Genomic DNA, 97,638 nt, shown 5'->3' on the forward strand with positions numbered 1-97,638 from the left:
CGTGCCCAGATGGATCGGGTCCATATCTTGGACAATCCCGTAGTCACGTTCCGCAATGTACCCAGTACCAAGCTCAATAGTGTTTACATTAGTTGCCGTTTCACCATCACGTTTAACTCGGATTCTCCAGAAACCGCCCCGAGCATCATCACGAGCCTCCCAGCCTTGAGTAACCACCAAGTCACCCGGCAATGGTTGGACAGCCTCTTTCATGTCCTGCACAGTGGCGTATTGGAAAATCCGGTCATGGAACTGGGCCGCTTTCAACGTTTCCTGAATCTGCTTGGTCATATCTAGCAGCTGTTGATACCGGATATAGAGGCCGTCCTTCGGGTCATTGATTTCTTTAATGGCGTCCAGCAAGGACTGCTTATACTTATCAATCCAAGTCGTCATGTTGTCTTTGAAATCTTTGCCGACTTGCTTGATTTTATCTTCTTCATTTGTCCCCGTTTGAGTTACTCGTTGCAGAATTTTTTCAAACTCTTCGACATAGATATTTTCCGCATCACCCATATGGGCAAAGAATGAATTATCGTAAACATCGAACTGCAAATCAATTGTTGAAACGGTTTCACCATTCTCATCAATGAACTCAATAAAGAATTGGTTCCACTTGCCCGGTACGTTAAACGTGCGCTTATCAAACGGCAATGTAAACTTCCCAATCGCCGGCTGGTCGCCTCGCTTTAATGGGAGGTCACCAATGCAATCGATCTGATGACGATGCGGCACCATGTTCGGATCAGTACCACCCCAGCGAACTCCCCAACGACGAATATCATTTGGAAAACCGTTCGACTTAATCCACATGGCAACGAAATCTTGAGTATCTCCTGCACGAGCATTAAATTTACCGGAAATATCTACTTCTTGACCTTTATAACGGGTCAGGTCCATTTCAACCCGCATCCCGTCTCCTTGTCGTGCCATTTCATCACTCCTTTCTGTTATTCAACTAAGAATGGCTGGAGGTACTGATTCAAGCGAGCTAATACCTCGTTACATTCTTTAAAATTATTCGCTAACTGCGACACGTAGATATCATCAATCTTTAAGCGACGCGGTAACCACAGATCTAGTAACGGCGTATCGCCCACATCATAATCAATGATCCCCGTCTCGTTATACAGCTTGATTAATTCATTCACGGCTGATTGCAGTTGGCGAATACAATCCAGCGTCCATAAATAAAACGCCCGGTTCATCACCTCGGTTGGTGGTGGTAGGGGCGTCAATTTAGGGATAGTCACTTCGGTTTCGTAAAATGGCTGACCGCGTTGATACATGACTAAGACCCGGTCATAGATGGAGCGGATCTCAGATTGATAAGTTTCTGCTAAATTCACTCAACCACCTCCTTTACCAGTTCGTGCTTGCTTCCCAAGCTGACCAATTATTATTCATACTGTTGCGGGTATAATTTAATGGCCGGGCATTGTCTAATTGTTCCAAAGTCTGCCGAACAAACTTGGAACCGTTATAACTAACTGCTTTCGTCGTCAGTAATCCTAAGTCACCAGCTTTGGCCGAACTATGCGACTGTGAACGGTCGATTCCTAATACATTCAGCGATTTTAACTCATAAGAAAAGCCGTCTGCGTAATCAGACGGCTGTTTATTTGTATTCACTGAACTGGTATCGATGACGGCCATAGCAGAATTAGCAAGCTTCACGGCTTGATCAGCAGTTTGTTGCGCCTTAGCAACTTTGGCCTTAACCTGGTCCAAATCCGCTTGGTTCGCCTTGCTGGTTAAGGTTGTTTGGTTGGCATCTGCTGTTGATTGCGCCTTTTCCGCATTACTTAATGCGCTCTCAGCAGTCGCTTTCACAGTAGACAAATCCGTTTGTTTTGCTAGTCCATCAGTGCTTGGCAATTCTGATTTCTTAGCATAGTCAACAAGCTCCGACTCTTTAACAAATTCGGTAACCTTTGGAATATCCTGCTTTAATGCTAAATCTGGTTTACTAGTTATTTGATCCCAACTCATTGTGGTCGGAATATTCAACTTAGCTAACCGTTGATCTAATTCATCCTTAGTCACTAACGTTGGCTTACCTTGAATATCATCCCAGTTCAGGGACATCACTGAACGCACCTTACCAATCAAGAATGGCCAAATACGGTCACCATCTTTTTGTGAAAAGATTCGGCCATCCGAACCAACTAATAAGTGCAGGGTTTTACCATTATCGTTGGAATAGACTAAACCGTAGAATCCATTGCTTGCTAATCCAAATTTAACAATTTGGTTGTAAGTTTGAGTCATCCTAACCACCTGCCCCTGAAAGTTGCTTTAGTTCGTTCATACCTTCTTCACTTAGTTTAGGAATCTGGCTATCCTTCGCTTCGTTTTGTGTATTGAAGACTTGAGTAAGTGTTTGTGACTGACGGTCCAGACTACTAATGGCCCCTTGTAATCGTTGTTTTTGGTCGCTTACGGCTTGTTGAATGATATTAGTTCGTTGGTTTTGATAATCCAAAATGGTCTGTTTTGTGTTATTTAACGTAATCGAAGTCAACGAAGTACCACCACGTCGGTAGTAATCATAACCAACCGTACGCCAACTACCAGCATACTTTTTGATTTGAGCCTGAACCCGTAAAATTTCTCCCTTTTGTGGGACGAAAGTTTTATCTTTTATCGAAACCTCAATTGTTAAACTAGGATTAGGTTTCAAAGTGGTTAAGGCATATTTACGCATAGCTTCCGGGTCAGTGAATCGTTCATCAACTAAATCCGGTCCAGGATGTTCGCCCCATTCCTTAATGGACGCATCATCTTGCACGATGAAAGGTGGAAAATAATACGCTTCATATGATCCGCCTGAGCCACCATCATTAATTAGTTGTTGCATCTGCGGGACACGAACTGCAAAGTCTGGTGGCCACTGTGCAATTCTCATTTTGACAGTTCCATCGCGCTCATTATCAGCACCAATGCGCCAATCAGAATTAATAGCAACTGATACGTGATATGAATTACCGCGTGCACCCCAAAAAAGAAGATCGCCTGGCTGATATGGCGGCCCAACTACTGGTCCCATAGTTTCCAATGTTGTTGTAACTGGTCGTGCACTAGGTAAAGGAATACCGAAGTGTTTGAAAGTATAATTAACTAATCCGGAACAATCCCAACCAGTCGATGGATCATTACCGCCGAGTACATATGGCGCTTTGCCAACCCATTGTTCCAAGAAAGCATCTAACTTTTGACCGCCAACGACAGTATGGCCGCCCCAACTTTTAATTTGATTAACACATCCTTGGATTGGTTTACCATATCGACCACCATTAATACCGGCCATTTCCCAAGCGGCTGCAGCAGTCGCTTGTAAATACAAACGGCCAATGGTTCCTTTACCATACTCTTGGCTCCATTTGCTAGCAGTGCCACCATCAACGCCTTGACCACCATATGAAGCTGGCGTAAAGCCATCACTATTAGCAATTGATTTGATCCAATCACATACTCGCGAGGCATCAGCATACGGATCACCTAGATGGTTCGCATAGTGATTCAACCAACTGTAGGATGTTGGATTTCCTTCTTGAAGATCATACGCCATAAACCATTCAGGACTAACACCAGCGTTTTTGATCGTGTCATAAAGACGATTTACGTCAACACCCCATGCTCTCACCCGAACATCACGATTAGCAAAATCTTGTAACATCTGGTCCTTATTAACACCAAAGTTAGCGTTAATCGGTGACTTAGCAAAGCCCTCGGCACTATCCAAGCTTCCTCCGGTACTAGAATATTGAACATTATGTTTTGCGCCCACACAACGAATTTGATTAATAATGTCCTTACTATCCCGAGTGGTCTTCATTGACTTTAAATCACTTGGGAAATTTAAAATCCGTCCCTGATCTTTAAAAAAGTCAGTATCTTTATAGATATTGATCTTCTTATTGTCAGGACTAATTACAATCTCGGGCCATGCTTGACAAATTTTACTCAACATTTCTTTACCGCTACCGCTATCAATGTTCTGTACCGGTTGATTATCAAACTGACCATGTATTTCATAAGTAAAACCAAGCTTATTATTGTCAAGATACATTGCTAGAATATCTTTCAATGCGTAGGTTTTCTCATGTTTAACTCCATCGTCTTGTTGATGTTGGTCAGTTTGTAATTCTTGCTTATTCAAATCCGCCCGCACATAAATTCGCGAAATTTCATTATAAACATGCCAAGCCGTAATTTGCTTAGTATGAGTGTCAAAGTTTTCAATACAGTTCTTCACAACATACTCTTGGCTATCAAGGAAGATGGAACTTTCCACATCTAATTGATCATATAATTCAGTTCCTTTATCAATAACAGTAAATTCTATTTGATATGTTGAATTGTTTTCCCACTGCTCATGCATGGTTGGCCAAAGGATGATCTTACTGATTGGTTCCTTGACAGTTTCTTTGTGTGGAGTGATTAATGTTAAACCCAATTCATCATCTCCTAACTCAAATACATGTAGGGAAAACTAAACGTAATATCAAGATCATCAGCCCCCGTTACGGTGAATTTATTCCAATCAGAAGCTAGGGTTATATAACCGTAATCGGTATTGGCACTATCCGCTTTATCGTTTTTAAAAGTTCTAATCCCTTGTAATTTAAGTGTGTCACCACTCCCGACATTACCGTTATACGTCCATGATTTACCTGTTGTTTCATTCTTTAGGGTAAACTTACCACCATTGTGTTTCATAATGATGGTAAGGTCATGATCCTCCATTGCTGGATCGATTGTAATTTCCCCAGCATTGAAAACTTCAAAGTTCTTCTGACCGACAAAATGATATTGATGAGCCTTATTATCTAAATTTGCATTTAAACTTAGAAAGTTTTGGTCAGTCATTTTATCCGTATTAACGATGCTATACCGTAGGCCACGCGGGTTGTCAAACGGAATTTCAAATTCACAATAATTACCACCATCCGCCGGAGCATCTAAATCAAACGATCCAGCACGGCAATAACGAACAATATCTGGTTCAACCCCAGTTCGTAATCGAAAGATCCCTTTTTGCGCGAAGACACGATATATTTCATGCTTTGCTAATTTAAAGTCATTTCGATCCACAAAGGTAACTACAAATTTTGCCTTAACTGTTGTTCGTCCATATCGGGAATAATTCCACAAATCCCCATCATTAAGACTCTCATCACGATAATTATTAATTAAATTCGGAGCTTCAGTTAATCCTAAAAAAATAAGATGGTCAGTGATGTCAGTGCTGGCCACCTCTTTTTGATCGTCAATTTTGACATAAAGAACATTAGCTGCGATAACATCACCCCCTCTTATAGGCGCTGAGCATCAAGATAAACTTGATCAATGCCCATTGTTCCGTAAAGATCATTCTTGTCAAACGCACTGGCCTTAGTAGCGGCTATTTGTGCTTTACCTTGACCGAGCATTAGCCCTAAACTAGTTGCCACATCACTAAGCCGATTTAAAACTTCATTCATGTATTTGCTATCAACTCCAGAGCCATCAGCGCCGTAATTATTAACTACTTTGGTGCTGTGAGTTGGTTTAATATTATTTAATACTGAAACTGCATCAGAATTACCATTCGCATATTGAGGTAACTTTGGAAAAGCATGTAGTGTATCACGGGCGTTAACTACCTTTGCACCACGTGGAGCGTTTAAGATAACATTTCGCCCAAAAGGAATAAATGGCTCTTCACCAGGATACTGAACCATTTCACGAAATACTGAGCCTTGTTGGTCATTAACCATCAAGGGACCACCATTATGATAATTCAGCCCATTTTCAGCCTTAACATGTTTCGAAATAAATTCGTCAACGTGCTTGTTAATAGTTGTAATGGTTTTGGTTAAATTATTATTTGAGTTTTGCCATTTACTTAACCAATTCAATGCACCACTAATTACACTACTAGCATTATCCTTAGCGCTTGCCGTCTTAGTATTTGGTTGAACTCCATTCCAACTAAAAATTGAGCCCCTTGCACTACCAAACGGTCCGGAAGCATTGTCGAACCCAATTGCAGATTTAGAATTAGGATTTATTCCGTTCCAACCAAAAATACTGGATGCAGCATTCCCAAATGGTGCGGACGCATTATCAACCCCTAAAGCACTCTTAGGTGCCCCCGGGTTAGCATTTCGCCAATCATCAATTGCCCGTTTAGCCGCATTTAGATTACCACTAGCCTGATCCTGAGCGATGATTGTTTTGGCAACACTAGCCGGCATACCTTTCCAAAGGCCGAACTTAGTAATCAAATCGCCAAGAGCCGGACCACCTTTGGCATTAACAATCGCTTGTTGTTGCTTTGGCGTCAGTTGATTCCACCGTCCCATTGAGTTAATACCCTCAATAACTTGTTCCGTACCTTTGGCACTGACCAACGCTTCTTGTTGTTTAAGGCTTAAACTGTTCCATTGACCAGCAGATACTAACGCATCAACTAATTCAGCTTTACCTTTTGCATTAATAATGGCTTCCTGTTGTTTCAGAGTCATGTTATTCCATTGACCTGACTTTTGCAGCGCTTCATAGATCGGCTTAGTGGCATTATCTTTGATCAACGCTTCCTGCTGTTTAAGACTCAAACTGTTCCAAGCACCAGCTGCCAGCAATGAATTGGCAAGCTCTTGTTGACCCTTAGATTTAATAATGGCTTCCTTTTGCTCTATTGTGAGCTTATTCCATTCGCCTGACTTTTCCAGAGCCTTCAGAACTGTTCGGGTTGCGTTATCCTTTACATAAAGTTTTTCTCTTGCCAGGACATACTATCCCATTTACCATTCGCAACTAACGCAGCAGCTACCATCTTACCAGCATTTGTAGAGAGTTTACCTTTTTTAGCAAGTAGTTTAATTTGGTTCCATTGCTTAGATGAATTAACAGCATTATTAACTTCTTCTTGAGCATTAGTACGGACTTTACCAGTCTTGGGGTCAAAAACTAAGTTATTCCACATTTCAGCGGCTGACTTAGTTTTACCCTTTAAACCATCTAAGGAAACCGCGATACTTTTGGCATTTTTAACGGCAGCCTTGGCTTGACGTTCAAGTTCCTTGGCCCCTTGTGAATAACTCATACCAAGTTGTGCCATCTCTTGCTTAATGGCGTCATTGCTTTCACCATTTGCCCTGGCCAACCTGATATATTGTGCGGCAGCTTTTGAGGTGTAGTCATTTAAAGTTTTCTCGTTCTGTTTTAATCCAGCCCGATATTCCTTATAGGTTAAATCACCCTTTTTATAGTGTTTACGCAAAATTTCATTTTGTTTGTTGTACTCATCCTGCATATTCTGAGTACTTTCGCGTAAATCACTCATGGCGTTGGTCCGTTGACGTCTCGTCATGTTCCTAACATCATTATTCAGAGCTGCTAATGCTGCTTTCCGCTTGTTCCCCGTAAGGTTCCACATCTTCAATTCATCATTCAGAATCTGTTGCTGATTATTTTGTAGCATGACACGTTGAGTGTCACTCAAATCAGAAACATTCTTGTTAGATGTTTTTAGAATGGTGTTAGCTCGAACTCGTGCATTATCAGCATCTGTCAGAAGATCATTCATTGTCTTCTTTTCTTTTTCGGCGGCTGAAGTAACGGCAGCCGCAACTGATGGTGATAATCCTTTGGTAGAAGTCTTGAGATTGTCAAAGTGTTTTTTAGCACTTTGTTCCATCTGACTAAACTCAGTATCAAAATCATCGGCCATCTTTTTAGTTGAAGTATGACTAGCCACATCCATATCAGTTAAAGCGGACTGAATACCTGTTGAAGTGGTCTTCATCTTGCTCAGTGCCTTATCTGCAGCTGAACCAACATCGGACCCCCACCGATCAGTCCGTTGGGCAGACGCCACCGCTTGTTTACCCCATAGCTCCCAAACAGCAACTCCGCCAACGATTGCAGCAGTTGCAACTCCAGCGGTTAAAGCTAACGTACTTAAGGAAACACTGGTAGCGGCAGTTGAAACACCAGTTGCCGTCATGGCTTTTCCAGTCGCGTCAACAATCGTTTTGGTGTTCCCAATGGCGCTACTAGTTGTATCAAAGGCTTTTTTAGCGGTCGAAACCTGACTACTGGTTGTTGCAACGGTTTTACCGAACTTCATGGTTTCAAAGGAACCTTTAGAAAAGGCTGACTTCAAAACTTGCACACCGGTCGCTCCCATACCAAAAGCAGTTCTCGCTCGACTAATTCCGCCGGCAACGCTAGCAAACTTTAAAGCTAAACCACCAACACCACTAGTCAGTTTACCGATCAGTAGTAGCAATGGACCAGCTCCGGCCGTAAATAAAACGGTAGAAGTGATCGCCTTTTTCATCGGATCTGGTAACTTACCAAACCCCTGTGCTAATTTAGATAAACCTTGTACCATCGGCGTAATCGTTGGTAAAACATTCTTGGCCATATCCATGCCGGCATTGGTTAGTGATTCCTTGAAAATCGCTAATTGAGCCTTGGGCGTATCCAGATTTCGCTTAGACAGGTCACCGATATAATCACGCTTCCCGGCGTTGTTAACTTCTTTAGTCAATTCACGCAGTCGGTTAGCGTTCTCCGTTAAAATAGCCCCGGCTTGTTGACCGGTCGTGCCAAATAGGGCGTGGAAAATGTCGCTCTTCTCATGACCAGATAGGCCCTTCATATGCTTGTTCAATGTCGCAAAGATGTTCGACATTGACTTGAGCTTCCCGTTTTTGCCAATAAAATCCTTGGTGGTTAAGTTAATCTTAGACAGAGCCTTTTGCCCGTTGGCCGTTGGTGTAATCAGGGACTGAATAACCTTCCGCAACCCGGTACCAGCCTTATCAGCCTCCAACCCGTTGTTGGAAAGAATCCCCATTGCCGAAGCCGTTTCACCTAGTCCGAATCCAGCTTGGTGAGCTGTAGCACCAACATACGACATTCCTACTCCTAGTGATTGGAAGTCAGTTGATGTCGCATCCGCTGCGTACGCCAATTTATTTAACGTTTCCGCCGAACGCTCTTGCATCAGTCGAGCACTCTTCAAAGGTTTACCAGCTTTAGTCGTGGATAAACCAAAAGATTCCATAGTTTGAGAAGCAACTGTAATTACATCATTAAAGTCGTCTCCCGTTGCAATGGAAGCCTTCAATTCATTATTCATGACCCCGATAGCAGCTTTAGAAGTATAACCACGTTTGACCAGATCTTGATAGCCTTGGGCAATCTTAATCTGACTAACCCCATACATATCAGAGTACTTGCGAGCATCAGATACCATACGTTTATACGAAGAAGAGGTTTCGGCTGCTGATTCTCCAGAAGTCCGAATAACGTTTTTCGTTCGGTTCATTTGATCCTGGAAATCAATCAGCTTTTTGGCTGAATACGTCAAACCGGCAGCAATCGGTGTAGTTAAGTAAGCCGTCATCCCTCGACCAACGTTCTGTACACTTGATCCAACTGTTGTTAAAGTATTTCCGAAATGTTGAGCACGACTAGCAGCTTGACCCCAACGACTAGCTTGAACGGTAATTTCCCGACTTAACGCTTGCATCCGCTGTTGTAAAACTTCAACTTGTGCTGAGGTTTTATTGTATTGATTAGCCGCATTAGCTCGCGCCCGATCGCTCTTAGTTGCATCATCCGCAATCGCTTTTGAACGTCGCATTTGTTCATTGTAATTACGCATTTGAGTAGTCATCGTTGCGTAGACCGCTCGCATAGTCATCAGATTATTCTTTGAACTTTTTAGGGCTAAATCCTGCGCCCGTAGAGCACTGGCCGTTGCCCTAATTTCTGCCTTTAACACATTGTTAGATGCCTTAAAGGGGTTAATATCCAGACTGACCGTTGCTGCTAGATGTCCTAACGCTTGTGCCATTTAATTTCCTCCTTTCCGCTAGAATAAGAATGGGAACGCCTTATCAATGGTGGTAGTCCTTTCTTCAAAGACATAATTCATTAACTGTAAATCGTTTAGCGTCAATTTACTTATTTCATTCCACTTATAACCCGCTTTTAATTGTTTCTTGATGTAATCCGCCAATTGATTGATAGCGTCATCAACCATTTCGACGGTTACTTTTTTGGGGTTTTGCCTTTAACCTCCGGTTTATCTTCATCACCATAGTTAACAGTCAGTCCCAACGTAGCTGCGACCCCTTCTTCAATTTGATTTAAACCATCAATTGAGGCACAGCCCTTCAAAATATCGTCTGGGGTCAGACCATTTCCCCAGAAACGTGCGGCAAAATCTGCTAACAACTTAATGCGCCGATCATTTTGTGCATCAGTTGGTCCTAGTTTCGGGTTACCGTACATTTCGGTCTCTTGACGTTGAACCTTCAACGCATCCATTAAATTTTCAAGCATGGGAGATTCCGTCCTGGTGTAGGTCGCTTCTTTACCCTTCAAACTCACTTTTAATTGCAGTGGCATCGTTATATCCTCCTATCGTTTCACTTCGCTCGTCTCTGTTGTAATCATTGGTTATTGTTGAACCTTGTTATCCGTGTGGTCTGGTGCATCAGTTGGCGTAGTAACTGGTGCGTCTTCACCAAAAACCATCTTATGGAACTTTTCAAAATCAAAGTCTTCATTATCTTCCCGACCAATCAGCAAGATAACTCCGTTGTCAGCGTCACCGCGTGGAACAAAGTTACCTTCGATCTCATCGGCTTCTGGATCAGGTGCCCCGTCTTGGGTCTTGGTTGAAATGCCTGGCAATGCAAACATTCCCTTGGTAAGACCTACCCAGCAATGCTTACCGTTAGAAATCTTAGTTCGGAACAAGGTGGCCACGTAATTTGGTGTGAAGTTCTTAGTGTAAACTTCCGTACCATCTTTCAGTTCAACCCCGTAAAGGTCCTTCTTCATGATGGAATCGACATCGTAAAGGTTGATAGTTTCCTTTGCTTCGGTAATTCCACCGGAAAGAATTAAGTAAGGGCCGTCATCGGCAGCTAAGGTCTTCAATTCGTTAGTCAGCGTTAACTTAACTTCCTTTAAACCTGTAACCTTGCGTGTGTCAGCAATCTTTTCTTTATCGTCTAAGACTCCGTATTCAAAGTTTGAAGCCCCAAACTTAGCAACTTTAGCGTTTGGTGTTCCCATTTTTAATCCTCCTTCATTTCAAACCCTTCAAAATTGGCAGTCACCATTAAGCAACCGTCTAAGTCTGGATCCGGATAGCGGTTCTTGTAATACCGTTCAAACCCATTGCTATGTAGGGTTTCATAAATCATCTTTTGTAAATGCTCAATATAGCGCATCTGCGAATTACGTACCCAAAAATCAACTTGTACACGTGAATAACTAAAAAAGCGAGCATCATCACTGTAAACTGCGCTATCTCCCGGTATGGGGGTTACGCGAATCCACGGTGCAGAACTCGCTTTAATAAATTCATCTTTTGGCGTCCCAGTAAAGACCGGATCATAGCTTAATTTAGTTTGCCGTAATTCAGCCATCTTTTGCATTAATTCATGGTTACTCAGCAGATAATTTGCTACTTCAACTTCCGGTAGACTCATACCCGTAAATCCTCCACAAATTTTTGCAAAACTGCAGTTTTAGCTTGTTCTTGTGATTTTTCAACAAAATGTTGTGGCCGTTGCTTGGCGGTACCAGAATTAGGAAAGTGAGTAATCCATCCTTTTTCTTTGTCGTAACCTACATCAACCGAATATTCGCCACCTGCAGTCTTTAAATTACCTAACTTGGTATGCTGAGCTAACGGTGTCATTCCTGAGTGATCAACAGGCGACACCGGGGTATTCTCTTTTAAGCGATCATGAAAGATCTTAGCCCCATCACGCGTTGCTTTACGAGCTTTTCGTTCTTCCGTTTTGCCTAGGCGTTCCAAATTAGCAATTAGTTCAGCTTCACCCATTACCGCCATCGTGAACCACCTCCTGCGTAGAAATCTTAGATAAATCTCGCGTCTTATAGTCAGGATCCATCCCCGTAATTTCATACCATTTATCTCGCCATTTAATCAGCCAATTTGGTTGAATGACTTTTGGTAATTTAAAAGCAACTAAAAAAGTCGGCGATTCTTTACGAAACCCGACCTGTGAACCGTTATTAACAAATTCCCGAATAGGTAATTTTGGTACTTCGGCCCAACATGAGAATTCTTCAACTGGACTAGCATCAGTTGGTTGGCGCGTTTCAGGATCAACACCTGGATCAACTGAATAAAAAGTGATGCGTTCAGTCATGTTTTTAATTTTCACGATTACTTACCTCACTTCTTAATTGATTAATCAGTCCATCGATACCTGACGTTAGTTCCGGACGGTAGTTGTCTGCCGACAAGCCACGCTCATAGTAGTCTTCTTTAACCTGTTTCATCACAGCAATTTTAAAACGTGGATCATCATCAAAGTCACTTGGCTTCTTATCTTGATCAATGGCATTAGTAATCATTATTGCTGCAGCATTAGCCATGATAATAATGATTTCATCATCAAAATCTTGATCCACTTTGCAGTAATTTTTTAGGTTATCTAAAAAATTATCATCCGCAAATTGTAACTTAGCCATTAGTTATCACCTACCAACTTCAAAAGATCATCTTTTAATGCGTTGGCTGGATAACTAACCCCTTTTTGATCTAGATAACGTTTAATTTCGTCCACTGTATTAGCGGACGTTGGCTTATTGTCAGTTTCGCCCGCTCCGTTATTGTCGGGCGTAGTTATTTTGACGCTGGAGCTGCCGATAATGGAACAGTAACAAAATAACCAGCATTTTCATCAGCCTTCTTTACATCCAAACGGAGAACCGCTTGAAGATATTGACCATAAACATCATTATCAACCCATCGCACTTGCAGGTCTTTCCGATTAGCTAAAATAACTGCACGGTATGGATCACCAACGAACGCATGAGCTTCACCTTTTTCTCCAAATAAATCATCTTCAACTACAGCAACATTAATTCCCGAGACTGCCTTACCAGATGGGCTAGAAATACTATCTTGGAGCAAATAACGTCCATTTTTATCTTTCAGTGTATCAAGCCAGTTGTAAAAACTTTGACTGGCAATAATCATCTTATTGTAAGCAACATCTAAATTAACATTCCAAATTTTCTTTAAGTCATCAATTGCATTAGAGCCATCAACATTCTTTTCAGTAAATCCCTTCAGAATCGCGGAAATAGCTGCATTCTTTGTGTTTAATGATTGTTCTTTTGCATTTCGGGCAACTAATCCAGTTAAATCAATTGCAGAATCATCAATTGATTCTTGTGAAATAGGAATTGCCCCACGATAAGTCGCAATTTTCCAAGCTACCTCAAGAAATTCAGGTTTTTGGAGATCAGGATTCTTTGTAAGTTCTTCCACAGTATGCATTTGGGCGGTTGCTTTTTTAAGAATTGGATAACTGCCAGAAGCAGTCGTAGCGTTAAAAACTTGGACAAATTGGCTAAGATCCGTTACTGTTTTAATTTCATTTTCGGGATTATAAATGATTGATTCAGGAATAGTAACACTTGCGTCTGAAGAAGTAATCCCACTAGTACCATCACGCATTTCTTGATGAAGGTAAGCATTGAAATTGCGTTTCTCTTCGTTTTCGTCTTCGGTATTTTTAGCACGCTTATGAGAATCTGGAGCTGGAGTACCTTGAGCTGCCTTACGGTAAAGCTTAAGATCGTCCTCAATACTTCGAACTTCTTTTTCAGCAGTGTCAATTTCAGAACGCAAGGACTTGGCACGTGTTAAGTCCTCATCAGTTGCGTCCTCATTTGAAAGTAATTGCCGCATTTCATTAGTTTTCTCGTTAATTAATGCTCGCTTACCTTCTTTTTGTGCAAGCAATTCTTCAATTTTTTCTCGAAACATTTAATTTCCTCCTTCAATTGTCTTTAATAATTCTTGTCGTTCTAATTCACGCAACATTTTCTGCCGCTCAGCTTGGATAGCCGCTTTATCATCCCGTGATTGCATCCGTTTAACAATATCCATTGACCGTTGGCCAACTTTGGCTTCTGTATCTGGATAAGCAGGCGTAGTAACCACAGAAACATCATATAAATGGTCGATTTGACGAATTGTTCGTTCATAATCAACTCCATCACGCGTTGAATCTACCCAGTCTTGGGCATCATCGTTATCAGGCACGGTAAATGCAAAACTACATTGGTTAATCACTCCGGCCTTGATATTCGTAATTAAGTCCCGTGCAAATGAAGTATCTGTTGGCTTTACTCTGAATTTAAGCCCCGTCCTGTCTGGGGTTAGCGTTAAATTAACTCCCGACCGACCTAAGACTTGGTTTTGGTCATGATTGATCGTTGCAACAACGTTGGACATATCAGTCTTATCCAAAGCCCCCGGTGCGATATGCTCTACAAAACGAACAAAACCGCCCAAAACTTCGGACGGTTTGTCATATTTAAACGCATATCCTTCAATTACCGGTTCATCATCGTCATCCGTTACCGCTCTCATTTGAATCGGCATCGTCACTTGACGAGTTTCCAAATCGCTTGTCGTCATGATTCTCACCTCCCTTCGCTGATGTCTGAGCTTGATATTCTTCCTTTTTGTCCATGAACACTGTATTCAAGGTTGATTGGAACCTATCTAGATCAGGATCATCAGACTTAACCATTCCAGAAAGAACCCGGCCTTCGTTTGGTGTAATGATGTTGTTCGTTACACCTTTTTGAACGTCATCCATTGACATGCCAGTTTCTTTCCGAGTATCAAACTCAATATGGCAATGGTGACGTTGACGGTCACTTAGCATGGTCATTTCTAGGTTGCTGGCAATTGGTTTAAAGTAATATGGCAAGTCCGAACGGATAAAATCTTCATTTAGTTGTTTAATCGACTGATTTGGACTATTAACCGCCAACTTATAAGCCGGAATGTGTAATGCTTTGGCAATTTGCGATGTCGAGTAGTTGTTGCTATTGATTAGTTGCAACACATTTGTATCAATTTCAATTGGTGAATATTCAAAGGTATCATCAGTAACAATCGGGCTACCGGCGTTACTATTCGCTTGCGCAAATTCAAACGCTTCACGGGTTTCCCGTCTCGCTTGTGGTGATAGCTTACCTTTGGCTTTCAAAATTCCACCTTTTAAACCAGATTTAAAAAATCTCCGGAGCGTATGAATACCGTCTTCCTGTAAACCAATTTCATCTTTTAATGACAAAAGCGGCGAACGACCATGTACACCATCATAAGTGAAAAACATAAAATGAATGACATCACTTGCTGGGCAAACAATAGTTCGACTCTGACCTTTTAAGTTAACCGGCGTGAATTCATATTTGATATCATTTAAGTCAGAATCATCAATGTAAGTTTGTGACGTTGGGTAATACTGCAGGTCAAGCGGCACCTTCGTAATAGGGTCACGAATAATTCGCGTAAAGCCATCACCAGTCAGAATTGCGTTAACCGTCATAATAAAGCGCCAATGATACGCCGAAAGCATGTCATTAGGGTGTTTGTTTAACAGATAATCGACATCTTTAATGGTCTTCACTTCGTTCTTATCATCATCCAGGACGACCAGCGGGAACCGGGCAACGTTACTGGCAACATGCGAAACAGCGGCCAAAATATCGGAATTTTGCAATGCTCCGATCCCCACATAGCCACCAAGATTACTGTAGCCCGGTATAATGCCTTGACTAATATAATCTTCCGCCCAATCACGTTTTTCTGTATGAAATAACAACTAATTCACCTCCTTTGCCAGGAAATAAAAGCCAAAGTAAACAATTCAATAGACACAACCAGTAACCCAAATCTAATGCTAAATAAAAAGCCTGTAACTGCTAAGCAGATACAAGCCAACATAAATAGGATTACGGGTTCATTTATTTTCCAAAACTTCATTGTTTTCACCACGCTTATTATTTAAATGAGTTGGTGCTGGAGCAGGTTCATCATTATCACGAGTTTTTTCTTAATAATGTTTTTAAAAACCAAATCCATCACTAAACACATCCTCGTCTGTAACGTAATCATCAATATTTTCACGAAAACAAATTGCATAAGCATCCAGCAAAGCATCCGCCGCGTCAATTTTGTTAGAGTATTTATTTTTATCGATGCGGACCCCATTGTTGTCTGATTTCAGTACCGCATTCACCATTGCGCCAGTCAAAATCTCATTGTTGGAATGACGTACTCGTCGCTCCAATATATCATCCCGGAATTGCTTCGTCGGCATTGATAACGTAAGTGTTCCTTGGCGAACATCAATTTGTTTCCACTCAGGGTGTCCCTTTTCAATTTGAGTTAGCAACGAACCATATTGTGCCGGGTCATAACAAATGGCCTGCACGTCTAAATGATGTTCCTCCGCAAAATTGTCTAGCCATTCGTAAACCCGTTCGACATCAATAACTCCCGATTCTAGTTGGGTAATTTCACACTGCCCCATATCTTGTAACCGGATATAATCTAGCCGGTCAGCTTTGATTTTGGATTCTAGTCCATACTTTGTACCAACAAATGCATATGAATCCACATACCAATATCCATCTTGTGGGATTAACCAACTGATCGCGTAAAGGTCAGATGATTTACCAACGTCAATTCCAAACCAAACTCTCTGGCCATCAATGTCAATTGGATCAATTTCTGCATTATTCCAGGCGTCAATATCCATATAACTATCCTCCGCGGCTTGTCGCCACATATTGTAGTTCTTAACTAGTACCGCATTCTTGGTACCTTTTTCTTTGGCTTCTTTCCATCGCTTTTTCAGATAACCATTAACCTGATTCTGGAGTTCTGGAACGCTAAGAATAGGGTTTGACTTGATCCACATTTTAGGGTCGTCAACTTCCAACACGTTATCTTGTTCAGCAATGTAAGCAAAATAAGTGTCATCCTGAATTTCGCCTTTTAAAACTTTAGTGGCATATGGGTATTCGATCGTGTGCATGGGCACGTTTAGATCAAACCCCGCTGTGGAAATAATCATAATGAGTGAATTATCTAGGAGTGCTTGCCCCGATTCCAATAGTTCCATCATTTCAGTGGTTCGACTTGCGGCGTATTCGTCTAGGATCCCAACATGTGGTTCAAACCCATCGACTGTTCCCGTTTCCTTAGATAGTGAACGGACATAAGAATAGTCATCCAGATTGCTAATAAGGTCGCGGGTAACCTTGGTACCGCGCTTGGTATCTCCATCACGTGAACGTAAAGCATTCAGCCGCTTCTTGATCATGTTGAATACGATATTGGCTTGCTTCTTATCGTTCGCCGTACAGAAGATCTGTCTGGAGAACGCCGGCGAATTTCCCATTAGGAACTCATACAAGGCAATACCTGAAATCAGGATTGACTTACCATTTTTTCGGGCCATGGAAAGCATTCCCTTACGGAACCGCCGTTTAGTATCATCATCTTTACACCACCATCCATACATGTTAGCAATTATGAACCGCTGAAAGTCGGCTAGTGGATAAGCGCGCATCGTTTTGGGGTCCGGCAGTATCTCCATAAATTTGATAACCTTGTTTGCCCGGCCGTTATCATAAAAATAAGGGAAATCATCATTTTCCGACTTTTTTAAATCGTTTAAGTATCTTTTTGCCGCTAATATTACTTTATTTCCTGCAATTATCCGACCATCAATCACCTTTTCCGCATAATCTTCGGCGTAATTCATCATGAAATACCATACTTTTCACGCAAAGATTTATGTTCGTCCTGGTCATTAGCTTTTGGCATGTTCATCTGGAGTCTTGAATTAACATTTAATCCTAAGTCAGAAGCTAATCCTTTGATATTCCGGGTACATTTATCAATGATTGACGTGTAATAATTAACGGTATCTGAATCGCCGGCAAAATCTTTTGTCGATCGAAATTCCTTAGATGCCCGGTTGTAAATACTGTACCAGGTACAATATAGTTCTAACTCACTCCGATCCAAATTTCGCAGGGGTAAATTCCCTAATGAATTAATGATCCGACGATATTCAGCTTTGGCCACCTTATCCAGATGTGCCGGCGGCGTCTTTTGCAAAGCAGGAAAACCATCTGCAGCTAAAAATTCCGCCTTGTATTTTGCTTCCTGTTCAACAACTCGCAAATGGCCGGTTGATTGCGATAATAATTTTTGCTTTCTTGCCAAATTTCCCACCTCCGTGCTATGATGATTGCGGTCCAAAATATTAGAGCGTCAAGCGTTTATTCGTTTGGCGCTTTTTTCGTGTTCGTCCGGCTGAACGAAAAATTGTTGGAATTTTTCATGTGAAAAAGTCGATGTGCGTTCAAGCTTCTTTAAAAATCTAGCCCCCGATGAAAATGGAGGGGGCCTTACCGATTTTTGACCACTCGGTACCCCGTAAAGTCAGCCCGTTTAAAATCGTTCAAAATCTTCACAAAATTGATCTTTTGTTTTCGCTCAATTAATCTTTGCTCACAAACGCTTGGTTGAGTATCGATTACTATATGATCGATATGATGATAGTTACTAAGTAACGTATCGATCCGCTTATCAGGTAATGTCCTAATGATCCATACATTGTTGAACGTTTGCTCTGCCTTGAGCTTTCGTAACATCTGATCAAAGAACAACATAATGTAATCATGAACATCATGGTTACGATGACGGCTTGGCAATCCAGACAATGCTTGCATCAACTCATCATAGTCATAGATTAGATCATGGTCAGTCATGTGTCGTTTAACATATGTTGACTTACCGCTTGCAGGCAGTCCACAAACCATTGTGATATTCATGTAACGTTTCATTCCTTTATGATGTTTCATCCATTCTCGCTTAGTCTTAATCTTATGACACTCACGACATAGGGACTGCAGATTACTGCTGTCTAACCTATCCTCCCAGTCGTCCTTGCTTGGAATAATATGGTCCACCAGTACCGCCTCACTTCCGCATCGCTGACACAATCCGTAGTCACGTTCTAGGATTTCATTCCGCTTATGACGCCATTCAGTTGAGTGGTAAAACTTTAAATATTCATTCTCTTCAACCTTGCGATGATAGTTATAAGCACGATCATTGTCCTGCCTAATTACCTTGTCATAGGTAACCAATACTGGCTTACCACCGACAAAGGTCAGCTTAGTCGGCTTCGTCATTTAATACCGTCCCCCCTGTTGATCAATAAATGTCATTCTGTAATATCAATGACCCTATATTGATCTAAGTATGGCTTAATAGATCCTAATGACCTGGTCGAGTAACCGACGGATGCATCAATTAAATAGGTTGGATCACCGTGAAAGTCATTAGCATCTTGATGCAGTGCAGCCATACTAAACGGATGTTTGCCTTGACTACGTAACTCAGTAATCTTTTTCACAAGTGCATCCGCATCATGAATCTTATAAACCGTTATCTTTTGCATTCAGCTCACCTCTTTAGATCTTGTGCAAACAAAAAGACGGTAGCCATTAAGCTATCGCCCTAGTTATCATTCTTCCTCGGATCTTTGACACCCGTGATTGCTTCCATACCTTCAGTCGTCACAACCCATGTCGTCCCGAACTTTCTAATTGTTCCTTCGGGAAACTTACTTGGGTTTTGTTTATAAAATATACGAACGTAACTTTCCGAATGTCCCCAAATTTTAGATGCTTCCTTTGCATCCATAATATCTGGATTGTTCAAATTTAGTGAAGCCATAGTTTCACCATCCCATCTATTGCCCAGATAACAATCCCAGCAATAATTCCATAACAGGCATACCTATAATATTTCTTTTCTTTTTGACTCATGGTAAGATTTAGATATGGCAATAAGGGGAGTCGCTTACGGCTCAACCCTTGTTGTTAATGATTTAGAAGATGTTTGATAATCGTTCTGGCTAGATCAACAAGTCCAGTTGCTGGTGTGGCCCAAGCTCCGATCGCTATCCATTTAGCAATCTCAGCTTTATTATCAGATGTCTTCTTTTTGTTTTTCTTTGCCATATCTTGCCTCCTTCCTTTCAATTATTATAATATCACTCTTGCGTATTATTATCAATACTTTTACGTGATTAATTAAAAGAAATTTATGGTAAAAAGATCGGCTGTTAAATCAACCTCTCCTACCAAAAGCAATTATTATCTTTGCGTGAAACATCTATGATCACTGTTATATCAATGATGTTTTGTGAAACATTGTAAATAATCGTTGACAATCAATTGATGCTAACATAAGATATAGATGTACAGAAAAAGCAATTACGTTTTGCCCACGTAATTGCTTCTCCATCTTTTTGTTGGTTTACATTGCTGTGCGTTTTGAGTTGTGTCTTGCTATTGCAAGGCTTTTTTTATTTTCTGATAAAACGTACCAGAGCTTTAACTAAACTACTACCAACTGTACCGCCCAGTACAATACCAATAGCAGCCATAACAGCATAAAAGTACATCCAACGAATGATTGATTTTCTCAATGATTCTGGACAGTCTTTTAACTGTTTTATTATATCTGGCAAATATTTCATTACCGATTCATGGTTATTTTCCTTTACAAAGCTAGAAGCACTCGTAAAACTAACAAGCGTCTGCATATATGCATCCCCTCCTGTGCGGTGAAGTCGTAACAATAAAGATTCGCACAGTAAGAGGTATAACCAACAGTGCTAATTATAACACACTCAAGAGTATTTTTTGCTATTAAATAGCTTTCTTTTACCGTATAAGGCTTTTTAAACTGTGCTAGCCATTTATACCACAGTCCGTATCAAACGCTCATACGCGTCGTAAATTGTCTTTTTATAAAAAAAGCCGGCCATTAAGACCAGCTTGAATGAAAGAAAGTATCTTAAGATATCGAAATATGTTGTGACGTAATCATCCGCAATGCTTAAGACTTCCTTTGCCCGAAGGCAATGTTGATATCGGGTCACGCTCCCGAGTTGACACCAGGCAATGCCAACGCTATCTATAAGCTATCAACGCCAATCAATTCAGATGAGAGTGTACTATCTCATATTTTATTTTGTCGGTGCCATAGTAGCCCTCGGAAGGTATCTACCGTTTCCGTCTCAGCACCAACAACCACCCGCCAAGGGATCGAACCTTGCTTTTGCCAATTGCGAGATATCCTAACCGTGTGGATAGCATAAAAGCGATATCTCCGCTACGTCTCTCACCACTGTTGACACGTAGCTACCGTAATCAAGCAATCGGCTAGCTCCATCAGCTACGGGTAATGAAGAAGGCTGGCCCATAAGCTGGACATTGTCAACTTAGCCCTACTACCACTTCGGGTACCTCCTCAACGACTACTGTTCTGAACCAACAGATATGTACGTCACTGTTGGCCTTCCGCCAGAAAGAGTAGTCAATGCGCTCGGTGGAGGAATCGAACCACCAACTAGCAGGAACGACCTACTAGCCTCCGTGTGCTTGTAGTGGCGTGGTGGTGACCCATACTCGCTACTGAACACCATCAGCATAATGTAAAGCGCTCGTCCCGTACCAGGCCTCGTAAGGCATCTGGCGCTCTTCCATTAAAAAAGACAAGTCTTTTTACTAGCTTTACATCATCGCAATCGCTAAGCCGTAAAAGTTGATTGCAGACTTCTTTATCCTTTCGGAATGGATGCCTGAGATGATGAGAGTAGCGCAGTATGAGATTTACTGTAATTATTTAGAAGGTAATCCACATCATCATCTCTAGCAGTTTAATGACTTGCTTAGGTCAATCTTTTCAACAATACCAATATAATATGATTGCAATCCCGTTGACGTCCCGAAAACATCCCGAATTCATCCCGTTTTTATCCCGAAAGTATCCCGTTTTAGTTTCCTTCAATGGTCAAAAATGAAGATAAATACTCATACGGAATCTTATACTTAACTCGAGCGCTGTATTCAAACGTTCGGGCAAACGCTAGACAAGCTGAACGATCACGTTTACTGTACGAATCGTTGCTATCAAGTTTGAGATGCTGCTTTGTCTGCCAAACTGATAATCTTTGAATATATCGGTAAGTCAATATTTCTTTGCTGGGTGGCAAACAGCAATCAATGGCATATTCAACCGCTTTAATAATTGTCTTGTAAATATTAAGTTTAATGTTCTTATCTTCCTGAGAGTTCCCTTTAACTGAACCAGAAACACCGGTGATGTCAGCTTTTGGGGAACTTACAAGAATCCCTGACACTTCCACCACTCGCCAATAAGAACCCTTATCGGGGTTAAAGAAGCGTTTTACGTTTTTGATTGTTAATTCTTCATTGATTTCTGGAAACAGTCCCACGATGTAACCCCCGTATCGTATAGTTAATAGTGATATAATAGATATGCTAAATCTTTGCGAGAGTCACCCATCGTGGTGACTTTTTTTATTTTTCCATTTATTGCTCGTCCAAGGCCTTTTGCAGCCAATCTTTGTAGACCACAACTGCTAAGTAATGCTGCGGCCCTTCAGTTTCAGTAATCGAAATACTAACAACTTCATAATCTTCACAAAAATCGTCAATGTCCTGTTGAATATCATCTTTGCTATAAGCTTCAAACCATCTAGTCTTCATCGTCCTTCACCTCGTTTTGCGAATCCTCCCAAAACATTTCTAATAACGAAATTCGGAAGCCCAAATAGCTATAGTATTGTTTCATTGTGGTTAACTGCTCTTTCGTTAGACTATTTAAAAGCGCCGTATTACTGGTCCCGTCTTCTGGACATTCTCTATCCAAGAACCTTTGTAGATGTTCAATTTTAAGATTGAGTTCTGATTTTTCTTCTCTTAATTTTGGAACTAATTCATCATAATTCTGCATCGTCATGCCTCTTCTTTCATAGCTTCAATGGCTTCTTTGGGAAACCATTGCGTGAAATCATGCAGTTCTTTATCCGTCCATTTTTGGGCTTCTTCTTCACTCCCAAAATCAAACGTTACATAATCACCACTAGCTTGAAACGCTGTAACATATTGCTTAATAGCAATTGGCCCTTCAACGCACCGCATTGTTGACAATACATATTTCTTTTCCGAAAACCGTTCTTCAACCGGAGTTGCTAGATATTCATTAATCCAGCATGCTACTTCTTGTTGAATTGCTAATCGTTGGTGGCTATTTGACGAAAGCTTGGCATCTAACCAGCTTGCGGCTTTAATTGGTAGGTCAATAATAACCACTGACCAATGAGGATAATCTGTTTTATTTGGATTTTCGCAAATATCAATGTGAATATCCTCTTGTTTTACATCACAAACTACTCCATCAAGCCCGTTTAATGTTTTTGCTAATTCATCAATCTTCATTTTCGCTCTCCTCCTAAAATGGCAGTTTTTCATACGTTGATTTAACGTAGTTGATAATGCCGTCAACATGCTTGTATTCGTGGAATGTTGGGTGTGATTCTCCAATGTGCCAATAGTAGGCGCTCAAAGGCTTCTCCCCCGGCATGAAATCTATTTCCCAGCCATAAAGATTAGGTTTAATTTCGTACCATTCACCTTTTGGATAATCTTTACCTACTGGAAACCAGCGATAAGCACAATCATAGCTACCAACGTATTCACCGTTTACGTCAGGCTCATCACTGCCTGCCGGCCAAATTTCCTTAGTTGGCCGAGATTCATACCACTCACCGTCAATATTTCTCACGATCTTGTGAGGAGTAGCTTTGTAACCTCTAATCGTCTTCGGATATATCATTGTCAACCTCCCATGCGGTGGTGTGATTTTGTGCTTCTTCAATCGTCATGACATTACCTCATCTTTAAATCCATAACCGACTAACTCTTCATCAATGATTTTTAAAGCATCATCCGTTGAACGAGCAATACCATGTATGATGTGATGATTGGTTAGCATTTTATGGAATTGGACTTGCTCTTTTCGCGGTCGGCCAGTAGGTGTTTTAACTTCGATAAAAAATGCCTTGCCGGTCTTCCAGATAAAACCAGAGATGTCAGGGTAACCCGGCTTGACACCGGTGCTGAAGTAGCGGCCATCCGCCGTTTTGCCTTTGCCGACATTAATACGAAATGGTGTACATTGGTGTGCTGACAATGCCACTAAGATATCCGACTGAATTTTGTGTTCGGGGGTCATACCGTTATCATCTCCGCTTGCTCACTCACATAATTACTCAAGCATTCTTCGTCGCAAAAGCATTTCCCTTGATACCGTAAGACTTGCTGACCACGGGGAAATTCTGCGTGGCAATCGGCACAGGCAAGGGTTGCTTCTGGTGCAATGTATCTGATCATTACGACACCTCCCGATATAAAAGTAAAATGCTAGAGAAGACTTCCGATTCGTCTGCAGCAAAACCGTATTTTATGTCGACAACCTCAACGCAACGACTTGGGTTGTGCAACCATTCATTACATTCATCAACGCAATCCCATCCATCAAAATTAATTACTGACAGTTCATCATTTGTTCCTAAAATTTGATTGTGCATATTTTTCTCCTTTCGGTTACAGTAGGTTACGCTATTTTGGGGCTACTGTAACCTTCTGTAACCCTTGCTATTACTGGGCTCAGTCCCTATCAAAGCTCAAAGTTACGCTATTTTTTCGCGCAAACTTTTCTGCGCCGTTCTATATATATACCTACTACTAAATTATTTTTTTAAGAATATTACTGTTACCGTAACCTTTTTGGCTACAAAAGCTGGTATATCAACGTTTATGAAGGTTACAGTAAAGGCTTTTTAGTGTAACTTAGCGTAACCTCGCTTAGTGTTACCACTTATCTTTTTGGACGCCTTTCTAAATCCAAACCGATTAACCATAATATTCGTAATCTGATTGGCAACTTTCCGATTTTTAACTAAATCAATTCCCGGCGCTACCGCTAAAGCTAGTTGGTCATTAGGGATAAATTTACGGCCATTAAATTGATTGCTTAACGCTTCATCAATTTTGTCTTCCAATTCATCCGTATACATAAATTCGCGGCGGTGTTCATTCAGCTCCTGCTCTTGCACACTGGTCAAGGCAAAACTAAACTCGGTATCTTTGTACAAATACATCGCTTCACCCCAAAGTTGCTTGACATAGTCCGGCTTCAGATCGGTAACCGGATGGTGTTCCTGCCGCGCTTTACTAACATGCAGCGGTAAGAAACGCCGTTCACCAGTTTTATCTTTCAGATAGTACAATTCATTCGTTGTTCGGGCCATCACGAAATTCTTATCAAACCGTTCGGCTTGGTGTCCGTATGGCTTCCGGTACTCAAACTCTTGCAATGTAATGAATTTCTTTAAGATCTCAAACGACGCGTTATTAGTGGCCGTCATTTCGTCATCATTAATGATTAATGCCCGCCGCATGACGGCATAATCATCTTTGTTGTCGAAAGTCGAAAATTGGTCCGTGTAGTAACCAAGCGGGGCAATCTTCTGTAGAAAGGTGGTCTTCCCCGCGCCCTGACCACCGACTAGATCGAGTACAAAATCAAACTTAGTCTTGGGGTCATGTGCTTTGGCGACAGCACCGACAAAAAATAACTTTGTAATCAGTGTCGTTACTTCGCTATCAGCCACTCCCAGATACTCAGTCATCACATCCTTTAGCCGCTCTTGATGGTCCCAGTTCACATAGGCCTCATTAAAATAATCCAAAATCGGATTATATTTATGTCGCATAGCCACTACTGTGATGGCACTTCTGATTCGCTGGTTATCAAACAAAACTCCATAATCGGCATTGTTTTCAATGTAAGAAGCGATCTGATCAATATAAGCGTCGACCAATTGGCCGGTCTTAAACATTAATTGACGATTGGCTTTTACGACATCAATTTCAGAGGTGAATTCATTGAACCGAAACGAATCTTTCAACAACGGATCGTTTTCCAAAATGATTTCGATGTTGACCAAACTTTTGGGTTTCAATTTACCGTATTTATCGGTTTTGAATCCCCACGCGTTGGTCTCGTCATCATTTAATTGCTTCAACTTGTCGGCATTCTTTTTGTCAAACTTCACGATTTTTTCGTCACTCACTCACTTCACCTCGCCTTCTTATTTCTTTTTTGATCATGCTGTTTACGGTCACGACTACTTCGTTGTCAGACAAACTGAATTCAGTGCGGCTGTTTGCAATCCGGGACAGTTCCAAAACCGTTTCTGGTTCCACGTTGCGGAATAATAAGCCACCCGCGAAGGCTGCTAAGGCATTGTTCCGGCCCCCGGTTGGTCCTAAACCGTTAGCAATCTGTTCAAACAACTCAGAGGTTTGGGTTTTGCCTGTGGGGTGATATTCCTCAATCTTTTGCTCACTAATGGTTGGTTTGCCCTTTTCTTCGATTAACTGAATTAATTCTTCAGCCGGTTTAACCATTGGTTTATGGTTCAGCCATTGATATCGCTTGTCATCTACCTCGCTCGGCGCTACTACCACGTAATTGTTTGGGTGTGCTTTAATGTCGACCCCAGGGAGAAAGCCGATATTTTGACTGATTCGTTCGGCCGGTTTCTTAAATAAAAATTGGAAACCATCGTGAGCCGTTCTTTGACACAACGTATTGAACCATTCAGGGTGGTTGAGGTTTTTGATTGAATTTGTCCCGTCTGCTCCGTCACTATGACGGTCAACATCAATCACGAAAAACTGTTCCGTTTTTAATGCAATGTTGGCATACGGGTGTTTTTTCCAAAACCTCTCAATTTCATCCGTCGTCATCGGTGGTCGATCAGCAAATTTAACCAGCGGCTTTTTGCCTAATGTCGGAATGACACTAAAACCGTGCTCAGCATATTGTTTGGCATAATTTACTAAACTCTGCATTGTTCACTCCTTAAAGGGCCTTACACCCATCCGGCGGTTTAGGGTCACTGCCCACGCTGCTTAGAATGGCAAAGCGTCATCTTCAACGGTTGTGTCATCGTCTTCAGCGGTCTGCTTTACGGCTTCAGCGATCTCTTCATTGGAAGGTTCCTTGATTTGTTCCCCTTCTGCAAAATCGTAGTTCCGGTATGGGTTATCAGGATCTTTCTTATTGGCCGTTTCGGTGATTTTCATTTCCAACGTCTTACCTTCGTAAGGTTTGAAAGCCGCTACCAGTTTTTCATAAGCGTCGGTTTCGTTGTCCGGGAAGTATTCTGGTTTCATTTCTAGGCCAACCACTTCACCGATTTTGGCAATGGTCCGAATGTTTTGACTGACCACAAACTCAGGCATTGGTTTACCTTTACCGGTCTTGGTTGCCAAGCTGATTCGTAATTGTTCGTGGCGACTAGCATAATCGCCTTTGATGACTTGCATGTTGAACCGCAAGCAATCCCAGCCGCTCTTGTATACCGGATGGTCGACTTGTTCTAACATAACCTGATAAGTCCCTTCAGGAATGGCTTGTGATTGGTTAATGCTGTCCTTCTTTGCGTCCCAGTTAGTAGTTGCTTTTTTGTATGCTTCAAATAAACTCATGATTTAATTCCTCCTAAAATTCCATGCTGTAATAATTCTTTTTGCAATTTTTTAATTAATGCACGTTTGATGTTTGTAACTGCGTTTTTGGAAACATTTCGTCTTTCTGCAATTTCTACTTGTTTGAATCCTAAACAAAGATCGTAGTATGTCACGCACTGGGTATGAGTAAGGGTTGATAAAAATGGTCCAACTAGACGTTGTTTTTCTTTCATTTCATCTCTTTGATTATTAGGTAGTTTAAAAGTAGTCCATACATAATCCTCATCAGCAAAATGGATCTCGTTTCGGAACCAGCGATGATACATATTGTAATCATCCCGATCCATTCTCAATAAGACTTCATACCAATGCTTATTGATGCGTCTTCTTTTGCCTTTGCCGTCGATCAAATAAAACTTGTCCTGACGTTTCTCAACAGAACTATAACTGTCCTTCCACATGTCGAATAAGTAGCTATATGGCTGATGACTATGATCAATTATTCGTTTCGGAGGGACCCCTGGCGTCCAATTGCGCAGGTAATAATGTTTACTAGTCATTTTTAATCAAACATGCCATCGCATGATTCAAGTAATTTTCTAATGCGTGCGTCTGTGATGTTTTCGGCTTGATACTTCGTCCGGCGATCAGTTACTGTTCGGGTATAGGTATCTTTGCCAAATTTTTGCGTATGGATAACCAAATCACAGTTACCGTTGACGATGTTGTAGTATTTATTCTTCAACGATGGTTTTAATTCTGTTGATCCGGTTTGTTCATCCGTATTGGACAATTCTCGGCTAATATAAATCACGTTCATTGGCAACGCCTTTAGATCCATCACAAATTGCTGAAGCACCGTATTAAACATGGCATAGCCTTTTCCGTAGGGAATATCACTCAGCGCTTGAACCTGATTGTCCAGACAGATTGCTTGTTCGATCATTACGCAAATGTCATCAATCACATCGACAATTAGTGTCTGGAATGTATTGTCAGTAGATTGTAGAGCAGTAATAACATCGTCCAATTGTTGAATAGCCGATTCTTTTAATCCACCATTTTGGTCCCGAACGTTGCGAATCTGAATGCTTGGTGCAGTCCCTTGTTCACTATTGCCGTCGGTATTCAAAACCAACGGATGTGGAAAGAAACTCGCAAAGTATGACTTACCGCTCATCGTGGCACCCCAGATAAAGAAATTATGGGGCTGAGTTTTTGGATGTAGTTTTTCATCCTTTGGAAGTTTAATCACCATTTATGTTTCCTCCTATTGTTGAATTGGTACCAAGCCCACCCGGCTGAGTAATCATGTAACTCAGCGTAGGCTTGAAACTCTTTGAGTGTGTGTAATTGGCTCGGTGACTTGTCGGCCACATTTGCCAAAACCTGATTAGTTAAGATTTTATTGATCATCGCTTTACGTTTTTTGACCGCTTGATTATCTTTAATCTCTTGTAAATCGACATTGACGATCTTGTAGTCTTTGTTTTCCTTCTTTAATTCATGCCCACACAACGGGCAAAGACCATTTACAATCTGATCACGGTAAAAAGTTCCAAAGCAGAAATTGCATTGCGCAATTGCTGGTCCTGACTCTGCTGACCCCGCCTTGCGCTTATCCTTAGTTACGATTGCCGCTTCCCAGTTGCGGTCTTCATTTGGCAACCCGAAGTTTAAGAAGTTGTCGACATGGTCAATGATGATCGCTGTCTTACCTTCTCGCGGGTTCAAGCAGCGCATGGAGAACTGTAAATACAGTGATAGCGAGCTGGTTGGGCGGGCCATAATCACGCAGTCGACATTCGGCAAATCAACGCCTTCTGTAAAAAGATTGACGTTGGCTAAAATCATTAACTGCTGATCACGAAACTTTTGCACTAGCCGATCACGCACACCTTGATCAGTATCACCATCAATTTCAGCGGCTGAAATACCAGCTTTAGCAAACTGCTGAGTCACCTTTTTAGCACTCTCAATCGAGTGACAGTAAACCACCGCCTGCTTACCATTAGCTAACCGTTGATACTGCTCAACGATGTGCCCGTAGATTTGATGATTAAGGGCTTCGTCCATGCTGGCCGTTGAGTAATCGCCATTGGCTTTGCGTAGTTTCGAACGATCAATGTCACCCAAACCGTAGTATCGGAATGGCGCTAAAAAGTGGTGGTCCGTGAGCCATTTAATTGACTTACCAACCACAATGTCATCCGAAATCTGATCCATCTGATTATGACCAGTTCGAATCGGTGTCGCTGTGAAATACAGGACATAAGCATTCGGATAAGCGTCGATAATTTTGCGGTAACTCTTACTGATCGCATGGTGGCCTTCGTCAATGAAGATTAACTGTGGTTCTGGCAACTGATCAGTATGCCGGTTAAGACTCTGCACCATTCCCATTGTGGTTAATGACATATCAACCCCTTGCTGTTTGAACGTTTCCTTAGCCTGGGCCAAGACTTCCTTGCGGTGGATTACAAACATCACGCGATTACCTTTAACGGTTGTCCGCCTGGCAATTTCCGCCATAATGACGGTTTTTCCAGTGCGCGGTGGCTGTTGAACAATAATGCGTCGATGACCATGTTTCATCGATTGATAGATTTGATCAATCGTTTCGTTTTGATAGTCACGCAATTTAAACATCGATTTGGTCCTGTTCTTCCCAAATTTGGTGTAAAGCTAGATTACAGATTGCTTCATTAATCTTAAAAGCCGCATTGGTTTGAGAGTCTTCCACCGTCCCATATGACATGGTTTGTTTAATCCTTTTTATATAACGCTTGGCGTCTGCATAAGTTTTAGCGTTTGTTTTAGCCAATCGAACTAATTGATCAGCTAACTGTTGGCTTTGATTTTTAATGTTTTCAAACCACTCTTGCTCGTTCACATCGACTCCCTCCTTAATTCATCAATCCTAACTGCCATCGCTCTATTGAGCATTTTTAACTCGTCCAACTGGTGTAAGTAATCGGCTTGTGTAATCCGATCAGCTTTTTTTTGTAACCAATAAATGCGTTGGGCGGCATTGACAATGCTATGAGCTAACGAATCTTGTAGGTATACTTGTCGATTAGTCATCTCCATCCATTAGCCACCCCATTCCTTTGCGGATTTGTAAATTCCAGAAGTCAATGATTCTGAAGTAACGGCGACAAGCTTCGTAATTATCAACCGTCACAAGCGGATGTGTTTGGCTTGCATCATCAATTAATGTTCTCGTTAGTTTCGTTTGCATTTTTCGCGAGCCTAAAGCATGTTCGTAATTCATGTGCTATAATCTCCTTAGATATAATATTTTGTCTTGGCGTTCTAGTCGTGCCATCGGCTAGACGCCTTTTTGTATGGCGTTAATGTTTTAGCTAAGTCCCATGCCGCTGCGAATATCCAGATAACGAACGTCCAATTCATCAAAACTTGGTGACCATCTCGGTAGAATAGCACGAGCAAACTGCCGCAAATCGTATAAAACATTACTTTGGCAAAATTCATTGTGTTCACTTCCTTTCTGATTTATACCTCTTCACTAACTGTTCCTATTAATCGCAATAATTAGATTTAGAATTTCCACAACTAAATTGAGAATTAATATCGCTAACAGGATTTTGTCCATACTCCTCTCACCGCCTTAGTGATTCCAAATAATTACTGCTAGTGCGCCGATACAGTAAACAATTTCCATATTGTCCCTCCTAACAGGCGATCTTGCTGGTCCAATCAATGTCTCGCTTGTGCTCCTCCATCCATTGGCAAGCCTCATAAGCGAAGATAATGGTGGCCTTAATACCTTCGGTTTTATGGGCACCAATCACCCATCCGCCATTTTCATAGAGGACTTCTGGAAACTGGTCAAAAATAAATGTCCGAACCCAGTTGGCGCTCTTGCCACCGCAGCAGCGTTTGCGAAATTCGTTAATGTTCCAAGTAAGTCCCCGAAGCGATTCTTTTGGAACCAGGTCAAAGTCTTTAACCGCTTCAGCAACTTGATCATGAATCAGGTTGTCATCTAATGTGAGCTCCATTCTGATCAACTCCTTTCTGGTCTAGGCTGTTTCAATTTCTAGCACCAATTGGTTTGGTTCGGAATTTAAAAAGCGGTTAATAAAGTATTGCTGACCCTTGCCTGTAACTTTGGTAGTAACGGTAATACGAGTGCTGCCGTCTGGGTTATTAACTGTTCGTTCACGAACTTTAAATAACCCTAATTCCATGGCTCTTTGCGTCGGCTGGTTGTAGCGGATGCCTTTTGAACATAAGTAGTGATGTTCGCGCATCCAACGGAACAAACGGTTTTGACCAGTTTGATAACCATTTTGACGAAGCAATTTGGCTAATTGACCAATCAGAATGTCGCTCTTGCTTGTGGCTACTGCGTCTGCAAAGATTGCCTTCGGCTTCATTTCAGCAATCTGGACATCTTTTTCTTTTAATTGATTTGCTGCCTGTTGAAGCAAGTCAGCCAAACCACTGGCATTGTGCGTAATGTCAAACGCTTTTTGATCTGTCATGTAAGCACCGTGTTTGCGAATGGATGGCAAGACTTCGCTCGTTACCCAGTGTTTGAATTCCTTGGCCTGTGGGAGCTTACTGCTCAAAATTAATGAGTACAGACCTGATTCATTAATTACCGTCTGTTTACGCGTTTGACCTGCGGTACTGATTCGGTACTTTAGCCTGTCTTCCTTATCTGTATGAGCATTAATGTCTCGGCTTCCGTTTGAATAGCCCAAAATGTCGGCTACATCCTTGCCAACAAAGTAAGGTTCATTGTTAATAATTACCGTGCGAACCTGTTGGTCTTTGTATTTGAATAATTGTGGTGTCATTTATTTGTCCCCTTTTGCCAACCGAAGTAAATATGTCGGCGTCGTTCCTAAGTAATCTGCTACCGCTTGAAGAGAATCTGCTCCAGGCATTGACCTGTTCCACTTAGAGATTGTTCCATTGCCAAAACCAAGATCCTTTTCAATTCGATAGATTGACTTGTTTCGTGATTTAGCAACCGTTTTGACTGCTGTATAGACTGTCATGGTTATCACCTCCTTAAGATGAACGCTTTCTCAAAGAACGAATAAACTCGTTTTTGAGGCCAAAAAATAAAATGTCGGTAGATATGTTATAAAGCTTACTCAACTTGTTAGCTTCGATATACGAGAGCTTACTGGAGTCTCTTTCCCAAGCCGCCAGTGTTTGTGGGTGAACTCCCAATTTAGCTGCCGCTTCAGCTTGAGAATATCCTGCATTTTTACGCGCTGCTTCAAGAGTTAGTTTTAAATTTTCGACTGTCAATTCTGTCACCTCTCTTTCGACAATTATTACTATAAACGAATAAACTCGTTTAGTCAATGCTAAATACGAGTTTTTTGAGATAAAATACTAGTTTTTTACGAATTAACTCGTTATAATATAGTCATCTTATATAGGAAATAAGGAGTATGAAAATGCCTAGAAATAAAATATCTCCTCTTGAACTAAAGGCAAGAGAAGATATATCTAATAATCTAAAATATTATAGTAGAGGCCTTACCCAAAAACAGCTATCTGAAAAAACAGGTATTCCAACTTCTACAATTTCTGGTTACTTTGCTAAACGCTCTACGCCTAATGCAGGAGCAGTTCAAAAATTAGCTGACGCACTTGGCGTGAACAAAAGTGATATCGACCCTAGATATAAAAATATCAACAAAAAGCAGAAACACACTGACCTTTCTGTTGACCAAGCTATTGATGGTTTGCGTTCATATCAAGGGAAGCCAATTAGTGATGATCAAAAAGAAATTATCAAGGACCTTATTAAAGGTTACTTAGATAGGAGTAATTAGCATGAATGATTTGATGGAATGGTTGACCAATTATGCTTTTGACCACGATGTTGGTGTCATCTTAACCAGGAAGCTTGCACGAGATACACCGTCTATATCAGATGGTGATCATCGGCTGGTGATTATCAACATGAACTGGTTACACCCTCATGAGGTGCCGTTCAGTTTTGCTCATGAAATTGGTCATGTTCTAAATGGCGATAAGGGGATCCATGAGTATTCGGCTAGTTCGGTTGGTGTGAAGGAAGAGTATCAGGCCAACCTCACCGGGATCAAGTTGTTAGTTGACTACACAAAAAACGACAACGTTGACTTGAATAATCCAATCCGTTTTTGCGAACAATTTGGGATTCCCGAAGAGTTGGAATATTTAGTTGCACTGAAACTTAGAAAATAGCAGGAGGAAGTCATGTCACTATTGGATATATTCAAAGTTGGGACATATAAAAGCGAAATAAGCGAGTTACAGCGAAAGAACGCAGAGCTACAAAAGATAGCCGATCTGAAAATGACGGCCTCGCAGATGGAACCGGTAGAATTAGAAAAATTAATCGACGAAAAGCGTAAGCAACTCGAAGAAACGAAATCGTCACTTGATAAAGAGAGTGCCTCGTTGGAATCTCTCAATATTGAGCTTCAAGCTTTACAAGTCCGTTTGGCCGAAGCTAAAAAGGACTTGGTTTCAGTGGACGAAGAGGTTCAATTAGAAAGCTATGGTCTATATAAGCCCAGATATGATTTCACTAATTCCGCTGTATTTAAAGAACGTCTACAACAGGTTCGACAAGAACAAAAGCAAATGATTAAAGACGGTACAGCAGGCTTGGTATTTCGTCCAATGTTACTAGATAACTCAAAGTCTAAAGGCCGTGCAATGCAAAGTAAAAATATTAAACAATTGGTTCGGTCGTTTAATGTTGAATGTGAAGCTGCTGTGAACAAGGTTACTAAGGCAAACATTGAATCTATTGAGAAACGTATCAACCGTTCGTTTGACCAATTAAACAGGCTTAACGAACCCAACGGTGTACGCCTTACTGATGATTACAGAGATAGCAAGCTTGACGAAGCTCATATTGCGCTTGAATATGCCTTGAAGAAAGAAGAAGAAAAGGATATTCTCCGCGAACAACGTGAACGTGAGCGTGAAGAAAAACAACTTCAACGTGAATTGGCAGCTGAACGAAAAAAATACGAAAAAGACGAACAGCACTTTATTAAAGCTGAAAGCGAAGTCCAACAAAAGATATCCGAAGCTTCTGATGATGAAGAGATTAACAGTCTTAAATCACAATTGGCTGAGCTACAACAAAAACTTGCAGAAATTCAGGAACATAAAGAAAAACTTGATCATCGTGAAGAGAACCCCACTGCTGGGTATGTTTACATCATTTCAAATATTGGGGCGTTTGGTGAGAATGTGTTTAAAATCGGTGTTACCCGTCGATTGGACCCGATGGACCGAATCCATGAATTAGGTAGCGCTTCTGTACCATTTCCCTTTGACGTGCACGCTTTAATATTCAGTGATGATGCTTTTAAACTTGAAGCTTCTCTGCACGAGCACTTCGCCAAGGACCGGGTAAATCAAGTTAACAAACGTAAAGAATATTTCAACATTACCATTAGCGATATTAAACAAGCCCTAGAGAAATACAAAGATCTTACATTTGACTTCAACGAATATCCAATTGCTGAAGAATATAGAGATTCTCAAAAAATTATTGAAAGCATGTCATAACTAAAAAAGCCCGCCCCCTGCTTGCCGTGTTGATACTCGGATCGTTTGTATGAACAATCGTTGGCACCGTCCACAAGCAATGGCATTTCAATTAGCTCACGAGTTATCTCATATTATTAATGGTGAACAAGAAGATTTATGCTTCTACACGGCTTCTTTCACCGGGAAAGCTTCGGTAGAATTATAAAGCAAATATTGGAGCGGTTAAGTTGCTGGTACCGTCCTACTGCGCTGAGGTGGAAAAAGAGATTATCAACTTAAACGATTTTAAAAGCACTTACCTAATTCCAAAGTATTTAGATCCTGTAGTGAGAGAACAGATTGCTAGGTATTACATCAGATAAAGATGAAATAATATCGATTCGTCCAAATACTGATGACGTTAAAAGCTGAATTATTGGGAGGATGTCCTCATGAAAAAAACAATTACAGTTGCAGTTGCTTTACTAACTGCTCTTTCGCTCTCTGCGTGTGGAGGTAAAAACGCAAATAGTAAATCTGGTTCCTCAAGTAGCACGGAAAATGCATCATCTGTAAAGCCGTCCGATCAAGCGTCTAATCGAACATGGACTTATAAGAATAATGTCTTTGATGCTGGCGTTGAAACATATAAGTTTACAAAAGCTGAAGTTAGAGATTCGGCAGAAGATGGCAAAAAAGTATTGGTTCTTTATTGTGACATTACTAATAACTCCAAAAAAGAGCAAGATCCTTCAAACGTTTATATGGTAGTTCACGCTTATCAAAAGAATGATACCTCAGATGTTCAATTAGATCCGGGCGAACAAACTAAGCTTGATGCAAATGGTAATGACCCTCTTCAAGAACAAGAAGACAACTTACATAACAACCTTTTGCCGGGAAAAACAACAAAAGCTGTAATGATGTTTACTTTGAACAACGACAAGCCAGTCCAAGTTAGATTCCAAAATTCTAACTTTGATACGATTGGAACGAAGACATATAAAGTTAAGTAAAATAAAAAAAGCACCATTAACCACCGCGACTAAATTTAGGTTAATGATGCTTAGAAAATAAATGTGTCTAAAACCTGATGACATTAAAAGCTGGAAAAATTAGGAGGTTAACTATAAATAATGTTTAATATTGACCTGTTAGTGTCCAATTTATTATCTATTGTGAAAAATATAATTGTATTCATCTTCGTAATTTTAGTGATAATAGCCCCTTTATTTCGTTTAATAATCGGATTCCTAAAAGACTGGTTTACTCCAAAAAGTAAAATATATCATAAAATTCATATTAATAATAGAAGTCTTACATTAAAACAAACATATGAAATCAGCGAGCAAAAATTGTTAAATTATATTAAAAATAACTTAGCACAAGGAAAATGCGTATATTTTGAAGGTGGTAGTAAACTAGTAGTTTCTGCTTGTTTTAAAAATAATAAACCATTGGTTGACAAAATTTTTAAATGGGATCAAATAACCTACACTATCCAATTCAAGTCAATAATCTAATTAAGAGATTTCATAGGAATGAACAATAGTATGCAGATAATACAAGATTAAATTCGTTCTTTTCAATTCTAAATACAATGATTGACTACCTAAACTTAAAATAGTAATATGAATACAACGGATTAACGGTATGACCGTTAACTGACGGAGGCCTTGAGCCAAAGTCAGGTATCTATTAAAAGAGTCAATCATTAAGTTGATTGGCTCTTTTTTTATTGAAAGAAAAAAGCCCGCTCCCTGCTGTAACAGAGAACGGACTAATATTACCGATTATTATCAAAGTTGTTTAACCCCCTTAAAAACATTTTAAAGAATTAATAAGAATTATTGACCTCTTCGTTTAGCGTGTTATGATTAATACTGAAAACAGCCCAATTAGCTTGTTGCTGTAGTTGTGGAACGCTATAGTGCCTGGCAGAGGCTTAATATCTGACCGCTAGTCCCGACGGGAGACGTCTTCCCGTCCGTTCCAAAGAGGTTGCTAACTTTTGTTAGTAACCTCTTTATTTTTTTAGGAGAAACCTATGGAATACTACCAAGTTAAAAGTTCACTTGATATTAATTATCAAAAAATATTAAATGATTATCGCCGATGGTTTGCAACCAGACAAATTGTCTTAACCACAAACTATAAATTGCTTGACAAATTTACGGTCGTTTTTAGTGAAAGCGATCTTCCTCACTTAATGGGTTGGGAAAAAGTCGTAAGCAAAAAGGCATACGCCAGAAACATTCTGCATCTGGTAGATAATAAAATGCTTACTTATACAAATTCACGACATCACCATCGTTTCAAAGACATTAAAAATCGATTACTAAATTATAATTTTCTCCATGAAATATTTTGGAAACACGATCCAGATATATGCGTGATGACTTCAAATATGAAACCTAACCCCTTACGACTCGACATTGTTTTCACTAAAAACACTAGTCCCCGTGAGATAGTAGTCTTAGGTTTGCGGCGTAAAAAACACATGGAAAGTTTTGTACCCACTACACTTCATACGGAGTCCGCAAAGAATAACCGTTATTTACTAAGACGCAAGACACACATCACGTCATTTCGTTGGCAATAAAAATTCATCCCCTGCGGCAACAGAGAACGGACTAAGAGTTGAATTCTAAACCACTCAACTCTTCAATTATAACAGATTGGAGGTACTCTTATGGCAAGAATCGTTAGAAAACCAAATGGTAAGTGGTTAATTGAAACTTCTTGGTATGACGGAAATGGAAAACGCCGTTATAAAAGTAAAGGTGGCTTTGCCACTAAACAAGCTGCCAGACAATATGCCGCCGAACTAGATTCTAAGAAATATCAGGGTGAAATCACTGATGATGATCCTAGCTTTGCGGAATATTTTATGATGTGGTTTGAAACCTACAAAGAAAATTCCGTAGCCTTGACCACTAAAAAACGATACTTAAACGATTACAAGTTCATCGCTGATTACTTCCGCAATCGTAAACTATCAAGCATTACCAGATTTCAATATCAAACGTTTCTGAATGCCTTCGGTAAAAATCATGCGCCGTCAACAGTTAGGAAATTTAATGGTGTAGTACGTGAGTGTGTAAAAAATGCCATTGTAGATAATCTAATCAATAAAGATTTTACGATCGGTGTTAAATTGGGCGGAGATGAAAGCCGTTCTCTCCACGTCGAATACTTGAATATTGCCGAGATCAACACCTTAGTTAAATACCTCAAAAATGGTCGTCAGCCACGTTATACAAGCCGCTATATGATTCTTACTGCAATCTATACAGGAATGCGTCTCGGTGAGATTATGGCCCTTACGTGGCACGATGTGAACTTTAACTTTAAAACCATCACTATCAATAAGTCATGGAACTACGTTGGCGGCGGTGGCTTTAAGAAAACTAAAACGCCATCTTCAATCAGGACAATTAGAATTAATGATTCGCTGCTACGATTACTAGCTGAATTAAAGGACAATCATCAGGATATGGTGTTCATGAACGCCAACAATCAAATTCCTTCTTCAAATGCTGTTAATACCCTACTGCGAAAATCATTGGCAGCTTGCGATATGTCAAAACAAGACTTTCACTTCCATAGCCTGCGTCACTCTCACGTGGCATACTTGCTAGCCAACGGCATACCTTTATATGCAATTAGTAAACGCCTTGGGCATTCAAATACAACAATTACCGCAAATAAATATGCTTATTTGATTGATGAATTCAAAGCTCGTTCTGATGAAATGATCGAGAATTCGCTCAACAAAATTGATGATAAAAATCAAGTTGGCGGACTAACGGCGGACTAAAATAAAAGAACCCCTGATATATCAAGGGTTCTAGAGTGATTTAAATGAGAAGAGTGGGAATCGAACCCACAACCTTCGGTTTAGAAGACCGATGCTCTATCCAGTTGAGCTATCCTCCCAAGCACTTCCAAATATACTGATTTTCGGTAAATTTGTCAATTCCCTGTTGAATTTAGTCCGACAAAGTTTAACTTGTTTAAGAAACGTTAAAAATAGACAGACTTTGTTACAAAATAATTGCATTTGCAATCTTTCCGACAATAATAGGAGTTAGACGATGTTATTTGGGGGTGTACTAATGTTACCATTAATTGTGATCATATTAATTCTTTCATTATCCGCCGTAGCGCAATTCAAATTTTCTGGGATGCCCACAACGGAGCACTCCCGGGGAAAACACGCTGCTAGCGTTGATTCTCATAAAGCATAGCCAATCTTTTTCTTTTATCTTATCAACAGGAAAATGACGTTACGAATTATTTCGTAGCGCCATTTTTCTATTCTTTGAGATTCTCTTTAATGACTCGTTCGTGCTCTTGCATAATCTCTTCCGGAGTAAGTTGAAGGTCCACCAACCCATCCTTTAATAAGAGATGCCAGGCATGGCGAAAATCCTCTTGACGGTGCGTGTAAAAGCTCGTAAACAAGAAGTATTTAATGGCGAGGTACTCCTGGTCTAAAGTTGATAATTTGGTTGCTCGTTTAGCCGTGAGTAACTGCTGATACTGCTGATCATCCATCACCACAAGGTGGGTCCATTGCTTCCGTGCACTGAAGAGTAAAAACCAGTGCACCGTTTGGACAAACCGTTGTAAGAGTTGTTCGTGAGACAATTGCTTGTCATCATCATCCCCCACAATTGAGTAATTAATTGCAGGTTGGTACAAGTCTGCCAGTGACTGGTCACAACGAACTACAATTTCTTGCAAATGTGCAGTTGGTCCCATCAATAAATCCCGTTGTTCAATCACTTGGTTGTCAAAGTAGATAGCGTCCTGCAGTAGTTGGGTAATGTTAAGCATCCGCAGAACTCCCCTCTGGAGCAATCGCCAGTTCAGAGCGAACTGCCAGTGCATCACGATTATCCAAGTACCAATCCCGTAACATCTCGTAATGCAGCAACACATCAAAGAATGAATATTGCTGATCTGGATCCGTCACTTGAAACTTCCATTGCTTGCTGTAATCATCTGGATCATATGACAAGGTCAATTGAATGTGCCGGTCCAAATTCAACATTGCTCCGTTGTTGTGCGGTAAGCTCAGCAACATAAAGTCAGTATCCGTTGTCTTCACAAACAACTTATCAATGATCGTCAAATCTAATTCTGGAGCCTGAAGTGGGAAGTCCACGCCATTCGTTGTATTCAAGATGCCGAGGTTAACGACAAAATCAAGCTTACTTTCCAAAATTTGTGAAAAATCAATTAGTGACTTAAGGGTTGCTTGAATATCCAGATCACTATAACGATCGATCTCGTTTACCATGAAGAAATTGATCAAGGCCCGGTTGCTAAAGTTAATTACTTTTTGGTTCAGGTTGATGTAAAACAATGATTCATGAGTTTCTTCTTCGGTAAAGAACGCCCCACCATGATGCGGATCTAATTCAAATTGGAAGTTAACTTCGTCACCGAGGTGCTGGCAGTTCATTGAAAAACGGTGTTCCCGTTCATTTTCATCCAGCCGCATTCCTTGAATATTGGCTAGATCCATCAGGCGGCCCATAAACAGCAAGTAATAATCTTCTGGATGATAGTGTTGAGGAAACTTCACAAAGGGTGAAGTTAAATCCAGCATAGTCAGCTTTTGGGTCGCCGTGAGTAGTTCAGCTGGGTCAGCTTTTTCTGACAATTCATTTAACAGTGCTACATATTGTTCACCAATCCGGAGTCCCGTCGTCAAAGATTCACTGAGTGCTTGAACTCGTTCGGTCGCAGTCTGCAATACTCGTTCGTTACTCATTATCAGCCACCTGCTTTCCACCGTCTGCCTTAGCCAGGTGCTTCAAATAGTTAGCATAGAGGTTGCGGTTGGCAAGTTCAAAGTCCTCAAAACTACCAAAGGTATCCACAATACTCTTTTGTTCATAACTCAAAATCGTATTTTCCTTGGAGAGTTCCAAGACCTTTTGATTGTTTTCCTTAATATGGGCTTTAGCGCCCCGGGCCTCTTCATTCTCGTCCTCGAGCTTACTGATTTGGTCAACAATTTCTTGCCGAGCTTCCTTATTTTTACTTGATTCAAACAGGCCTGAACGTGAATTAGCGTCTTTTAATTCATTTTGTAATTCTGCCCGCTTTTGTTCCCGGGTAGTGGCGGAATCAATCAATTCTTGCAGGTGATCATTTTCTGCTGAAAGCTTATTAATTGCCTCGCTATTATACTTTTTCCCCTGTTCACTTAGCTTAAATGAATCAGCTAACTTGCCATATTCGTCCTGATTAAAGGCAAACCGAATATTTAAAACATCCAAATCGCCGAATTGACGCCGGTCCCACCAATTACCAAAGTAAATCCGGTAATGGCCAGTTTGGTATTCCTCATAGTAAAAGAACGGGTACGCCTTCCCCAAGTAGTCAATCAAATTTTCACTCAAAAAATGACTTAATTGATTCGTGAGGTTATCGACCAGGTTCATCACCCCAGCGTCGTTGGCCTGCTGCTCGCGGTGTTCAATCTCCGCTGCATACCGTTGGTTATCTAAAAGCTCATAAATTTTAGTATCTTGATGGTCGGCCACGGCCGCTTTGAGTGCACTCAGATAGTCAATCTTTTTTGCGATTGCTGAATCAATCGTTTGGCCAACATCGAGATGTCCTTGATCATATTGTTCAGTTGCCATTGCTGATATCTCCTTCGTCATTGCACATTCCATGCACACTTAGATACTACTAATTTTACTCATTCTTAATGATAATTTAAAGTTAAAGACTGATCTTGTACACTTTCTTAAGATTTATGGACTCTAATTTGCATTTCAGAAAATTGACACCTATAATAATCGTAGTTGGATATTTTACATTTGTGGTATATTTATCCGACTGGATGTCAACGGAAAGAGGCGAATGTTGATGACTTTAAGTAAACAAGAACGTAAGGAAATGGCCCGGAAGGCCATGGAAAAGCGTGGTACTAAGAAGCCAGACGGCTCCGGTTTCGCAAAGATTGACGCTGACGCTGCCAAGCTTAATAACTAAAATTAATTTAGAAGCATAAAAATGGTTTGCAATCTGGCTCTTGCCAATTGCAAACCATTTTTTATTTCTGCAGCCAGTCACGCACCGCTTGTTCAACTTCCGGAATCGTATCTTGTCCACTAACTAAGTCAAACCAATGAACCGTCATCTTGTTACGAAACCAGGTTAACTGCCGCTTAGCATAATGTCTGGAGTCTAACTTAATTTTATCAATTGCGGCCGCTAAACTAACTTCACCGCGAAAATACGGAAATAACTCCCGGTAACCAATTCCCTTACCAGACTGGTAGTGCTCTCCACCCTTCTGGTACAATCGCCGTGCTTCCTTGATCAATCCCTGCTTAACCATTTGGTCAACCCGATCATTAATTCGTGAATACAGAACGGCACGCTCCGTATTTAACCCAATCAAAAAGTATTCATCTGGGGAAGCCGCCTGCGTCTGAACAGAAAACAGTTGGCCGGTTTTTTCAATCACTTCCAGGGCCCGGATCGCCCGCCGCACGTTTGTCACCGGAATTTTAGCCGCTGCTTGGGGGTCTAATTTTGCTAGCCGTTCCCAAACAACCTGATTACCTTGCTCCGTAGCAACCTGCTGCCACTTTTGCCGAATTTCGACCGATCGTTCATCAAAGTGGTCAGCACCCAGCTGTAGATTTTCAATGAGTGCCTGGACATAAAAGCCGGTCCCACCCACAACCAACGGCAGGTGGCCCCGTTGGGTAATCTCCATAATTTGTTCATTCGCGAGTTGCTGAAAATCAGCGACGGAGAACCGTTCGTCAACATTGCGGATATTAATCAAGTGGTGTGGAACGCCAGCCATTTCTCCCGGAGTAACTTTGGCGGTCCCAATATCAAGCCCCCGATAGACCTGCATCGAATCCCCTGAAATGACCTCACCATTGAGATCCTGTGCCAGTTTGATCGATAAAGCCGTTTTACCGACGGCTGTAGGTCCCACAATTCCAATTACTTTTGCCATAATTATTCTCCTTATCCTACAGATGACTGGAAATCTCCCCGAAAATTAGGCATAATGGAATTATTAAATACGAAAGGAGCTTCCACTAATGAAACAATTTACAAAAGGTTTTGCTCTCGGCACACTGGCCACATTAGGTGCGATTGCTAGTGGAATTATTACGTTCCACAAGACGGTCATTGCACCAATCGAAGAAACTGAAGAAAAGTTTGACAACAACCGGCGGGCTGCTACCCGGAAGGGTCGTTCCGCTCACCAAATGTAGTTCTCCAGCATTCCAGTAACAGAAAAAGGTTCCTAGCGTTCGGTCACACCGGATGCTGGGAGCCTTTTTAATTTAATCACTGTACTTGGCTTTTTTGGTCTTACCGGTCCACTTTGAATAACCACCCTGTAAGATGTAAAGATTATCAAAACCGTGCTTACCTAAAAAGGCAGCAGCTTGGGTACTCAAAGTCATTCCTTCATCATACAAGTAGACTGGCAGGTCAGGACGTAAGTCGTCATATTGTTGAAGTAAGAAAGCCAATGGCATTGACCGTGCTCCTAAGATATGGCCACGATCAAATTGGTTTTTCGGCCGCAAATCAATGACTTGAGCTTTGTGGATACCCTTTTGAAAGGCCTCTTCATCGATGACCGTCGCATAATGATTTCGACGCCACCGCCCCCACAAATAACTGCCTAACCAAACTAAAAGTAAGACAATTACAATGATGTCAAGAATTAACGCACCGCTACTAATTGCTGCAATAACCAAATTTGTTCCCTACTTTCTAACTATTCTGCGTCCGCAAATTGGGTTGCTAATGAAGCTGCCCCAATTACACCCGCATCATTTCCTAATTCCGCTAATTTAAGTTTAGTCGAAGTTCGGACAGTTGGAAAGGCAAATTTTTCAAAATTCTTTTGAACCCGTTCCAAAAGGAAGTCTCCGGCAGCTGAAACACCACCACCAATGACCAAGAATTCAGGGTTCAGGGTGTTACTGATGTTGGCAGCAGCCAAACCAAGGTAGTAAGTCACCTTGTCGACAACCCGGTTAGCCAGGTAATCATGATCCTTGGCTAGATCAAAGACAATCTTGGAAGTAATTTCGTCACCATTATCGATCATGGCCTTCAACTTGGAATTTCCTTCGTATTCTTCTGCGAGGTCTTGAGCTAAATGAACCACCCCAGTAGCGGAAGCATATTGTTCAAGACAACCATGATTACCACAAGTACATTGGTAACCGCCTGGTTGGACAATGATGTGCCCAACTTCACCACCAGCACCGTTGACCCCATGGATCAACTTCCGGTTGCTAATCAGGCCACCGCCGACACCAGTTCCTAACGTGATGAAGGCCACGTCGTCACCGTCATTACCAGCACCCTTCCAGCGTTCACCAAGGCCCGCACAGTTGGCATCGTTATCCAAGGCAAACTTCAGGTGGGTTCCGTCTTCAATTTGTTCCTTAACTGGTTGTAAAGTCTTCCAGTTTAAGTTGTAGGCACCAATCACCGTCCCGTTTTCACGATCAACGGTCCCGGGAGTTCCCATCCCGATTCCAATAAATTGGTCACGACTCATCTTGTACAGATCAATATGGTGGTTAATTGATTCGATAATGTCAGGAACAATGTGTGAACCTTCATCCAAAATGTTGGTCCGAATTGACCACTTTTGTTGAATTTCACCTTCCGCAGTCAAAATTGCAAATTTAATGGTGGTTCCACCAAGGTCTACCCCGATTAATTTTTTATTTGTCTTTTCCATGTGCTTTCTTCCTTTCTACTGCCATTTTTTGTTCATAGCGATGTTCCTTTTTAAGGACGAGCTTTGCTTGTAGATACAGGTCTTTATCAATCACGTAGGCCTGATACAAGTTGTCGACCTCGAGCGCCATTAATTCGATATCCCAAATTCGCTTACCGACGTAGACGAAGATGTTAAACCGTTTCAAGAGCTGCTGAACATCGTACAATGTACGTAGATGGACAAGCGGTTGCATTCCCATTACATCGCCCTCCATAACATGATGACAATAAATACAACTAATATAGTGCCACTAAGAAAACGCTTTATCAAGTCTATTTGACCAATTTTTGTACTTCCCAGGGCACCAGCAGCTAAAAAGCCACCAAGCAAACCGCCGAGATGCCCTGCTAAATCAACCCCTGGCATCAATAGGTCCGCCCCAATATTAAAAATTACTAAAATAAAAAATTGGCGGGCCATTTGGCGGATCATGATGTTGTCCCGGTAAACTAACCCGAGCATGATAAATGCACCAAATAGGCCAAACAGTCCGGTACTAGCACCAGCGCTAATTCCCTGAAGTGGCTGGAAAAGCATGCTGGCTAAATTCCCCGTAATGATACTCAACAGGTAAATCACCAGCATTTTCCAATGACCAAAGAGGACTTCAACGTACATGCCGATAAAGTATAAAGTGATCATGTTGATCACGAGGTGTTGGATACCAATGTGGACAAAGCCAGCAGTAATTAGTCGCCACCACTGGCCTTGCAAGATGAGTGGCGTATATTTGGCCCCACTTTGAATCAAAACTGCGGTGTTGGTCGAACCACCTTGGATGGCCATCCAGAGATAGACCAGCACACAGATGGTAATCATCGTGACCGTCACTGGAATTTGCCGAATTGAATTTTTCATCGTTATTCGCCTACCAACGGGACGTTAGGTCCGATCACCCTATCTACCGGAATATCGTGCTCATCAACAGGCCATTCATCATCATCCGCCACCTGAGTATTAAAGGCCAAGGCCACTTTTGGTCCACCATAGTCGGCTAAATAGCGGTCATAATAACCGCCCCCGAAGCCCAATCGTTTACCTGCCGGTGTAAAGGCAACACCAGGGACCACCATCAAATCAATGTCATCGGGAGTAACCACTTGACCACCAACTGGTTCTAAGACCCCAAAATGACTTTCGTCAAATTCGGTGTCTTCATCAAGCGTGACAAATTCCATCTGCCAGTTTGGTAATGTCCGTGGGACCACCACCCGTTGTCCCTTATGCCGGGCGTGCAAAATGATCGGTGCCGTATTAATTTCGAAGGATTGGCTGATCGTAATCGCAATTGTGTCGGCATTGAACCACTCTGGTTGGTCATATAACCGCGACGCAATCTGCTTTTCTTCCTGGAGTCGCGTATTCAAATCCAATTGTTGCAGACGGGCAATATAGGCCTGCCGCATTTCTTTTTTTGTATACATGTCAAGCACCCCTCCTTGAGGTTTAACTGGAATAAAAAAAGGGCGCAACAAAAGTCATCAAAACTTCTGTGGCGCTCCCCATAGTGAAACATTACTTAGTTTCACGGTGTAAAGTAACCTTACGTTCCCGTGGGCAGTACTTCTTTAATTCAAGCCGGTCGGGATTGTGACGACGGTTCTTACTAGTTAAGTAAGTCCGTTCGTGACATTCAGTGCATTCAAGTGTGATGTTTACACGCATTGTCTTGGCCTCCAAACTTATTTTTATTTTTAACGAGAATACGTTATATCTTTACGTAACCCTAACTCGTACAACTATATCATTAATTTTACTATTTGACCAGTTTTTTACCAAACTTTGTTAAGGATTTTTCCTTGACACTTATTCTGTTGACTTAGAACTTTGAACGTCTTTCCAGTAGGCTTGGAAAATTTCTTTAGCCATTGTTAAGTTGCTACTCCCACCTGAGGCGTTGGAAATTGCCAGTGCAACCACGACTTGTGGGTTGCTGGATGGTGCATATCCGGCGAAACTCAGAGTTTCAGTGCTTTGCTTCTTATAGAAGGTTTCTGCCGTCCCGGTCTTCGCCGAAATCGATGGGGTCACACTACTCAATGACTTAGCGGTCGTGTAAGAACTGGTTCCGTGAGTAACCTGGTAGAGTCCCTTCCGGACGAGTTCAAAGTAAGACTTTGGTGCTGGAATGACTTGTTGGACTTGTGGTTTAGCAGTATAGGTAATGTTGCCGAGTTCACCATTAGATTTAGTTCCCCGGATTTCCTTGACGATGTATGGTTTCATCCGGTAACCACCATTGGCGATCGTTGACATGTACTGAGCTAATTGAATGGTTGTGTAACCATCATAGTTCCCATAGGAAAGGTCCAGTGCCGACCCAATATTCTTTTTACCAGAAGCACCCGTGTACCCGGCCACTTCACCTGGTAAGTCGATCCCGGTCTTTTGACCAAGGCCGAACATCTTGTAGTAATACCGCATTTTAGTGAAGATCGATGGTTTCAAAGTTAGTTGCGCACCACTGTGGTAATTCATACCACCAATCTTCATCAGGACTTGCATCATGTAGGAGTTAGAAGATACTTCCAGGGCACTCGCGGCGTTCAATGACATGTTGGCAGAACCCGTCTTGTTGAACCAGGAAGTCTTGGCAGACGTCCCAGCCACCTTGATTGGCATATCGGTCAACGTGTTGTTTGTTGGCGTGATAACCTTTTCCATTAGACCAGCCATGATGGTGGCAGGCTTGACAACCGACCCCATGACAATCGGGTGGTTAATCGCACCGATTTCATCAGTAGTCGTTTTACCGGTAGACGGGTCACGATCAATCCCACCCATGGCGTAAATAGCCCCGGTGTATGGGTTCATCACCACAGCATAAACCCCAGTTGAATTGCTACCAGCTGGGAAGTTTTGCTTCAGGATCTTTTGAACATCCTTTTGAAACTTGGAGTTGATCGTCAAGACCAGGTTGTCACCCTTTTTACCAGGATAGACCACCTTGGACTTAGTAACGTTGTTGCCACTAGTCGTGACTTGTGTTTGGGACTTGGAGCCAGCCAAGGTTGCTTGGTACTGCTTTTCCAAGTAACTTTGTCCCACATTATCGTTTCGGGAATAACCTTGAGACAATAATGTATTAACACTGTCACTAGGTAACCCAGAAGTGGAAACCGTCCCGACTAAGGATTGAATATCCTTACCTTGTGGATAGTTTCGGGTCCAAGCCGTCCCAATCTTAACCCCTGGCATGTCACTCAAGTGTTCACTGACTTCCGCCAATTCCTTGGCCGAAACATTCTTGGACTTGATGTAAGTCGTCGACAACGAATAGGCCCCACTCATCGTGGCGTAGATCATTGCCTTGTTCTTTTGGTCCTTAGTGAGCTTGAAGTAGTGCGGGTGCTTATTAAGGTAGGCAATCGCATCATCATACTGTGCCGAGCTGCTACTGCTCTTGACGTGCTTCAGCACGGCTTTTAAATGACTGTTATCTGCCAAGTAGTAGTCCTGTTGGTTTCGGGTAGTCAACTTTGTAGTTGGCACCGTCAGGTACTTGCCCAGCCGGTTAGCGATCTTGTAAAGATCATCACTATCAACATTTTGACCCTTAGTATAAGTAATGGCTTGGGTTGCCTGGTTACCAACCAGAACCTTACCATTCGAATCATAGATCATTCCCCGCTGGACGTTATTCGTCTGCGTAGTCGTATCCGAACGCTTAACTTCAGCTTTATATGACGCTCCGTTCATCACCTGGAGGTAAAACAGCCGGACTGCTAAGGCCAGTAACAGCAAGCCCACAATCCATAGTAAAAAATTGAGCCGGAACGGAATTGCTGATTGTGCGGTCCGATTCTTGTCGCGTGAGCGAAATTTAAATAGTCCTTTAAAACGATTAAAGAAATTCACGTGTCATTCTCCTTTAATACCAGAAATTATTTTGGCATTTCATAACATCAGTCAATGATACACTGTTTTTGCCAAAAAGTGACCCTTATTTAATTAATATTAAAAACTTATTTTGTTCATGATTGGCCAACCATTCCGTTATATAATACTGACTAGTTTATTCTTCAGGAGGCCATCGTGATTAAGAAACCACGTCATTTCAATTTTAACCTGCTAATTGCATTTATCCTCCCCGTCGCGATCATGGGGTGTTATTTTGCCGTCCGGCAAATGGCCCCGTTTGGTCAGAATTCTATTTTGACGGTTGACCTCGGGCAGCAGTACGTCGACTTTTTCGCTTACTTCCGAAACATGATCCTCCACCACCCTAGTAGTCTCTTCTATTCCTTTTCGAAGGGGCTCGGTGGTGAAATGTTTGGGACAAATGCCTACTACCTTTTTAGCCCACTTAACTTGGTTCTACTCTTTTTTCCGGGCCAATTACTTTCCAGTGGAATCTTACTGCTCGTCCTCCTCAAGGATGGGCTAGCCGGGCTCTCCTTTGCTTGGTTCCTCCAACGCCAAAAGTTACAAACTCCTCCACGGAGCTGGGCCTTTTCAACTGCCTACGCCCTAATGGGCTGGATGATCGCCAACCAGTTAAATATCCTGTGGCTGGACGTTCTCTTTATCTTACCACCAGTCATTGACGGTCTCATTCAGCTCGCCCATGGTGGTTCACCATGGCGCTACATTGCCTGGCTGACCGTCGCCATCATTGATAATTACTACATGGCCTGGATGTTGGCACTCTTCACCTTCCTCTTTATGATCTGGCTCACCGTTGGAATGACTAGCACTTGGCGAGGTAAAGCCAAGTTTGTCGGTCGTTTCTTTGGTAGCTCCATTGCAAGTGGACTGCTCAGCGCGGTGGTACTGTTGCCAACGATTTATGCTCTCACCCAAAGTAAGGGAACTTATACTGAGCAGACGATTAAGTGGGCAACTGAATACAACCCCCTCAAGATCCTCGCTAAGCTGGTTCCTGGATCCTTTAATTTTGGTCAAATGCCTTCGGGCCAGCCGAACATCTACGTTGGCATGCTCCTGACGATTGGCTTTGTGCTCTACTTTATCTACTCCCAAGACCGCTTAGCCGTCCGGTTTACCGCCCTGGCGATTTCAGCTTTTATCATCGCCTCTTTCTGCCTCCAACCGTTCGACCTGCTTTGGCACCTTGGCCAATTCCCCGTCTGGTACCCATCACGATTTTCCTTTGTCTTTAGTTTTTGGATGATTTACCTCGCTGCTAGAACACTCAAACCAAACTTCACGATTAAGTGGCCAACCGCCCTTTTTCTGGCCGTTGCCGTGTTCGCCGTTACTGCCTACCTGTGGGCTAACCAACGCCACATTTCTTACATTAGTACTTCGCAATTAAGTATCGGGTGTGGTTTGGCGATCATCAGTATCGTAATGTTAATGCTGCGTCGCGATCCGTCTCCGCGGATGGCTGACTTCCTCTTTGTGCTCCTCGTCGTGTTGGATGTGTCCACCAGCGCTTTTGTGGCGCTCAACCATATTTCCTACGTTTCTCAAGGGGAATTCGGTAACTACACGACCGCAATGAACCAGGCCATCAAGAAAGCCAAATCCGGAGACAGCGGCTTCTACCGAATTGCTAAAAACTTTATGCGGACGAAGGATGATCCATTCCAGTCCGATTACTACGGTGGCGAACACTTTAGTTCAACCATGGAACCGACCGTTTCTTCCTTCATGAGTTCAATTGGTCAACCTGCCGGTGATGGCTTTGTGGCCTATTCCAACGGCACTCAGGTCACTGATTCCCTTTTTGGCTTTAAATATTTCCTCCAGGCCAAGAACCACGGGATGAGTAATGACACCCAGATGCTACCAATTACTAGTACCCGAGCGGACTGGTACCACTTGGCAAATGTCTCAAGTACCAACATGGTCAATATCAAAAAGAATGCCAACGCGTTACCAATCGCCTTTGGGGCCAGCACTAAGATTCTCGACTTTAAATCCGTTACGCTGGATCCCCTGAACTACCAATCACAACTGTTCCAATTATTAGCTGGGAACAACACTGCCCAACAACTCTTCAAGGTGCAAAACTTTGACTACGTCACCTTCAAGAATGTGCAAAACGCCAAGCAAATCACGGGAACAACCTTCACCCGTAGCAATCCGCTCAAAAACGCCAGTGTGACCCTGCACTTTACACCCAAGACGAACGGTTCGTACTACCTCACCCTTGGAGCTAGCGTTAAGAACGTCGCGTCCATCAAGATTAATGGGCGGACCCTTGACCAGTACCCAACCTACCATAATACGATCGTAATCAACGTCGCCAGTCACCAAAAGGGTAAACCAGTCAATATTGAATTCAAACTGAAAAAGCAGGCGATGTGGATGCAAAACGTCAGCCTCTATCAACTGGATCAGAAGCAATTTAAACAGGACGTTAAAACCTTGCAAAGCAGTGGTTTAAAGGTTACTAGCCAACGAGCTAACCAGATTAAAGGGACCGTCACCATCAAGAATTCACGACAATTCCTGATGACCACGATTCCATATACGCAAGGCTGGCATGTCAAGGTCGATGGCAAATCGGTAACCCCATTCAAAGTTGCGGGGACCTTCATGGGAATCCCAATTACCAAGGGTACTCACAAGATCACCATGACATATATTCCACCTTACCTCATTACGGGGCTAATCATCAGTCTCATGACCTTTGGTGGTTGTGTTGCCTGGTACGAATATCGTAAACGTAAATAGAGAACTAGCCTGACCGATTCGCTCATCGCGGATTGGTCAGGCTTTTCTTATCAAAAAAATTCATTTTACTGTGCTGGGTATGGTACCAACCGCAGGTCACCATGAATGTATTCGCCCAAGTAGATGTCATCAAGGGATTGGTAACCCGCCTTCGTTACCTGCTCTTCGACCCACTGTTCATCATGGTGGATCAATTCCAGAATATCGGTATTAAGCTGACCATCACTAATCAAGGGAAATTTGACGTCCTGGTCATTATTTTCGATGATGACCAGCTGACCATTCTGCTCAAGGATTCCGCTCTTCACCTTGGCAACCTCATAGATCCCTTGGCTCCGCAAACGCATCATCAAGTCATTGGCACTCATTCCAGCCTTGATACAGTTATCGACCACCACTTGACCATTGCGGATCAGGATTTGCGGTCGCCCATCGATCGCGATTCGTACCCAACGATTATGTTCCTTAATGTAACGCAGGATAAAGACGATTACCGTCCAGATCAACAAAACCAGAATGAACTCAACAACCGAAATAGCGGAATTATAGATAATGCCCCCGATGATTCCCCCGAGGACATAGTTTTGCACTTGGTCCAACGCCGTGGTAGGTGCCAAGTTCCCTTTCCCCAGAATATTAATTTGAAAGATCAGACAGATCATCCCAAGGATAAATTTAATTGTTATTAATCCATAAGTATTTCCCATGCTCGCAACACCTTACTTGCTCTGAATCAGCACCCGGTGATCAATCACATGGGCTCGAGTGAGCGTATAGTTGTTGCCACCTTCACTCAGGTTGACTCGGTAGTCCTGATCCTTAATCCGGACGATGATCCCATCGGTCAAAGTTGTTGAATTAACCACGACATCCTTAGTTTTAACATGGTGATCCTTGGCAACTGCTTTGACAAACGGCACCATCTGTGATGACTGGGCCTGCTGAGTATGGGCGGACTCGAGGTACGTATACTGGAGACCAATAAAGATGACCAACAGGAGAGCGAAAATGATTCCGAGATCCCGGTACTTGGTAACTAAGCGGTGCCGAGTGTATTGAATGATCATCACTAGCAGTAAGACGGCAAAGATGATCATCATAACGTAATTAAAAGTTGTATTAGTTTGCTGGTGATTTTGCAGGTATGTTAAGTTATAAAAAGTCATAAAATGCTCCAATCGAAAAAGCGCGGAATAACCCCCTGGTTGTTCCGCGCTTAATTAATTTAACTTTACTTGACTTCGAGAATTTCCACGTGCATGGTGCCGCTTGGAATTTCAATGTCAACTTGTTCGCCGACCTTGTGACCCAAGAGACCCTTGGCCATTGGTGATTCGTTTGAAATCTTTCCGGACAGTGGATCAGATTCAGATTCACCCACGATCGTGTAGGTTTCTGGTTCTTCATCCGGTAATTCCTTGAAAGTAACACTCCGCCCCATCGAAACTTCATCCGCGTCGACGTCATCGTTGTCGATGATGACTGCGTACTGGAGCATGTTTTCGATTTGGCTAATCCGTCCTTCGACAAAGGCTTGTTCGTCTTTGGCAGATTCGTATTCGGAGTTTTCCGAAAGGTCCCCGTAACTACGGGCGATCTTGATTCGCTTGATGACTTCGGGACGACGCTTGAGACGCAAATCTTCTAGTTCTTGTTCAAGCTTTTCCTTACCGTCAACCGTCATCGGAAATGTTTTTTCATCAGCCATAAATTTTTACTTCCCCTTTAATCAAAAAATATCACTTGCAACATTACCATTTCAGCACCAAATTTTCAACCATTTCTGATAAAAATTAATTAATATGGTGGCCCCGTTGAACCAAAATGTCCTTAACCTTAGTGGACAATAAATCAATGGCGACCTGGTTTTGGCCACCTTCTGGCACAATAATGTCCGCGTAACGTTTCGTCGGTTCAACGAATTGGTGATACATTGGCTTAACCGTCGCTAAGTACTGGTTAATAACGGAATCAAGCGACCGGCCCCGTTCCTGCATATCCCGCTTGATCCGCCGAATGATCCGCAAATCACTATCGGTATCGACAAAGACCTTGATATCCATCAAATTCCGCAGTCGTTCATCGTCAAGAATTAAAATTCCTTCTAGAATAATGACGTCTTGTGGTTCAACATGGATTGTCTCGTTGGACCGCGTGTATTCAGCATAGTTATAAACCGGCATTTCAATTGCTTCGTTATGGCGTAACTGGTCAATCTGCTTAATCAATAATTCAGTGTCAAAGGCCAGCGGGTGGTCATAATTGACCGCTTTGCGTTCCTCCATCGTCATCTCACGCTGGTCATTGTAATAAGTATCCTGAGTAATGATTTGAATTGAGTTCCCGTGAAGTTGGTCAAAAATGGCGTGGGCAACGGTGGTTTTACCGCTTCCTGAACCTCCGGTAACCCCGATAATAATTGGACGTGTTCCGTTCATAATTTCCTCCGATTAATGTTTTTTCGCATGCGTGCTTTCTTGTAAGTGGGTGACAATTTCCGGAATCGACTGCGACTTCTGGAGGTAAAAAGTGCCGGCTTTGACCCCATTGGTCTTATGCGTTTGGAGGTAGTAGTAAAAAACATACCGACTTCTGACTAACCCCGCGCGTTTTAAAATTGCGCTCACCTGTTGGTCATTGCTGTTTCTGGGAATGTGGACCCGAACCGTTTGGTCATTTTGTCGGTTCAGCGGCGTCAAAGCATAATTAAAGTAACCATGGATAATCAACCCAACTGCAAGTAAAAACACCACAACAGCAATCACAATATAATTTTGTTTCCGAATTTGCTTGCTCGAAAACCGGTGCATTATATCAATCCCTCCTGCCACCATTTTCGTAAAGCAACACCGCAACGACGGTGATCGTTACGGTGTTGGAAAAACTTCAACTAACGAATTTCGGCACCTAATTCATCGGTTAAGTGCTTTTCGACCTTGGCAAAGGCCTTGTTAACCGTTTCTTCTTGTAAAGTACCGTGGTCATCTTGATAGGTCAGCGTGTAAGCTAAGGACTTCTTGCCAGCAGGTAAATGAGCTCCTGAGTAAACATCGAAGAGTTCGACCTTCTTCAAGAAGGCGCCACCCCGCTTCTTAATGATTGCCACGATTTGTTCGTTGGTAACTTCTTCATCAACTAAGATGGCGATATCCCGGGTAATGTCTGGGTACTTGCTAATGTAAGTGTAGTGCTTACCACGGGTATCTGCTGCGAGGACGGCTTCCAGATTGATTCCAAAGACGTAGGTTTCTGGAATCTTATAGTCCTTGGCAATGTTCGGGTGAACCTGACCGATGAACCCGATCACTTCACCATCTAACAGAATGTTAGCGGTCCGGCCTGGGTGCATTTCTGGTCGACTAGAATCAGCCACGTAGGTGATTTCACCAGCCACGGCTAGATTCTTCAAGTATTGTTCCACAATGCCCTTGAGTTGATAGAAATCAACTGGCTTTGCTTTAGCATTCCAGCTTGCTGGAACCATGCTCCCAGTAACGGCACCGGCGACATGTTCTTGTTCTTCGGGGCGTTCGCCACCCTTTGGAATGAAGACGCGCCCTTGTTCGTAGAGGGCCACATTAGCCACCTTGTGCGCATTGTTGTAGGCAATGTCATTTAACAATCCAGAAACAATGCTCATCCGCGTCGCCACGTGGTCAGTACTCATTGGGTAGTCAAGTTCCATTGGCTTGGTGTCACTTGGTTCGACTTCAAATTGTTGAGCTTTTGCAATCGTCGTTAAGGAGTAACTAATTGCCTGGTTAAGGCCAAGGCCTTCCAAAACGTGCCGACTAGCGCGGAGCTTCTTTTGCCGTGGGGTTAAGCCACCCAAGTTCCGGGTCATAACTGGCAAGGTTGATGGAATGTTGTCATAACCATAGAGTCGCGCAATTTCTTCGTAAAGGTCAGCTGCCAGACTAATGTCCCACCGCCGTGCTGGAACGGTGACAACAATTTGATCATCGTCATTTTGGACCATCTTGAAAGCCAGCCGGTCAAAAATATTTTGAACCGTTTGCATATCCATAGCGGTCCCCAGAACGTCATTGATTTTCTTCAAAGACAAGGTGATATTGTGGGTTGGGTAATCGTGGTCGTTGCCAACAACGATTCCCTGAGCCACTTCACCACCGGCCAATTGTTGAAGCCAGTATGCAGCTTCATCAAGGGCTTGTTCCACCGTTTCTGGGTTAATTCCCCGTTCAAACCGCATTGAAGATTCACTGTGCAGGTCCAAACGACGGGCTTGCTTCCGGACCATCACTGGATCGAAAATCGCGGATTCCAAAGCCACCGTGGTGGTGTGGTCGTCAACTTTAGAGTTGTCACCACCCATGGTACCGGCCAAGGCAACAGGTTGGTCACCAGCCGTTACCACGATGTCTTGGGCCTTTAATTCTTGTTCTTCACCATCGAGGGTGGTTAACTTCTCGCCTTCGTTAGCGTGACGAACCAAGATCTCGTGATTAGTAAGTTTGTCATAGTCAAAACTGTGTAATGGTTGACCATACTTCAGCAGGATGTAGTTAGTAACGTCAACAACGTTATTAACTGGGCGGACGCCGGAATTCCACAATTTGATTTGCAACCAGAGTGGACTATCGGCGATTTGAACGTTCTTGATTACCCGGAGCTTGTAAACTGGTGCAATCTTGTCATCAGCCACCTTCGCCGAAATCAAATCACTCGTTTGGTCGCTACCGTTTTCTTCCACGGGGTGACTGTTAAAGCCATTTGGTAAGTCATAAATGGCAGCAAGGTCATTGACGTTGCCGTAAATGCTTAACATATCACCACGGTTTGGTGTCACATCAGTGTCAATGATCGTGTCGTCCATTCCTAAGTATGGGAAAACTGATTCGCCAATTTTAGCATCATCAGGGAGGAACCAAATGCCGTCTTCATAGTCCTTTGGCGCGATTTTTTCACTAAAGCCAATTTCCTGAAGGGCACAAATCATCCCATCAGATTCTTCGCCACGGATCTTACCACGCTTGATCTTGACGTTGTCAGCAATCCGGGCACCATGGAGGGCCACGATCACTTTCTTGCCGGCCTTGATGTTGGGCGCACCACAGACAATTTGAATCGTTTCATCATCGCTGATTTTGACCTGGCAGACTGACATGTGGTCAGAATCTGGATGTGGCACACATTCTTCGACGTAACCAACGATGATCTTCTTCAGGCCATCACTTGGTGAGCTAACAGAATTGATATCCACGGAAGTCCGTGCCAGCTTCTCGGCGAGGGCCGCTGGCTTAATCTTGTGGTCTTCCAGTGGGAGGTATTTATTTAACCATTGGTATGATACTTTCATAGTCCACTATCCTTTCTGATCAAATTGCGTTAAGAACCGGACGTCATTTTGGTAGAAGTCCCGAATGTCTTCGACACCGTACTTGAGCATGGCAAAACGATCAGGACCAAGTCCGAAGGCAAAGCCACCGTATTCTTCTGGGTCGACCCCGGACATCTTCAACACGTTCGGGTGCACCATTCCGGCACCAAGGACTTCAATCCAGCCGGTATGCTTACAGATGGCACAACCCTTTCCCATACAGTTGAAACAGGTAATGTCAGCTTCAACAGATGGTTCCGTGAATGGGAAATAACTTGGCCGAAGCCGAACCTTGAGCTGGTCCCCAAAGAGGTGTTGAGCCACAGCTTCAAGTGTCCCCTTAAGGTCGGCCATCGTAACGTGCTTTCCAACAACCATTCCTTCGACTTGATGGAATTGGTGACTGTGAGTTGCATCATCAGTGTCGCGCCGGTAGACCTTCCCTGGCGAGATCATCTTCAATGGTCCCTTACTAAAGTCGTGTTGTTCCAACATCCGCGCTTGCATTGGTGAAGTTTGTGTCCGCATTAAAACTGATGGGGTGACGTAGAAAGTATCTTGCATATCACGTGCGGGGTGGTCCTTCGGGAGGTTTAATTTTTCAAAGTTGTATAATTCTTGCTCAACTTCGTCACCAACGGCCACTTCATAACCCATGTCGGTAAAGAGGTCGACTAATTCGTCAATCACTTGTTGGATCACGTGGGGTTGGCCTTGCGCAACCGGGGTACCTGGCAGGGTAACATCCAGGCTTTCACTAGCCAGCTTGGCATCCAAAAGTTGGGCTTGGATTTGGGCCCGCTTTTCATCCAACATTTGTTGGAGTTCGTCCCGCACTTGGTTCGCATACTTACCAACCTTTGGGCGTTCATCGGCACTAAGGTCCTTCATTCCCCGTAGCACGTTCGTGATTGGGCCCTTCTTACCAAGTAATTTAACCCGAATTTGATTAATCGTATCCAGGTTGGAACTATTTTTAATTTCGTCAGCACCCTGTTGGCGCAACTCTTCGAGTTTTTCTCTTAATCCCATATTGTCCTCCTTTAGAAAAAACAAAACCCCGTCCTGCAAAGGGACGAGGTTTATCGCGGTACCACCCTAGTTTATGATTACACCATACACTTAGTGATGAGATAACGGTAATCAACCGGGAATACCAGCTCTGGAAGTGAAATTCATCTCTAGCATCTCAAAGCGACTTTCAGTTGCTAACCGCTTCTCCCTGGCAGATGCGCCGAAACTACTAATTTCCGTCTATGCTTTTCATTCAAAGTTGGTCTAATTGTAAGCTTTCCTTTTTAAAAGGTCAAGCCCTAATCACACCATTTATCGCTCCAGACGTGAACGGCGCCCATGACCGGTGCCAGTTCACGGCCTTGTTTCGTCAACGAATATTCAATCCGACTTTCACCAGGAAAGGTGTTGCGAGCAACAATGCCTTCGTCTTCGAGTTCCTTTAACCGTTCGACGAGGACCCGGTCACTACACTTATCGACGTGGGCTGCCAGGTCTTTGAACCGCTGAGTCCGTTCGTTTAACAACACTTCAATAATCAAACCATTCCATTTTTTGCCGAGAATTGTAAAAGTGTGTTCGAAACGAGGACACAAACAAAAGTCATCCTTATCTCCCGTTGAATGTTCCATTGATTGGCCTCCTTTCTTCGACATTATGATAATTTTTTCACCGACTGCTTATGAAACCGGTCTTCGATCCGGCTCCGCAGTGGGCTGAAGAATTCGTGTTCCGCTTCATAGTCATCCACCAGCGAAACGATCAAGCTTTCCATATAACGCGGCAAGGCCAGGGTCGCCCCAAACATGTGCTTTAAGATGATGTCACGTTCTTTGGCGTTCAAATTAGTGATCTTTTCCGCATTCCGCAATGCCACCCGCGGATGGATGAACGCGTGGGATCCCAAATCAAACTTGGTCGTTCGCCAATCGTAATAGAATAAATCGTGCAATAACCCCGCCCGAGCAGTGCTCCGGTAATCCAAGTGCCACCGCTTTGCAATCCGGTAACTATCATAGGAAACCGCAATTGAGTGTTGGAGGCGGTTGGAATGGTGGTGCTGGGTGTAGTTAGCTAATTTTTGAACAGCAGGCTGGTCTAACAAATCTTGAACAATCGCAACATATTGTGGGTCTGATTTCCACTCATTTTGTGTTCTCATTGAAATAATTGCCCCTTTTCTTCTTTTATAAATATTTTACACGATTTTTTTATAAAAAGGAATAATAAACTTATCAAAAGTAAGCTTATTTTGCTTGATTTAACTGAAACATAAGAATTCCGGCCGAAACGGCGACGTTCAGCGATTCTGCCTCACCACGCATTGGGATATAGAGGTTCGTGGTCGTCTGTTCCAGCAGTTCTGCCGCCATTCCTTGCCCTTCGTTTCCCATGATCAAGGCAAAGTCCTTTCCTGGATGGACATCACGGAAGTTTTTAGCTTCCGGATTGAGTTGGGTACCGTAAACTGGTAAGTCAGCCTGTTTGAAATCAGCAATCCACTTCCGAAGGTCCCCGGCAACTAATTGCAGGTGAAACTGGCTGCCCTGCATCGACCGCACCACTTTCGGGTTGAAAAAGTCAGCCGTTTGACTGCTGGCCACCACGCCGGCAAAGCCGGCCGCGTCCGCGGTCCGCACCATCGTGCCCACATTACCCGGATCCTGGACCCGGTCTAAAAAGAGCCAGGCGCCTTGCAAATGATTTGCTGGAATTCGGTGAACATCCGGCATGGTGACAACCGCCACGATTCCTTGGGGAGTATCAGTGGCGGTAATACTATTGATAATCTCTGGGGTCACCTCATAGACATTTTCAAACAGTGCTACAATATCTTCATGATCACGCAATTCTTCTGGCGTCCCAATTAGGTCCACCAATTCTTGCCCGCTGTTGCTGGCTTCCTGAACTAAATGCCAACCATCGAGCAAGTACTGACCAAACTTTTTACGCCCCTTCCGGGTTTGTAATTTTCGCCAGTCCTTGACGTGTTGATTATGAACGGAAGTTATTTGTTCATTCATTTTTCTCACCTCATTTTAGTAAGGCAATTATAACATTAATCCATCAGGAGGTTTATCATGATCAATTATCACCTCACCGTCAGTGGTCGCGTGCAGGGCGTCGGTTTTCGCTGGAGTACCTACCAGTTGGCCAAAGAAATGGGCGTGACTGGCTACGTCGAAAATCTCGCCAACGGTGACGTCGCCATCGTCGTTCAGGGCCCTCACGAGACCGTGCGTCGCTTCGTGCAAGAGGTCCAAGCTGGTGTCTCACCATACGCCCGTGTTGACAATGTTCAAATCAAGCCGGGTAACCTAGTCGACTTTAAGGATTTTTCCATTAAAGAGTCCTGGTAAATTGACTGGAATTCAGTCCTTATTTAAGGTAAGATACCCTTTGTATAACTTAAAAAAAGGATGAAGGAATTTTGAAAAAATTAAAACGTTGGACCCTGGCGGGCGGATTAGCAAGTTTGCTCCTCCTGCTCTCCGGATGTGTCCGCACGACCAAAAGTGGTAAGCCATATGGAATGGTTTACGAATACCTAGCCAAGCCCATGCAACATCTGATGGAATGGCTCGCCGCCCACTTAGGTAACAACTATGGCTGGGCCATCATCGTCATCGTGATCATCGTCCGGATGATCCTCTTGCCATTAATGATGAACCAAATGAAGAAGACCACCTTAATGCAAGAAAAAATGTCGATGATCCAACCGCAGTTACGCGAAATTCAACGCCGCCAAAAGGAAGCTAAGACGCCGGAGGAACAAGCGGCAACAACTCAAGCCATGATGGCACTGTACCGTGACAACAACATCAGCATGACGGGCGGAATCGGTTGTTTACCACTGCTGATCCAGTTGCCAGTCTTTGCAGCCTTGTATGCAGCCATCCGGTATTCTCCAGACCTTTACCATGCCACCTTCATGGGGATTGCCTTAGGGAAGCCAAGTATCATCTTGGCCATTCTCTCCTTTGTCGCCTACCTCTTCCAAGGCTGGTTATCCATGATTGGGATGCCAAAGAACCAACAAAAGCAAATGCGGATGATGATGCTGATGAGTCCGGTCATGATCTTCTTCATTTCGATGACCTCTTCAGCCGGACTGGGTCTCTACTTCTTTATCGGTGGGCTGTTCGCGATCTTGCAAACTTGGCTGATTAACGCCTACCGGCCGCGCCTGAAAAAGCAGATTGCGAAAGAAGTTAAGCAACAACCCGTTAAAAAGCCGGTGATCGATGCACAACCGATTAACAAGTCCACTAGTGATAGTCACCAAAATGCGGTTGAACAACTGCAAAACAAGCAAGCGAAGAAGCCAGCCGCCAACCGCAACCAACGCCGGAACGCTGGTAAACAACATCACAAGAACAATTAATTAACTGAAGGCTTCTGCGCAACTCATTGTCAGAAGCCTTTTTTGGAGGAACCAAATGATTAAACCAATTAACCATGACGTGATCAGTTTGCAACAGGTCAGTCAACCTGCCCAGCAACCCGACGTCTCAATTGCCCGGGACCTGCTCGACACCCTCGCTGCCCACCGGCAGGAATGCGTTGGCATGGCTGCCAATATGATCGGCATTGCCAAGCGAATCATCGTCGTCAACATCGGGCCAACGAACATCGCCATGTTGAATCCAAAAATTATTGCCAAACAACAGCCCTACAAAACCAGTGAAGGTTGTCTGAGTCTCGAAGGAACCCGACCGACCAACCGTTTTCAAAAGATCACCGTGAAATTTTTCGACCTCCAGTGGCAAAAGCAAACCCTTCGTCTGGAAGGCTTTCCAGCCCAAATTGTCCAACATGAAATTGATCACTGTGATGGCATTTTGATTTAAAGAAAAATTACAAAACAAGCGGAGTTAGTTGCATTTCACAACTAACTCCGCTTTATTACTATTCATCATTAACTTCATTTTTCACAATCGGCAAGGTAATCCGGAAAATCGAGCCAGCACCAACTTGGCTTTCCAGGGTGATTGTTCCGTGATAACCCTTGATTAAACGTTCCGCAATCGATAAGCCAAGGCCATTACCACCCTTCTTGCGGCTGCGTGCCTTATCGACCCGGTAGAAGCGGTCAAACACCTTGGCTGCTTCCTCAGGAGCGATCCCCTCACCAAAGTCTTGCACCGCTATTTCAACCGAATTGAAATTCCGGGACAAGGAAAGGTGGATCTCCTTGCGATCCGTTGAATACTTAACCGCATTATCACACAGGATAATCAAAATTTGCTCCAGGTGATCCCGGTAAATATTAACGTCCACGTCCTGACGTAAGTCATTATCGAAACTAAATTTAAAATCTGGGTGAATCATCTTGAAGTTGTTGTAGACCTGCTCAACAACTTCTTCCACTTTTGTGGTAGCGTTTCTAAACTTAATTTCTACCTGCTCTGCCCGGGACAGGTCCAGCATTTCCTGAACAAGATTATTCATCCGACTGGTCTCATCCAAGGAGGCTTTAATCGAATTTTCGAGCACCTTCGGATCATCTTTGCCCCACCGTTCCAGCATTTCCATGTGGCCCTGAATAATGGCCACTGGCGTCCGCAATTCATGGGAAACATCCCCGACAAACTGGGATTGTTGATCAATGTAACGCTGGGTGCGGTCCAGCATTTCGTTCAGCAACGCACTAAGTTCACCGATTTCATCATTCCGCTTTAATTCTGGCGTCCGGACGTCCTTCGTTGGGTCCTTGGTTACTACTTCCAGGGTTTGGCGAATGTCGGTCAGCGGGCGCAATAGAAAGTAGGATAAGCCATAACCAAGCAATCCACTAAAGATCACTACTAAACATAATACCAAGCTCGTAATTAGCAGGAGCCGGTGATAGCGATGATAATAATTCGTCAATGGATTCTCAATTTGAAGGTAACCAATAATTTTTTTACTGCCCGCCATTCTGATTGGGGTTCGGCCGATAATCATCTTATGGTGAAGGCCCTTTTGCACTGTCAATTGCTCAGCGGAGACTTTTTGCAATTCTTTAATGACTTTCCCAGTTTGAAAGATCAAATGCCCCTGCTGGTTATACACCGCCACGTTCTGGTGGGAATTACTTAGTCCCTGTAACAGGGGACGGTGGTATAAATTTTGGCTGGTAACCTGTTGGTTATCTGCAGCCAATGCCTGACGTTGAAAAGTGGCATTCACAGAAGCGTTTGTCAAGCTGCCGTTTGCATTTTGGCCTAACTGATGGCTGATCGTCGTCAAGCTTTGATTTAATGCCGACCGTTCTTGATTCAACAAGTCATTGGTGAACGCCATAAAAATCGTGACCACCACGATCAGTCCGATAATTAACGAACCGAGCGCCGTCCCAAAGGCCCATTTTAATTTTAGAGAAACAAACTTCCGGGGCTTTGGTTTTGTCAATTGCTCTTTCATAGCCCAACGCCTCGATTACGAACGAATAACGTACCCGGTACCACGGACGGTTTGGATATAACTCTTTTCACCAGGACGGTCAATCTTGTTCCGAAGGTAACGAATGTAAACGTCAACCACGTTCGTTTCGACTTTAGCATCGTAGCCCCAAACCTTGCTCAATAATTCCTGACGGGACATGACCACGTTGATATTTTCCATCAAGATCAGTAATAATTCGTACTCCCGCTTGGTCAGGTTGATGACCTCATCATCGCGGCGGACGACTCGGTTTTCTTTTTCAATCGTCAAGTCCTTGTACTTAACCGTTGTTTGGTGATTGTTATTATTGCCATCTTCAATGCTGATCCGCCGCAACAGTGCCCGGACCCGTGCCAATAATTCTTCGATTGCAAATGGCTTGACGATGTAATCATCCGCCCCGTGGTCAAGGCCTGAGACCCGATCAATGACGGAGTCCCGCGCGGTCATGATAATAATTGGCGTATCCTTTTCTTCACGGACTCGCCGGGCAACTTCAATCCCGTTGAGTTCCGGTAACATCAGGTCGAGTAGAATTACGTCAAAGTCCTGGTTTAGGGCTGATTCCAGCCCAGCCCGGCCATCGAGTTCAACATCCGTTTCGTATCCTTCGTGCTTTAATTCCAAATCCACGAAATTTGCGAGATTTTCTTCATCTTCAATAATTAAAATTCGACTCATTTCTTCACCCTCAAATTTAAACTTTTTAAACCATAATTCAGTTTATCATAATTTTTTAATGAAAGTGCTAATTATGTCAATAAAAAAAGCTTTCCCAGGTCCGGCGCCTAAGGGAAAGCTTTTAATTTGAAGTAAGATTAGTTGTTCTTGGCAACAACTTCCTTACCATTGTAGTAACCACAGTTTGGACAAACCATGTGTGACTTACGAAGTTCACCACAGTTTGGACAAGGTGCTAAGCCCGGAACAGTCAACTTGATGTGTCCCCGACGGTTACGCTTACGAGTCTTTGATGTCTTTCGTGCTGGTACAGCCATGTTTGACACCTCCTTATAAAAATTTTATCCACTAGGTTTTTAACCGTTCGCTAATTATTTTTCATCCTGATCAGGAAATAAGTTTTTCAACTTAGCGAAACGTGGATCAACATGGTCAGAATCCTGATGATCGTCAGCGACTTCCTCGGTCACTGCCCAGCCCTTACCGGAAGGCAACTGGTCGTTGGCGGCTTCTTCAGGCGTTAATACCCGTGTCGGAATTTGTTCGTAAATATTTTCAATTAACGATTCATCAAAATCAATTGTTTGATGATCGCGAGGAAGAACAAAAACCACTTCGTCATCTTCATAACGGTCCAGGTGACTTTCATCAGCCGTGTATACCTCAGAAAAGTCAAAGGAGAGTGGTAACTTCACGGGTTGTAATGAACGAGTAGAAGGCACCGTGATTTCACCATCCACGTGGGCACTCACGGTTGCGTCTCCATCATGGTAGGTGACGTAACCATCTACTTTCATTGGTTGCGCGTCCAGAATATCATCTGGAAAACGTTTGGTAAGTGATGCTTTCAGATCAAAAGTACTGTCAAAGTGAAGTGGTTCGTCAGAATAACGATGTAATTCATTAAGTGACCATTTCATAGTACTAACCTCCTAATGCAACGTGCCCAATTATACGCTGTCGACTATTGATTGTCAACGACTTTTACTTGACAGTCATTCTGAGCGGGGCTCGTTTTAAATCTTGTTCAACGGGTGTGAAATTTTGGTACAATTTGCCTGCTCGATAATCTAAATCTAAGCGACCTTCATCCAACGTCTGGTCGACCTTCACAATTAACGGGTATTGCAACCGTTTCTTAACTGCATGCAGGTATTCCTGCCCCCGCTGTGTAAATCCTAGGACGTGGTGGTAAGGATGTTGCACACTCCACGCGACCTGGTCCCTCGTCGCCTGCAGAACAATGTACAAAAAAAGCCGGAGCAAATGGGCGTATGTATATCGTTTCGTCTTAGCACCTTTCATGAAACCTGCAAAGGTCAGGTTTTGTCCCGCAACCCGTTTCAAACGATTTTCCAGGCCCTCTGACATTTGGTAAATTTGGCTCAACCGACTCGTCGGTGCCTGGATCAATTCATTACGCAACAGGGGGTACAAAGCTTCCCAACTCGGTAGCTTTTCAAGTGCCCGTAACTGGTCCAAAGATGGCTGCGGAACGGCTTCAGTAACCTGTGACCATTCACGCTCACGAACTCCCTGGCGAATCGCACTGGCACTCGCAATGTGCCCACTAATTGTTTGGTCATGATAATTGCTGCCCTGCCGAGCAATCGGTCGCAAATTCAGCGAGTACCCATGGTGTAGTTTGGCCTTCGTATAGCTAAAGGCAAGAATATCGTTCGGATCAACTAATGATACCCCTACTTGTTCTTGCAATTGCTGATTAAACTGGGTCGCATAGGTTTGATCAAACTGGTGAAACTGATCACTCTGGAAGTGTTGCTCTAACCCCACCAAGTGCGCAAAGTCCCACTCTGGGTGCTCGGCGCCAAACACCACGTCCTGGACCTGCAAATCATTGAGGAGGCGCAGGGCCCCGCTAGCAAAGCGATCCGCGGGTTCAACCGCACTCACCAGCGGTAACTCAATCACCAGATCGACCCCGTTAGCTAACGCCGCTTGGGTTCGTTGCCACTTATCAAGGACCGTTGGCTCACCGCGTTGCGTAAAATTACCGCTCATCACGGCCACCACGACATCCGCCTTCGTCAACTGCCGCGCCTGCTGAAGGTGGTAGCGATGACCATTGTGAAAAGGATTATATTCAACAACTAAACCGACTGCCCGCATGTTATTCACCTACCCGACATTTGAAAAACCACCGCGTCGTGGTTGGCCCCGGTTGGCCCTGGCCGAAATCGCTCGTCACTTCAATCTGGGTAAATCCGCTTTCGTGCAATGCCTGCTTGAGAGTTTCCAACGGATAGGACCGCTCAAAGTGGGTTTCCGCAAGGCGCCGGTAATTACCGTCCGCCTGCCGGTCAAAAAACGATAGCTCATGAATGACCCCGTGTGGCACGTCATCATCCGCAAAACTGGACCAAACAAAAAAGCGCTGATTATCCGGTGACTGATAATTAAACATGAACCCCGGATACTTTTCGTCCGTTTGGTATGGCGTAATCACATCGAAGAGGAAGATTCCGTATGGTTTTAAATGTGCATGGACCTGGGTAAACGTCTGCTGAACTTCCGCCATATCAGCCAAGTAACATAACGAATCCGCAAAACAGGTCACAACATCAAACTGCCCCAGGCCATCAAGATCGAGCATATTGGCCTGCACTAATTCTAAGTCAACCTTCGCGGCCGCCGCATGCTGCGAAGCTAACACCAGCATTTCAGCAGATAAATCCACGTCTGTGACCTGGTAGCCTTTTTGGGCCAATAAAACACCTAAACGTCCGGCACCACCAGCTAGATCTAATAGCTGAGTACCGGGCGTTGTATTGGCCTGAACGTATTGCTGCCACTGCAAGTACAGTTGCTCATCAAACAGTTCATCATAATACTGAGCAAAGGAACCGTAAATCATTTAGTCATTTACCCATTGTTCGACGTTGACCAGTGGGGCATCTGCCCAGAGCTTTTCCAAGTTGTAGAAGTGCCGGGTTTCTTCACGGAAAACGTGGACAACAACGTCACCAAGGTCTACTAGGACCCATTGCGCCGCATTTTTACCTTCAACACTCCCAATTTCAATGTGTTCCTGGTGGGCCATTTCTACAATCGCGTTCACGATCGCTTGCACTTGCCGGTCAGAACCACCCGTCATAACCACGAAATAATCCGCCATTGGGCTAATTTCGTCAACTTTGAGAGCGACAATATCTTCGGCCCGCCGACCATCAGCCGCTTTAACAACCTTTTCTAATAATTCTTTACTATCCATTAATGATTCTCCTTTTGATACTTCGGTACCCATGCATTATACGTCACCAGTGTTTGCGGATAGACTGGCTGACCCTTGTGAATTAAATATTCCAACGTGTGTTGGGTTTGGTAAGCGACCCCCGCCCCTAAATCCTGGGCAGTAATTTGCCGGGCCGCTTCTACACCAGGAAAATCGCGTCCTGGTTCGATGTAGTCAGCCATGTACACAATCTGGGCCAATTTCGTCATGTAGTTACTCCCGACGGTGTGTTGGCGAATTGCATTCAAGATGTCTTCGTCACCCACACCGAGTTCGTCCTTGATCATTTCCGCTCCCACGACACCGTGCCAAATAGCATTGCCGTAATTCAGGAGGTCAGGATCCATTTGTTTGGCATGAATCACGTCAATGAAGTCCTGGTCAGGGCGTTGCTTGGCGTAGTCATGACATAAACCAGCAATACTAGCCTTTTCAACATCAACACCGTTCTGTTCAGCCAACTGAATGGCTGTTTGTTCAACCCGACAAACGTGAGCAAAACGCTTTGGGGACAATGCCTCACGTAGTCGGGCCACTAATTCTTCCCGTGTCAACGGTAATAAATGCTCTTGATATTCCAATTCATGCTTAGTCAATGTACAACTGATGCTCCTTAATGTAATCTTCAACCGCTGTGGGAACCATATACTTAATCGACCGGCCGTCATGGATCCGCTGGCGAATGTCACTAGACGAAAAATCAACTTCTGGAACGTCAACCCAGATCACCGAAAAATCACTAACGTTGTGCGCTCCCGGGCGCCGCACCCCCACGAAATTCACGATTTTCAATAAGTCATGGATGCGATGCCATTTTGGTAAGTAATCGACCATGTCACCGCCAATAATAAAGTAATAGTCTACATCAGGGTGACGGTGCTTCAATTCCCGAATGGTATCGTAGGTGTAGCTCACTCCACCACGTTCGACCTCCGCTAATTCTAATCCCAAAAAGGGATTATCCTGAATGGCTAACCGGAGCATGTCAACCCGGTAATCAGCCGCAATCGCGGTCTTTTTATCCACATGGGGTGGAATCATGTCGGGCATGAGCAGAACTCGGTCCAAGCACAAGATCTTGCCCACCTGATCTGCCACTAACAAGTGGGCGTTGTGGACAGGGTTAAAAGTGCCTCCATAAAGGCCAACCCGCTTTCGTCGGTGGAGATTAACCGCTTGATATTGAACTTTTGGTGTTGCTTGAATGGACGCTTGCACGCTGACCGCTCCCTAAATCTTTTTCACCCGTGCCGAGACGTTACGGAATTCTGGTTGGTCCGATTCCTTAAAGAGGACCAGCACGTGACCAATGGTTTGAACCACGTCAATGTCACTGTGGACTTCTATGTAGTCCTTAACTTCACTGGTCGTTTCCACTGCGTTTTGCAAAATGTTGATTTTAATTAATTCCCGCCGGTTTAACGCCCCGTCTAATTGAGCTAACCATTCAGGAGTCAACCCATTTTTGCCGATACTAAAAATGGGTTGGAAATGGGTTGCTTGCGCCCGTAAATACCGTTTTTGTTTACCACGTAATTTCATTCATTTTCTCCTCTAAATCATTGCGCGTCGGGTCAGGACCCGGACACCCTTTGGTGCCCAGCCAGCAATGGCGACGCCTTTCGGGACGGTGATCCATCCCAAGCCTTCAAACACTAAATCCGTCTTTTCAGTAGTGGAAAATTCAAACCGTTCTAATGGTGGAATCTGGTCCTTTGTCTCCGCAGTCGGTGGTGTTAACAGGTCACCAAGGTGCTTTTCATAAAAGGCATCCGCATTACTGAGCTTCGTCCGGTGAAGGTTTAGATTATTGTCAAAGTAAGCCACGACCCCAATCTTCGGGCCCTTAAGATAATCAAACCGGCCAATTCCCCCCAAAAAGATCGTTTGGCCATCACTTAATTGATACGTCCGCGGTTTAATCTCTTTTTGTGGTGATACTAATTTCAAAGCTTCCGGCGGTAAGACATGGGCCATTTGGTGTTGGTGAATAATCCCAGGAGTATCGATCAGTTCGTGACCGTCGTCCAGCGGAATCTCGATCTTGTCGAGAGTGGTTCCGGGAAAACGGGACGTCGTGATCAAGTCCTTGACTCCCGTCCGTTGCTTAATGATTTGGTTAATCAACGTCGACTTACCAACGTTCGTAACGCCCACAACGTAGACGTCGCGGTGTTGGCGATACTTTTCAATCGTGTCCAGGAGGTCTTCAATTTGATGATTTTTCTTCGCAGAGACCAGTAAGGTACCAATTGGCCGAATTCCAGCGAGGTTCGCTTGCTGCCGAATCCAGTCCCGGAGCCGTGACCGTCGCAGTGAACGCGGTAAGAGGTCTTCTTTATTACCAACCAACAAGACTGGGTTGTCACCTACAAAGCGGTGCAGGCCCGGAATCAGGCTCCCGTTAAAGTCAAAGATGTCCACAACGTACACGATCAACGCGTTGGCTTCACGAATATGGTTCAACAATTGTAAAAAGTCATCGTCGGTTAATGACACCGGCGCAATCTCGTTGTAGTGCCGCAAACGGAAACACCGTTGACAATAGAGTTCGTTATTCTCGAGGCCCTTTTTCACCGCCGCCCGTGGCGTATAACCTGGGGCTGCTGGATCCGTAGATTGGATTACCGCCCCACAGCCAATACACCGTAGTTCATCATTATTTGCAGTTTGTTCAGTCATTCAAATCCTCCTGCCACGTCATTTCTGGATACTTTTTCTCGAGGTCCTTCATCACAAACTTTTCAAAGAAGCGGTTAATTTGGGTATCCCACTTGTCGCTATTAATTAATGGTTTCACTAGAATGGACCGGACACCAGCCGTGTTAGCAGCTAACATATCGGTCATTAATTGGTCACCAACCATCACGACTTCATCCTTGGTGAGGCCCAACCGACGCCGCGCAGTTGTAATTCCGAAGCTTAGCGGCTTCAATGACCGCGAAACAAATGGCAGATTCAAATGTTCAACGGCCTTCGCCACCCGTTTGGCACTATTATTGGACACCACAATTAATGGAATTCCGGCAGCCTGCAATTCGGCCATCCATTCCCGCAACTCAGGAGTCCCATTCGGGTTATTCCAAGCAATCAAGGTATTATCCAGGTCAGACAGGACCGCCTTAATACCGTGTGCTTGCAGCTGTTTGGGCGAAATATTGTATACTGTGTCAACCATCCAGGTTGGTTTGAATCTTGCTATCAATGTTTTACCTCATAGTTAGTTAATTAATCTAATTATAACGATTGCACTTGAGTGGTTCAATTAGAAGGATAAAAAAAGATTAGGGTGCGCAGCGCCCCCTAATCTTTTTTAATTAATTTAGTTTAAAGCTTTCTTGGCTTCGTCAACGACCGCCTTGAAACCTTCAGGGTCGTTAACAGCTAAGTCAGCTAACATCTTCCGGTTGATGTCAATGTTAGCAAGCTTTAAGCCGTGCATTAACTTGCTGTAGCTAATGTCGTTCATGCGGGCACCAGCGTTGATCCGTGCAATCCATAATTCACGGAACTTACGCTTGTTAACCTTCCGGTCACGGAAAGCGTAAGTGTAACTCTTCATCACTTGGTCCTTAGCAGTCTTGAACAGACGGTGCTTTGAACCAGTGTAACCCTTTGCCAACTTCATGATGCGCTTCCGACGAGCGCGTGTAACTGTTCCACCTTTAACTCGCATAGTGGTAACCTCCTAGATTAATTTTTAGATTGTGTATTGAATATGCAGCCCAACAATTACTTTGAAGGAAGCATCTTCTTGAAACGCTTAACGTTCGTCTTGTCTAACATGCTCAAACCACGTAATTGACGACGTTGCTTCTTGGTCTTACCGTGAAAACGGTGACTAGTAAATGAGTTACCACTCTTGAAACCGCCTTTAGCAGTCCGCTTGAAACGCTTTGCAGCAGCGCGATTAGTCTTCATCTTTGGCATAACTATTTCCTACCTTCTCTTTATTTTTTTGCCTTATCTGTAATTGGGGCAAGCGTTAAAAACATGCTCCGTCCTTCCATCTTTGGTCGTTGAACAACGGTGGCAATGTCTTTCGTCTCATCTGCCATCTTTTCAATCATGTCACGACCGATATCCTTATGCGTGATCGCCCGACCACGGAAACGCAAGGAAACTCGAACCTTGTCACCCTTGCTGATGAACTTCCGCACCCGATTTAACTTCACATTGAAGTCGTTAGTATCAATGGTGGGGCTCAACCGGATTTCCTTAACAGCTTGGGTCTTTTGGTTCTTCCGGGCTTCACGTTCCTTCTTTTGCATCTCAAAACGATACTTTCCGTAATCCATAATCCGCGCAACTGCTGGACGGGCCTTTGGTGCAACAAGCACTAAGTCCAATTCAGCATCTTCAGCCATTTGTAAGGCTTCACGCTTGGATTTGATTCCCAGTTGATTACCGTTTTGGTCAATCAACCGGACTTCCCGGGCACGGATACCGTTATTGACATTCATTCCTTGAGCTATGGCAATACACCTCCAATTTTGATAACGAAAGAACAAGCAAAAAAAGCGGGACGCCATAGCATCCCGCTTGAAAACTACTATCCCACGTCAATGAAATAGTCTCATTCAACTCGTCAGCCCGGCAACTCTAGTCACCAAGGCGAGAAGCGGGTGCTTCTGCTTTTCTTTCAACAAATAATAGACTAACTAATTTATCCCCCAATGTCAAGGGCTAAATTCTGATTTATCCCTTTTGTCGGAGGTTCGGTCCAATAATCTGGACTTCTCGCGAAAGGAAACGAATCCGTTCCATAATTCGTTGTGCTTTGATGGGTTCGACATTGCCAACGTTGTCTTGTGCCAGATGGTCCGTCAACTCATCCATGGAGAAGTTGGAACTAAAGAAAGTTGGCAGTTCTGCTTGCATCCGGTATTCCAAAATGACTCCGAGAACTTCATCACGTAACCACGGCGATAATGCGTCCGCGCCAATATCATCTAACATTAAAATTGGGGCCGTCTTCACAGCATCCCGCTCTTGATCAGTCGTCCCGCGGGAAATGGAACCCTTCATGTTGACAGCAAAGGTCGGAAAGTGGACCAGCATACTATTAATGCCGTTTTCAGCCAATTCGTTCGCCAGGGCCCCTAACAGGTAGGTCTTACCGACCCCAAAACTACCAGAGAGATAAAGACCGGGAATAAATTCATTCTGGTCCTGGGTATACTGATTAACAAACTTAACCGCCGCATTCAAGGCTGCCGTTCGGCCTTGCTCACCAGTGCTGAAATTATCTAACGAGGCATTTTCGATAAACTTTGGCATGTAGCGCTTGGTAACTCGTTGCCGCTTTGCCTGCAGTGCCTGTTGTTCTCGTAACTGAGCCGTTGGAACATAGGTCACGTCAATTTGTTTGGCAGAGATCACCAACCGGGGTGTGTAACCCGGTGCCACACTTGGCGCCCCATTTTCAATCAGGTGCTTTTCATGAACGTATTCATAAAGTTTCGAACGGCCCCGCCGAATATCATCATCGCTTAACTGGTCCTGGTGGTCAGCCAAAAACTTTTGAACATCCGGATCCGCAAAGACTTCGGCAAAGATTTTTGCGGTATTGCCATTGTCATCCGGTCGTTGGAGAAGTTGTTTGATTGTTTCCATTACTGATCACCTCATTTCTTTTGCTGGCGTTTTTGGCGGTTGCGGTGCAACTCCGCCAATAATTTCTTGGATTCGGCTAGTTGTTCAGCAGTCGCGGCCTGGGCCTTTGGCTGATAGCCTTGTTTGGCCCATTCAGGTACCCGTTCCTTAACGGTCCCCTTCCGACCACCACGTCGATAGCTCCGTTGCTGACTACTCTGGTTTCGTTTGACCAGGTGGCGCTGAATTTCCCGATAGGCGTCCACTGCCGTTTGAACGCCGGCACGACTCCAATTGTTTGCGATCGCATCGGCAAGGTTGGCCTTGACCGTTGCAAGGCCTTGGTCACCAATAATATACCATAACAAGAGGTTGATCGCACCATTGGAAAGCTGACTTTGTTGAACCAGGCGCTCAACCGTGACCCGTTCGCCGGAGCTAACGTAGCCATTGGTTTGTCGCTTAAGCTGGGTCAGGAACGCCATCGGGGCCGTTTGCTCACAGATCTTAATCAAAGACTGCACTTCTGACGGTAGGCCGGCCAAGTCCATGTCCGTCACTTGTTTTGTGGCGTCCGGTTGAGAAGCTGTCGTCGTTGTTGGTTGCGATTGTGCATTCGCATTTCGTGCCAAAATCTTAAATTGATCAGCATCAAATTCATTCTTGACCACGTCATAGGCCCGCACCAGTAAACGTGCCATTTCGAGTTCATCATAACCATATGTCTGGTGTTCCACCAGAATGAGCTGTCGGTAGTCATTCACAATTTGCGGATCGATACCCTCGCTAGTTAACTGTTGGCCAACAAAGTGTAGATCAAAATTCTGGTCAGCAACTTGACTTTTCGGAACCCGGTAAGCCGTCAGCTTCGAAATCTGATCGCGGGTCGTGGCAACCGCTGGATCATCCTTGGTAATCGACTGGTCTGGGTGAAAAGTCGCAAAAAAGTCAGCGCTGACGTTTTCTAAGTGGTCAACGTTGAGCGAATTGGCAACTGCTTCCTCACCCAGCCGTTTAAACATTTCAGGCCCGACCATTTGCAAGAGTTGCACGCTCAGCAAATCATCTTTCATAAACTGAGCCGGAGTCAGCGTCGGCTGGAGTTCAAAAACCAGCACCACACCAAGCTCATCATGCCGCCGATAGGTCTTAATTAAGCCAACTGCTTCGAGCTGTTGTAGAGTTGTTGCGACCGCTGGCAAACCACTGTTGACGGTCGTTAGCAGTTGCGACAATGGGGTTCGCTCAGAAATCAGTGGGTGGGGGTGCAAGAATCCTTTTAAAGCAGAAAAAAGCCCCAGGGAATTGGGACTTAACAGCGGCTGATAATACTTCACAAACGTAGTGGCGTCGTAATTAGCAAAGTCCAACGACGCGCTAACCACGAACCCGGTTTGTGGATTTAAATCATACTTTGGCATTACTGATCACTTCGCTTACTATTACCAATCATTGATTGGAGTTCACTCATAAAGGCATCGACATCCTTAAATTGCCGGTAGACACTCGCAAAGCGAATGTAAGAAATTTCATCGACATCCTTTAATTCGTTCATGACGTACTTACCAATTAACTGGCTCGAAACTTCCGTCTCACCTAACCGGCGCACTTGGCTTTCGACCTTATCCGCGATTTTGGTCAATTGTTCCATGCTAACCGGGCGTTTTTCGGCAGACCGAATCAGCCCGTTGAGAATCTTTTGTCGATTGAATTCTTGCCGGGCACCGTCCTTTTTTACGACCAAGAGTGGCGTCTCTTCGTAGCGTTCAAAGGTGGTGAAGCGGAACCCACAGTGAGCACATTCCCGCCGGCGTCGAATACAAGTACCGTCTTCACTTGGTCGGCTATCGACCACCCGTGAGCCATTTTTATGACAGTGCGGACAAATCACGTTTCTGCTCCTCCTCATTGTTATCAAACATTTAATAAAGGTATTATAACATATCAAACTTTTTTCACATGGCGAAGCCAGTTAGCAACCTGCTCTTCCAAACCTGCGACCGAGGAATTGTTATCAAACACCACGTCGGCTTGATCGATTTTGTCCTGGATGGGCATTTGACTAGTAATCCGCTCCTGGGCCGTTTGCTGATCCATGTGGTCACGAGCCATTAGTCGTTGCAACTGGGTGTCCGGATCCGTGGCAACGACCATGACCTGATCACAAGTGGTTTGGTAATGACGTTCGAAGAGCAAGGGCGCGTCCAAAAAGATTAATGGAGACTGCTGATTGCGCAGCTCATCCAATTGGCGCACGATTTTAGCCCGGATCAGCGGTTGTAAAATTTCATTTAGTTTGGCAAGTTGCGCGGGGTCACTAAAGACGATTTCCCCTAATTTTTTGCGGTTCAGCTGGCCATCGGATTGCAAGATCTCGTTACCAAAGGTCGCGACAACCTTCGCCAGGCCACTTGTCCCTGGCTCGACGACCTGGCGGGCAATTTGGTCGGCGTCAACAATTGGGTACCCCTGACGCCGCAAATAGTTACTAACGGTACTTTTGCCGGTCGCAATTCCACCGGTCAAGCCAATTATTTGTGTCATTTTTCGATCAATTCCTGACAGTGTGGGCAGTAAGTGGTTCCCCGTTGGGCTACCTTGATTTTGATCATCTTCGTCCCACAACGTGGGCACTTGTCACCTCCATGATCATACGCTTTGAGGTAGTCTTGAAACCCGCCGGCGTCCCCAAAGGCGTTTTTGTAGGTGTGAACCGTGGTCCCCTTATGTTTGGTAGCGATGGCAATTTCATCAATGATGTTTTGGCGCAGCACCTGCGCTTGTTCATGGGTCAACGTGTTAGCGGGTTGTTCAGGGTTAATCTTACTCATCCAGAGCACTTCGTCACAGTAAATGTTCCCTAACCCCGCAACGTGACTTTGGTTCAAAAGGAATGGTTTGATCTTACCACGACTCTTGTGCAGGATTTTCTCAAAATAATCCAGGGTAAAGTCCCGCTCAGTTGGTTCCGGGCCAATCGTCTTCAGACCGCCATAGTCCATTTCGGTCCCTGTTTTAACTAGCCGCATTCGGCCAAACTTCCGGGTGTCACGGTAGCAAAGGTCGGTGCCATCCGCAAAGTGGAAAATGACATGAGTGTGCTTATCAACCGGTGTCCCGGTTTTTTGAGCGTAATAGCTTCCTTCCATCCGCAGGTGTGAAATCATGGTTAAATCATTGGTAAAACGAAATAGCAAGTACTTACCACGCCGATCCACCTGTTCAATCGTTTGGCCCACTAACGCCTCCCGGAATTCTTCAACGTCATTTTCAATCGTTTTGCCGTAATTCACGTCAATTCCAATGATTTTGTGACCGGCCGCAATCTGGTTTAATCCCCGCCGGACCGTTTCAACTTCGGGCATTTCAGGCATTATCAACCACTCCTTCTCGTTTCTTTAGAATAATTATAATCTAACTCGTAGAAAAAGCAAAACACGATCCTACAACATACAGAATCGTGTTTTATTGATTATTACTTCAAATCGTACCAGGTGTCACCAACCTTGCTTTCTACCTTCAGTGGCACGTCAAGTTTGACCGCCGAGTCCATCACTTGAGGGACTAATTTCTTTAATTGTGGAATTTCCTCTTGCGGTGCTTCGAAAATCAATTCGTCGTGAATCTGAAGCAACATCCGTGCTTGCAAACCAGCATCCTGCAACTGCTGATTCATATTGATCATTGCAATTTTAATGATATCAGCGGCACTCCCTTGGATTGGAGTGTTCATCGCCGTCCGTTCCGCAAAGGACCGGCGACTAAAGTTTTTAGCATTAATGTCTGGTAAGTACCGCCGACGGTGGGTGATGGTTTCGACATAGCCCTGTTTCTTGGCCGTTTTGACAATCTGGTCGACGTATTCCTTAACCCCTGGGAATTCTTGGAAGTAGCTTTGGATAAATTCGTGGGCCTGTTTCCTGGTGACATGGATATTTTGTGACAGCCCATAGTCACTGATTCCATAGACAATCCCGAAGTTGACCGCCTTGGCTTGGCGCCGCATGTTCGGCATCACCTCTTCATCGGGTAAGAGGTGGAAAATCCGACGGGCGGTACTCTCGTGAATATCCTTGCCATCAATAAAGTCCTGTTGGAGAGCCTTGTCACCAGTAACGTGGGCCAACACCCGCAATTCGATTTGTGAATAGTCACTGGAGAAAATCCGCCATCCTGGTTGGCTCGGTTTGAATGCCCGCCGAATCTTGCGCCCTTCTTCGATCCGAACCGGAATATTTTGCAGGTTCGGGTCAACAGAGGACAAACGACCCGTTTGCGTCAGGGTCTGAAGGTAACGGGTGTGAATTTTTTGGTCTGCAGAATGGATAACTTTCAACAGGCCGGTGATATAAGTTGACTGGAGTTTCGAAATTTGCCGGTAGATCAGGATATTATCAACGATCGGTGCACGACCCTGCAGTTTTTCTAAGACTTCAACCGACGTTGAATAACCTGTCTTGGTCTTTTTGATCACCGGTAACTTGAGCTTTTCAAACAGAATCGTGCCAAGTTGCTTGGTGGAATTGATATTAAATTCTTCGCCAGCCTCTTCATAAATCGCCTGTTCTAATTCTGCCAAGCGTTCCTTCAGCTTGCTCCCCATATTCTTTAACGTCTGGGCGTCAACGTGGACTCCGGCAATTTCCATCTTGGCGAGCACGTGGGAGAGTGGCCGCTCAATGTCCGTATACAGCGGCCATTGTTCGTTCTCCTTGAGTTGCTTAACCAGTGGTGCTTGCAAGTCCGCAATGACCCGGCCCTTTTTTGCTAGGTGCGTAAAGAATGCTTGATCATCATCCGGGATATGGCGGCTCTTCCCCTTACCGTAGACCTCTTCATCGGTCGCGACATCATAGTAATCGTGTTCATGGGCTAATTGACCCAGATCATTGCTATTGTCGTTGGTATTGAGGAGATAGGAAACAAGGAGGAAGTCAAAGTCGAGCCCTTGAAATTCGATGCCGCGCCGGTGTAAGGCCACTTCATGGGCTTTGGCATTAAAGGTTTGCTTCTTAATCGTGGGGTCTTCGAGCAACTTTTTCACCACAGGATGGGTCAATAATTCGGCATCCCGACTAACCCACCATTGTCCACTGGCCCCAAGCACGAAGCCATCAATTGAAGCCACATGGTAATTGGGGTCCGCCATTTCAACGTAAAGCGTTAATTGGTCCTTAATGCTAGCTAATTGATCAACATTTGCCGCCGTTAATTCCGTATAGTCAACCGGCCGGGATTGATGTTGGTCATCCGCCCCCGGCGCAACGTTCATTTTGGCCAGGAAAGACTTAAAGTTCAACTTTTCAAACAAGGCCACTAATTCGTCCTCTTGCGGTCCTTGGTAGGTAATGTCTGCTAACCCAATCTTGATTGGCGCATCCCGCCGAATACGTGCTAAGTCCTGGCATTGCCGAGCAATGGCTTCCTCATTAATCAGGTTTTCCTTGCGCTTGCTCTTCTTCATCTGGTCGATATTGTCGTAAATACCGTCCAAAGAACCGTATTCCTTGATCAGATTGATCGCGGTCTTTTCACCAATTTTGGTCACTCCTGGATAGTTATCAGAGCTATCCCCCATCAGAGCTTTGACATCGATGAATTGAGTTGGGGTCACCCCCAGTTTTTCTTCCATGTATTCCGGCGTGAAGTGCTCTGTTTGGGTCACCCCTTTTTTGGTGACCGCCACTGTCGTATTAACAGTCGCCAACTGCGTCAAGTCCCGGTCCCCAGAAACGATCAAGGTTTGGTAACCGGCGGCATCGGCTTCCTTCGCCAGGGTCCCAATAATATCATCAGCTTCGTAATCTGGTAACTCGTAGCTGTGGAGCCCTTCCGCCTCCACCAGTTTCCGGACGTATGGAAACTGTTCCGTCAATTCTTCAGGAGTTTTGGCCCGGCCAGCCTTGTAGTCAGCGTACTTCTTGGTCCGGAAGGTCGTCTTGCCAGCATCAAAGGCAACTAATGCGGCGTCCGGGTGAAACTTGTCTAAGACGTGGTCCAACATCAGCTTAAAGCCGTAAATAGCCGCGGTATGCAGCCCATCCTGGTTAGTAAACCGGTCTAATTGGGTATGCATGGCGTAAAACGCACGAAAGACAATACTATTACCGTCAATCAATAACAATTGCTTTTTGGACATGATTTAACCTCGCTCTCTTTCTTCAACCATTGTACCAAAAAAAGAGCGGAACAGAAGTAATTGCTAACTTCCGTTTCGCTCTCTCAGTGATGAACCGCTCACTAGTTGCGGTCGCTCATGCCAAAAATTTGGAGAAGTGACAAGAATAAGTTGATGAAGTCCAGATACAGTTGTAAGGCACCTAAGACGGCGAGCCCACCAACGGATGTTTGAGATCCGTAATTCATATAAATGTTCTTCATCTTTTGGGCATCCCAACCGGTCAAAACCACAAAGATAATGACGGCAATGTAAGAGAAAATGTAGGTAATTGCCGCACTCCGCAGGAACATGTTAATCAAGCTGGCGATGATCAAAGCCACCAAAGCAGCTAGTGCATGGCTCCCTGCCCGGCTTAAGTCCCGCTTGGTCACCGTTCCGTAAATCGCCATCGTAATGAAGACCGCTGACGAAGACAGGAAGGCCGCAGCGATGTTGGCCGTCGTGTAGGCCATTGCGATCAGTGAGAACTCAAAGCCGTAGATCACGGAAATTACCATCAGCATGATGAAGCTACCGGCCGGATTCCGTGTGGCACTGAAGCTAATTCCCATCGACAGGGCGATTGGTAACAATAAGATCAACCAAATCATGCCGCTGTGTTGGGTCGCAAACGCTAACGTTGCCGCCCGGAATGGCACCATCGTCAGGTAAGCGACGAAGGCGGAAACAATCACGGCTAAAGACATCAAACCATACATTCGCGTTAAGAAACTATTTAACCCCGCCGTATTGACTTCTTGGCGTGGTTGTTGTGAAAAATTATCCACGATTATTCCTCCTCAATTTTACTATCTATTCGTAAGAGAAATGGTAGCAAATCCCACTCATGCAATCAAGTAATTTAACAATTACTTTAATAATTCAGCGTACCGGTCCTCGTATTTCTCGATATCACCGGCACCCATGAAGACAACGACAGCATTATGGAATTGCAAAAGTTTGTCCATCGAATCCATGTCGATGTCCTCACTGTCCGGAATTAATTTTTCCAAATCAGCACTGGAAACGTGCCCAGCATTTTCCCGAATGGACCCAAAAATTGGCGTCACGTAAGTTTTATCAGCCTTACTCAGAGTTTGCCCAAATTCGATCAGGTAAGCTTGTAGACGGGAATAAGTGTGTGGTTGGAAGACCACGACCAATTCTTTATCTGGGTACTTTTGCCGGGCCGCATCGATCGTCGCCTTGATTTCCGATGGGTGGTGGGCATAGTCGTCAATGACGGTCATGTCACCAAGCTTACTTTCACTAAAGCGCCGTTTAACCCCAGTGAAGTTAGCTAATTCTTTTTGAATGGCAACCAAGTCGACGTGTTCCATGTAGGCCACCGCAATCACGGCCAAACTATTAAGCACACTGTGTTCACCATACAAGTGAATCGTGAAGGTGCCTAACTTTTGGTCACGGTAGTAAGCATCATAGGTCGAGCCAGCTGGCGTCCGTTGAATATTCTCCGCGCGGAAGTCATCCTGCGGGTTCGTGCCGTAATAGTACACCGGGACATCAACATCTAATTGGCGTAGGTTTGGGTCATCACCCCAGACAAAAATCCCCTTCTTCACTTGTCGTCCGTAGGTTTCAAAGGAGTCTTTGACGTCATTAATGTCCTTGAAGTAGTCCGGATGATCAAAGTCGATGTTGGTCATAATGGCGTAGTCTGGGTGGTAAGCCAAGAAGTGATCACGGTATTCGTCGGCTTCAAAGACAAAGAACCGTGAGTCTGGTTCTCCATGGCCGACCCCGTCACCGATCAAGTAACTGGTGGGTTCAACATTCGACAGCACGTGCGACAACAAACCGGTGGTACTGGTCTTGCCGTGAGCCCCGGCAATTCCGATTGAGGTGTGTTGTTCAATGACCTGTTCGACCGTTTCTGGATAGGTCTGCACCGTCAGGCCCATTTCCTTGGCCCGGACAATTTCTGGCTGGTCATCGCTAAAGGCGTTGCCTTTGACCACAATCATGCCCTCCTGCAGGTTAGCCGGATCAAAGTCGTAAATTGGGATTCCCGCCTTTTCCAGTGGTCCTTGGGTAAAGGTTTCCTTGGGGATATCAGAACCGGCAACCTGATTGCCTAAATCGTGTAAAATCCGGGCTAAAGAAGCCATCCCAGTACCCTTAATTCCGACAAAATAATAACTTTTTTGCTTATCCATGCTTGTGATCCTTCCTTTAGGCAAAGAGTTGGTTTCCACGGTCAAAGTCGAAGGCGGCCCCGTTTTCGGCAAAGTCATCATCTAAGATGAGGCAACCAGGTTTGTGAGGGGCATTCTTCAGGCCTAATTCCCGTGGCGTACAGATCATGCCATCACTTTCAACCCCGAGCAATTTGCCTGGCCAGATCAACTTGCCGTTTGGCATCATCGTACCGACGGTTGCGGCAACCACCTTAATGTTTTCCCGCAAGTTGACGGAGCCACAGACGATTTGCCGCTTTTCGTTGCCAAAGTCGACCGTCGCAATGTGCAAGTGATCAGACTTTGGATGCTCCACCACCTTTTCCACGTAGCCGACTTGGAAATGGGGCTTGGTGTTCGCGGTAATGGTTTGGTCAAACCCGGCCTTGGTAATCACGTCGTTGATCTTGGCTGCTTGGTCGGCAGTTAATTCAACGTTCCCGTTGACGTCCGCTAATTCTGGTAGTACTTGGCTGGCATTCAACAGGTTGTAACCCAGTAATTGACCACTTTTTTCGTCCAAGATTTGGACTACCGAGTCTTGGACCTTTTCAGTTTGGTCACCGTGACCATCAGCCACCATCAGTACTAATACATCGCCCATTTCATGGGGATTGTAACTTGCGATTAGCATTTTTTAAATCATCCCTCTTATTTATACTTTTTCTAAAGATTACACAAATTTGATTGTACCATAAGCCAGCCCTCCCGGGAGGATTTTGCCAAAAGAAAAAAGGCTGAGTTTGTGCTCAACCTTCTTTTAACGCTTCTCGCGAGCTCGCTATTCAACACTTTGTAAAAAGTCTTCGACCTGTTGTTTTGTTTTCCGGTCTTTATTAACAAAACGACCCACTTCTTGACCATCCTTGTACACGACAAAGCTTGGAATCCCCATAATCCCCAGGTCAGCAGCTAAATCGATGTTTTCATCACGGTCCACTAACAGGAAGGTGTAATCAGCGAAATCCTGTTCAATTTCTGGCATTGCCGGCTTGATAAAATTGCAGTCTGGGCACCAATCGGCGGTAAAGAACAGCACGTATTGACCCTGGGCAATTTTGGCGTTCAACTCATCTTGCGTCATCTTTGGTAACTTTTCCATGATTCTCCCTACCTTCTTTTCTTATTATTTGTAAGTAATTTTACCATATTCAATCACAAATGGCGAATCATTCGGTGAACTTGTTAAGAATGCTTGCTGGCGGTCCACCCACTTGTTAGAATACAACTGATTTGAAATTCACGACAGAAAGAGAAATGCATAATGAATAATAGTAAAAGTTTTGCGCGTCCCTGGATCATTTCCGCAACCCTCGGGCTCTCCAGCCTTCTCGGTTTGGTAGCCGGCCACCTGCTGACCAACCGGAAGCAAACGGCGAACCAAATTTTGCAGCAAGTGATTGCTGATTTTAAACACGAAGGTACCGTGGAAGGGAGTTGGATTGACCACCATTCCTTCCCGTACCAACGGTTTGCCACGAAAACGATGGTTTACCGCGGTGGAATCCAACGGCGGGAAGATGACCAGATGATCGATTATGTGTTCCTGGCGGATGCCTACACCGGATCGATTTTAAAAATTCAACGACTTGATCGTCAATAACAAAATAATCGCCATCCAGGGCTGTGCCTGGGTGGCGATTTTGCGTTCACAATCTAATTATTTCATTTAAAAGCAGTCTTATAAAAGCAGTCTTATGCGGTCACCGCATTATCTAAAATACTAAAGCCAAGGGACTTGATATCACGGTCAAAGCCTTGCACGGTATCCAACGCCACGTCATCGGGGGTGAAGGACCGGCGTTCATTGTACTTTTGCAAAATGACCGGTGGAACCGTGATGATGTCTACACCTAATTGAGCCGCTTGAGTAATGTTGTAAACTTCCCGTGTGGAAGCCCACAGGGTTTCAACATTATCAAAATCACTGACCATCGCAACAGAATTTTTTACAAATTCAATCGGATCGGCCCCGGTGTCAGCCACCCGGCCAACGAACAGTGAGACAAAGGCAGGCGTACTTGGGCACAGCGCTGCCAAAGCAGCTTGGACTTGCAGGTCCGTGGTGATCGCCGTGACGTTGACCTTAATGCCACTAGCGGAAAGCTCATGAATTAAGTCGGTGTTGTACTGACCTTCCAAGTTCATAATCGGAATCTTCACATAAACGTGATCACCCAATGAAGAAAGGATTTGAGCTTCCTTCTTCATGACTTCCGGCGTTTGACCAAAGACTTCAAATGACACACAGTAGTCAGGAAATTCACTCACCACTTGTTTTGCAAATGGTAGGTAATCCTTGACCCCGGCCCGCTTCATCAATGACGGGTTGGTGGTAAAGCCACTCAAATAATCATTTTTAACCATTTCCCGCATGGCGTTAATTTCGGCGCCATCCGAATAAATTTTAATAGCATTCTGTTGTTCCATTCTTTTGTTCCTTTCACAAATTAAAAACTATACCAATTAATTTTTAATCAATCCACGGTCCCTATCTTGCCATTCCCAGCCGGCCCCGTCAAGGGATTCTTTCACAAAACCAGCGGCAACAAAAATGGTAACCATTAACAACCATCATTTTGAGCAACCGGTTGTTTATCAATGCTTTCAGTGGTATATTGATTGGCAACCGTTTAGCAAAACGCCATCAAAAATTTCACAAATTATTTTCTTAACATTTTCTAAATCGGAAACTAGACCAATTTATTATTACTAATCTCATTTCACAAAAAAACAGCTGAGCAATTGCTCAGCTGCCGTATTCTGAATTAATTATCAAAATGAGCACTGACCTTGTAAATTGGTTGCCCCAATTCACTAAACTTGTGCTCGTATTCCGTTTCCACGTTATTGGCATTTTCGTCACTGTGGTGGAGGTCTAGCCAGATCCCATCAAATTTCATCCCATAGTTGTTCAGACTCATCAATGAGAATTCAAAAAAGCCCATATTATCGGTCTTGAGTTCTAAACTTCCCTGCGGCCTAACCACTTTTTCGTACCCCCTTAAAAAAGTGTGGTAAGTCAAGCGCCGTTTCGTGTGCCGCTTTTTGGGCCAGGGATCAGAAAAGTTTAAAAACAGTTTATCAATTTGGTGATCCATAAAAAAGTCGGTAAGTTCGGCCCCATCCGCACAAATGAATTGCAGGTTTGGTAATTCTTCTGGGAGGGCCTTTTTAAGGGCAATCGCCGCCACCGTTTTTTCAATTTCCAAGCCAATGAAGTTAATCTCGGGGTGCTTCTTAGCCATGCCAATAATAAATTGTCCCTTCCCCATCCCGACTTCTAATTGGATCGGTTGTTCCTTTTCAAAACGGTCTTGCCAATGGCCCTTTACCGTAGCGGGGTCCAGCACCATTTTTTCTGGATGGGCGGCCATCAGTGGCTCCGCCCACTTTTTGTGTTTTACTCGCATCTCTTTTCTCCTTATCTATCAATTTTATGAATGCGGTAGCGTAAATAACGCCGGGTCAAGATTGGAATCTCAACAATGGCAATCACGGCATTGATCAGCACTTGTTGCCAACTCAAGTGGGTCCCCAACGAGGCGATGACCAGGACAATTCCTACGACTAGCATCACCTTTTGCACCAGTACTTGAAAATCTTGAAGTTGGTCCTGTTTGGTGAGTGGATAAACGTATGAAAAGACGTTATTCGCAAATAAATCGTAGAGGGACACTAGTTGGGCCGCAATCAAATACAGGGCCAACGCCATGATGACGGCATTCAGCCAGGTCACCGGCACAAAGATTAAGATCAATGCCAGCACAACCGTCAATCGACCAACCAAGTCACTGAGCTCCGGATTACGGACAAAGCCCCGGCCATAGAGCAACCGCCAGGCCGAATTTTCCCCAATCCAGGACAGGAGTGGTTGCAGATACCGACGGCGTTTGACCCGCCCCTGCAGGTTAGGCACGTCCGTAAAGAGGTTGAAGAACCGGTAGACACTTGCCATCCGGTCCTCTTCCACCTGGACTGCCCGCCGCCAGAAAATCGCGGGTGCTCTGGACAAGATGCCCCACGTCACCACTACCCCCAGGATCGCAACAATCAGGCCAACTAGCGGACTAGTAAACCAGGTCAGCAACCAGACGACAACTGGAAGGAGCCATTTGGCCCACTGTAGTCCCGGCAAATGTGCAGGGGTAACCATTAATTGGAGGTTGGCCAAGTTCAACCAACTACTTTTGACCAGTACTGCAGTCATGACTACCGCGATAATTGACCAGGTGGTCATTTTGTAGGTCACCATCGCAAGGGGTAGGGCAATCACGATCCCCACTAGTGAAATTAGGCTGGCCAAAATCCAACTATACCCATAAGCGCGTCTGAAATATTGTGTCATTCGTGAAGTTTGTGGGAGCAAGAAAACCGGGTCTGCCCTTTTCACCAGGGTTGCCAGTCGTCCCAGTTGGGCAAAGACCACCATCCAGGCGACCAGCACCAATTTGACAAGCCAATTATTCGCTGGAATCGTCGGTAATAATTGGGCGTACCCGTAAGCTAAAGCCCCAAACAAGAAGAAGAGGGCAATTACAAAATGGTCATTAAAAACAAGCCGCCAGTACTTCAGCAATTCCAGGAAGTGCTTTTGGCGCCGTTGTTGAAACAACTTACTCATGGCGATCACCCGCTGCAATATTCAGATAAATTTCATTTAACGAAGCATTTGGATCATCGTTTGCTTGGCGCATTTCATCGAGGGTGCCGGTAAATTTGACGCGCCCATCATTTAAGAGGACGAAACGGTCACAATATTTTTCCGCCGTATCGAGGACGTGGGTCGACATCAGAATGCTGGCGCCCGCCTGCTTCTTTTGTTCGATTAACTGCAAGAGGTCTTGCACCGCCAACGGGTCCAACCCATAGAATGGTTCATCGACGATAAATAGTTGGGCATCCGTCATAAATGCACAGACAATCATGACTTTTTGCTTCATTCCCTTAGAAAAGTCTGCCGGAAACCAATCTAGTTTATTGTCTAACCGGAAAGTTTTTAATAAGGCTGTTGCCCGTTGCCAAGCAGCATCGTGGTCCAGTTGGTAGGCTTTGATCGTGACCTCAATGTGCTCACGCAAGGTCAATTCATCATATAAAATTGGCGTTTCTGGAACGTAGGCAATTTGTTGCTTATACGCCACGGGATCATTCTGCAGGTCATGATCATTCAAGATAATCGTACCTGAAAATGGTCGCAGTAAGCCAATCAAGTGGTTAATAGTCGTCGATTTTCCAGCCCCGTTCAGGCCGATTAAGCCGACCAATTCACCAGGTTCCACGGTAAAACTAACCTTGTGGAGAACCGGAATTTGGGAATAACCACCGACTAAATCAGTAACTTTTAATGTCATGCGACACCCCTTCTTTGTTCTTTTGATCTTTTAAGTTCGATTATAGCATACCGGCCATTTTGGTATACGAATCACGTTGAAATGAGTTATACTGAAACCATCAATCTTAAAAGAAATGAGGGATCAGGATGACTGATTGTGTATTTTGCAAAATTATTAATGGTGAAATCCCGAGTTACACGGTATACGAAGATGACGTGGTCAAGGCGTTCCTCGACATTTCTCAAGGGACCCCTGGTCACACCCTCGTGGTGCCTAAAAAGCACGTCAAGGACATTTTCGCCTACGATGACGAATTAGCGGCTGCGGTCTTCTCCCGCTTACCAAAGATTGCGCGGGCCATCAAGGCTTCTAATCCAAATATTGTCGGGATGAACATTTTAAATAACAACGGTGAAGTTGCTTATCAATCCGTTTTCCATTCCCACATTCATTTAATTCCCCGTTACTCAACCAAGGATTCCTTCAGTATTAACTTTACTGACAATTCGGCGCAATACGATGAAGCCAAGTACAAGGCCGTCCAAAAATCCATCATTGACCAACTGGAGCAGGATTAAGATGAAGCCTAGTAAACAACTCTGGCAAGCTGCCAAGCAAGTCGGTACGGCCTGCCATGAATTACAGCAAAATCTCCAAAAGTTGCAAGAGCGACAACACGACACCATCAAAGTCACCCATGCCTTGCAACGCCGGTGGATCCGGTATAACTACGCTAACCAGCCACATTATGAAAGGCTCCAAAAGATTTTCACTAAGATGAGCAAATAAAATAGACCAGCGCTTTTGAAACGCTGGTCTATTTTTTCTATCCAGGATTAGTTCGAGCTGCTGGATGAAGCAGAACTGTCACTGCTGGAGCTAGCACTACTTGAAGAACTGGACGAGCTTGATGAACTCGTTGAGCTAGTAGAACTGCTGCTGGAACTTGGGTTCAAGTATTGAGAAAGGATGTTTTGGAGATCCTTATCCTTGATTGAAACGTTCCCCTTCTTCAGAACCTTGGAGATCACCTTTTCCATGAATGATTGGTTATTCATGTTAGTTTCCACGATTTGCGTCTTCAAATCAGAAATGTGGGCACTCTTGGCACCCTTAGCTGGGTGCTTGATCATGTAGATCACTTGGTAACCGCTGTCGGTCTTAACTGGTTCAGTCGTGTATTCACCAGTCTTCAGCTTAAAGGCAGCCTTCTTGTATGCGGAGTCCACAGAGCTGCTCGTGTTATCGAAGGCTGGGACAATCCCACCGGTACTCTTGTTGGAAGTATCGGTCGACTTGGACTTCGCTAACTTCTTAAACTTCTTGAGCTTATTGCCACTGGTACTGTTCAATTCATCAATGATGGATTGAGCTTCTTCTTTAGAACCAACCAAAATTTCAGCAGTTTGCACCTTTGGTTGGTACTTCTTCCACTGCTTGTTGATTGCGGAGTTCGAGAACGTGGAGTAATGACGAACCGCAGCTTCAAGTAATAACCGGGACTTAATTTGTTGTTTGAAGGACTTTTCAGTCAACCCTTGTTGTTGCAAAACGGCACTGAAGGAAGAACCGTATTGTGACTTATAGGAGTTGTATTCCTTATTGACTGCCGACTTGGAGATTTGACTACCGTATTGCTTTTGCAAAACCTTGTCCAAGATCATTTGTTGCAAAACAGCCTTCCCTTCGGAAGTGCTCTTCATACTGCTGTAATATTCAGCTTGGGTAATCTTACCACCACTCGTGGTAGCGACTGCCTTATTTCCACAGGCAGCTAATGGCATCATGACGGCAACTCCCGCAATGATGGCTAATAATTTCTTTGATTTCAAATTATTTCACATCCCTTAATAAATTAATCACCAATCTAATATAACATACTCAGCAAAATATTCACGCCATCTAACAAAACGTTTATGAAAATTTCATTATTTCTTCGTAATGTCCGCTGGCTTAAAAAAGGCCTGATTGTCCATGGCAAATAAGCGGTCAGAGAACTCGCCGGCCGCAGTTTTACCAAGCGCCGTTTGCATCATCATAATGGACGCGTCCAATTCATCCAGGTGGTGGAGAATTTCTGCTTCAAGCAGGGCTGGGCGAACCGGGGAACCGTACTCTAACAATCCGTGGTGGGATAAGACCATATGACGAAGCAGCACGACCTCTTCGCTCTCGTAATCCAGGCCCTCGGCCTCACAGACGGCACAAATTTCGCCGTCAATCAATGGAATATGGCCCAATAATTTGCCACTAGTGGTGTACTGAGTTCCCACAGCACCGGATAATTCGACCGTCTTCCCTAGGTCATGAAGTAACGCTCCCGCGTATAGCAATGATGCATTAATACCCGGATACTGGCTAATCACACTCTTCGCTAACCGCAAAATGGATAGGGTGTGGTAGGCCAAACCGCCGGTAAAAGCGTGGTGGTTGGTTTTGGCAGCCGGGGAGGTAAAGAAGGCTTCCCCGTGCTTGGCAATCAATTTATTGACGATCAACCGCCACTTTGGCTCCGTAATGGCCATCACAAACGGACGCAGGTCGTTTTTAATCTGCGCCTCGCTTTCTGGTGCCTGCTCAACATACAGTTCCGGTTGGTTTGGTTCCTCACTAGTCGCCAGCCGCACCTCGTCAATATTGACTTGCGGGCGTCCCTGGTAGCTCGTCCGTTGTCCCGTTAGATGGACCACCAAACCAGGTTGAAAAGTTTGGACCTGGTCATCGCTAACGTCCCATAAATTACCTGACAATTCACCCGACTGATCACTAAAGGTCATTGCCAAATAATTGGCACCCTTCTTGGTCGACCGCACTTGCGCATCTTTAATTAAGGCGAAAATACTAATATTGTCGCCTTCTTGAAAATCATTAATTTGCTTTTCTGCCATCATGCACCTCAAATGAAAAAAGGCGGTACTGAACCAGTTCGGTTCATTACCACCCCACGATTAAAAACGATTAGTCCATGGCCTTCTTGTAGAGCTCTTGAATTGGCGCCGTGATGGTTTGGTTTAATTGTTGCATCATGTTGTCCATTTGTTGCTCTTTTTCCATCAACTTCTTCACAACGTCTTTCTTGCTGACTTCATTAGCCAGGTTTTGCACGTTCTTGATTTCGTCTTCACTCAGTTGTTGACCTTGCATTTGCTTTTGTTGAGCTTCCCGTTGGGCCTTTTGGAACTTCTTAAAAAGATCAAAGGACTCTTGATCAGCCATCATGTCGTTAAAGGCAGTCTCCAAAGCAGTGAATTCTTGGGTTTCCCGCATTTGCTTTGCCAAATCATTGGCAGTGTCATAAATATTAACCATGAATCTTCCTCCTAAAATTTCATTATTCACATTGTATCATGCTTTCGGCCGGAATTTAAAACATTGAGCGAATTCCGCTCCATAATTGACTTGCCTTGTTGCCAAGTTCATTGGCGCCCTGCTTAACCTGCTCAGTTAACTGGTCCGTCCAACTACTGCTGGAGCTAGTATTTGCTTGTGCCTTTTCCTGGGCATCTTTGACCGTAAACTTGGTGCCACTCGTGTTTGGTAAGAGGCTACTCATTTCGGTTTTGAACAGTGAGTTAATATCCGTGCTTTCAACGCTGGAAAGGTACTGATTCTTTTTAGCATTATCGTAACCTTCCCAAGTGGCCACCACGACATCCGGTGTGTAACCGATAATCCATTGGTCACGGTCGTTATTATCATCTTTCCCGGTGTCGGTCGTTCCGGTTTTACCCGCCAGGGTATAGCCACTCGGCCGCGCTGTTTTGGCCGTCCCGTGCTTGAAGACCCCGATCAGCATACTCGTCATTTCGTTGTCAACCTTCTTAGAAATAATCCGTTTCGTCTTAATTTTTTGGTCGCGCTTAATGACTTTTCCAGAAGAATCCTCAATCTTGGTGATAAAGTGCGTCGTTGGCAGGCTCCCACCGGAAGCAAAGACGGAGTAGGCACGCGCCATTTGGGCGGGTGAAACCCCCTTCGTCATCCCACCGAGGGCCAGTGCCAGGTTCTTGTCACTCTTCGTCACTGGAATGCCAAACTTTTGTGCCATACTGTAACCAGCGTTTACCCCGATCTTATTCAACAACCACACGGCTGGAGCATTCAGACTTTCGTAAACCGCTTTGTACATTGGGACAGTGCCGCTGTACTGGTTATTGTAGTTGCGCGGTGTGTAGTGATTACTACCGTACGACTGCTTTTTATCCTGCAGACTTGAATCATAGAAATAACCGTGTTCCAGAGCCGGTGTATACACCGCAATCGGCTTCATTGTTGAACCAGGTTGCCGGGACATTTGAGTTGCTCGGTTATATCCCCGGAAAACATGGGTGCCACGGCCACCGACAATGGCGGTAACCCCACCGGTTTTCGGGTTCATGGCAATTGAAGCCGATTGAACCGTCGCTCCGGTACTGGATGGAAAGTTATCGTCGTCATCGTAGACATTTTGCATGGCTTTTTGTTGGCCCTGGTCAAGGGTCGTATAGATCTTATAACCGTTATTCATGACCTCTTTTTCGGACAAGTGATAACGGCTAATGGCCTCACTAATGACCGCATCAAAGTAATATGGGTACTTGTAAGTATCCTCATACTTATAACCATTGGAAACGGTCAGCGGGGTCTTCTTGTACTGATTGGCCGCTGATTGACTCAACTTTTTATTTTCCACCATTAATTGCAAAACTACGTTCCGGCGTTGCTTGGCGGCTTGTGGGTGGTTAACGGGGTCATAAATCCCTGGGGAAGTCAGCATTCCCGCTAACGTGGCCGCCTGCGGCACCGTCAGTTCACTCGCGTTACAGTTGAAGTAGCGCTTAGCAGCGTCTTGAATGCCCCAGACACCGTGACCAAAGTACGCGTTGTTCAAATACATGGTCAAAATCTGTTTCTTGGAATACTGGTTTTCGACCTCAATTGAGATAAAAATTTCTTTGGCTTTTCGTGAGAAGGTTTGTTGCTGGGTCAAAAAGGCATTCTTGACCAGTTGTTGGGTCAGGGTACTCCCCCCACCAGAAATGTAATTCCGGCGCAACAGTTTGTTTTTAATAAGTAATAAGCCCGCGCGGCCAAGGCCCCGAATAGAAAAACCATGTTCGTGATAGAAGCCGCGGTCTTCTGTCGAAAGAACCGCATTCGGGACGTTTGAAGAAATTTTATTCAATTGGACATAGGTCCCCTTTTGTGAATAAAGACTCCCGGCCTGCTGATTCTTATGATCATAAATGATGGTATTTTGCTGGAGTCGTGACTCAAGCTTGCTGACCCCGGCCGTCTTCGCCACGATGGTTAAATAGGTACTCATGATTAAAAACAGGGCCAGAACAACAACAATGATCCAACGGGTAAGCTGATAACGGTGCCAAAAACGCCGCAACCATTCACGAAAACGGGCCCAATAAGGGTGGCACCACGCCCGCAAACGAGCCCAATGGTCTTTCACCCAGGCCTTCAATCGTTCTTTGAATTCATTATTACCTTGTCGTGTCGGTTTCATGTGATCCTCCAAACTATTACAATCCAGACAATTTTATCACATTGCCTTTCTAAAAGCCGATCCCCGAACGCTAGTTTATCAAATTCTTATCCATCTTGAGGAAAAGTCCCCATAATAATAGCAAAAGGCCCAGGAATGCTGATTAAACAGTCTTCTCGGGCCTGATTTGGTTTGCTAAATTGTCTTGCAGGGTGATTACATTTCATCTGGTGCCTTGACACCCAGTAGTGCCAGTGCGGACTTCAATACTTCGCTGACTGCCTTAACCAGGGCTAAGCGAGCGTGCCTTTCATCATCATCGACCAAAATCCGGGTATGGGCATAGTACTGGTTGAAGTCCTTAGCTAATGCTAGGGCATATTTACCAATTAAGGATGGGTCATATTCCTTGGCTGCCCGTTCAATAACTTCGCCATATTGTCCTAAGCGGGTAATGATTCCCCAAGCTTCATCACCGGAAAGAACCAATTGATCAGTTTCTGCAAAGGTTGGTTGTCCAGCCTTCCGCAAAATACTTTCTGCCCGGGCATGGGCGTATTGGACATAGGGACCGGTTTCCCCTTCGAATTTAACCACTTCGGACAGTTTGAAGTCGATCGAGTTTGTCCGTTCGTTCTTCAAATCATGGAAGATTACGGCACCGACACCCACCTGTTGGGCGACTTCGTCAGCGTTGGCCAACGTTGGATTCTTTTCCGCGATTTGTTGCCGCGCCAACTTGATCGAGTCATTCAAGACATCTTCCAATTGGACAATGTTCCCCTTCCGGGTCGACATCTTTTGGCCGTTGAGGCTCATTAACCCAAATGGAATGTAGTGAATTTGTTTCGACCACGTGAAGTCCATTTCGCTCAGCACCGCCTTTAATTGGTCGAAGTGGTTGCGTTGTTCTGCCCCGACCACGTAGAGTGCTTGGGCAAAACCGTACATCCGCTTCCGGAAAAGGGCTGCCGACAAGTCACGGGTAATGTAAAGCGAGGAACCGTCCGACTTCTTAATCAGGGCTGGATTGAGATTGTACTTATCGAGGTCAACAATCTGGGCCCCCTTGCTTTCCTTCAACAGATGCTTATCCTGGAGCAACTGGTCAATTTCACCCATCTTGTCGTTGTAGAAGGCTTCACCATTGTATGAATCAAAATCGATATCCAGGAGCCGGTAAATCTTCATAAACCGCTTCAAAGATTCGGCCCGGAACCACTTCCATAACCGGTAAGCTTCCGCGTCACCATCTTCGAGCTTTTTAAACCATTCCCGTCCCAAATCATTGTATTCTGGGTGGATATCAGCTTCGGTATTAATCTTGACATAGTACTTTTGCAGGGTATTGATTGGGTCAGCTTTAACCTCGTCTTCATTGCCCCACATTTCGTAGGCCGCCATCAGCTTCCCAAATTGGGTTCCCCAGTCACCAAGGTGGTTAATTCGAATTGGGTTAAACCCAACTTTGGCCAAAATGTTGGCAATCGCGTTTCCGATCACTGTTGAACGCAAGTGGCCCATCCCCATTGGCTTGGCGATGTTTGGTGAGGAAAGGTCAATGGCTACGTTGGCCAAGTGTCCCAAGTCCTGAGAACCGTAATTATCCGGATCAGCAAGGATCGTCTTAATGATATTCTCGCCGACCACCTGCTTGTCCAAGAAGAAATTGATGTATGGTCCCGCCACAATAACCTTCTCAAAACCATCCTGGTTGATTTGAGCCAGCAAGTCCTGAGCAATCATTTGCGGTGCCTTGTGCAGCGTCTTAGCCAGGAAAAAGGTTGGAAAGGCGTAGTCCCCGTTATTGGCATCTTTGGGCCGTTCAATCTTGGCAGCGATCTCTTCTGCTGAAAGATCTGGTAAAGCTGGTTGTAAAGCTTGAATGACTTGTTCACGTTCGTTCATAATATCCTCCTTCAAATAAAAAACGCCCCTAACGAACACTGCTGTTCATTAGAGACGAGAGTTCCCGCGGTACCACTCTAGTTGAATGTTAATTCCACTTAAAAAGTCATTTACTTGTTAGTTCTCGCACGCTTCTGGGGGCTCCTGACCCGTCTTGCACCATCACGGATTCGCTAACCAGGAAGCTGGCCCATACTCCTCAAGAACCATCACCACACTAAATAAAAAAGCATCATCATAAACAGACGGTGCTCCGTGGTAAGCGGGTAACGAGAATCGAACTCGCGACTCAACCTTGGGAAGGTTGTGTTTTACCACTGAACTATACCCGCATAAATCAAATCGGTAAAACTACCTATTTGATAATAACATATTTTTCTACTTGTCAGTAGTCTTTTTTGAATTTTTTGTCGTTTTTCGTTTCCGAGTTGACTTGTTGGCCTTCGCAGCCTTTTCCTTGGCTTCCTTTTCTTCCTTGGCTGCTTCTTCACGGTCTTCGTCCGTCCGTGGCACCGCCTCAAGGATTTTAGCAGCGGACTTCCGGACGACTGCCCGTTTATTTAATTCGTTGACACTGGTTTTATCTGCAGGATCAAAATCATCGATCGACATCATAATTGAATTATCGTAAACTTTTTCTACCGTTCCAGTGAAATCGTGCTCTAATTGACCGAACTTTTCGGCTTTAACCACGTCACCAATCTTAAAGTAAGTCATTCAATCCACCCCATCATTCCTAAAATCAGTAATGATCAATATTTTACTCATTTTCGACCAATTTTTCAAGTTATCTGAATTGTCGACAAAAGAATGATAAAATAAACGTATTCTAATCTGGAGGAGTTATTATGATCAATCTGTTGCTTTCTATCGTCTGTGGTCTATTCTTGATCATCAGTGTCGCTTGCGGCATGCATTCCGCCATTGACAAGCGCACCAGTACCTGGCTAGTCATTACCAGACTCCTTCTCTTCATCCTGTTAATTGCCAAAATTGTATTTTTCCTTCACGGATTACCAATGGCCAATTGGCTGTTCCTCTTGCAAATTATTTTACTAATCGTTTTGTTGGTCATGGTGGAAATGATTTTTCGCCGCAAACTCCTGACCTTCGGGGTTCCATGGCTGGCATTGATTTTAGAATTGACCACCACCGTCATTGCCGTCATTTGTATTTTCTAGGATCAAGCCTATAATAGACATTAATTGGCGCTCTTAGTGTAACTGGATAGCACATGAGATTTCGGTCCTCATTATCAGGGTTCGAGTCCCTGGGAGCGCATTTTTAATAAGTTTTATATAATTCTTCAAACCCCGTAAATGTTGTTAAATCGGCACTTGTGGGGTTTTGGTAATTCCATAAAATTCGTTGAAATTTGGAGGTTGGCACACATTTGGCACACATTCTAAAATCAAAAAAGCCCCAGCAGAGCATTGCTCCACTGGGGTTTAATTTTCCTTATTTGAATGCACCATAAGGCACATGATTATAAGCATTCCGCACGGCAATGTAACCATAGCCGTTAGCGCGTGGTTGACGCACGTAGATGAATCCATTGTGGTTGGACCAAGCGTCATACTTGATCGTCGCTCCCGGACCCAAGTACGCAATCGCTGATGAACTTGGTTTAGCACCCCACCGGAGGTGTAACCATGTTGTGGAAGTGAACGTACCATTTTCCTTATGCCAGGTATCGCCCATATTATCAGTCCAGGTGTTTGAACCAGTATTAGGCTGAGCAATTGGTTGGTTCACCTTATTATCAACCTTTTTGGAATCATCCTTGTCAGCGACCCGCAGGACCTCACCAGGATAGATCGCGTTGTTGATAGTTTGGTTGTTCAGGCTTGCTAACGTGTACATATCCATACCGTACTTGTGAGCAATTGACCACCATGAGTCGCCACGCTGTACCGTGTAGTTATGTGTGTCTTGGTGCAGTTGCTTCCCAGCGTTCATGGCCGGGGTGTTGGTTTGGGGCTTTTGCGCATTGCCATTCTTATAACCATTATCCGTAATCCCGGTTAAATCAATGTTACCGTCCAATCCACCGGCAATGTAAGTGGAAGTAAATTGGAAAATTGCCACATTTTCAAATGACGGGAAAAAGTTATAGTTTGGATTTGGCGTCACCGCATAGTTAGGATATTCGGCCAACCACAGCGGATATTGGCTGGCAATTTGATGCAAGTCAAGGTGACTGGTTAAGAAGTTCTTATAACCATACAGCACCGCGGTGTAGCCAGCATCTTGAACCCGTTTCAACGCATACAGCACTGAATCCGTATCTGGGCTACCACTTTCTACATCCAGCGCCACAATTGAACCCTTCGGTGTTTGCACCTTTGGTAAGTAGTAATTCAGCATTTGGTCCGCTTGCCACCGGCCACTGAATTGCGCATAGATATAGGTGTGCGCCCGCCTACCCATTGCAATGGTATTTCGAACCTGAGTTGGATAGGTGTATTGTTCGACAAAAGATCCATTGTAGTAACCACCAACTTGGCTAATGGAGAATTTGTCGTTGGCATATCCCCACTTCCCGTTAATGTCTTGATACTTAGACCAGTCGACCCCGTGATCACCCTTAGCGGCTTTAACTGTCGTAACTTCTTGTTGAGATAACGTCACGGCGTTAGTTGTAATTGGCGCAATTAAAAAGACACTCGCAAATACAATTGCCAGTGCCTTCGTCAGCTTATTTAGTTTGTGTTTCACTCGGTCCACCGCCCTTCAGCTTGTCTGGTGTTTCAACTTCACCGTTACCTTCGACAAACCCACACAGTCCCAGAATGGTTAGGATTGTGTTAATAATACCGGCTACGCTGTCCCAATGACCATATGAGAAGCCACAGGCCACCAGGATTTGTTGTACCAGCACAATTACAAGCGTGATGAATGAAGCTAGTACCGTTTTATTGATAGTTCCATCTGCGTTCAAAAATTTCTTCTGAATACTATTTTTCATAACGTTCATCTCCCACCCGTTCTTTCAACCTCGCAATTTCTACATTGATTTGATCAATTGCCTCGTCATGTTTATCAACACGCTTAGTTAGACCAGACAAATCTTTATTCAACTGTCTCAATAATTGCGAAAGTTCACTGACGTTAATTTTGAAATCGGTTAGGTCATGGCGCAATTCGTCAAAGTCCTTTCTGTTGGAATCGTGAGCAGTATTTTTTGTCCAGGTTTGAAAAAGATTAAAAATCACTACGATTAGCGTTCCTAGAGATACGACTTCTCCCCAGCCAAGACCCAATAATCCATGAGGCATAGTTTCATCACCACCTTAAATTGTGTATAATAAAAGCGCCTGCTCGCATCCAAGCGATTAGGCGCCAAACTGTCTTCGCTAACTAGTTAAACCAGTTTTTGAAGATCCATTTAATTAATTGTTTTACGTGCTTATTAGGCACGATCAGCAAAACTATGCACAAATGGTGCATTGGAGTCACCTCCAAACGCACACTTACATTGAAAGGAGCTACCTTTCAGTGTGCTTTCGTATTGTAACATAAATTTTCTATGTTATAATACGTGTATCAGTAAGATTATGCCGGTGTGCAAAATAGTACTAAGGTAGCTCCTTAGGCTGAACCGGTTGGGGCGCTTAATAGGCGCTCTTTTTTATTTGGCGGATACCATTTGGTATCTGCCTTTTTTTGTATTAAGTATACACTAACGGAGAAAATTAATAATAACAGCTAATAGTAGAAGAGCATATCCAACTATCCAAACCCCATATAGTTGCATAATCCAATAGATTTTATTTTTCATGAAGTCACTCCCTTGATCACCCGCCCATTAGAAAAAGCCCGGTAGTGAACCGAGCTTTAACATAATGTACTGTGTATTTCGTAGGCGAGTGTTTAGATAAACTAAGCAGCTGCTACATAATCCTTACCGGTGATTTCTTTATATTGATCAGCAGTAATTGCTCCTAAAGGTACATATCCTTC

The 97,638-nt window shown here is 44.0% G+C and carries 119 protein-coding genes, 3 tRNA genes, 1 pseudogene and 2 other annotated features; of the genes and pseudogenes, 18 read left to right on the forward strand and 105 right to left on the reverse strand.

The annotated features are described in order from the left end of the window. The 43 genes and pseudogenes from NFR43_RS07070 to NFR43_RS07285 form a co-directional block, all read right to left on the reverse strand. A pseudogene (locus NFR43_RS07070) lies at positions 1–933 on the reverse strand (BppU family phage baseplate upper protein); the annotation flags it as partial. A 17-nt stretch (positions 934–950) separates the two neighbouring features. After that, positions 951–1,349, reverse strand: coding sequence for a hypothetical protein (locus NFR43_RS07075; protein ID WP_251547838.1), 399 nt, complete (start codon positions 1,347–1,349; stop codon positions 951–953). 13 nt (positions 1,350–1,362) lie between these two features. Next, the gene (locus NFR43_RS07080) at positions 1,363–2,271 is read right to left on the reverse strand and encodes a hypothetical protein (protein WP_251547840.1); all 909 of its coding nucleotides are present in this window, start codon (positions 2,269–2,271) and stop codon (positions 1,363–1,365) included. 1 nt (position 2,272) lies between these two features. Then, on the reverse strand, positions 2,273–4,459 hold the full coding sequence (locus tag NFR43_RS07085; RefSeq protein WP_275087107.1) for a phage tail protein: 2,187 nt from the start codon (positions 4,457–4,459) through the stop codon (positions 2,273–2,275). An 11-nt stretch (positions 4,460–4,470) separates the two neighbouring features. Then, positions 4,471–5,259 (reverse strand): phage tail domain-containing protein, encoded by a 789-nt coding sequence (locus NFR43_RS07095; protein ID WP_251547842.1) that lies wholly within the window; start codon positions 5,257–5,259, stop codon positions 4,471–4,473. Positions 5,260–5,318: 59 nt separating this feature from the next. Next, positions 5,319–6,629: a hypothetical protein gene (locus tag NFR43_RS07100; RefSeq protein ID WP_251547844.1), complete on the reverse strand. Its 1,311-nt coding sequence runs from the start codon at positions 6,627–6,629 to the stop codon at positions 5,319–5,321. Between the two features lie 122 nt (positions 6,630–6,751). Then, entirely contained in the window at positions 6,752–9,859 is a 3,108-nt protein-coding gene (locus NFR43_RS07105) for a phage tail tape measure protein (protein WP_251547846.1), read from the reverse strand. A 197-nt stretch (positions 9,860–10,056) separates the two neighbouring features. Next, entirely contained in the window at positions 10,057–10,416 is a 360-nt protein-coding gene (gpG, locus tag NFR43_RS07110; protein ID WP_251547848.1) for a phage tail assembly chaperone G, read from the reverse strand. Positions 10,417–10,467: 51 nt separating this feature from the next. Continuing rightward, the gene (locus tag NFR43_RS07115) at positions 10,468–11,091 is read right to left on the reverse strand and encodes a major tail protein (protein WP_251547850.1); all 624 of its coding nucleotides are present in this window, start codon (positions 11,089–11,091) and stop codon (positions 10,468–10,470) included. 2 nt (positions 11,092–11,093) lie between these two features. Beyond that, positions 11,094–11,510 (reverse strand): hypothetical protein, encoded by a 417-nt coding sequence (locus NFR43_RS07120; protein ID WP_251547852.1) that lies wholly within the window; start codon positions 11,508–11,510, stop codon positions 11,094–11,096. Next, positions 11,507–11,878 carry an HK97-gp10 family putative phage morphogenesis protein gene (locus tag NFR43_RS07125; protein WP_251547854.1) on the reverse strand — a complete coding sequence of 124 codons (372 nt, stop codon included), beginning with the start codon at positions 11,876–11,878 and terminating at the stop codon, positions 11,507–11,509. The genes NFR43_RS07120 and NFR43_RS07125 overlap by 4 nt, the downstream gene beginning before the upstream one ends. Further along, positions 11,862–12,215, reverse strand: a complete 354-nt coding sequence (locus NFR43_RS07130; RefSeq protein ID WP_251547856.1) for a phage head completion protein — start codon at positions 12,213–12,215, stop codon at positions 11,862–11,864. Before NFR43_RS07130 ends, NFR43_RS07125 begins: the two co-directional genes overlap by 17 nt. Further along, positions 12,205–12,525, reverse strand: a complete 321-nt coding sequence (locus NFR43_RS07135; RefSeq protein ID WP_251547858.1) for a head-tail connector protein — start codon at positions 12,523–12,525, stop codon at positions 12,205–12,207. Before NFR43_RS07135 ends, NFR43_RS07130 begins: the two co-directional genes overlap by 11 nt. Continuing rightward, positions 12,525–12,620 carry a HeH/LEM domain-containing protein gene (locus tag NFR43_RS07140; RefSeq protein ID WP_251547860.1) on the reverse strand — a complete coding sequence of 32 codons (96 nt, stop codon included), beginning with the start codon at positions 12,618–12,620 and terminating at the stop codon, positions 12,525–12,527. Before NFR43_RS07140 ends, NFR43_RS07135 begins: the two co-directional genes overlap by 1 nt. A 59-nt stretch (positions 12,621–12,679) precedes the next feature. After that, entirely contained in the window at positions 12,680–13,831 is a 1,152-nt protein-coding gene (locus NFR43_RS07145; protein WP_251547863.1) for a phage major capsid protein, read from the reverse strand. Continuing rightward, positions 13,832–14,488: an HK97 family phage prohead protease gene (locus tag NFR43_RS07150; RefSeq protein ID WP_251547865.1), complete on the reverse strand. Its 657-nt coding sequence runs from the start codon at positions 14,486–14,488 to the stop codon at positions 13,832–13,834. Next, complete coding sequence (locus NFR43_RS07155) at positions 14,421–15,686, reverse strand: phage portal protein (protein WP_251547867.1); 1,266 nt, start codon at positions 15,684–15,686, stop codon at positions 14,421–14,423. Before NFR43_RS07155 ends, NFR43_RS07150 begins: the two co-directional genes overlap by 68 nt. Positions 15,687–15,929: 243 nt before the next feature. Beyond that, the gene (locus NFR43_RS07160) at positions 15,930–17,639 is read right to left on the reverse strand and encodes a terminase large subunit (RefSeq protein WP_251547869.1); all 1,710 of its coding nucleotides are present in this window, start codon (positions 17,637–17,639) and stop codon (positions 15,930–15,932) included. After that, complete coding sequence (locus NFR43_RS07165; protein WP_275087108.1) at positions 17,636–18,103, reverse strand: P27 family phage terminase small subunit; 468 nt, start codon at positions 18,101–18,103, stop codon at positions 17,636–17,638. The genes NFR43_RS07160 and NFR43_RS07165 overlap by 4 nt, the downstream gene beginning before the upstream one ends. Positions 18,104–18,288: 185 nt before the next feature. Continuing rightward, the gene (locus tag NFR43_RS07170; protein WP_251547871.1) at positions 18,289–19,077 is read right to left on the reverse strand and encodes an HNH endonuclease; all 789 of its coding nucleotides are present in this window, start codon (positions 19,075–19,077) and stop codon (positions 18,289–18,291) included. Positions 19,078–19,109: 32 nt separating this feature from the next. Beyond that, a complete protein-coding gene (locus NFR43_RS07175; protein ID WP_251547872.1) occupies positions 19,110–19,346 on the reverse strand; it encodes a hypothetical protein in 237 nt (78 codons plus the stop codon). Between the two features lie 59 nt (positions 19,347–19,405). Continuing rightward, positions 19,406–19,624, reverse strand: a complete 219-nt coding sequence (locus tag NFR43_RS07180; RefSeq protein WP_251547873.1) for a helix-turn-helix domain-containing protein — start codon at positions 19,622–19,624, stop codon at positions 19,406–19,408. A gap of 146 nt (positions 19,625–19,770) precedes the next feature. Further along, positions 19,771–19,911, reverse strand: coding sequence for a hypothetical protein (locus NFR43_RS07185; protein WP_251547875.1), 141 nt, complete (start codon positions 19,909–19,911; stop codon positions 19,771–19,773). Between the two features lie 347 nt (positions 19,912–20,258). Beyond that, on the reverse strand, positions 20,259–20,498 hold the full coding sequence (locus NFR43_RS07190) for a hypothetical protein (protein WP_251547877.1): 240 nt from the start codon (positions 20,496–20,498) through the stop codon (positions 20,259–20,261). A 1,236-nt stretch (positions 20,499–21,734) separates the two neighbouring features. After that, positions 21,735–22,196 (reverse strand): hypothetical protein, encoded by a 462-nt coding sequence (locus tag NFR43_RS07195; protein WP_251547879.1) that lies wholly within the window; start codon positions 22,194–22,196, stop codon positions 21,735–21,737. A 97-nt stretch (positions 22,197–22,293) separates the two neighbouring features. Further along, entirely contained in the window at positions 22,294–22,470 is a 177-nt protein-coding gene (locus tag NFR43_RS07200) for a hypothetical protein (protein WP_251547881.1), read from the reverse strand. Continuing rightward, positions 22,460–22,717: a crAss001_48 related protein gene (locus NFR43_RS07205; RefSeq protein ID WP_251547883.1), complete on the reverse strand. Its 258-nt coding sequence runs from the start codon at positions 22,715–22,717 to the stop codon at positions 22,460–22,462. Before NFR43_RS07205 ends, NFR43_RS07200 begins: the two co-directional genes overlap by 11 nt. 2 nt (positions 22,718–22,719) lie before the next feature. Beyond that, a complete protein-coding gene (locus tag NFR43_RS07210; protein ID WP_251547885.1) occupies positions 22,720–23,202 on the reverse strand; it encodes a hypothetical protein in 483 nt (160 codons plus the stop codon). A 13-nt stretch (positions 23,203–23,215) separates the two neighbouring features. Beyond that, complete coding sequence (locus NFR43_RS07215) at positions 23,216–23,599, reverse strand: hypothetical protein (protein WP_251547887.1); 384 nt, start codon at positions 23,597–23,599, stop codon at positions 23,216–23,218. Between the two features lie 45 nt (positions 23,600–23,644). Further along, positions 23,645–23,998 (reverse strand): VRR-NUC domain-containing protein, encoded by a 354-nt coding sequence (locus tag NFR43_RS07220; RefSeq protein ID WP_251547889.1) that lies wholly within the window; start codon positions 23,996–23,998, stop codon positions 23,645–23,647. A 157-nt stretch (positions 23,999–24,155) separates the two neighbouring features. Continuing rightward, complete coding sequence (locus NFR43_RS07225; RefSeq protein WP_251547891.1) at positions 24,156–24,353, reverse strand: hypothetical protein; 198 nt, start codon at positions 24,351–24,353, stop codon at positions 24,156–24,158. Positions 24,354–24,605: 252 nt separating this feature from the next. Continuing rightward, the gene (locus NFR43_RS07230) at positions 24,606–25,901 is read right to left on the reverse strand and encodes a VapE domain-containing protein (RefSeq protein ID WP_251547893.1); all 1,296 of its coding nucleotides are present in this window, start codon (positions 25,899–25,901) and stop codon (positions 24,606–24,608) included. Then, positions 25,894–26,685, reverse strand: coding sequence for a bifunctional DNA primase/polymerase (locus tag NFR43_RS07235; RefSeq protein ID WP_251547895.1), 792 nt, complete (start codon positions 26,683–26,685; stop codon positions 25,894–25,896). The genes NFR43_RS07230 and NFR43_RS07235 overlap by 8 nt, the downstream gene beginning before the upstream one ends. A gap of 60 nt (positions 26,686–26,745) precedes the next feature. Continuing rightward, complete coding sequence (locus tag NFR43_RS07240) at positions 26,746–27,324, reverse strand: hypothetical protein (protein WP_251547897.1); 579 nt, start codon at positions 27,322–27,324, stop codon at positions 26,746–26,748. Beyond that, positions 27,321–27,716, reverse strand: a complete 396-nt coding sequence (locus NFR43_RS07245) for a hypothetical protein (protein ID WP_251547898.1) — start codon at positions 27,714–27,716, stop codon at positions 27,321–27,323. The genes NFR43_RS07240 and NFR43_RS07245 overlap by 4 nt, the downstream gene beginning before the upstream one ends. Before the next feature lie 152 nt (positions 27,717–27,868). Next, on the reverse strand, positions 27,869–28,564 hold the full coding sequence (locus NFR43_RS07250; RefSeq protein ID WP_251547900.1) for an AAA family ATPase: 696 nt from the start codon (positions 28,562–28,564) through the stop codon (positions 27,869–27,871). Next, a complete protein-coding gene (locus NFR43_RS07255; RefSeq protein ID WP_251547902.1) occupies positions 28,558–29,955 on the reverse strand; it encodes a DEAD/DEAH box helicase in 1,398 nt (465 codons plus the stop codon). The genes NFR43_RS07250 and NFR43_RS07255 overlap by 7 nt, the downstream gene beginning before the upstream one ends. After that, positions 29,948–30,199: a hypothetical protein gene (locus tag NFR43_RS07260; RefSeq protein WP_251547904.1), complete on the reverse strand. Its 252-nt coding sequence runs from the start codon at positions 30,197–30,199 to the stop codon at positions 29,948–29,950. Before NFR43_RS07260 ends, NFR43_RS07255 begins: the two co-directional genes overlap by 8 nt. 183 nt (positions 30,200–30,382) lie before the next feature. Continuing rightward, positions 30,383–30,580: a hypothetical protein gene (locus tag NFR43_RS07265; RefSeq protein ID WP_251547906.1), complete on the reverse strand. Its 198-nt coding sequence runs from the start codon at positions 30,578–30,580 to the stop codon at positions 30,383–30,385. A gap of 421 nt (positions 30,581–31,001) precedes the next feature. Continuing rightward, positions 31,002–31,331, reverse strand: coding sequence for a DUF771 domain-containing protein (locus NFR43_RS07270; protein WP_251547908.1), 330 nt, complete (start codon positions 31,329–31,331; stop codon positions 31,002–31,004). Between the two features lie 21 nt (positions 31,332–31,352). Continuing rightward, the gene (locus tag NFR43_RS07275) at positions 31,353–32,135 is read right to left on the reverse strand and encodes a phage antirepressor (protein WP_251547910.1); all 783 of its coding nucleotides are present in this window, start codon (positions 32,133–32,135) and stop codon (positions 31,353–31,355) included. Continuing rightward, positions 32,136–32,339 (reverse strand): helix-turn-helix domain-containing protein, encoded by a 204-nt coding sequence (locus tag NFR43_RS07280; RefSeq protein ID WP_251547912.1) that lies wholly within the window; start codon positions 32,337–32,339, stop codon positions 32,136–32,138. It abuts the gene before it with no gap. Between the two features lie 13 nt (positions 32,340–32,352). After that, positions 32,353–32,598: a helix-turn-helix transcriptional regulator gene (locus NFR43_RS07285; RefSeq protein ID WP_251547914.1), complete on the reverse strand. Its 246-nt coding sequence runs from the start codon at positions 32,596–32,598 to the stop codon at positions 32,353–32,355. Positions 32,599–32,750: 152 nt separating this feature from the next. Between NFR43_RS07285 and NFR43_RS07290 the strand changes: the two genes are divergently transcribed. The 7 genes from NFR43_RS07290 to NFR43_RS07320 all read left to right on the forward strand — a co-directional run bounded on the left by NFR43_RS07290 (position 32,751) and on the right by NFR43_RS07320 (position 38,653). Continuing rightward, positions 32,751–33,131 carry a helix-turn-helix domain-containing protein gene (locus NFR43_RS07290; RefSeq protein WP_251547916.1) on the forward strand — a complete coding sequence of 127 codons (381 nt, stop codon included), beginning with the start codon at positions 32,751–32,753 and terminating at the stop codon, positions 33,129–33,131. A 1-nt stretch (position 33,132) separates the two neighbouring features. Beyond that, complete coding sequence (locus tag NFR43_RS07295) at positions 33,133–33,528, forward strand: ImmA/IrrE family metallo-endopeptidase (RefSeq protein WP_251547917.1); 396 nt, start codon at positions 33,133–33,135, stop codon at positions 33,526–33,528. 12 nt (positions 33,529–33,540) lie between these two features. Beyond that, positions 33,541–34,872 carry a DUF4041 domain-containing protein gene (locus NFR43_RS07300; RefSeq protein WP_251547919.1) on the forward strand — a complete coding sequence of 444 codons (1,332 nt, stop codon included), beginning with the start codon at positions 33,541–33,543 and terminating at the stop codon, positions 34,870–34,872. 40 nt (positions 34,873–34,912) lie between these two features. Beyond that, positions 34,913–35,059 (forward strand): ImmA/IrrE family metallo-endopeptidase, encoded by a 147-nt coding sequence (locus NFR43_RS07305; RefSeq protein WP_275087110.1) that lies wholly within the window; start codon positions 34,913–34,915, stop codon positions 35,057–35,059. Between the two features lie 226 nt (positions 35,060–35,285). Then, positions 35,286–35,849, forward strand: coding sequence for a DUF5067 domain-containing protein (locus tag NFR43_RS07310; protein WP_251547923.1), 564 nt, complete (start codon positions 35,286–35,288; stop codon positions 35,847–35,849). Between the two features lie 1,031 nt (positions 35,850–36,880). Beyond that, a complete protein-coding gene (locus tag NFR43_RS07315; protein ID WP_251547925.1) occupies positions 36,881–37,435 on the forward strand; it encodes a PBECR4 domain-containing protein in 555 nt (184 codons plus the stop codon). Between the two features lie 90 nt (positions 37,436–37,525). Further along, entirely contained in the window at positions 37,526–38,653 is a 1,128-nt protein-coding gene (locus NFR43_RS07320) for a site-specific integrase (protein WP_251547927.1), read from the forward strand. Between the two features lie 45 nt (positions 38,654–38,698). Here NFR43_RS07320 and NFR43_RS07325 read toward each other — a convergent pair. The 4 genes from NFR43_RS07325 to NFR43_RS07340 form a co-directional block, all read right to left on the reverse strand. Beyond that, positions 38,699–38,772 (reverse strand) — tRNA-Arg (locus tag NFR43_RS07325). A gap of 378 nt (positions 38,773–39,150) precedes the next feature. Further along, the gene (locus NFR43_RS07330) at positions 39,151–39,675 is read right to left on the reverse strand and encodes a dUTPase (RefSeq protein WP_251547929.1); all 525 of its coding nucleotides are present in this window, start codon (positions 39,673–39,675) and stop codon (positions 39,151–39,153) included. Beyond that, the gene (locus tag NFR43_RS07335) at positions 39,668–40,618 is read right to left on the reverse strand and encodes a hypothetical protein (protein WP_251547931.1); all 951 of its coding nucleotides are present in this window, start codon (positions 40,616–40,618) and stop codon (positions 39,668–39,670) included. Before NFR43_RS07335 ends, NFR43_RS07330 begins: the two co-directional genes overlap by 8 nt. Then, positions 40,611–41,498 carry an exonuclease SbcC gene (locus NFR43_RS07340; protein ID WP_251547933.1) on the reverse strand — a complete coding sequence of 296 codons (888 nt, stop codon included), beginning with the start codon at positions 41,496–41,498 and terminating at the stop codon, positions 40,611–40,613. The genes NFR43_RS07335 and NFR43_RS07340 overlap by 8 nt, the downstream gene beginning before the upstream one ends. A 229-nt stretch (positions 41,499–41,727) precedes the next feature. On the opposite strand from NFR43_RS07340, the gene NFR43_RS08520 reads away from it, so the two are divergent. After that, positions 41,728–41,853, forward strand: coding sequence for a hypothetical protein (locus NFR43_RS08520; RefSeq protein WP_275087109.1), 126 nt, complete (start codon positions 41,728–41,730; stop codon positions 41,851–41,853). Positions 41,854–41,914: 61 nt separating this feature from the next. On the opposite strand, the gene miaA is transcribed toward NFR43_RS08520, so the two are convergent. Next, positions 41,915–42,838, reverse strand: a complete 924-nt coding sequence (miaA, locus tag NFR43_RS07345) for a tRNA (adenosine(37)-N6)-dimethylallyltransferase MiaA (protein ID WP_251547935.1) — start codon at positions 42,836–42,838, stop codon at positions 41,915–41,917. An 88-nt stretch (positions 42,839–42,926) separates the two neighbouring features. On the opposite strand from miaA, the gene NFR43_RS07350 reads away from it, so the two are divergent. Beyond that, positions 42,927–43,103 carry a DUF3042 family protein gene (locus tag NFR43_RS07350; protein WP_251547937.1) on the forward strand — a complete coding sequence of 59 codons (177 nt, stop codon included), beginning with the start codon at positions 42,927–42,929 and terminating at the stop codon, positions 43,101–43,103. A gap of 72 nt (positions 43,104–43,175) precedes the next feature. Here the strand turns inward: NFR43_RS07350 and NFR43_RS07355 are convergent, their stop codons facing one another. From NFR43_RS07355 to NFR43_RS07385, 7 genes are all read right to left on the reverse strand, one after another. Continuing rightward, positions 43,176–43,598, reverse strand: a complete 423-nt coding sequence (locus NFR43_RS07355; protein ID WP_251547939.1) for a rhodanese-like domain-containing protein — start codon at positions 43,596–43,598, stop codon at positions 43,176–43,178. A gap of 20 nt (positions 43,599–43,618) precedes the next feature. Continuing rightward, positions 43,619–44,599: an ROK family glucokinase gene (locus NFR43_RS07360; RefSeq protein ID WP_251547941.1), complete on the reverse strand. Its 981-nt coding sequence runs from the start codon at positions 44,597–44,599 to the stop codon at positions 43,619–43,621. Then, positions 44,583–44,834, reverse strand: coding sequence for a YqgQ family protein (locus tag NFR43_RS07365; RefSeq protein ID WP_251548056.1), 252 nt, complete (start codon positions 44,832–44,834; stop codon positions 44,583–44,585). Before NFR43_RS07365 ends, NFR43_RS07360 begins: the two co-directional genes overlap by 17 nt. Before the next feature lie 5 nt (positions 44,835–44,839). After that, the gene (locus NFR43_RS07370) at positions 44,840–45,499 is read right to left on the reverse strand and encodes a rhomboid family intramembrane serine protease (RefSeq protein ID WP_251547943.1); all 660 of its coding nucleotides are present in this window, start codon (positions 45,497–45,499) and stop codon (positions 44,840–44,842) included. Between the two features lie 2 nt (positions 45,500–45,501). Then, positions 45,502–46,065, reverse strand: coding sequence for a 5-formyltetrahydrofolate cyclo-ligase (locus NFR43_RS07375; protein ID WP_251547946.1), 564 nt, complete (start codon positions 46,063–46,065; stop codon positions 45,502–45,504). Between the two features lie 91 nt (positions 46,066–46,156). Beyond that, complete coding sequence (gene rpmG / locus NFR43_RS07380; RefSeq protein WP_251547947.1) at positions 46,157–46,306, reverse strand: 50S ribosomal protein L33; 150 nt, start codon at positions 46,304–46,306, stop codon at positions 46,157–46,159. A gap of 141 nt (positions 46,307–46,447) precedes the next feature. Next, on the reverse strand, positions 46,448–48,499 hold the full coding sequence (locus NFR43_RS07385) for a peptidoglycan D,D-transpeptidase FtsI family protein (protein ID WP_251547949.1): 2,052 nt from the start codon (positions 48,497–48,499) through the stop codon (positions 46,448–46,450). A gap of 177 nt (positions 48,500–48,676) precedes the next feature. Between NFR43_RS07385 and NFR43_RS07390 the strand changes: the two genes are divergently transcribed. Beyond that, the gene (locus NFR43_RS07390; RefSeq protein ID WP_251547951.1) at positions 48,677–51,286 is read left to right on the forward strand and encodes a YfhO family protein; all 2,610 of its coding nucleotides are present in this window, start codon (positions 48,677–48,679) and stop codon (positions 51,284–51,286) included. Between the two features lie 65 nt (positions 51,287–51,351). Here NFR43_RS07390 and NFR43_RS07395 read toward each other — a convergent pair whose 3' ends face one another. From NFR43_RS07395 to NFR43_RS07440, 10 genes are all read right to left on the reverse strand, one after another. Beyond that, complete coding sequence (locus tag NFR43_RS07395; protein ID WP_251547953.1) at positions 51,352–51,993, reverse strand: DUF421 domain-containing protein; 642 nt, start codon at positions 51,991–51,993, stop codon at positions 51,352–51,354. 12 nt (positions 51,994–52,005) lie between these two features. Then, complete coding sequence (locus NFR43_RS07400; protein WP_251547955.1) at positions 52,006–52,452, reverse strand: DUF3290 domain-containing protein; 447 nt, start codon at positions 52,450–52,452, stop codon at positions 52,006–52,008. Between the two features lie 65 nt (positions 52,453–52,517). Next, on the reverse strand, positions 52,518–52,994 hold the full coding sequence (gene greA, locus NFR43_RS07405) for a transcription elongation factor GreA (RefSeq protein ID WP_251547957.1): 477 nt from the start codon (positions 52,992–52,994) through the stop codon (positions 52,518–52,520). A gap of 85 nt (positions 52,995–53,079) precedes the next feature. Further along, positions 53,080–53,724: a uridine kinase gene (gene udk / locus NFR43_RS07410; RefSeq protein ID WP_251547959.1), complete on the reverse strand. Its 645-nt coding sequence runs from the start codon at positions 53,722–53,724 to the stop codon at positions 53,080–53,082. Positions 53,725–53,736: 12 nt separating this feature from the next. Then, entirely contained in the window at positions 53,737–54,096 is a 360-nt protein-coding gene (locus tag NFR43_RS07415; RefSeq protein ID WP_251547961.1) for an endolytic transglycosylase MltG, read from the reverse strand. A gap of 80 nt (positions 54,097–54,176) precedes the next feature. Next, on the reverse strand, positions 54,177–56,606 hold the full coding sequence (pheT, locus tag NFR43_RS07420; protein WP_251547963.1) for a phenylalanine--tRNA ligase subunit beta: 2,430 nt from the start codon (positions 56,604–56,606) through the stop codon (positions 54,177–54,179). 6 nt (positions 56,607–56,612) lie between these two features. Then, complete coding sequence (gene pheS / locus NFR43_RS07425) at positions 56,613–57,659, reverse strand: phenylalanine--tRNA ligase subunit alpha (protein WP_251547965.1); 1,047 nt, start codon at positions 57,657–57,659, stop codon at positions 56,613–56,615. 36 nt (positions 57,660–57,695) lie between these two features. Further along, positions 57,696–57,893: a binding site (T-box leader), on the reverse strand. A gap of 47 nt (positions 57,894–57,940) precedes the next feature. Then, positions 57,941–58,273: a winged helix-turn-helix transcriptional regulator gene (locus tag NFR43_RS07430; RefSeq protein ID WP_251547967.1), complete on the reverse strand. Its 333-nt coding sequence runs from the start codon at positions 58,271–58,273 to the stop codon at positions 57,941–57,943. A gap of 23 nt (positions 58,274–58,296) precedes the next feature. Further along, entirely contained in the window at positions 58,297–58,803 is a 507-nt protein-coding gene (locus NFR43_RS07435; RefSeq protein ID WP_251547969.1) for an HD domain-containing protein, read from the reverse strand. A gap of 85 nt (positions 58,804–58,888) precedes the next feature. After that, positions 58,889–59,665 carry a TrmH family RNA methyltransferase gene (locus NFR43_RS07440; protein ID WP_251547970.1) on the reverse strand — a complete coding sequence of 259 codons (777 nt, stop codon included), beginning with the start codon at positions 59,663–59,665 and terminating at the stop codon, positions 58,889–58,891. Positions 59,666–59,722: 57 nt separating this feature from the next. Here NFR43_RS07440 and NFR43_RS07445 point away from each other — a divergent pair, with 57 nt between their 5' ends. From NFR43_RS07445 to NFR43_RS07455, 3 genes are all read left to right on the forward strand, one after another. Beyond that, entirely contained in the window at positions 59,723–60,001 is a 279-nt protein-coding gene (locus NFR43_RS07445) for an acylphosphatase (RefSeq protein ID WP_251547972.1), read from the forward strand. A gap of 71 nt (positions 60,002–60,072) precedes the next feature. Continuing rightward, entirely contained in the window at positions 60,073–61,026 is a 954-nt protein-coding gene (yidC, locus tag NFR43_RS07450) for a membrane protein insertase YidC (protein WP_251547974.1), read from the forward strand. A 55-nt stretch (positions 61,027–61,081) separates the two neighbouring features. Continuing rightward, a complete protein-coding gene (locus tag NFR43_RS07455; protein WP_251547976.1) occupies positions 61,082–61,492 on the forward strand; it encodes a peptide deformylase in 411 nt (136 codons plus the stop codon). A 58-nt stretch (positions 61,493–61,550) separates the two neighbouring features. Here NFR43_RS07455 and NFR43_RS07460 read toward each other — a convergent pair whose 3' ends face one another. From NFR43_RS07460 to NFR43_RS07580, 25 genes are all read right to left on the reverse strand, one after another. Further along, a complete protein-coding gene (locus NFR43_RS07460) occupies positions 61,551–63,047 on the reverse strand; it encodes a HAMP domain-containing sensor histidine kinase (protein WP_251547978.1) in 1,497 nt (498 codons plus the stop codon). A gap of 15 nt (positions 63,048–63,062) precedes the next feature. Continuing rightward, positions 63,063–63,749, reverse strand: a complete 687-nt coding sequence (locus tag NFR43_RS07465) for a response regulator transcription factor (RefSeq protein WP_251547980.1) — start codon at positions 63,747–63,749, stop codon at positions 63,063–63,065. A 137-nt stretch (positions 63,750–63,886) separates the two neighbouring features. Beyond that, positions 63,887–64,066 carry a 50S ribosomal protein L32 gene (gene rpmF, locus NFR43_RS07470; RefSeq protein WP_178659582.1) on the reverse strand — a complete coding sequence of 60 codons (180 nt, stop codon included), beginning with the start codon at positions 64,064–64,066 and terminating at the stop codon, positions 63,887–63,889. A 54-nt stretch (positions 64,067–64,120) separates the two neighbouring features. Continuing rightward, on the reverse strand, positions 64,121–64,669 hold the full coding sequence (locus NFR43_RS07475) for a YceD family protein (RefSeq protein ID WP_251547982.1): 549 nt from the start codon (positions 64,667–64,669) through the stop codon (positions 64,121–64,123). A gap of 64 nt (positions 64,670–64,733) precedes the next feature. Continuing rightward, positions 64,734–65,879: a nucleotidyltransferase gene (locus NFR43_RS07480; RefSeq protein ID WP_251547984.1), complete on the reverse strand. Its 1,146-nt coding sequence runs from the start codon at positions 65,877–65,879 to the stop codon at positions 64,734–64,736. 1 nt (position 65,880) lies between these two features. After that, the gene (locus tag NFR43_RS07485; RefSeq protein ID WP_251547985.1) at positions 65,881–66,624 is read right to left on the reverse strand and encodes a class I SAM-dependent DNA methyltransferase; all 744 of its coding nucleotides are present in this window, start codon (positions 66,622–66,624) and stop codon (positions 65,881–65,883) included. After that, the gene (gene rsfS, locus NFR43_RS07490) at positions 66,625–66,981 is read right to left on the reverse strand and encodes a ribosome silencing factor (protein ID WP_251547987.1); all 357 of its coding nucleotides are present in this window, start codon (positions 66,979–66,981) and stop codon (positions 66,625–66,627) included. It abuts the gene before it with no gap. Further along, the gene (gene yqeK, locus NFR43_RS07495; RefSeq protein WP_251547989.1) at positions 66,981–67,598 is read right to left on the reverse strand and encodes a bis(5'-nucleosyl)-tetraphosphatase (symmetrical) YqeK; all 618 of its coding nucleotides are present in this window, start codon (positions 67,596–67,598) and stop codon (positions 66,981–66,983) included. Before yqeK ends, rsfS begins: the two co-directional genes overlap by 1 nt. After that, the gene (locus NFR43_RS07500) at positions 67,591–68,220 is read right to left on the reverse strand and encodes a nicotinate-nucleotide adenylyltransferase (protein ID WP_251547991.1); all 630 of its coding nucleotides are present in this window, start codon (positions 68,218–68,220) and stop codon (positions 67,591–67,593) included. Before NFR43_RS07500 ends, yqeK begins: the two co-directional genes overlap by 8 nt. Positions 68,221–68,232: 12 nt before the next feature. Next, positions 68,233–68,544 carry a ribosome assembly RNA-binding protein YhbY gene (yhbY, locus tag NFR43_RS07505; protein WP_251547993.1) on the reverse strand — a complete coding sequence of 104 codons (312 nt, stop codon included), beginning with the start codon at positions 68,542–68,544 and terminating at the stop codon, positions 68,233–68,235. Positions 68,545–68,556: 12 nt separating this feature from the next. Next, positions 68,557–69,684 carry a ribosome biogenesis GTPase YqeH gene (gene yqeH / locus NFR43_RS07510; protein WP_251547995.1) on the reverse strand — a complete coding sequence of 376 codons (1,128 nt, stop codon included), beginning with the start codon at positions 69,682–69,684 and terminating at the stop codon, positions 68,557–68,559. Beyond that, positions 69,677–70,207: a YqeG family HAD IIIA-type phosphatase gene (locus tag NFR43_RS07515; RefSeq protein WP_251547997.1), complete on the reverse strand. Its 531-nt coding sequence runs from the start codon at positions 70,205–70,207 to the stop codon at positions 69,677–69,679. The genes yqeH and NFR43_RS07515 overlap by 8 nt, the downstream gene beginning before the upstream one ends. A gap of 117 nt (positions 70,208–70,324) precedes the next feature. Beyond that, entirely contained in the window at positions 70,325–70,678 is a 354-nt protein-coding gene (rplT, locus tag NFR43_RS07520; RefSeq protein ID WP_006916342.1) for a 50S ribosomal protein L20, read from the reverse strand. A gap of 56 nt (positions 70,679–70,734) precedes the next feature. After that, on the reverse strand, positions 70,735–70,932 hold the full coding sequence (rpmI, locus tag NFR43_RS07525; protein ID WP_006916343.1) for a 50S ribosomal protein L35: 198 nt from the start codon (positions 70,930–70,932) through the stop codon (positions 70,735–70,737). A gap of 20 nt (positions 70,933–70,952) precedes the next feature. Continuing rightward, positions 70,953–71,465 carry a translation initiation factor IF-3 gene (infC, locus tag NFR43_RS07530; RefSeq protein ID WP_251547999.1) on the reverse strand — a complete coding sequence of 171 codons (513 nt, stop codon included), beginning with the start codon at positions 71,463–71,465 and terminating at the stop codon, positions 70,953–70,955. A gap of 43 nt (positions 71,466–71,508) precedes the next feature. Beyond that, positions 71,509–71,645 (reverse strand) — a sequence feature (ribosomal protein L20 leader region). 55 nt (positions 71,646–71,700) lie between these two features. Then, on the reverse strand, positions 71,701–72,618 hold the full coding sequence (gene dnaI / locus NFR43_RS07535) for a primosomal protein DnaI (RefSeq protein WP_251548001.1): 918 nt from the start codon (positions 72,616–72,618) through the stop codon (positions 71,701–71,703). Positions 72,619–72,629: 11 nt separating this feature from the next. Next, positions 72,630–74,018 carry a DnaD domain protein gene (locus NFR43_RS07540; RefSeq protein WP_251548003.1) on the reverse strand — a complete coding sequence of 463 codons (1,389 nt, stop codon included), beginning with the start codon at positions 74,016–74,018 and terminating at the stop codon, positions 72,630–72,632. Further along, a complete protein-coding gene (gene nrdR, locus NFR43_RS07545) occupies positions 74,018–74,488 on the reverse strand; it encodes a transcriptional regulator NrdR (RefSeq protein ID WP_251548005.1) in 471 nt (156 codons plus the stop codon). The genes NFR43_RS07540 and nrdR overlap by 1 nt, the downstream gene beginning before the upstream one ends. A gap of 53 nt (positions 74,489–74,541) precedes the next feature. Further along, positions 74,542–75,141: a dephospho-CoA kinase gene (gene coaE / locus NFR43_RS07550; RefSeq protein WP_251548007.1), complete on the reverse strand. Its 600-nt coding sequence runs from the start codon at positions 75,139–75,141 to the stop codon at positions 74,542–74,544. After that, the gene (gene mutM / locus NFR43_RS07555) at positions 75,138–75,971 is read right to left on the reverse strand and encodes a bifunctional DNA-formamidopyrimidine glycosylase/DNA-(apurinic or apyrimidinic site) lyase (protein WP_251548009.1); all 834 of its coding nucleotides are present in this window, start codon (positions 75,969–75,971) and stop codon (positions 75,138–75,140) included. The genes coaE and mutM overlap by 4 nt, the downstream gene beginning before the upstream one ends. Before the next feature lie 101 nt (positions 75,972–76,072). After that, positions 76,073–78,736 carry a DNA polymerase I gene (gene polA / locus NFR43_RS07560; RefSeq protein ID WP_251548011.1) on the reverse strand — a complete coding sequence of 888 codons (2,664 nt, stop codon included), beginning with the start codon at positions 78,734–78,736 and terminating at the stop codon, positions 76,073–76,075. Positions 78,737–78,837: 101 nt separating this feature from the next. Beyond that, a complete protein-coding gene (locus tag NFR43_RS07565) occupies positions 78,838–79,545 on the reverse strand; it encodes a Bax inhibitor-1/YccA family protein (RefSeq protein WP_251548013.1) in 708 nt (235 codons plus the stop codon). Between the two features lie 81 nt (positions 79,546–79,626). After that, complete coding sequence (gene murC, locus NFR43_RS07570) at positions 79,627–80,934, reverse strand: UDP-N-acetylmuramate--L-alanine ligase (RefSeq protein ID WP_251548015.1); 1,308 nt, start codon at positions 80,932–80,934, stop codon at positions 79,627–79,629. A gap of 16 nt (positions 80,935–80,950) precedes the next feature. Next, positions 80,951–81,589 (reverse strand): YtpR family tRNA-binding protein, encoded by a 639-nt coding sequence (gene ytpR / locus NFR43_RS07575; protein WP_251548017.1) that lies wholly within the window; start codon positions 81,587–81,589, stop codon positions 80,951–80,953. A gap of 147 nt (positions 81,590–81,736) precedes the next feature. Beyond that, on the reverse strand, positions 81,737–82,057 hold the full coding sequence (locus NFR43_RS07580; RefSeq protein ID WP_251548019.1) for a thioredoxin family protein: 321 nt from the start codon (positions 82,055–82,057) through the stop codon (positions 81,737–81,739). A gap of 162 nt (positions 82,058–82,219) precedes the next feature. On the opposite strand from NFR43_RS07580, the gene NFR43_RS07585 reads away from it, so the two are divergent. Then, entirely contained in the window at positions 82,220–82,558 is a 339-nt protein-coding gene (locus NFR43_RS07585) for a hypothetical protein (RefSeq protein ID WP_251548021.1), read from the forward strand. A 92-nt stretch (positions 82,559–82,650) separates the two neighbouring features. Here NFR43_RS07585 and NFR43_RS07590 read toward each other — a convergent pair whose 3' ends face one another. The 4 genes from NFR43_RS07590 to NFR43_RS07605 all read right to left on the reverse strand — a co-directional run bounded on the left by NFR43_RS07590 (position 82,651) and on the right by NFR43_RS07605 (position 86,309). After that, positions 82,651–83,385, reverse strand: coding sequence for a transaldolase family protein (locus tag NFR43_RS07590; RefSeq protein ID WP_251548023.1), 735 nt, complete (start codon positions 83,383–83,385; stop codon positions 82,651–82,653). 338 nt (positions 83,386–83,723) lie between these two features. After that, positions 83,724–84,368 (reverse strand): tRNA (guanosine(46)-N7)-methyltransferase TrmB, encoded by a 645-nt coding sequence (trmB, locus tag NFR43_RS07595; protein WP_251548025.1) that lies wholly within the window; start codon positions 84,366–84,368, stop codon positions 83,724–83,726. Positions 84,369–84,379: 11 nt separating this feature from the next. Further along, positions 84,380–85,579 carry an ABC transporter permease gene (locus tag NFR43_RS07600; RefSeq protein ID WP_251548027.1) on the reverse strand — a complete coding sequence of 400 codons (1,200 nt, stop codon included), beginning with the start codon at positions 85,577–85,579 and terminating at the stop codon, positions 84,380–84,382. Next, positions 85,572–86,309: an ABC transporter ATP-binding protein gene (locus NFR43_RS07605; protein WP_251548029.1), complete on the reverse strand. Its 738-nt coding sequence runs from the start codon at positions 86,307–86,309 to the stop codon at positions 85,572–85,574. The genes NFR43_RS07600 and NFR43_RS07605 overlap by 8 nt, the downstream gene beginning before the upstream one ends. Positions 86,310–86,437: 128 nt before the next feature. On the opposite strand from NFR43_RS07605, the gene NFR43_RS07610 reads away from it, so the two are divergent. Further along, positions 86,438–86,869, forward strand: coding sequence for an HIT family protein (locus NFR43_RS07610; RefSeq protein ID WP_251548031.1), 432 nt, complete (start codon positions 86,438–86,440; stop codon positions 86,867–86,869). Between the two features lies 1 nt (position 86,870). Further along, complete coding sequence (locus NFR43_RS07615; protein WP_251548033.1) at positions 86,871–87,080, forward strand: hypothetical protein; 210 nt, start codon at positions 86,871–86,873, stop codon at positions 87,078–87,080. A gap of 47 nt (positions 87,081–87,127) precedes the next feature. Here the strand turns inward: NFR43_RS07615 and NFR43_RS07620 are convergent, their stop codons facing one another. From NFR43_RS07620 to NFR43_RS07650, 7 genes are all read right to left on the reverse strand, one after another. Further along, entirely contained in the window at positions 87,128–88,123 is a 996-nt protein-coding gene (locus NFR43_RS07620; protein WP_251548035.1) for a peptidylprolyl isomerase, read from the reverse strand. A gap of 96 nt (positions 88,124–88,219) precedes the next feature. Continuing rightward, positions 88,220–89,179 carry a 3'-5' exoribonuclease YhaM family protein gene (locus tag NFR43_RS07625; protein WP_251548037.1) on the reverse strand — a complete coding sequence of 320 codons (960 nt, stop codon included), beginning with the start codon at positions 89,177–89,179 and terminating at the stop codon, positions 88,220–88,222. Positions 89,180–89,249: 70 nt separating this feature from the next. Next, positions 89,250–89,600 (reverse strand): YlbF family regulator, encoded by a 351-nt coding sequence (locus NFR43_RS07630; protein ID WP_251548039.1) that lies wholly within the window; start codon positions 89,598–89,600, stop codon positions 89,250–89,252. 55 nt (positions 89,601–89,655) lie between these two features. Next, positions 89,656–91,788, reverse strand: a complete 2,133-nt coding sequence (locus tag NFR43_RS07635; protein ID WP_251548041.1) for a PBP1A family penicillin-binding protein — start codon at positions 91,786–91,788, stop codon at positions 89,656–89,658. Between the two features lie 195 nt (positions 91,789–91,983). Beyond that, positions 91,984–93,675 carry an arginine--tRNA ligase gene (gene argS, locus NFR43_RS07640; RefSeq protein ID WP_251548043.1) on the reverse strand — a complete coding sequence of 564 codons (1,692 nt, stop codon included), beginning with the start codon at positions 93,673–93,675 and terminating at the stop codon, positions 91,984–91,986. A 261-nt stretch (positions 93,676–93,936) separates the two neighbouring features. After that, positions 93,937–94,007: transfer RNA gene (locus tag NFR43_RS07645), tRNA-Gly, on the reverse strand. Positions 94,008–94,053: 46 nt separating this feature from the next. Beyond that, positions 94,054–94,392, reverse strand: coding sequence for a hypothetical protein (locus NFR43_RS07650; protein WP_251548045.1), 339 nt, complete (start codon positions 94,390–94,392; stop codon positions 94,054–94,056). Positions 94,393–94,523: 131 nt separating this feature from the next. Between NFR43_RS07650 and NFR43_RS07655 the strand changes: the two genes are divergently transcribed. Both NFR43_RS07655 and NFR43_RS07660 read left to right on the forward strand, forming a co-directional pair. Beyond that, positions 94,524–94,856, forward strand: a complete 333-nt coding sequence (locus NFR43_RS07655; RefSeq protein ID WP_251548047.1) for a hypothetical protein — start codon at positions 94,524–94,526, stop codon at positions 94,854–94,856. Between the two features lie 27 nt (positions 94,857–94,883). Beyond that, positions 94,884–94,956: transfer RNA gene (locus NFR43_RS07660), tRNA-Arg, on the forward strand. Between the two features lie 177 nt (positions 94,957–95,133). Here NFR43_RS07660 and NFR43_RS07665 read toward each other — a convergent pair. From NFR43_RS07665 to NFR43_RS07680, 4 genes are all read right to left on the reverse strand, one after another. Further along, on the reverse strand, positions 95,134–96,330 hold the full coding sequence (locus NFR43_RS07665; RefSeq protein WP_251548058.1) for a LysM peptidoglycan-binding domain-containing protein: 1,197 nt from the start codon (positions 96,328–96,330) through the stop codon (positions 95,134–95,136). A 43-nt stretch (positions 96,331–96,373) separates the two neighbouring features. After that, positions 96,374–96,643, reverse strand: coding sequence for a hypothetical protein (locus NFR43_RS07670; protein ID WP_251548048.1), 270 nt, complete (start codon positions 96,641–96,643; stop codon positions 96,374–96,376). Beyond that, on the reverse strand, positions 96,633–96,953 hold the full coding sequence (locus tag NFR43_RS07675) for a hypothetical protein (RefSeq protein WP_251548050.1): 321 nt from the start codon (positions 96,951–96,953) through the stop codon (positions 96,633–96,635). The genes NFR43_RS07670 and NFR43_RS07675 overlap by 11 nt, the downstream gene beginning before the upstream one ends. Positions 96,954–97,557: 604 nt before the next feature. Beyond that, on the reverse strand, positions 97,558–97,638 hold an 81-nt coding region (locus NFR43_RS07680; protein ID WP_275087111.1), incomplete at its 5' end, for an XkdX family protein.

Origin of the sequence: Limosilactobacillus caecicola (assembly GCF_943192935.1) — a bacterium.
GTDB lineage: Bacteria > Bacillota > Bacilli > Lactobacillales > Lactobacillaceae > Limosilactobacillus > Limosilactobacillus caecicola.

Excerpts from the sequence above, each read along its gene's own strand:
- NFR43_RS07080 (WP_251547840.1), bottom strand. The coding sequence starts at position 2,271 with ATGACTCAAACTTACAACCAAATTGTTAAATTTGGATTAGCAAGCAAT.
- NFR43_RS07105 (WP_251547846.1), bottom strand. The coding sequence starts at position 9,859 with ATGGCACAAGCGTTAGGACATCTAGCAGCAACGGTCAGTCTGGATATT.
- gpG (WP_251547848.1), bottom strand. The coding sequence starts at position 10,416 with ATGCCACTGCAATTAAAAGTGAGTTTGAAGGGTAAAGAAGCGACCTAC.
- NFR43_RS07115 (WP_251547850.1), bottom strand. The coding sequence starts at position 11,091 with ATGGGAACACCAAACGCTAAAGTTGCTAAGTTTGGGGCTTCAAACTTT.
- NFR43_RS07120 (WP_251547852.1), bottom strand. The coding sequence starts at position 11,510 with ATGAGTCTACCGGAAGTTGAAGTAGCAAATTATCTGCTGAGTAACCAT.
- NFR43_RS07125 (WP_251547854.1), bottom strand. The coding sequence starts at position 11,878 with ATGGCGGTAATGGGTGAAGCTGAACTAATTGCTAATTTGGAACGCCTA.
- NFR43_RS07135 (WP_251547858.1), bottom strand. The coding sequence starts at position 12,525 with ATGGCTAAGTTACAATTTGCGGATGATAATTTTTTAGATAACCTAAAA.
- NFR43_RS07145 (WP_251547863.1), bottom strand. The coding sequence starts at position 13,831 with ATGTTTCGAGAAAAAATTGAAGAATTGCTTGCACAAAAAGAAGGTAAG.
- NFR43_RS07150 (WP_251547865.1), bottom strand. The coding sequence starts at position 14,488 with ATGACGACAAGCGATTTGGAAACTCGTCAAGTGACGATGCCGATTCAA.
- NFR43_RS07160 (WP_251547869.1), bottom strand. The coding sequence starts at position 17,639 with ATGATGAATTACGCCGAAGATTATGCGGAAAAGGTGATTGATGGTCGG.
- NFR43_RS07170 (WP_251547871.1), bottom strand. The coding sequence starts at position 19,077 with ATGACGAAGCCGACTAAGCTGACCTTTGTCGGTGGTAAGCCAGTATTG.
- NFR43_RS07175 (WP_251547872.1), bottom strand. The coding sequence starts at position 19,346 with ATGCAAAAGATAACGGTTTATAAGATTCATGATGCGGATGCACTTGTG.
- NFR43_RS07180 (WP_251547873.1), bottom strand. The coding sequence starts at position 19,624 with ATGGCTTCACTAAATTTGAACAATCCAGATATTATGGATGCAAAGGAA.
- NFR43_RS07185 (WP_251547875.1), bottom strand. The coding sequence starts at position 19,911 with ATGGCAAAGAAAAACAAAAAGAAGACATCTGATAATAAAGCTGAGATT.
- NFR43_RS07190 (WP_251547877.1), bottom strand. The coding sequence starts at position 20,498 with ATGCAGACGCTTGTTAGTTTTACGAGTGCTTCTAGCTTTGTAAAGGAA.
- NFR43_RS07200 (WP_251547881.1), bottom strand. The coding sequence starts at position 22,470 with ATGAAGACTAGATGGTTTGAAGCTTATAGCAAAGATGATATTCAACAG.
- NFR43_RS07205 (WP_251547883.1), bottom strand. The coding sequence starts at position 22,717 with ATGCAGAATTATGATGAATTAGTTCCAAAATTAAGAGAAGAAAAATCA.
- NFR43_RS07210 (WP_251547885.1), bottom strand. The coding sequence starts at position 23,202 with ATGAAGATTGATGAATTAGCAAAAACATTAAACGGGCTTGATGGAGTA.
- NFR43_RS07215 (WP_251547887.1), bottom strand. The coding sequence starts at position 23,599 with ATGATATATCCGAAGACGATTAGAGGTTACAAAGCTACTCCTCACAAG.
- NFR43_RS07220 (WP_251547889.1), bottom strand. The coding sequence starts at position 23,998 with ATGACCCCCGAACACAAAATTCAGTCGGATATCTTAGTGGCATTGTCA.
- NFR43_RS07225 (WP_251547891.1), bottom strand. The coding sequence starts at position 24,353 with ATGCACAATCAAATTTTAGGAACAAATGATGAACTGTCAGTAATTAAT.
- NFR43_RS07235 (WP_251547895.1), bottom strand. The coding sequence starts at position 26,685 with ATGCAGAGTTTAGTAAATTATGCCAAACAATATGCTGAGCACGGTTTT.
- NFR43_RS07240 (WP_251547897.1), bottom strand. The coding sequence starts at position 27,324 with ATGAGTTTATTTGAAGCATACAAAAAAGCAACTACTAACTGGGACGCA.
- NFR43_RS07250 (WP_251547900.1), bottom strand. The coding sequence starts at position 28,564 with ATGGTGATTAAACTTCCAAAGGATGAAAAACTACATCCAAAAACTCAG.
- NFR43_RS07255 (WP_251547902.1), bottom strand. The coding sequence starts at position 29,955 with ATGTTTAAATTGCGTGACTATCAAAACGAAACGATTGATCAAATCTAT.
- NFR43_RS07265 (WP_251547906.1), bottom strand. The coding sequence starts at position 30,580 with ATGAATTACGAACATGCTTTAGGCTCGCGAAAAATGCAAACGAAACTA.
- NFR43_RS07270 (WP_251547908.1), bottom strand. The coding sequence starts at position 31,331 with ATGGAGCTCACATTAGATGACAACCTGATTCATGATCAAGTTGCTGAA.
- NFR43_RS07275 (WP_251547910.1), bottom strand. The coding sequence starts at position 32,135 with ATGACACCACAATTATTCAAATACAAAGACCAACAGGTTCGCACGGTA.
- NFR43_RS07280 (WP_251547912.1), bottom strand. The coding sequence starts at position 32,339 with ATGACAGTCTATACAGCAGTCAAAACGGTTGCTAAATCACGAAACAAG.
- NFR43_RS07290 (WP_251547916.1), top strand. The coding sequence starts at position 32,751 with ATGCCTAGAAATAAAATATCTCCTCTTGAACTAAAGGCAAGAGAAGAT.
- NFR43_RS07295 (WP_251547917.1), top strand. The coding sequence starts at position 33,133 with ATGAATGATTTGATGGAATGGTTGACCAATTATGCTTTTGACCACGAT.
- NFR43_RS07300 (WP_251547919.1), top strand. The coding sequence starts at position 33,541 with ATGTCACTATTGGATATATTCAAAGTTGGGACATATAAAAGCGAAATA.
- NFR43_RS07310 (WP_251547923.1), top strand. The coding sequence starts at position 35,286 with ATGAAAAAAACAATTACAGTTGCAGTTGCTTTACTAACTGCTCTTTCG.
- NFR43_RS07315 (WP_251547925.1), top strand. The coding sequence starts at position 36,881 with ATGGAATACTACCAAGTTAAAAGTTCACTTGATATTAATTATCAAAAA.
- NFR43_RS07320 (WP_251547927.1), top strand. The coding sequence starts at position 37,526 with ATGGCAAGAATCGTTAGAAAACCAAATGGTAAGTGGTTAATTGAAACT.
- NFR43_RS07330 (WP_251547929.1), bottom strand. The coding sequence starts at position 39,675 with ATGCTTAACATTACCCAACTACTGCAGGACGCTATCTACTTTGACAAC.
- NFR43_RS07335 (WP_251547931.1), bottom strand. The coding sequence starts at position 40,618 with ATGAGTAACGAACGAGTATTGCAGACTGCGACCGAACGAGTTCAAGCA.
- NFR43_RS07340 (WP_251547933.1), bottom strand. The coding sequence starts at position 41,498 with ATGGCAACTGAACAATATGATCAAGGACATCTCGATGTTGGCCAAACG.
- NFR43_RS08520 (WP_275087109.1), top strand. The coding sequence starts at position 41,728 with ATGACTTTAAGTAAACAAGAACGTAAGGAAATGGCCCGGAAGGCCATG.
- miaA (WP_251547935.1), bottom strand. The coding sequence starts at position 42,838 with ATGGCAAAAGTAATTGGAATTGTGGGACCTACAGCCGTCGGTAAAACG.
- NFR43_RS07350 (WP_251547937.1), top strand. The coding sequence starts at position 42,927 with ATGAAACAATTTACAAAAGGTTTTGCTCTCGGCACACTGGCCACATTA.
- NFR43_RS07360 (WP_251547941.1), bottom strand. The coding sequence starts at position 44,599 with ATGGAAAAGACAAATAAAAAATTAATCGGGGTAGACCTTGGTGGAACC.
- NFR43_RS07365 (WP_251548056.1), bottom strand. The coding sequence starts at position 44,834 with ATGCAACCGCTTGTCCATCTACGTACATTGTACGATGTTCAGCAGCTC.
- NFR43_RS07370 (WP_251547943.1), bottom strand. The coding sequence starts at position 45,499 with ATGAAAAATTCAATTCGGCAAATTCCAGTGACGGTCACGATGATTACC.
- NFR43_RS07375 (WP_251547946.1), bottom strand. The coding sequence starts at position 46,065 with ATGTATACAAAAAAAGAAATGCGGCAGGCCTATATTGCCCGTCTGCAA.
- rpmG (WP_251547947.1), bottom strand. The coding sequence starts at position 46,306 with ATGCGTGTAAACATCACACTTGAATGCACTGAATGTCACGAACGGACT.
- NFR43_RS07395 (WP_251547953.1), bottom strand. The coding sequence starts at position 51,993 with ATGGGAAATACTTATGGATTAATAACAATTAAATTTATCCTTGGGATG.
- NFR43_RS07400 (WP_251547955.1), bottom strand. The coding sequence starts at position 52,452 with ATGACTTTTTATAACTTAACATACCTGCAAAATCACCAGCAAACTAAT.
- greA (WP_251547957.1), bottom strand. The coding sequence starts at position 52,994 with ATGGCTGATGAAAAAACATTTCCGATGACGGTTGACGGTAAGGAAAAG.
- udk (WP_251547959.1), bottom strand. The coding sequence starts at position 53,724 with ATGAACGGAACACGTCCAATTATTATCGGGGTTACCGGAGGTTCAGGA.
- NFR43_RS07415 (WP_251547961.1), bottom strand. The coding sequence starts at position 54,096 with ATGCACCGGTTTTCGAGCAAGCAAATTCGGAAACAAAATTATATTGTG.
- pheT (WP_251547963.1), bottom strand. The coding sequence starts at position 56,606 with ATGAAAGTATCATACCAATGGTTAAATAAATACCTCCCACTGGAAGAC.
- pheS (WP_251547965.1), bottom strand. The coding sequence starts at position 57,659 with ATGGGATTAAGAGAAAAACTCGAAGAGTTGCGCCAACAGGGTGCTGAC.
- NFR43_RS07430 (WP_251547967.1), bottom strand. The coding sequence starts at position 58,273 with ATGGAACATTCAACGGGAGATAAGGATGACTTTTGTTTGTGTCCTCGT.
- NFR43_RS07435 (WP_251547969.1), bottom strand. The coding sequence starts at position 58,803 with ATGAGAACACAAAATGAGTGGAAATCAGACCCACAATATGTTGCGATT.
- NFR43_RS07440 (WP_251547970.1), bottom strand. The coding sequence starts at position 59,665 with ATGAATGAACAAATAACTTCCGTTCATAATCAACACGTCAAGGACTGG.
- NFR43_RS07445 (WP_251547972.1), top strand. The coding sequence starts at position 59,723 with ATGATCAATTATCACCTCACCGTCAGTGGTCGCGTGCAGGGCGTCGGT.
- NFR43_RS07455 (WP_251547976.1), top strand. The coding sequence starts at position 61,082 with ATGATTAAACCAATTAACCATGACGTGATCAGTTTGCAACAGGTCAGT.
- NFR43_RS07460 (WP_251547978.1), bottom strand. The coding sequence starts at position 63,047 with ATGAAAGAGCAATTGACAAAACCAAAGCCCCGGAAGTTTGTTTCTCTA.
- NFR43_RS07465 (WP_251547980.1), bottom strand. The coding sequence starts at position 63,749 with ATGAGTCGAATTTTAATTATTGAAGATGAAGAAAATCTCGCAAATTTC.
- rpmF (WP_178659582.1), bottom strand. The coding sequence starts at position 64,066 with ATGGCTGTACCAGCACGAAAGACATCAAAGACTCGTAAGCGTAACCGT.
- NFR43_RS07475 (WP_251547982.1), bottom strand. The coding sequence starts at position 64,669 with ATGAAATGGTCACTTAATGAATTACATCGTTATTCTGACGAACCACTT.
- NFR43_RS07480 (WP_251547984.1), bottom strand. The coding sequence starts at position 65,879 with ATGCGGGCAGTCGGTTTAGTTGTTGAATATAATCCTTTTCACAATGGT.
- NFR43_RS07485 (WP_251547985.1), bottom strand. The coding sequence starts at position 66,624 with ATGATTTACGGTTCCTTTGCTCAGTATTATGATGAACTGTTTGATGAG.
- rsfS (WP_251547987.1), bottom strand. The coding sequence starts at position 66,981 with ATGGATAGTAAAGAATTATTAGAAAAGGTTGTTAAAGCGGCTGATGGT.
- yhbY (WP_251547993.1), bottom strand. The coding sequence starts at position 68,544 with ATGAAATTACGTGGTAAACAAAAACGGTATTTACGGGCGCAAGCAACC.
- yqeH (WP_251547995.1), bottom strand. The coding sequence starts at position 69,684 with ATGACTGAACAAACTGCAAATAATGATGAACTACGGTGTATTGGCTGT.
- rplT (WP_006916342.1), bottom strand. The coding sequence starts at position 70,678 with ATGCGAGTTAAAGGTGGAACAGTTACACGCGCTCGTCGGAAGCGCATC.
- rpmI (WP_006916343.1), bottom strand. The coding sequence starts at position 70,932 with ATGCCAAAGATGAAGACTAATCGCGCTGCTGCAAAGCGTTTCAAGCGG.
- infC (WP_251547999.1), bottom strand. The coding sequence starts at position 71,465 with ATGAATGTCAATAACGGTATCCGTGCCCGGGAAGTCCGGTTGATTGAC.
- dnaI (WP_251548001.1), bottom strand. The coding sequence starts at position 72,618 with ATGGAAACAATCAAACAACTTCTCCAACGACCGGATGACAATGGCAAT.
- NFR43_RS07540 (WP_251548003.1), bottom strand. The coding sequence starts at position 74,018 with ATGCCAAAGTATGATTTAAATCCACAAACCGGGTTCGTGGTTAGCGCG.
- coaE (WP_251548007.1), bottom strand. The coding sequence starts at position 75,141 with ATGACACAAATAATTGGCTTGACCGGTGGAATTGCGACCGGCAAAAGT.
- mutM (WP_251548009.1), bottom strand. The coding sequence starts at position 75,971 with ATGCCTGAAATGCCCGAAGTTGAAACGGTCCGGCGGGGATTAAACCAG.
- polA (WP_251548011.1), bottom strand. The coding sequence starts at position 78,736 with ATGTCCAAAAAGCAATTGTTATTGATTGACGGTAATAGTATTGTCTTT.
- murC (WP_251548015.1), bottom strand. The coding sequence starts at position 80,934 with ATGGATAAGCAAAAAAGTTATTATTTTGTCGGAATTAAGGGTACTGGG.
- ytpR (WP_251548017.1), bottom strand. The coding sequence starts at position 81,589 with ATGCTAATCGCAAGTTACAATCCCCATGAAATGGGCGATGTATTAGTA.
- NFR43_RS07580 (WP_251548019.1), bottom strand. The coding sequence starts at position 82,057 with ATGGAAAAGTTACCAAAGATGACGCAAGATGAGTTGAACGCCAAAATT.
- NFR43_RS07585 (WP_251548021.1), top strand. The coding sequence starts at position 82,220 with ATGAATAATAGTAAAAGTTTTGCGCGTCCCTGGATCATTTCCGCAACC.
- NFR43_RS07590 (WP_251548023.1), bottom strand. The coding sequence starts at position 83,385 with ATGGAACAACAGAATGCTATTAAAATTTATTCGGATGGCGCCGAAATT.
- trmB (WP_251548025.1), bottom strand. The coding sequence starts at position 84,368 with ATGCGAGTAAAACACAAAAAGTGGGCGGAGCCACTGATGGCCGCCCAT.
- NFR43_RS07600 (WP_251548027.1), bottom strand. The coding sequence starts at position 85,579 with ATGAGTAAGTTGTTTCAACAACGGCGCCAAAAGCACTTCCTGGAATTG.
- NFR43_RS07605 (WP_251548029.1), bottom strand. The coding sequence starts at position 86,309 with ATGACATTAAAAGTTACTGATTTAGTCGGTGGTTATTCCCAAATTCCG.
- NFR43_RS07610 (WP_251548031.1), top strand. The coding sequence starts at position 86,438 with ATGACTGATTGTGTATTTTGCAAAATTATTAATGGTGAAATCCCGAGT.
- NFR43_RS07615 (WP_251548033.1), top strand. The coding sequence starts at position 86,871 with ATGAAGCCTAGTAAACAACTCTGGCAAGCTGCCAAGCAAGTCGGTACG.
- NFR43_RS07625 (WP_251548037.1), bottom strand. The coding sequence starts at position 89,179 with ATGGCAGAAAAGCAAATTAATGATTTTCAAGAAGGCGACAATATTAGT.
- NFR43_RS07630 (WP_251548039.1), bottom strand. The coding sequence starts at position 89,600 with ATGGTTAATATTTATGACACTGCCAATGATTTGGCAAAGCAAATGCGG.
- NFR43_RS07635 (WP_251548041.1), bottom strand. The coding sequence starts at position 91,788 with ATGAAACCGACACGACAAGGTAATAATGAATTCAAAGAACGATTGAAG.
- argS (WP_251548043.1), bottom strand. The coding sequence starts at position 93,675 with ATGAACGAACGTGAACAAGTCATTCAAGCTTTACAACCAGCTTTACCA.
- NFR43_RS07650 (WP_251548045.1), bottom strand. The coding sequence starts at position 94,392 with ATGACTTACTTTAAGATTGGTGACGTGGTTAAAGCCGAAAAGTTCGGT.
- NFR43_RS07655 (WP_251548047.1), top strand. The coding sequence starts at position 94,524 with ATGATCAATCTGTTGCTTTCTATCGTCTGTGGTCTATTCTTGATCATC.
- NFR43_RS07670 (WP_251548048.1), bottom strand. The coding sequence starts at position 96,643 with ATGAAAAATAGTATTCAGAAGAAATTTTTGAACGCAGATGGAACTATC.
- NFR43_RS07675 (WP_251548050.1), bottom strand. The coding sequence starts at position 96,953 with ATGCCTCATGGATTATTGGGTCTTGGCTGGGGAGAAGTCGTATCTCTA.